At 62.1% G+C, this 115343-nt stretch carries 99 protein-coding genes, 1 tRNA gene, 1 pseudogene and 1 CRISPR repeat array (2 of these 102 running past the window's edge); of the genes and pseudogenes, 51 read left to right on the top strand and 50 right to left on the bottom strand.

The window, feature by feature from the left end:
* From treS to ACYQ47_RS05485, 4 genes are all read right to left on the bottom strand, one after another.
* A protein-coding gene (gene treS, locus ACYQ47_RS05500) for a maltose alpha-D-glucosyltransferase (protein WP_250493120.1) crosses the window boundary here: on the bottom strand, positions 1-2833 show its 5' portion. Its footprint begins 569 nt before the window's first position; the window shows 2833 of its 3402 coding nt (coding positions 1-2833); it begins with the start codon at positions 2831-2833; the stop codon falls past the left edge of the window.
* A 72-nt stretch (positions 2834-2905) separates the two neighbouring features.
* The gene (locus tag ACYQ47_RS05495) at positions 2906-6298 is read right to left on the bottom strand and encodes a maltotransferase domain-containing protein (protein ID WP_459904700.1); all 3393 of its coding nucleotides are present in this window, start codon (positions 6296-6298) and stop codon (positions 2906-2908) included.
* Between the two features lie 363 nt (positions 6299-6661).
* On the bottom strand, positions 6662-8293 hold the full coding sequence (gene glgA, locus ACYQ47_RS05490; protein ID WP_459904699.1) for a glycogen synthase GlgA: 1632 nt from the start codon (positions 8291-8293) through the stop codon (positions 6662-6664).
* Positions 8294-8619: 326 nt separating this feature from the next.
* On the bottom strand, positions 8620-9273 hold the full coding sequence (locus ACYQ47_RS05485) for a DUF1345 domain-containing protein (RefSeq protein ID WP_244829153.1): 654 nt from the start codon (positions 9271-9273) through the stop codon (positions 8620-8622).
* Positions 9274-9448: 175 nt separating this feature from the next.
* On the opposite strand from ACYQ47_RS05485, the gene ACYQ47_RS05480 reads away from it, so the two are divergent.
* Positions 9449-10186 (top strand): metallophosphoesterase, encoded by a 738-nt coding sequence (locus ACYQ47_RS05480; protein ID WP_250466501.1) that lies wholly within the window; start codon positions 9449-9451, stop codon positions 10184-10186.
* Positions 10187-10258: 72 nt separating this feature from the next.
* A complete protein-coding gene (locus tag ACYQ47_RS05475) occupies positions 10259-11587 on the top strand; it encodes a DNA topoisomerase IB (RefSeq protein WP_459904698.1) in 1329 nt (442 codons plus the stop codon).
* Positions 11588-11591: 4 nt separating this feature from the next.
* Here the strand turns inward: ACYQ47_RS05475 and ACYQ47_RS05470 are convergent, their stop codons facing one another.
* The 3 genes from ACYQ47_RS05470 to ACYQ47_RS05460 form a co-directional block, all read right to left on the bottom strand.
* Positions 11592-12323 (bottom strand): RES family NAD+ phosphorylase, encoded by a 732-nt coding sequence (locus tag ACYQ47_RS05470; protein ID WP_459904839.1) that lies wholly within the window; start codon positions 12321-12323, stop codon positions 11592-11594.
* Complete coding sequence (locus ACYQ47_RS05465) at positions 12323-12760, bottom strand: MbcA/ParS/Xre antitoxin family protein (RefSeq protein WP_459904697.1); 438 nt, start codon at positions 12758-12760, stop codon at positions 12323-12325. Before ACYQ47_RS05465 ends, ACYQ47_RS05470 begins: the two co-directional genes overlap by 1 nt.
* 67 nt (positions 12761-12827) lie before the next feature.
* The gene (locus tag ACYQ47_RS05460) at positions 12828-13097 is read right to left on the bottom strand and encodes a DUF2866 domain-containing protein (protein WP_250493125.1); all 270 of its coding nucleotides are present in this window, start codon (positions 13095-13097) and stop codon (positions 12828-12830) included.
* 273 nt (positions 13098-13370) lie between these two features.
* Here ACYQ47_RS05460 and ACYQ47_RS05455 point away from each other — a divergent pair, with 273 nt between their 5' ends.
* Positions 13371-13595, top strand: a complete 225-nt coding sequence (locus ACYQ47_RS05455; protein ID WP_250526549.1) for a hypothetical protein — start codon at positions 13371-13373, stop codon at positions 13593-13595.
* A 17-nt stretch (positions 13596-13612) separates the two neighbouring features.
* Entirely contained in the window at positions 13613-13948 is a 336-nt protein-coding gene (locus ACYQ47_RS05450) for a hypothetical protein (protein ID WP_250466505.1), read from the top strand.
* Positions 13949-14084: 136 nt separating this feature from the next.
* Here ACYQ47_RS05450 and ACYQ47_RS05445 read toward each other — a convergent pair whose 3' ends face one another.
* Both ACYQ47_RS05445 and ACYQ47_RS05440 read right to left on the bottom strand, forming a co-directional pair.
* On the bottom strand, positions 14085-14243 hold the full coding sequence (locus ACYQ47_RS05445) for a DUF3309 family protein (protein ID WP_244829161.1): 159 nt from the start codon (positions 14241-14243) through the stop codon (positions 14085-14087).
* A 324-nt stretch (positions 14244-14567) separates the two neighbouring features.
* Positions 14568-16154 carry an inorganic phosphate transporter gene (locus ACYQ47_RS05440; protein WP_459904696.1) on the bottom strand — a complete coding sequence of 529 codons (1587 nt, stop codon included), beginning with the start codon at positions 16152-16154 and terminating at the stop codon, positions 14568-14570.
* Between the two features lie 194 nt (positions 16155-16348).
* Here ACYQ47_RS05440 and ACYQ47_RS05435 point away from each other — a divergent pair, with 194 nt between their 5' ends.
* A complete protein-coding gene (locus ACYQ47_RS05435; RefSeq protein WP_459904695.1) occupies positions 16349-17173 on the top strand; it encodes a TOBE domain-containing protein in 825 nt (274 codons plus the stop codon).
* A 34-nt stretch (positions 17174-17207) separates the two neighbouring features.
* On the opposite strand, the gene ACYQ47_RS05430 is transcribed toward ACYQ47_RS05435, so the two are convergent.
* Positions 17208-17897 carry a phosphatase PAP2 family protein gene (locus ACYQ47_RS05430; protein ID WP_459904694.1) on the bottom strand — a complete coding sequence of 230 codons (690 nt, stop codon included), beginning with the start codon at positions 17895-17897 and terminating at the stop codon, positions 17208-17210.
* A 336-nt stretch (positions 17898-18233) separates the two neighbouring features.
* Here ACYQ47_RS05430 and ACYQ47_RS05425 point away from each other — a divergent pair, with 336 nt between their 5' ends.
* Together ACYQ47_RS05425 and ACYQ47_RS05420 are read left to right on the top strand one after the other, a co-directional pair.
* Positions 18234-19403, top strand: coding sequence for an extracellular catalytic domain type 1 short-chain-length polyhydroxyalkanoate depolymerase (locus ACYQ47_RS05425; RefSeq protein ID WP_459904693.1), 1170 nt, complete (start codon positions 18234-18236; stop codon positions 19401-19403).
* 140 nt (positions 19404-19543) lie between these two features.
* Complete coding sequence (locus ACYQ47_RS05420) at positions 19544-19717, top strand: DUF3563 family protein (protein ID WP_244829166.1); 174 nt, start codon at positions 19544-19546, stop codon at positions 19715-19717.
* A gap of 120 nt (positions 19718-19837) precedes the next feature.
* On the opposite strand, the gene ACYQ47_RS05415 is transcribed toward ACYQ47_RS05420, so the two are convergent.
* The 5 genes from ACYQ47_RS05415 to ACYQ47_RS05395 form a co-directional block, all read right to left on the bottom strand.
* A complete protein-coding gene (locus ACYQ47_RS05415) occupies positions 19838-20257 on the bottom strand; it encodes an organic hydroperoxide resistance protein (protein ID WP_459904691.1) in 420 nt (139 codons plus the stop codon).
* Between the two features lie 153 nt (positions 20258-20410).
* Entirely contained in the window at positions 20411-20863 is a 453-nt protein-coding gene (locus tag ACYQ47_RS05410; protein WP_310393684.1) for a MarR family winged helix-turn-helix transcriptional regulator, read from the bottom strand.
* Between the two features lie 78 nt (positions 20864-20941).
* The gene (locus ACYQ47_RS05405; protein ID WP_244829169.1) at positions 20942-21763 is read right to left on the bottom strand and encodes a BPSS1780 family membrane protein; all 822 of its coding nucleotides are present in this window, start codon (positions 21761-21763) and stop codon (positions 20942-20944) included.
* A gap of 15 nt (positions 21764-21778) precedes the next feature.
* Positions 21779-22747, bottom strand: a complete 969-nt coding sequence (locus tag ACYQ47_RS05400; RefSeq protein ID WP_250466512.1) for a homoserine kinase — start codon at positions 22745-22747, stop codon at positions 21779-21781.
* A 113-nt stretch (positions 22748-22860) separates the two neighbouring features.
* On the bottom strand, positions 22861-23259 hold the full coding sequence (locus ACYQ47_RS05395) for a hypothetical protein (protein WP_250466513.1): 399 nt from the start codon (positions 23257-23259) through the stop codon (positions 22861-22863).
* A 219-nt stretch (positions 23260-23478) separates the two neighbouring features.
* Between ACYQ47_RS05395 and ACYQ47_RS05390 the strand changes: the two genes are divergently transcribed.
* A complete protein-coding gene (locus tag ACYQ47_RS05390) occupies positions 23479-25005 on the top strand; it encodes an AMP nucleosidase (protein ID WP_459904688.1) in 1527 nt (508 codons plus the stop codon).
* A gap of 249 nt (positions 25006-25254) precedes the next feature.
* Here ACYQ47_RS05390 and ACYQ47_RS05385 read toward each other — a convergent pair whose 3' ends face one another.
* Complete coding sequence (locus ACYQ47_RS05385) at positions 25255-26004, bottom strand: LOG family protein (RefSeq protein WP_244829174.1); 750 nt, start codon at positions 26002-26004, stop codon at positions 25255-25257.
* Between the two features lies 1 nt (position 26005).
* On the opposite strand from ACYQ47_RS05385, the gene polA reads away from it, so the two are divergent.
* The 3 genes from polA (at position 26006) to ACYQ47_RS05370 (ending at position 31358) form a co-directional block, all read left to right on the top strand.
* The gene (gene polA, locus ACYQ47_RS05380) at positions 26006-28744 is read left to right on the top strand and encodes a DNA polymerase I (RefSeq protein WP_459904686.1); all 2739 of its coding nucleotides are present in this window, start codon (positions 26006-26008) and stop codon (positions 28742-28744) included.
* A gap of 180 nt (positions 28745-28924) precedes the next feature.
* Positions 28925-30298: an NAD(P)/FAD-dependent oxidoreductase gene (locus ACYQ47_RS05375; RefSeq protein WP_459904685.1), complete on the top strand. Its 1374-nt coding sequence runs from the start codon at positions 28925-28927 to the stop codon at positions 30296-30298.
* A gap of 184 nt (positions 30299-30482) precedes the next feature.
* Positions 30483-31358 carry a dienelactone hydrolase family protein gene (locus ACYQ47_RS05370; RefSeq protein WP_459904684.1) on the top strand — a complete coding sequence of 292 codons (876 nt, stop codon included), beginning with the start codon at positions 30483-30485 and terminating at the stop codon, positions 31356-31358.
* 16 nt (positions 31359-31374) lie between these two features.
* Here the strand turns inward: ACYQ47_RS05370 and ACYQ47_RS05365 are convergent, their stop codons facing one another.
* Positions 31375-32244, bottom strand: coding sequence for a sulfurtransferase (locus ACYQ47_RS05365; protein ID WP_310393678.1), 870 nt, complete (start codon positions 32242-32244; stop codon positions 31375-31377).
* A gap of 179 nt (positions 32245-32423) precedes the next feature.
* A complete protein-coding gene (locus ACYQ47_RS05360) occupies positions 32424-33530 on the bottom strand; it encodes an aromatic ring-hydroxylating oxygenase subunit alpha (RefSeq protein WP_244829179.1) in 1107 nt (368 codons plus the stop codon).
* 308 nt (positions 33531-33838) lie between these two features.
* On the opposite strand from ACYQ47_RS05360, the gene ACYQ47_RS05355 reads away from it, so the two are divergent.
* From ACYQ47_RS05355 to folE2, 4 genes are all read left to right on the top strand, one after another.
* The gene (locus tag ACYQ47_RS05355; protein WP_459904683.1) at positions 33839-34174 is read left to right on the top strand and encodes an exodeoxyribonuclease VII small subunit; all 336 of its coding nucleotides are present in this window, start codon (positions 33839-33841) and stop codon (positions 34172-34174) included.
* The gene (locus ACYQ47_RS05350) at positions 34171-35058 is read left to right on the top strand and encodes a polyprenyl synthetase family protein (protein WP_459904681.1); all 888 of its coding nucleotides are present in this window, start codon (positions 34171-34173) and stop codon (positions 35056-35058) included. The genes ACYQ47_RS05355 and ACYQ47_RS05350 overlap by 4 nt, the downstream gene beginning before the upstream one ends.
* Positions 35059-35137: 79 nt before the next feature.
* Positions 35138-37054 carry a 1-deoxy-D-xylulose-5-phosphate synthase gene (dxs, locus tag ACYQ47_RS05345; RefSeq protein ID WP_244829182.1) on the top strand — a complete coding sequence of 639 codons (1917 nt, stop codon included), beginning with the start codon at positions 35138-35140 and terminating at the stop codon, positions 37052-37054.
* A 147-nt stretch (positions 37055-37201) separates the two neighbouring features.
* Positions 37202-38005 (top strand): GTP cyclohydrolase FolE2, encoded by an 804-nt coding sequence (folE2, locus tag ACYQ47_RS05340; RefSeq protein ID WP_459904680.1) that lies wholly within the window; start codon positions 37202-37204, stop codon positions 38003-38005.
* Positions 38006-38013: 8 nt separating this feature from the next.
* Here the strand turns inward: folE2 and ACYQ47_RS05335 are convergent, their stop codons facing one another.
* Positions 38014-38931 carry a LysR substrate-binding domain-containing protein gene (locus ACYQ47_RS05335; protein ID WP_459904679.1) on the bottom strand — a complete coding sequence of 306 codons (918 nt, stop codon included), beginning with the start codon at positions 38929-38931 and terminating at the stop codon, positions 38014-38016.
* A 106-nt stretch (positions 38932-39037) separates the two neighbouring features.
* Here ACYQ47_RS05335 and ACYQ47_RS05330 point away from each other — a divergent pair, with 106 nt between their 5' ends.
* Complete coding sequence (locus ACYQ47_RS05330) at positions 39038-40282, top strand: MFS transporter (RefSeq protein WP_459904678.1); 1245 nt, start codon at positions 39038-39040, stop codon at positions 40280-40282.
* A gap of 31 nt (positions 40283-40313) precedes the next feature.
* Positions 40314-40940, top strand: a complete 627-nt coding sequence (locus ACYQ47_RS05325) for a glutathione S-transferase family protein (protein WP_459904677.1) — start codon at positions 40314-40316, stop codon at positions 40938-40940.
* A 216-nt stretch (positions 40941-41156) separates the two neighbouring features.
* On the opposite strand, the gene tsaD is transcribed toward ACYQ47_RS05325, so the two are convergent.
* On the bottom strand, positions 41157-42185 hold the full coding sequence (tsaD, locus tag ACYQ47_RS05320; protein ID WP_459904676.1) for a tRNA (adenosine(37)-N6)-threonylcarbamoyltransferase complex transferase subunit TsaD: 1029 nt from the start codon (positions 42183-42185) through the stop codon (positions 41157-41159).
* A 69-nt stretch (positions 42186-42254) separates the two neighbouring features.
* Here tsaD and ACYQ47_RS05315 point away from each other — a divergent pair, with 69 nt between their 5' ends.
* The 6 genes and pseudogenes from ACYQ47_RS05315 to ACYQ47_RS05290 all read left to right on the top strand — a co-directional run.
* On the top strand, positions 42255-43466 hold the full coding sequence (locus ACYQ47_RS05315) for a BaiN/RdsA family NAD(P)/FAD-dependent oxidoreductase (protein WP_459904675.1): 1212 nt from the start codon (positions 42255-42257) through the stop codon (positions 43464-43466).
* A 317-nt stretch (positions 43467-43783) separates the two neighbouring features.
* Positions 43784-44230, top strand: coding sequence for a GatB/YqeY domain-containing protein (locus tag ACYQ47_RS05310; protein ID WP_244829189.1), 447 nt, complete (start codon positions 43784-43786; stop codon positions 44228-44230).
* A 19-nt stretch (positions 44231-44249) separates the two neighbouring features.
* Entirely contained in the window at positions 44250-46148 is a 1899-nt protein-coding gene (dnaG, locus tag ACYQ47_RS05305; protein ID WP_459904674.1) for a DNA primase, read from the top strand.
* 416 nt (positions 46149-46564) lie between these two features.
* The gene (rpoD, locus tag ACYQ47_RS05300; protein WP_244829191.1) at positions 46565-48625 is read left to right on the top strand and encodes an RNA polymerase sigma factor RpoD; all 2061 of its coding nucleotides are present in this window, start codon (positions 46565-46567) and stop codon (positions 48623-48625) included.
* Positions 48626-48750: 125 nt separating this feature from the next.
* Positions 48751-48827: transfer RNA gene (locus tag ACYQ47_RS05295), tRNA-Ile, on the top strand.
* A gap of 1384 nt (positions 48828-50211) precedes the next feature.
* Positions 50212-51240, top strand: a pseudogene (locus tag ACYQ47_RS05290) (contractile injection system protein, VgrG/Pvc8 family); the annotation flags it as partial.
* Between the two features lie 126 nt (positions 51241-51366).
* Positions 51367-52957: a CRISPR direct-repeat array (repeat unit 28 nt; unit sequence GTTTGCTGCCGCGTAGGCAGCTGAGAAA).
* A 44-nt stretch (positions 52958-53001) separates the two neighbouring features.
* Here the strand turns inward: ACYQ47_RS05290 and ACYQ47_RS05285 are convergent.
* Positions 53002-54273, bottom strand: a complete 1272-nt coding sequence (locus tag ACYQ47_RS05285; protein WP_459904838.1) for an IS256 family transposase — start codon at positions 54271-54273, stop codon at positions 53002-53004.
* Between the two features lie 353 nt (positions 54274-54626).
* Between ACYQ47_RS05285 and ACYQ47_RS05280 the strand changes: the two genes are divergently transcribed.
* On the top strand, positions 54627-56078 hold the full coding sequence (locus ACYQ47_RS05280; protein ID WP_244829239.1) for an aldehyde dehydrogenase family protein: 1452 nt from the start codon (positions 54627-54629) through the stop codon (positions 56076-56078).
* Positions 56079-56091: 13 nt separating this feature from the next.
* On the top strand, positions 56092-56601 hold the full coding sequence (locus ACYQ47_RS05275; protein ID WP_459904673.1) for a hypothetical protein: 510 nt from the start codon (positions 56092-56094) through the stop codon (positions 56599-56601).
* A gap of 112 nt (positions 56602-56713) precedes the next feature.
* Here ACYQ47_RS05275 and ACYQ47_RS05270 read toward each other — a convergent pair whose 3' ends face one another.
* Positions 56714-57658: a LysR family transcriptional regulator gene (locus ACYQ47_RS05270; RefSeq protein ID WP_244829679.1), complete on the bottom strand. Its 945-nt coding sequence runs from the start codon at positions 57656-57658 to the stop codon at positions 56714-56716.
* 438 nt (positions 57659-58096) lie between these two features.
* Between ACYQ47_RS05270 and oxlT the strand changes: the two genes are divergently transcribed.
* The 5 genes from oxlT (at position 58097) to ACYQ47_RS05245 (ending at position 62758) form a co-directional block, all read left to right on the top strand.
* On the top strand, positions 58097-59449 hold the full coding sequence (gene oxlT, locus ACYQ47_RS05265) for an oxalate/formate MFS antiporter (RefSeq protein ID WP_244829241.1): 1353 nt from the start codon (positions 58097-58099) through the stop codon (positions 59447-59449).
* Between the two features lie 9 nt (positions 59450-59458).
* Positions 59459-60400 (top strand): LysR family transcriptional regulator, encoded by a 942-nt coding sequence (locus ACYQ47_RS05260; RefSeq protein WP_459904672.1) that lies wholly within the window; start codon positions 59459-59461, stop codon positions 60398-60400.
* Positions 60401-60691: 291 nt separating this feature from the next.
* On the top strand, positions 60692-61705 hold the full coding sequence (locus ACYQ47_RS05255; RefSeq protein ID WP_459904671.1) for a 2-dehydropantoate 2-reductase: 1014 nt from the start codon (positions 60692-60694) through the stop codon (positions 61703-61705).
* A gap of 110 nt (positions 61706-61815) precedes the next feature.
* On the top strand, positions 61816-62037 hold the full coding sequence (locus tag ACYQ47_RS05250) for a hypothetical protein (protein WP_244829244.1): 222 nt from the start codon (positions 61816-61818) through the stop codon (positions 62035-62037).
* Positions 62027-62758 (top strand): GntR family transcriptional regulator, encoded by a 732-nt coding sequence (locus ACYQ47_RS05245; protein ID WP_244829245.1) that lies wholly within the window; start codon positions 62027-62029, stop codon positions 62756-62758. The genes ACYQ47_RS05250 and ACYQ47_RS05245 overlap by 11 nt, the downstream gene beginning before the upstream one ends.
* Before the next feature lie 203 nt (positions 62759-62961).
* Here the strand turns inward: ACYQ47_RS05245 and sucD are convergent, their stop codons facing one another.
* Both sucD and sucC read right to left on the bottom strand, forming a co-directional pair.
* A complete protein-coding gene (sucD, locus tag ACYQ47_RS05240) occupies positions 62962-63834 on the bottom strand; it encodes a succinate--CoA ligase subunit alpha (protein ID WP_459904669.1) in 873 nt (290 codons plus the stop codon).
* Between the two features lie 14 nt (positions 63835-63848).
* Positions 63849-65048 (bottom strand): ADP-forming succinate--CoA ligase subunit beta, encoded by a 1200-nt coding sequence (gene sucC / locus ACYQ47_RS05235; RefSeq protein WP_459904668.1) that lies wholly within the window; start codon positions 65046-65048, stop codon positions 63849-63851.
* Positions 65049-65358: 310 nt separating this feature from the next.
* On the opposite strand from sucC, the gene ACYQ47_RS05230 reads away from it, so the two are divergent.
* The 4 genes from ACYQ47_RS05230 to ACYQ47_RS05215 all read left to right on the top strand — a co-directional run bounded on the left by ACYQ47_RS05230 (position 65359) and on the right by ACYQ47_RS05215 (position 71548).
* A complete protein-coding gene (locus tag ACYQ47_RS05230; RefSeq protein WP_459904667.1) occupies positions 65359-67125 on the top strand; it encodes a thiamine pyrophosphate-binding protein in 1767 nt (588 codons plus the stop codon).
* 38 nt (positions 67126-67163) lie between these two features.
* Positions 67164-68420, top strand: coding sequence for a formyl-CoA transferase (frc, locus tag ACYQ47_RS05225; protein ID WP_244829248.1), 1257 nt, complete (start codon positions 67164-67166; stop codon positions 68418-68420).
* A gap of 81 nt (positions 68421-68501) precedes the next feature.
* On the top strand, positions 68502-70700 hold the full coding sequence (locus tag ACYQ47_RS05220) for an acetate--CoA ligase family protein (protein WP_250493634.1): 2199 nt from the start codon (positions 68502-68504) through the stop codon (positions 70698-70700).
* Positions 70701-70759: 59 nt separating this feature from the next.
* Positions 70760-71548 (top strand): fumarylacetoacetate hydrolase family protein, encoded by a 789-nt coding sequence (locus ACYQ47_RS05215; protein WP_459904666.1) that lies wholly within the window; start codon positions 70760-70762, stop codon positions 71546-71548.
* Between the two features lie 103 nt (positions 71549-71651).
* Here ACYQ47_RS05215 and ACYQ47_RS05210 read toward each other — a convergent pair whose 3' ends face one another.
* From ACYQ47_RS05210 to ACYQ47_RS05200, 3 genes are all read right to left on the bottom strand, one after another.
* Positions 71652-71906, bottom strand: coding sequence for a CsbD family protein (locus ACYQ47_RS05210; protein ID WP_244829251.1), 255 nt, complete (start codon positions 71904-71906; stop codon positions 71652-71654).
* A 109-nt stretch (positions 71907-72015) separates the two neighbouring features.
* Entirely contained in the window at positions 72016-72372 is a 357-nt protein-coding gene (locus ACYQ47_RS05205; protein ID WP_244829252.1) for a response regulator, read from the bottom strand.
* Positions 72369-73880 carry an ATPase domain-containing protein gene (locus ACYQ47_RS05200; RefSeq protein ID WP_459904665.1) on the bottom strand — a complete coding sequence of 504 codons (1512 nt, stop codon included), beginning with the start codon at positions 73878-73880 and terminating at the stop codon, positions 72369-72371. Before ACYQ47_RS05200 ends, ACYQ47_RS05205 begins: the two co-directional genes overlap by 4 nt.
* Before the next feature lie 381 nt (positions 73881-74261).
* On the opposite strand from ACYQ47_RS05200, the gene ACYQ47_RS05195 reads away from it, so the two are divergent.
* Both ACYQ47_RS05195 and ACYQ47_RS05190 read left to right on the top strand, forming a co-directional pair.
* Positions 74262-74540 carry a hypothetical protein gene (locus ACYQ47_RS05195; protein ID WP_250467429.1) on the top strand — a complete coding sequence of 93 codons (279 nt, stop codon included), beginning with the start codon at positions 74262-74264 and terminating at the stop codon, positions 74538-74540.
* A 393-nt stretch (positions 74541-74933) separates the two neighbouring features.
* The gene (locus ACYQ47_RS05190) at positions 74934-75674 is read left to right on the top strand and encodes an OmpA family protein (protein WP_459904664.1); all 741 of its coding nucleotides are present in this window, start codon (positions 74934-74936) and stop codon (positions 75672-75674) included.
* A 77-nt stretch (positions 75675-75751) separates the two neighbouring features.
* On the opposite strand, the gene ACYQ47_RS05185 is transcribed toward ACYQ47_RS05190, so the two are convergent.
* From ACYQ47_RS05185 to ACYQ47_RS05175, 3 genes are read right to left on the bottom strand one after another with little or no spacing between them, the layout of a single operon-like run.
* Positions 75752-76264 (bottom strand): methylated-DNA--[protein]-cysteine S-methyltransferase, encoded by a 513-nt coding sequence (locus ACYQ47_RS05185; RefSeq protein WP_459904663.1) that lies wholly within the window; start codon positions 76262-76264, stop codon positions 75752-75754.
* 23 nt (positions 76265-76287) lie between these two features.
* Positions 76288-76548, bottom strand: coding sequence for a hypothetical protein (locus ACYQ47_RS05180; protein WP_250467427.1), 261 nt, complete (start codon positions 76546-76548; stop codon positions 76288-76290).
* Positions 76541-77299: a DNA/RNA non-specific endonuclease gene (locus ACYQ47_RS05175; protein WP_459904662.1), complete on the bottom strand. Its 759-nt coding sequence runs from the start codon at positions 77297-77299 to the stop codon at positions 76541-76543. Before ACYQ47_RS05175 ends, ACYQ47_RS05180 begins: the two co-directional genes overlap by 8 nt.
* A 201-nt stretch (positions 77300-77500) precedes the next feature.
* Between ACYQ47_RS05175 and ACYQ47_RS05170 the strand changes: the two genes are divergently transcribed.
* Complete coding sequence (locus ACYQ47_RS05170) at positions 77501-78568, top strand: alpha/beta fold hydrolase (RefSeq protein ID WP_459904661.1); 1068 nt, start codon at positions 77501-77503, stop codon at positions 78566-78568.
* Positions 78569-78588: 20 nt separating this feature from the next.
* Here the strand turns inward: ACYQ47_RS05170 and ACYQ47_RS05165 are convergent, their stop codons facing one another.
* Positions 78589-79968: an MATE family efflux transporter gene (locus tag ACYQ47_RS05165; protein WP_459904660.1), complete on the bottom strand. Its 1380-nt coding sequence runs from the start codon at positions 79966-79968 to the stop codon at positions 78589-78591.
* A gap of 72 nt (positions 79969-80040) precedes the next feature.
* Here ACYQ47_RS05165 and ACYQ47_RS05160 point away from each other — a divergent pair, with 72 nt between their 5' ends.
* Positions 80041-80361, top strand: coding sequence for a YnfA family protein (locus tag ACYQ47_RS05160; RefSeq protein WP_459904659.1), 321 nt, complete (start codon positions 80041-80043; stop codon positions 80359-80361).
* Positions 80362-80382: 21 nt separating this feature from the next.
* On the opposite strand, the gene ACYQ47_RS05155 is transcribed toward ACYQ47_RS05160, so the two are convergent.
* Positions 80383-81399, bottom strand: a complete 1017-nt coding sequence (locus tag ACYQ47_RS05155; RefSeq protein WP_459904837.1) for a DUF2891 domain-containing protein — start codon at positions 81397-81399, stop codon at positions 80383-80385.
* Between the two features lie 330 nt (positions 81400-81729).
* Between ACYQ47_RS05155 and ACYQ47_RS05150 the strand changes: the two genes are divergently transcribed.
* Together ACYQ47_RS05150 and ACYQ47_RS05145 are read left to right on the top strand one after the other, a co-directional pair.
* Complete coding sequence (locus ACYQ47_RS05150; protein WP_244829262.1) at positions 81730-83025, top strand: MFS family transporter; 1296 nt, start codon at positions 81730-81732, stop codon at positions 83023-83025.
* 128 nt (positions 83026-83153) lie between these two features.
* Entirely contained in the window at positions 83154-83972 is an 819-nt protein-coding gene (locus tag ACYQ47_RS05145) for a hypothetical protein (RefSeq protein ID WP_244829263.1), read from the top strand.
* Positions 83973-83975: 3 nt separating this feature from the next.
* Here ACYQ47_RS05145 and ACYQ47_RS05140 read toward each other — a convergent pair whose 3' ends face one another.
* Both ACYQ47_RS05140 and ACYQ47_RS05135 read right to left on the bottom strand, forming a co-directional pair.
* Positions 83976-84125 (bottom strand): hypothetical protein, encoded by a 150-nt coding sequence (locus ACYQ47_RS05140; protein WP_250467420.1) that lies wholly within the window; start codon positions 84123-84125, stop codon positions 83976-83978.
* A gap of 61 nt (positions 84126-84186) precedes the next feature.
* Complete coding sequence (locus tag ACYQ47_RS05135; RefSeq protein ID WP_459904658.1) at positions 84187-85260, bottom strand: AraC family transcriptional regulator; 1074 nt, start codon at positions 85258-85260, stop codon at positions 84187-84189.
* A 157-nt stretch (positions 85261-85417) separates the two neighbouring features.
* On the opposite strand from ACYQ47_RS05135, the gene ACYQ47_RS05130 reads away from it, so the two are divergent.
* The 3 genes from ACYQ47_RS05130 to ACYQ47_RS05120 all read left to right on the top strand — a co-directional run bounded on the left by ACYQ47_RS05130 (position 85418) and on the right by ACYQ47_RS05120 (position 89134).
* The gene (locus tag ACYQ47_RS05130; RefSeq protein ID WP_459904835.1) at positions 85418-86551 is read left to right on the top strand and encodes an acyl-CoA dehydrogenase family protein; all 1134 of its coding nucleotides are present in this window, start codon (positions 85418-85420) and stop codon (positions 86549-86551) included.
* A gap of 58 nt (positions 86552-86609) precedes the next feature.
* Positions 86610-88307: an AMP-binding protein gene (locus tag ACYQ47_RS05125; protein ID WP_459904657.1), complete on the top strand. Its 1698-nt coding sequence runs from the start codon at positions 86610-86612 to the stop codon at positions 88305-88307.
* A 107-nt stretch (positions 88308-88414) separates the two neighbouring features.
* Positions 88415-89134, top strand: a complete 720-nt coding sequence (locus ACYQ47_RS05120; RefSeq protein ID WP_459904656.1) for a hypothetical protein — start codon at positions 88415-88417, stop codon at positions 89132-89134.
* A 152-nt stretch (positions 89135-89286) separates the two neighbouring features.
* On the opposite strand, the gene ACYQ47_RS05115 is transcribed toward ACYQ47_RS05120, so the two are convergent.
* From ACYQ47_RS05115 to ACYQ47_RS05105, 3 genes are all read right to left on the bottom strand, one after another.
* The gene (locus tag ACYQ47_RS05115) at positions 89287-89916 is read right to left on the bottom strand and encodes a DUF6572 domain-containing protein (protein ID WP_459904655.1); all 630 of its coding nucleotides are present in this window, start codon (positions 89914-89916) and stop codon (positions 89287-89289) included.
* 188 nt (positions 89917-90104) lie between these two features.
* Complete coding sequence (gene ydiK / locus ACYQ47_RS05110) at positions 90105-91262, bottom strand: AI-2E family transporter YdiK (RefSeq protein ID WP_244829269.1); 1158 nt, start codon at positions 91260-91262, stop codon at positions 90105-90107.
* A 314-nt stretch (positions 91263-91576) separates the two neighbouring features.
* On the bottom strand, positions 91577-92494 hold the full coding sequence (locus ACYQ47_RS05105) for a LysR substrate-binding domain-containing protein (RefSeq protein ID WP_459904654.1): 918 nt from the start codon (positions 92492-92494) through the stop codon (positions 91577-91579).
* A gap of 105 nt (positions 92495-92599) precedes the next feature.
* Here ACYQ47_RS05105 and ACYQ47_RS05100 point away from each other — a divergent pair, with 105 nt between their 5' ends.
* A complete protein-coding gene (locus ACYQ47_RS05100) occupies positions 92600-93589 on the top strand; it encodes a glutathione S-transferase family protein (RefSeq protein WP_459904653.1) in 990 nt (329 codons plus the stop codon).
* An 8-nt stretch (positions 93590-93597) separates the two neighbouring features.
* Here ACYQ47_RS05100 and ACYQ47_RS05095 read toward each other — a convergent pair whose 3' ends face one another.
* Together ACYQ47_RS05095 and ACYQ47_RS05090 are read right to left on the bottom strand one after the other, a co-directional pair.
* The gene (locus ACYQ47_RS05095) at positions 93598-94449 is read right to left on the bottom strand and encodes a 3-hydroxybutyryl-CoA dehydrogenase (protein WP_244829272.1); all 852 of its coding nucleotides are present in this window, start codon (positions 94447-94449) and stop codon (positions 93598-93600) included.
* 51 nt (positions 94450-94500) lie between these two features.
* Positions 94501-94980, bottom strand: coding sequence for a 2,4'-dihydroxyacetophenone dioxygenase family protein (locus ACYQ47_RS05090; RefSeq protein ID WP_459904652.1), 480 nt, complete (start codon positions 94978-94980; stop codon positions 94501-94503).
* A gap of 127 nt (positions 94981-95107) precedes the next feature.
* Between ACYQ47_RS05090 and ACYQ47_RS05085 the strand changes: the two genes are divergently transcribed.
* The 4 genes from ACYQ47_RS05085 to ACYQ47_RS05070 all read left to right on the top strand — a co-directional run bounded on the left by ACYQ47_RS05085 (position 95108) and on the right by ACYQ47_RS05070 (position 98137).
* Positions 95108-96028 (top strand): ABC transporter ATP-binding protein, encoded by a 921-nt coding sequence (locus ACYQ47_RS05085; RefSeq protein WP_244829274.1) that lies wholly within the window; start codon positions 95108-95110, stop codon positions 96026-96028.
* A 45-nt stretch (positions 96029-96073) separates the two neighbouring features.
* Positions 96074-96835 carry an ABC transporter permease gene (locus ACYQ47_RS05080; RefSeq protein WP_250467411.1) on the top strand — a complete coding sequence of 254 codons (762 nt, stop codon included), beginning with the start codon at positions 96074-96076 and terminating at the stop codon, positions 96833-96835.
* 46 nt (positions 96836-96881) lie between these two features.
* Positions 96882-97382, top strand: coding sequence for a peptide-methionine (R)-S-oxide reductase MsrB (gene msrB / locus ACYQ47_RS05075; protein ID WP_250467410.1), 501 nt, complete (start codon positions 96882-96884; stop codon positions 97380-97382).
* A gap of 230 nt (positions 97383-97612) precedes the next feature.
* A complete protein-coding gene (locus ACYQ47_RS05070) occupies positions 97613-98137 on the top strand; it encodes a hypothetical protein (protein ID WP_459904651.1) in 525 nt (174 codons plus the stop codon).
* A gap of 22 nt (positions 98138-98159) precedes the next feature.
* Here the strand turns inward: ACYQ47_RS05070 and ACYQ47_RS05065 are convergent, their stop codons facing one another.
* Entirely contained in the window at positions 98160-99323 is a 1164-nt protein-coding gene (locus ACYQ47_RS05065; protein WP_459904650.1) for a metallophosphoesterase, read from the bottom strand.
* 214 nt (positions 99324-99537) lie between these two features.
* Between ACYQ47_RS05065 and ACYQ47_RS05060 the strand changes: the two genes are divergently transcribed.
* Positions 99538-100146, top strand: coding sequence for a hypothetical protein (locus tag ACYQ47_RS05060; protein ID WP_459904649.1), 609 nt, complete (start codon positions 99538-99540; stop codon positions 100144-100146).
* Positions 100147-100203: 57 nt separating this feature from the next.
* Here the strand turns inward: ACYQ47_RS05060 and ACYQ47_RS05055 are convergent, their stop codons facing one another.
* A complete protein-coding gene (locus tag ACYQ47_RS05055) occupies positions 100204-101664 on the bottom strand; it encodes an NAD-dependent succinate-semialdehyde dehydrogenase (protein ID WP_250467406.1) in 1461 nt (486 codons plus the stop codon).
* Between the two features lie 61 nt (positions 101665-101725).
* Positions 101726-103051: a 4-aminobutyrate--2-oxoglutarate transaminase gene (gene gabT, locus ACYQ47_RS05050; RefSeq protein ID WP_459904648.1), complete on the bottom strand. Its 1326-nt coding sequence runs from the start codon at positions 103049-103051 to the stop codon at positions 101726-101728.
* 253 nt (positions 103052-103304) lie between these two features.
* Between gabT and ACYQ47_RS05045 the strand changes: the two genes are divergently transcribed.
* Entirely contained in the window at positions 103305-104489 is a 1185-nt protein-coding gene (locus ACYQ47_RS05045; protein WP_250467405.1) for a M20 aminoacylase family protein, read from the top strand.
* A gap of 213 nt (positions 104490-104702) precedes the next feature.
* Here the strand turns inward: ACYQ47_RS05045 and ACYQ47_RS05040 are convergent, their stop codons facing one another.
* The 6 genes from ACYQ47_RS05040 to ACYQ47_RS05015 form a co-directional block, all read right to left on the bottom strand.
* Positions 104703-106244 carry a methyl-accepting chemotaxis protein gene (locus ACYQ47_RS05040; protein ID WP_459904647.1) on the bottom strand — a complete coding sequence of 514 codons (1542 nt, stop codon included), beginning with the start codon at positions 106242-106244 and terminating at the stop codon, positions 104703-104705.
* Between the two features lie 123 nt (positions 106245-106367).
* Complete coding sequence (locus ACYQ47_RS05035; RefSeq protein WP_244829287.1) at positions 106368-106529, bottom strand: hypothetical protein; 162 nt, start codon at positions 106527-106529, stop codon at positions 106368-106370.
* Between the two features lie 18 nt (positions 106530-106547).
* A complete protein-coding gene (locus ACYQ47_RS05030) occupies positions 106548-107123 on the bottom strand; it encodes a glycosyltransferase family 9 protein (protein ID WP_459904646.1) in 576 nt (191 codons plus the stop codon).
* 94 nt (positions 107124-107217) lie between these two features.
* Entirely contained in the window at positions 107218-109506 is a 2289-nt protein-coding gene (locus ACYQ47_RS05025; RefSeq protein ID WP_459904645.1) for an FdhF/YdeP family oxidoreductase, read from the bottom strand.
* A 161-nt stretch (positions 109507-109667) separates the two neighbouring features.
* On the bottom strand, positions 109668-110162 hold the full coding sequence (locus ACYQ47_RS05020; RefSeq protein ID WP_250467402.1) for a hypothetical protein: 495 nt from the start codon (positions 110160-110162) through the stop codon (positions 109668-109670).
* A 164-nt stretch (positions 110163-110326) separates the two neighbouring features.
* On the bottom strand, positions 110327-111826 hold the full coding sequence (locus ACYQ47_RS05015) for a UdgX family uracil-DNA binding protein (RefSeq protein WP_250467401.1): 1500 nt from the start codon (positions 111824-111826) through the stop codon (positions 110327-110329).
* A 214-nt stretch (positions 111827-112040) separates the two neighbouring features.
* Between ACYQ47_RS05015 and ACYQ47_RS05010 the strand changes: the two genes are divergently transcribed.
* A complete protein-coding gene (locus tag ACYQ47_RS05010; protein WP_309848596.1) occupies positions 112041-112763 on the top strand; it encodes a glycosyltransferase family 2 protein in 723 nt (240 codons plus the stop codon).
* A 156-nt stretch (positions 112764-112919) separates the two neighbouring features.
* Here the strand turns inward: ACYQ47_RS05010 and ACYQ47_RS05005 are convergent, their stop codons facing one another.
* Together ACYQ47_RS05005 and ACYQ47_RS05000 are read right to left on the bottom strand one after the other, a co-directional pair.
* On the bottom strand, positions 112920-113507 hold the full coding sequence (locus ACYQ47_RS05005; RefSeq protein WP_250467399.1) for a nucleotidyltransferase family protein: 588 nt from the start codon (positions 113505-113507) through the stop codon (positions 112920-112922).
* Positions 113508-113636: 129 nt separating this feature from the next.
* On the bottom strand, positions 113637-115343 hold the 3' portion of the coding sequence (locus tag ACYQ47_RS05000) for a xanthine dehydrogenase family protein molybdopterin-binding subunit (protein ID WP_459904644.1). 516 nt of this gene lie beyond the right edge of the window; only the last 1707 of its 2223 coding nucleotides appear in the window; its start codon lies beyond the right edge, outside the window — the gene reads right to left on this strand; its stop codon occupies positions 113637-113639.

The following is a 115343-nucleotide window of genomic DNA, read 5'->3' as shown; positions in this document are numbered from 1 at the left end:
CGAGCTTCTTCACTGCATCCACCAGCATGTCACGGCGATCGAGCAGACTCTGCGCGAGGAAGCGGTCGTGCTCGCTGAAATCGCCGATCTTCTGCGCGAGGATATCGAGCGCCGTTTCCAGCAGTTGCAACGTGCCTTTCAGCCAGCCCTGGACGTCTTCCGGCGTGGCGCGGCGCGGTGCGAACGCTTCGTCGTCGGTCGGCGAGGCAAGCGCCACATGCAGTTCGCCGAGCCGCTTGCCGATGATGCCCGCAATGTTGCCGTAGCCGATAAAGCCTTGCTCCTGCGCGTCGCGCTCGGGCGTGTGCTCTTCGGAGTCGAACGTGACCGCGAGTTCATCCACCGTGCGGCGCAGATAGTCGAGCGCATAGTTCCACGCATCGCCCTGATTGTCGATGAAGCCTTGCAGAATGACGAGCGTGTGCGGCACGCCTTGCGGATCGACACGCACCACTTCGCCATACAGCGGGCCGGTGTTCGCGTAGCCGAGCTTGGTCAGATAACGGCTCATCTCCGCTTCCGGGTGAATGCCGCCAACCACGCGCCGCACCAGCTTCAGCACCACCGTGTCGCCGATCACGAGCGAGCTATTGCTCTGCTCGGCGGCGAGCCAGCGGATCTCCGGCGGCTCGACCGGATTGAAGTCGAGTGCATCGAGCCGTTCGGTCGGAATGAAGCGGATCTCGCTTTTCTGCACCGTCGGCACGACCGCGCGTTCCTTCAGTTTGCGCAATATGCCGTAGGTGAAGTTCGGCACAGCGAAGGCATCGGTGATATGTCCGATCACGCGATTCCGCCGCGCTCGCGCCAGCGCGAGTTGCATATAAAGCGGCGAGGTCGTTTCCGTGCCCCACGCAATGGAAAGCGGCAGCACGTAGCGCTCGGTGTGATCGCCGACATCGGCTTCGATTTCCGTGAACGCAAAGCCCGCGCCTTCGATAGTCGTGAGCGCGGCGAGACGAACCGCATGCAGCTTCTGATCCTTCGACGCAAACCAGCGGCGCTTGCTCAAATACGAAGGCAGCACTTCCGATTCGAGCAGACGCACGTTTTCCGGCGTCGGACCGGTTTGACCGGCGCGAATCACCATCGTGACGAATTCGGGCAGTTGCTCCGAAGGCGCTTGCGACCAGGCCGGACGCATGTTGCCCGGGCAAAGCTGGAACCACAGGAAGCCGTAGGGCGGGAAAGTCAGCAGATACGTCAACTGACCGATGGCCGGGAACGGCGAATCCGCCGTCATTTCCAGCGGCACGGAGCCGGCGAACTCCGACAGATCGAGTTCCACCGCTTGCGGCGCGCGCGACAGGTTGGCCACACAGAGAATCGGCGGCTCGCCTTCGAGCTCGCGCAGATACGCCAAGATCTTGCGATTATTCGGCCGCAGAAAGCGGATCGTGCCGCGGCCGAACGCGTGCTTCGAGCGGCGCACGGCCAGCATCTTGCGCGTCCAGTTCAAAAGCGAATGCGGATCGCGGCTTTGCGATTCCACGTTCACCGCGTCGTAGCCATACAGCGAACCCATCACCGGCGGCAGCACGAGTTGTTCTGGGTCGGCGCGCGAGAACCCGCCGTTGCGGTCGGACGACCATTGCATCGGCGTACGCACGCCATCGCGGTCGCCGAGGTGGATGTTGTCGCCCATGCCGAGTTCGTCGCCGTAATAGATCACGGGCGTGCCCGGCATCGACAACAGCAGCGAATTGATCAGCTCGATACGGCGGCGGTCGCGCTCCATCAGCGGCGCGAGCCGGCGTCGAATGCCGAGGTTCAGACGCGCGCGGCGGTCGCTTGCATACGTGTTCCACAAGTAGTCGCGCTCGGAGTCCGTGACCATTTCGAGCGTGAGTTCGTCGTGGTTGCGCAGAAAGATCGCCCACTGATTCGTCACGCCCAGGTCCGGCGTCTGCCGCATGATGTCGGTGATCGGGAAGCGGTCTTCGCTCGCAATCGACATGTAAATGCGCGGCATCAACGGGAAGTGGAACGCCATGTGGCATTCGTCTTCATCGCCGAAGTATTCCTTCACGTCTTCCGGCCACTGGTTCGCTTCCGCGAGCAGCATGCGGTTCGGGTACTCCGCGTCGATGGTCGCGCGAATCTTCTTCAGGATCTGATGCGTCTCGGGCAGATTCTCGTTGTTGGTGCCCTCGCGCTCGACGAGATACGGCACCGCGTCCAGCCGCAACCCGTCGATGCCCATGTCCAACCAGAAGCGCATCACGCTCAGCACTTCCTTGATGACCGCCGGGTTGTCGAAGTTAAGATCGGGCTGGTGCGAATAGAAGCGGTGCCAGTAGTACTGACCCGCGACTGGATCGTGCGTCCAGTTGGACGGCTCCGAGTCGATGAAGATGATGCGCGTCTCTTCGTACTTCTTGTCCGTATCGGACCAGACGTAGTAGTTGCGATGGTTCGATCCCGGCTTCGCACGACGCGCGCGCTGAAACCACGGATGCTGGTCCGAAGTGTGATTGATGACGAGTTCGGTGATCACGCGAATGCCGCGCGCGTGCGCTTCCTGAATGAAGCGGCGGACATCGCCGAGCGTGCCGTAGTCCGGATGCACGTTGCGATAGTCGGCGATGTCATAGCCATCGTCGCGGCGTGGCGACGGATAGAACGGCAGCAGCCAGATCGCATCGACGCCAAGTTCCGCGATGTAATCGAGCTTCGCGAGCAGGCCGGGAAAATCGCCGATGCCGTCGTTGTTCGCATCGAAGAACGACTTGATGTGAACCTGATAAATGATCGCGTCCTTGTACCAGAGCGGATCGTCGCTGACTTGCGAAGTCTTGTTGCGCTTCACCCTTGTATCCACGGTTTGCTCCATGCGCTTTGCGGGCTTGCTGCCGCCCTTGTTTTTGGTTCGCGGCGTCTCGTAGGTCGCCGGATGAGTGCATCTTTATTCGTTCGGTTGCGGCTTGGGCAGTCCCCAGGTCGGCGAAATGCGCCAGATCGCGAACGGCAGCGAATGCGGATTGAGCCGCACATGCTGGCGCCGTCCGCGCCATTCGAACCGATCGCCCGTGACTTGATCCTCCACGGCGATCGCATCCCATTCGTTGACGCCCCAGCGTTCGAGCGTCTGCCACGGCAGTTCGATATCCGCGCCCTGTTCGTTGAACGGATCGAGGTTGATCGCGACGAGCACCACGTTGTCGCGCGACTCGTTCGCCTTTTCGAAGAACAGGATCTTGTCGTTATGCGCGGGCAGGAAGTTCACGCCGAGATGCGTCTGCAACGCTGGATTCGCGCGGCGGATGCGATTGAGCGCCGTCACTTCGGTGACGATATTGCCGGGCCGGTTCCAGTCCCACGCGCGCAGCTGATACTTCTCGGAGTCGAGATATTCCTCGCTGTTCGGCAGCGCGGCCGCCTCGCACAGTTCGAAGCCGCTATATACGCCCCAGAGCCCGGAGAGCGTTGCCGCCAGCGCCGCGCGGATCACGAAGCCCGGACGTCCCGAGCTCTGCAAGAAGCGTGGGTTGATGTCCGGCGTGTTGACGAAAAAATTCGGCCGGAAAAATTCCTTTGCATCGGTCTGCGTGAGATCGTGCATGTACTCGATGAAATCGCGCTTCGACTCGCGCCACGTGAAGTACGTGTACGACTGCGAGAAGCCGAGTTTCGCCAGACGGTTCATCACGCGCGGACGCGTGAAGGCTTCGGCGAGGAAGATCACGTCGGGGTGACGCGCACGCACGTCGCCGATCACCCATTCCCAGAATGGGAACGGCTTGGTATGCGGGTTATCGATCCGGAAAATGCGCACGCCCGCCGCAATCCAGTGCAGGAACACGTCGCGCAGCCCAAGCCAAAGATTGGGCTTGGCGTCCTGCGCATAAAAGTCCGGATTCACGATGTCCTGATACTTCTTAGGCGGATTCTCCGCATAACGCAGCGTGCCGTCCGGACGCCATGCGAACCACGTCGGATGCTCCTTCAGCCACGGGTGATCCGGCGAGCATTGCACGGCGAAGTCGAGCGCGATCTCGAGGCCGTGTTCATGCGCGGCGTCGAGCATGCGCTTGAAGTCGTCGAGATTGCCCAGTTCCGGATGCACCGCCGTGTGTCCGCCTTCCTTGCCGCCGATAGCGTAAGGGCTGCCGACATCGCCCGGCTCGGCCGTCAGCGAATTGTTCTTGCCCTTGCGGTTGGCAATGCCGATAGGATGAATCGGCGGAAAATAGAGCACGTCGAAACCCATCTCGCGGATGCGCGGCATCTTGCCGATCACGTCGATGAACGTGCCGTGACGATTCACGTCGTCGCTCATCGAACGCGGGAAGATCTCGTACCAACTTGCGAAGCGGGCCGCCGCGCGCTCCGAGTCGATGCGATACACCACCGGGTCGCGCGACAGAAACGGCCGGTGACGCGCCGCCGCGATGGCCTTGGCGGTTGCGGGCGCGAGCGCGAGTTCGAGCTTGCGCGCGGCATCGGCCTTGGCGAATTCCTTGACGATCTTCTCCAGCGGCGCGCTATCCGACTCCTCGACCGTCTTCACTTCGGCGAGGATCAGCGCGAACAGATGCCGCACTTCCTCTAGTTCGAGTTCGACGGTTTGCCCGGCCTTCAGCTTCTTCGACATGTGGTCGGTGAGCGAGGCGAAATCGTCGCGCCATGCCATCACGACGAATTCGTGACGGCCCACGCGTTCGAGCGGAATGCGCGTGGTCCACAAGTCGTTGCCAAGCGGGAGCACGGCGGTCATCGGCGCTTCGTGCCATTCGGTTTCGTCGGCGGCACGCCATTGCACGGCGGCGGCGATCTTGTCGTGACCTTCGGCGAAGATCGCGGCCTGAATCTGCACGGCTTCGCCCACGATATGCTTTGCCGGAAAGCGCCCGTTATCGACCGAAGGCGTGACGCTTTCGATAGACACCCGCGGCGCGGAGATCGCTTCGGCCACCGACTTTTTATCGGCGCTCTTCGCGCCTCGCTTGACCTGCGGCTGCGCGAGCAGGATGAACGGCTCGGCTTCGGCGCGGAACAAGCGTACATCGCCCGCTTTCAGGGTGAACGGCAAGAGACGTTCGGGCTTCGCCTTGGCGTCGTCGAGCGGCGCGAAACGCGTGTAATTGCCCGGCACCGATTCGAGCAGATGCAAGGTCTCGACATGCACCGGCGCGACGAGATCGGGATTGAAGATCGCGAGAATCGCCGAATCGCTGCGGCGCAAGTCCGCGCTGTCGGAGCGAATCAACGCGGCGTAGGGCGTGCCCGCGCCGGTCAGCGCGCGCAATTCGCCGACGCTTTCGAGCGTGCCGGTATCGCGCTGCAATGCGTTCGCGCGCTTGACCTGACTCGACAGGTCGAAGCGCGCTTCGCTTTTCGCGCGCTGATATTCCGCCGCGACGCCGTATTGCGGCGACATCGGCAAGGGTACACCGTATTCGAAGCCCATCGGCACGAGCAGACCGGTGCCAAGCGCGGTCGCGGTAAAGAGCGAGCGGTTATAGGCGCGTTCGACGAGCGCGGTATCGCTGGTATCGCTCAATTCGCTGATGAGACGCGCGCCGTACGGCTCCTCCGGAAACGTGATCGGCGATGCAATGCGCGCGAGCGCCGCGTGTTCGTCCGTGAGCCACGCGCTGCGATAGTCCCACCAGCGCGTGGAGGCGAAGACCGCGTCGAAGCCGGCGTCGCTCAGTCCATGCAGATCGTGACGCGTGAGGCCGACCGTCCATGCGAGCCAACGGGTTTGCGGATGTTTCTCGCGCACTGCCGCGCCCAGACGCCGCCACACGTGCGCGGGCACCGCATGCGGCGAGTCGAAGCGAAAGCCGCCAACGCCCGCGTCCGCGAGCAGACACAATTCCTTCGCCCACCACTCGGTCAGATGATGCGCCGCCTCGCCATCGCCGAACCTTGCCTGCGCGACATCGCGCTGACTGGGCGCGCGACGCGGATCGAGCCGCGCATCCGCGCTCTCGAACGGCTCGAACCAATGCTTGTTGTCCTGATAAAGACCGCCTTCGGCACTGACGCGGTCGATCACGATATCGACGAGCAAGGTCAGCTTGTGCTTCGTGGCGATATCGGCGAGCTGGCGCAGACCGTCCGCCGCGCTCGCGTCGGATTCAAAAACAGCGTGAAGTTGATGATGATCGGCAACTGCCTCGCGATGCCCGTTGCTTCCGGGCGCGAACGGCGAGCCGATCAGGACGTGATCGAAGCCCAGCGCCGCTGCGTGCTCGAACTGAGCTGGCCAGTTCGGCAAGGGGCCGACGAGAAGGGGATCGATGAAGTAGATACGAGGCGCATACGCATGATGAGCTTGATGGTTTTCCATCGTTCGTCTTTTCCAGAGTCGTCCTGCGGTGGCGGGGATGCGGGCTTTGAATCGCGATCACGCTCACGGGCCAAACTGGCAACGCGTCGGTCCATATATCACGAGGCGTGTCGTTTGTGCACGCGTCACGGGCCAAGACGTATCGACACATGGATAACACAGTACCGCCGGTATCGACACTGGCCCGCGTCGCGTATCGCGAGGCACCGGCGCGAGAGTGCATCTCGCCGGTGGGCGCCACGGCCCCCCAAGAGTTTCCTTCGGGGCTTCGCATGGGGGGGTGGAGCACGTAGCGTGCCGCGCCCCGAATGCCATTGCGTCTGACGTGACGACGCTGCCGTGCAATAGCTTCGAGGCTTGGGCTCAGGCAGTGCGCGCGACGAGGCGCTCGGCTGTCTCGAGAATGGCCGGATGCACGGCTTGCGAAGCGGCATCGGCAATACGGCGGGTACGCAAGGCGGTCTTGCTCGGCTTGAGGCCGCTGAGATCGACATAGAGTGCAACCATCTTCGCCACGGCTTCGCGCCAGCCGAAGTCGCACGACATGGCGTTGCGCTGAAGTTCGCGCCAGGTCTGCGGGCGCATGTAGGCGTCGATGGCGCGGCTCGCGGCCTGCACGACATCTTCCGCGGATTCGCCTTCGAAGAGGAAGCCCGTCGGCGCCGCCGACGTTTCCTCGATGGCGATCGGCGTGTCGTATGTGCCGTCGCGCAGATAGACTGTTTCGCGCACGGCGGCTTCGGCGGCGTCGACGATGGTATCCGCCAGACCGCCCACGCGCGACGCGACGGGCAGGGTGCCATAGCGCATCGCGTAGAGTTGCGTGAGGCCGCAAGGCTCGAAGCGGCTGCCATGCAGGAGAATGTCCGCGCCCGCGTGCAGTGCATGCGCGCGCCGCTCGTCATAGCCGATCCGCACGCCCACGCGATCCGGAAACTCTTGCGCAAGCCGCCTGAAACCTTTCTCGATGTGCGATTCGCCCTTGCCGATCACCGCGAGTTGCAGACGCGGATGCTTTTCGAGCAGACGCGGCAGTGCGTCGAGCACGACATCGGCGAGCTTTTGACCGGTCATGCGGCTGCCGATTGCCATCAGCGGCGCGAACGGATCGACCGGCAGGCCGAACATGCGCTGCAAGGTCCGCTTGCAAGCGTGCTTGCCGCGCATATCGTCGAAGGAATAGTTGCGCTCGATCAGGGGATCGCTAGCCGGATTCCACGTCTCTTCGTCGATGCCGTTCACCACGCCCGACAGCTTGTCCTTACAGCTTTGCAGCACGCCTTCCATCAGATGGCCGAAGCGCGGCGTCAGAATTTCGCGCGCGTAGGTTTCGCTGACGGTCGTCACTTTGTCGCTATGGACGATGCCGGCTTTCATCAGACTGAGCGCGCCATAGAACTCGATGCTTTGCGGATCGGTCAACGCATTTGCCAGCCACTTTTGCGGCACGCCGAGCGACGCACCAAGCGAGAGCGCGTAATTGCCCTGGAATGCCAGATTGTGGATCGTAAATACGCTTTTCGCGTGCACGCCCGCATCTTTCATCAAGAGCGGCGTGAGGCCGGTGTGCCAGTCGTGCGCATGGACGATATCGGGTTTTTTCACGCCCTTGATACCCTGCGCAATACGCACGGCGGCGGCCGAAAGCGTCGCGAAGCGCACGGCGTTGTCGGGATAATCGCGGCCTTGCGCGTCCTGATACAGACCCGTGCGGGCGTAGAGCGCGTCGCAGCGCAGCATCAAAACCGGCACGCCGGTGTCGGGCATGCGGCCACGTATGAGCGTCGCGTCGCCACCAGGCAAGCCTGTGAGCACCGCGACGCGGACGAGATCGGTCGCCTGGGCGATGGCGTTTGGATAAGCGGGCAGGAGAATGGTGGCATCGACGCCGGCTTCACGCAGCGCGGCGGCGTAAGCGCTGACCATGTCGCCGAGACCGCCGGTTTTGGCGAGTGGCACGGCCTCGGAGGCGACCAGCAGAACGTTCAAGGGCAAAGTGGGCTCCAGTGCGGAAGTCGCGTGGCGATGGCCTCGCGCTCTTCGATGCCAGAGCGGGATACCGGGCCGCGCATTCGCGGTGCTGATCAGGGTTTCTATCTAATTCACTGGCGCAGTGCAGCAATCGCCGTGCCATGCGCGCACGAAACGTGTGCGTATGGCCACGATCATTTCCGCCTTTGTCGCGAATGAGCAGACTTAAAGGTGCCCGAAGCCCTGGATTTCGAGCCGTGTAAAAGTGACAGCGCCGCGCGCCGCGTTTTTACATGCGGCGTACCGTCAGCTTATTTGGAAGGTGTGACAGTCGCGTTGCGCGGATGCGTTCAGCCGCCGACCATGCTCGCCGCGATATTGACCGAGAGGCCGAGCACCGCGAGATTGAAGAAGAACGAAAGCACCGATTGCGCGAGCGCCGTCTTGCGCGCGCTCTTCGAGCAGACGACGACATCGGAAGTCTGCGATGCCACCGCAATGGTGAAGGAGAAGTACAGCAAGTCCCAGTAGTCCGGCTTCAGATGCCGGTCGGGAAATCGGAGCGCGGGTTCGCCTTCGGTCGAGCGATAGTAGTGGCGCGCATAGTGCAGCGTGAACATCGTCGGGATGAGGAACCACGCGCCGAGCATGGTCGCGCCCGTCAGCAAATACTTCGGCAGCCCATGCGAGCCCATGCTCTTTGCCGCCGATAGTTCCACGACGATGGCAACCAGACTCGCCAGCGCCGCGACGCTCACGATCATCAGCACGGCGGCCGCGTTTTCGTCTTCGCGCTCGGCGAGTTGCTGCACGTTGCTCTGGTCCGCGGTCGCCATCTGTATCCAGATGAGCAGCAGATAAAGCCACACGGCCGTGTCCCAGCCAATCAGGACGCGTACGGTCGGCGTGACGTCGAGGGGAATCAGCGCGCTGACCGATATGCCGACCAGAAGGCCGATCAGGGCGCGCGGGCGGTTGCGCAAAACGGTTGGGAGAATGATCATTGTCTTTTTGCGTTGGCGTGAGCGCGGGCGACTTTCGCAGCGATTATTGCCGACGCGCCTTTCAGCCAGCCTTGGGTGACGCAGATTCCGGGAACCGGTATTCCAACCGTCATTTGCGTGATGAAAGCGACCCACGCCGCACACGCCCCGTTTAACTGACGCTAAGATCGCTCGAATGAATGGTCCTACTTTACCTGCCGTTTGCCGGCACCCAGCCAACGAGACTGGCCGCGATTTCGTGGTCGGCGACCTGCACGGCTGCGTGGACGCGCTGCGCTATCTCCTGCGCGAGATAGGCTTCGACGGCGCCCGCGACCGGCTGTTCTCGGTCGGCGATCTGATCGATCGCGGCACGGATTCGCTCGCCGCCATCGACCTGATCGACAAGCCGTGGTTCTATCCGGTGATGGGCAATCACGAGGAATCGCTGATCGCGGTCGCGACCGGCACCATGCGCCGCGAGGCGTGGTATGCCATTGGCGGGGCGTGGGCGCAGACGCTCGGGCACGATCAGCTCGAAGCGCTCGCGATTCGTTTGGCGAGGCTGCCGCTCGTGCGAATAGTCGGCAGCGGGGCGCGGCGCTTCAACGTGCTGCACGCGGAATTTTTCGGCAGCGACGCCGATCTCGACACCGCCGATTTCTCCGACCAGGCACGTACCGACATGCTTTGGGGCCGCGGTCTGGCGCTCGGCAGCGTGGACCCGGCGCGCCAGCGCGGACTTTCGCCCACGTACTGCGGACACACGCCGCAGCGCGTGGTCAAGCAAGTCGGCGCGCAGATCTTTATCGATACCGGCGCGTTCGCATCGGAAGGGCGGTTGACCATCGTCCAGCCGGGCACCGATGAACGCTGGTCGGTCAAAGAGCGCTGGGCCGCCTCCGAAGGCGCGCGGGAGCTGGCGCTGCCCTGATCGCGCACGTGCCCGAGGCACGCACGTTGCTCGATAGCCTGCCATCAACATGAGCAGACAAGCGAGGCAGACGTGGCGCAGATTGCGAAAAGTAATGAAGCAGGCGGCGGCGCGAGCGTCGCCGAAGTGCTTACGGGCAGCGGCGCGCAAGGCTGTCCCGAAGATCTGCCGCCCGGACTTCGGTATGTGGACGATTCGCGTCGCGGCTACACGCGCGAATGGATCGACGGCAAATTTGCCTTCTTCAACACGCAGGGCAAGCGTATCGACGATGAAGCGGAGATCCGCCGCATCAACGCACTGGCCATTCCGCCCGCTTACATCGATGTCTGGATCTGTCCGGACGCGCACGGCCACTTGCAAGCCACCGGCCGCGATGCGCGCGGTCGCAAGCAATATCGCTATCACCCGCAATGGCGCGAAACGCGCGATGCCACCAAATACGAGCGCATGCTCGCGTTCAGCGCGGTGCTGCCTAAGCTGCGCGCCCGCGTCACGCGCGATCTTGCCCTCGACGGCATGCCGCGCGACAAGGTGCTCGCGACGGTCGTGCGCTTGCTCGATACGACGCTCGTGCGCGTTGGCAGCGAGGAATATGCGCGGGAAAACCAGTCGTATGGACTGACGACGCTGCTCAAGCGCCATTTGAAGGTATCGTCGGGGACGCTGCGCTTCCGGTTTCGCGGCAAGAGCGGGATCGAGCACGACGTTTCCGTCAGCGATGCGCGCGTGGCCAAGATCGTGAAGCGCTGCATGGATTTGCCGGGGCAAGACCTTTTCCAATATCTCGATGCCGATGGCGAGCGCCACGCGGTGAGTTCATCAGATATCAACGATTATCTGCGCGAGATCACCGGCGCGGATTTCACGGCGAAGGACTATCGCACGTGGGCCGGCAGCGTGTTCGCGCTCGCGGCGCTGCGGCGGCTGCAATGGGAAACGGTGACGGAGGCGCGCAAGCACATCGTCGGGACCATCAAGGAAGTGTCGCAACTGCTGCGCAATACGCCAGCGGTGTGCCGCAAGTGCTATGTGCATCCGGCGGTGATCGAGGCGTTCGAAGCGGGCGAACTGGCGGAATCGATGCCGGCATCGCGTCGCCATGGCCTCAAGACCGACGAAGCTGCGCTTGCCATCTTCCTCGAAAAGGATGCGAAGCGTCGCGCCCGCGAAGCCGCGCGCAAAAACCGCAAGGGTACCGTTCCGAAAGATGCGCGGCTGACCAACCTTCTCGCCGAATCGAGCAAAAAGGCGCGTGCCGGCGGTTTGAAGGCGAGCGGCAAGAGCGCGGCGGCGCAAGCGGTCTCTACCGTAGCGCGCAAGACTCGGCCGAAAGCGGCGCGGCCGGCCGCGAAGAAGCTAGCGCGTACGCGGTCGCCGGCCGCCGTGGCGATGAGTTGATTCGCTAGCCCACTTGATTCAACTCGAACACATAGTCGATTGTCTCGCCGTTCCAGTTGTATTCCAGGTACGCCGCGTGATGACAGTCGCGCAGCATCGTGGTGTGCAGCGCGGCGAGGCATTCGCCCTGCGTATCCCGCACGGACGGATACGCAATGCCCGGCACGCCCGCCGCCCGGATAGCGCGTCCGAGCGCCTTGCCGGGCGCGTAGTCGTCTGGATCAAGGATGCGCGCGTCGAGTCCCGCTTCCGCGATGCGATTTCCACGCAGATCGACCACTTCGCCATGCGCGATCACCGTGTACAGGCGCATCTGCTGACGAAGCGGCGCTTCCTTGGTCGCCGCGAGAAATAGCCCCGAGTGATAGCGCGTCTCCGCGATAGCCGTTTGCCGTTCGCGTCCGCAATAGAACACGCCGTAGCTGCCGTCGGAAAAGCGGCTGCCATTAGGGTTCAGATGCGTGAACGCGGCCATGATCGGCCCGCAGCCCGGCCCGAAGCAGCGCTCGTCGGGCGGAACGAGATCGAGATCGCCGACTTCGGTACGCAGGCGGTCGTTGGTCATCGCTTCCAGCGCGTAGAGCGCTTCGAAGTCTTCCGGACGCGCGACGCGATCGAACAGATTGACGGCGGGAAACCGCGTGGGAATTACCCGATACGCCGGCGACCAGTCCAGTTCGCCGTGCGGCCAGCGTGTACGCCAGTCCGCGGCTTGAATCACATCCTTGTTTTCGATCACGCCCATCCGCCTCGCATCGCATCCAGATATTGCCGAACCGCCAGAAGGTCGCTGATATTGCCCGCCAGCATGCGAGCAAGCGCAGGTCTGCCGCCGAACGGCGGCGCGGTATTGGGGCGTTTGATCCAGGTATCGGCGGCGGCCGGCTCAGGAAGCAGAATCTGCAGCGCCTTGTAGATGCCGAGAATCAGCGAAAGGCGTTCGAGTGTGTCGCGCGTGAGCCGCGCCGAGTCGGGCGCGTTCTTCCATTTGAAGAAGGTCGAGCGGCCCGGCGAACCGAGCAAAACGATCTGCTCTTCGTTGGATAGCGACCAGTCCCGCGCGATGTTCAAAAAAGCGCGCAGACCGGCAGCGGATAGCTCGCCCAAGCCGGGAGCCAGACGCGGCGGCGGAAGCCCACTCTCCGGCGAGGCGATGCGTGCAGCAGATGGCATTATCTTTGAGTCTCTAAAGGAACTTGAGACTCATAATAGTCCATTTCTGGATTAGTACAAGGCGTTTTTAGTCTTCGTCCGATGGACCGTAGCACCGGCCGGGCACGTGCGACCGTAGTGTTTCAGCCAATTCGGAGGCGGTGCAGTCGGCCGGAACCACCCGGCGCTGCACGCGCGGATCGCTTTTCAGCGACCATTCGATCGTCCGATACGCCGTTCCCCACGGCGGTTCGACCGGCTCCGACAGGCGGCATTCCTGAAGCTTGAGCGCGGACTGCTTGCGCATCGTCGATGCAATGTTGGCAAATGACTGACGCGCGGCGTTATTGGCGGGCATGGCACATTCCTCATCTGATCGGCTCGTCGCCTAACGGTTTAAGGCGGCGCTGGTTGGGCGCGATTGGAGTTTGTGCGTCGAAAATTAAGCGCGGCTTAACGCGAATGCTTGTCGACATGCACGCGGCGAAATGCCGCCTTCAAACGTGAGAAACGGCGGCCGCGCGCCGGTCAAGCGATGTTTGGCATTTTTGCCACGCCGTGTGCGGAGTGTTTTGCATCCCGCCGGGTTACTGTATATTCGTACAGCTTGTCCGCAACAAGGAGTTTGCCGATGAACCCACGCAACGAGTCGCTCGAAGCCGCCGCGCTCGAACGTTTCATGCGCGCGACACGCGCCGTCAACGCGGCTTTCGACGCCACTCGCGTCGAACCGGACGACGAACACGACGGCCAGTTCGCCGCCCGCGCGCTCGACCGACTGGACGCCGCGCTGCTGGAACTGGACACTTCCGAGCGGTCGCTCGACGCCATCCTCTCGCGCAGAGCGGATCACTAATTCACGGAGCGGACCTCTTGAAGCTCGCATTGCTTACCATCGCTGTCTTGCTCGGTTCATCCACGGCTATTGCTGCCGAGCGTTACACGGAAGTCTGGAATCCGCCCGAGGTCCAGACCACGAAATCCAAGAACAAGGCGCGTGTGCCGACGCAGAACACCGCGCAGAGCACGGCGAAGAAGAAACGCAAAGGCGCCACGGCCGTCAAGCAGGTGGCGGATAAAGGCACGGTCGAATCGGCGGGTGCTGCGGCTGTTCCAAGCAGGCCGTCGGCGTCATCGTCATCGCGCAAGCCGGCAGAACCCGTGATTCCGCGCAAGATCGAACCAAACGGACAGGTCATGCGGGTTTGAACGCGGGTTCTAATCGCGGGTTTGAGTGCGGGTTTAAATCGATTCGCTACAAAAGCAAAGGGGCGCTCAACATTGGTTGAGCGCCCCTTTTGTTTTGCGGTCTGTCTCGAACTTTGTTTGCAAACCGTTCAGGCGGTTATATGCGACCCATGAGCAACAGCACGATGACCACGATCAGCACGATGCCCAAGATACCGCTCGGCCCGTAACCCCAGCTACGGCTGTGCGGCCACGACGGGATTGCGCCCACCAGCAGCAAGATCAGGATAATCAGCAGTATGGTTCCGATCGTCATTTTGTCTTCTCCTTATCGAAAGATCGCCTTGAACCGGCCCCGCCATGGTCTCCCACGCAGCGACACGTCGAGTGGCGGCTTTCGGCCGCCAGCCGGTCGGGTTGCGATCGACGAGTGGTGTATAGCAATAGCTGTGCCGCAGCGGCTCAGGCTTATGGATAAAGGCTAGGCGCGCAATCGAACGGTTGCGCGGTTAAAGCGGATTGTCGAAAAGGGAGTCGATGCAGATGGGGGTGGGCAAAACTTGCACGGCGCGGATCGGACTCTGCGCCGTGCAATTGCGTGGGATGCGGAAGGGATGCAAAACGGATGCGAAACGAACGCTTAGAAGATACCGCGGAAGGCCCAGAAAAGTCCGCCCGCGAGGATGATCGACACCGGCAAGGTCAGCACCCAAGCCAGCGCGAGACTACGCACGGTGCGCCATTGAAGACCGGAGCCGTTCGCGGCCATCGTGCCCGCGACGCCCGACGACAGCACGTGTGTCGTGCTCACCGGCAAGCCGTAAACGTCGGCGGCGCCGATGGTCAGCATCGCGACCAGTTCCGCCGAAGCGCCTTGTCCATATGTCAGATGCGTCTTGCCGATACGCTCGCCCACCGTCACCACGATGCGCTTCCAGCCGACCATCGTGCCAAGCCCGAGCGCGACGGCCACCGCAACCTTCACCCAGGTCGGGATGAACTTGGTGGCGTGATCGATCTGCGCCTTGTAGTTGGCGAGCACGGCGGAATCGTCATTCGTGAAGGCCGGCGCTTTTTGCTTTTCCATCAGACGCAGCGCTTCCGATGCCACGTACATGTCGTTACGCACGTTGCGCACCGTTCCCTGCGGCAAATTGGCGATGGTTTCGCTCGGACGCACTTTCGCATCAATGGAATCGATCAGATTTTTCAGCGACGGAACCGTGTCTGGCGCAAGCGTCTTCGTCTGCACGTAATGCTCGACGGCGCCGCGTGAATCCGTGGCGGCAGGCTTGCCATCGGCGTAACGCTGCAGCACTTCGGATGCGTTGTGGCTAACCGAGAGGAAGGTCTGCGTTTCCTCGGCCGTGACGGCCTTGTTGAGCGCGTAGGCGGTCGGCACCGTGCCGATCAGAATCAGCATGATGAGGCCCATGCCTTTCTGGCCGTCGTTGGAGCCGTGCGCGAACGAAACGCCCGTGCAGGTGAGAATCAGCAGGCAGCGAATCCAGAAGGGCGGCGGCGTGTTCTTTTCCGGTTCCTTGTAGAGCGCGGGCACGCGCACGACCAGCTTCATCACGTAGAGCAAAAAGCCCGCGGCGATAAAGCCGACCAGCGGCGAAAGCAGCAGCGACTTTCCGACCGAGGTCGCTTGTGCCCAATCGACGCCCGACGTTCCGTTCGCGCCGTGCAGCATCTGGTTCATCAGCCCGACGCCGATCACGGAGCCGATCAGCGTATGCGAACTGGACGACGGCAAGCCGAGCGCCCACGTGCCGAGGTTCCAGATGATCGCCGCGATCAGGAGTGCAAAGACCATCGCGAAGCCCTGCGAGCTCCCCACGCCGATGATCAATTCCACCGGCAGCAGTTGCAGGATACCGAAGGCCACCGCGCCGCTCGAGACCAGCACGCCGACGAAGTTCCACGCGCCGGACCAGACGACAGCCAGATTCGGCGTCAGCGAATGCGTGTAGATGACGGTGGCGACGGCGTTCGCGGTATCGTGAAAGCCATTGACGAACTCAAAACCGAGCGCGATCAAAAGCGCAATGCCAAGCAAGATGTACGGAAACGCTGACGATTCGCGCACGGGCGAGAGGTCTTCGAAAAGATGCGTGACGCAATAAACGGCGCCTGCCGCGATGGCGATTAGAAAGAGCAGCAGGGCGAGCCGTTGCCCGGTGGTGCGGCCCTGACGGCCTGTAGAAAGAGCAAAGTCGTTCATGTCGCGTCCTTGGCTTGAGCGGGGCTTGCGCGAATCGGTGAAAGCGCAATGCGCCATGGTTCACTCGCCGTGTGTCGATTTCGTGACTGCGAGAATGATTGGCATTCGTATGAATTGAAACGGCTTTCTGACCTATCGTTCGTGGCCGTGTACGCGCGCCGATATAATGCGCAACGCGATGCGGGAGGCAATCGATGAACGAAACAGCATCCTCCGCCACAGCCGATTCATTGGCAGTTGGTGGCGCTGTCTGGCTGCAAAGCGGCGACGCGACTCTTGGCGGCGCGGCGCGTATTGCGCTGCTCGCGGCGATTCGCGATAACGGATCGATCACGGCGGCGGCAAAGGCCGTCGGCATGAGCTACAAGGCGGCCTGGGATGCGGTCGACACCATGAACAATCTCGCTGGCGAGCCACTCGTGATTACCGCGAGCGGTGGGCGGGGCGGAGGCGGAACCACATTGACATCGGCGGCGCGGCGTCTCATCGAGACCTACCAAGCGGTCGAACGCGAACATCGCAAGTTTCTTCAACAAGCGGGCATGGCTATGGAAGGCTTCGCCCGCGACTGGCAACTCATAGGGAGACTAGGAATGAAAACGAGTGCACGCAATCAACTGGCGGGGAAAGTCACCAAAGTCACGCGCGGTGCGGTGAACGACGAAATCGAACTGGGCTTGCCGGGTGGACAGACGATCGTTGCCGTGGTTACGCACGAAAGCACCGAATCGCTCGGTCTCAAGGAAGGCAGCGAAGCGTTCGCGCTCATCAAGGCGTCGTGGGTCATGCTGATGGAAGACGCGCCCGCGAAGATTTCGGCACGCAATCAGTTGCGTGGCACGGTGGCGAGTGTGACGAAGGGCGCCGTGAACGCCGAAGTGACATTGACGCTGGACGACGCAACCACGGTGACCGCGATCATCACGAACCGCAGCGCCGATACACTTGGCCTCGCAGAAGGTCAGAAAGCCGTTGCAGTGATCAAGGCTTCCAGCGTGATCATTGGTGTGAACGACTGAGGCTTGCAGAGAGTGCGGCTGCTCAGGCGGCCGCTCAAGCAACCGCGAACGGCACCGCCAGCGCCTCGGTCCGACGCGCTGGAATTCGATAGTTTTGCACTTTCCAGCGTGCCCGGATATACGGCCGCTCGTGGCCGGACAGTTCCAGCGCGATCTGCGTGATCCACTGCTGAGTAGGCACCGGCACGCCATGCAACGCGATCACGACCGCAGCCAGGCTCGCCGCGACCGGTCCCGGTAATAGCGTTTTCGCCGCTTGCGCCCGCCACGCGATGCACGCGAAAGCAACGGCCACCACTGCGCCAAGCAAACCTCCCGCGACCACTTCCGAGATCGAATGCGCGTTCAGCACGACACGCGACACGCCCACCATTACACCGATAACAAGTCCCAGCACGATCGCTGTGACGCGCAACGACGCGCGCATCGACAACGCGGCGACGAATAGCGCAACCGGCAGTACAGCCGTCGACATCAACGCATGACCGCTGATGCCGGTGAAATCCAGATCGCGCACGCCGATTCCCCAACCGATAAACGCGATCTTGCTCAACGCCACGAGTCCGCTGGCAACACCGAGCAACCCGAGCCACGCGCACGCGTATTTCCATCGGTAGCCGACGGCGAGCCACGCCGCAACCACGACCGCCAACGGCGCCATGACGCCGACGCTGCCGAAAGCGGTAACGAAAAACCAGGTTGAGGCTGATGGAACAAGGTTCATTTGCAGAGCTTGGGAATAGAGGTTGCTGCAGTGCGACATGAAGCGTGCATCTCGCACCGGCTGTCACGACTGCGTGGAGAAGACCTTGGAGTATACCTGCTGGGACAATCCCTAATTATGCGACTCGGCCGAAAAGATGATGTCAGTTACGTCGTGTAACTTCGGTTAAAAATTCTCTTTCGCCTTGATTGCCCTGCAATTCGTCCCGATAAATGAGTTTTCGAGTCGCTCGAAACCGTCTTTTTGATGTTATTGTGCGATGCACAACTGGGCACGTCTTGTCATCATCAAAACAGAGTGCCTTCTGATTCGCTTATTTGTAGAGGACCCAGCCAAATGTCGAAAAGCCTTACCAAGCTCTGGTTGCGTGGCTTGAGACGCCTGGTCGCCAGTCAAGTCGAACCCTTGTGTGTGCCGAAGTCGCGTCCCTCAACAAAGCCAGCCCGACCGAAAAGCGTCAAGACAAAACTCAAGTCGGGTGCTGCTACCAGGGCAGCCACTGTGCGCAGTGGCTCAGGCGTTGGTGCGCAGCCGACGGCGCGGGAGTCGCGAGTTCGTCCGCGCGCGTCCGCCTGGGCTTTGGGAAAGTGGATGCGTTCCTATCATTCCGCGCCGCCGACGGGTGGACGCTTCGTCAACCATGTTTCGTACGCGCTGTACACGCCGCCGCAAGCCGAACTCGAACGCGCGCCGCTCGTCGTCATGTTGCATGGCTGTCAGCAGAATGCCGATGATTTTGCGCAAGGAACGCGCCTCAATCTTCTCGCCGACAAGTTTGGTTTCGCCGTGCTGTATCCCGAACAGTCTAAGCATGATCATGCGCATCGTTGCTGGCGCTGGTACGACGCGTCCGGCAATGGAGGCGGCGGCGAGGCGGCGTCGATCGTATCGCTGGTCAAGGCGGTCGTCGCCGAGCATGGTTTCGACGCCGAGCGCGTCTATCTCGCCGGCATGTCGGCGGGTGCTGGCATGTCCGCCTTGTTAGCGGTGCGATATCCGCAACTGTTCGCCGCTGTCGGCTTGCACTCTGGGGTAGTGTTCGGCGAGGCCAGTTCGGCAATCGGCGCGATGGATGTCATGCGTCGCGGCAGTCGCAACGACCCCGTCACGCTCGTCGATGCTGCCGTCGACACGCGCGAATATCCCGGAATGCCGGCGATCATCGTTCACGGCGAACTGGATTCAGTCGTGTCGCCGTCCAACGCCGAACAATTGACGCAACAATTTTTGCGTCTCAACGGTTTCGTCGATGCCGCCGGTGCTCCGCGCGCAGGCGAATTGCGTGAAGAGAAGCAAGCGGATGGCGTCGTGCGCGACTACTTCAAGAATGGCCGACGCGTCGTCAAGAGCGTGGTCGTTCGCGGATTGGGCCACGCGTGGGCGGGCGGCGACGATACCGTGGCTTTCCATTCAGCCAAGGGTCCGGACTCGTCAGCCGTGATGTGGGAGTTCTTCAAACATCAACGCCGTTCCAGCGAGTCCGCGCGCGCGGCTTTCGTTGCTTAAAGCAGTCCGCGCGACATTTCCAAGTGTTGCAAATTAGTCTTTAGTATCAGGAATCTAGCCGAAAAGACTTGCGTCGGATCAGGGATTACCCTATAGTTACATGCATAGGTAGTTACCCCAGTACCCAAGCGAGGCCCACCATGTTCCTGCTCAGCCGCATTTTCCTGTTTCTGACGAAGTCCGCCGACCAACGCGATCGCGAACGCGACGACGCATATTTGGCCGAAGCCACCGATATTTACGATCTCGAATATCGCATGAAGCGCCTGGATCAGCGCGCTGGCACGCGTCATCCGACGTGGATGGCAAACTAAGCAGTATGCTTTCAGAGCGTTAATAAAAGAGCCGCTGGATTGTCCAGCGGCTCTTTTCATTTGCAACGCCCAAGAAAATGCCGGCTTTGTGAGCCGGCATTTTCTTTTTGTTCGACTCGCTCAGACGAGCTTCACGCGCACATCGACGTTGTTGCGTGTCGCGTTCGAATACGGGCAGACCTTGTGAGCCGCATCGACGAGCGCTTGTGCTTCCGCTCGGTCAAGTCCCGGCAGCGCGATGCGCAATTCGATATCCAGCGCAAAGCCGCCCGCATCGTTCGGGCCGACGCTTACGTCGGCGGTGACTGTCGTATCCGCCGGAACCGTGCCCTTTTGCTGGCCGGCGACGAATTTCATCGCGGAAAGAAAACACGCCGAGTAGCCCGCCGCGAACAATTGTTCCGGATTCGTTCCTTCCGCGCCCGTACCGCCCAAGGCCTTCGGTGCGCTCAACTTCACGTTCAGTTGTTCGTCGGATGACACCGCGCGTCCTTCGCGTCCACCGGTGCTCGTCGCGGTTGCCTTGTACAGGATGCTCATCGTTTTTCTCCTTGAATTCGTCGCCGTGTTCGGCGCGGAAGGGTTGGACTTGACTGTCGGGTCATCGTTGCGTCGACCACGGATAGAAATATATCGCGCTAATTATTAGCGTGCAAATTAAATTTTGGTCAAGATGCGATTAGGGAATGGCTATCAGCGTTCTAGATACTCGTTGAGCGATGCGCGCAGCCTGACCAGATCGCTGCGCAGGCGCACTAATTCGTCGACATCCGATCCAGCCGCGCAAAAGATCTCAGGCGGAATGGCACGCGCGGATTGCCGCAGCGACCGGCCTTGCGCCGTCAAGCGCACATGCACCTGCCGTTCATCCTCGACGCCGCGCATGCGCACAACGTACCCCTGCGCCTCCAGGCGCTTGAGCAGCGGCGTGAGCGTGGCGGAATCGAGCGACAGGCGCGCGGCGATTTCCTTCACGGTGAGATTGTCGCTTTCCCACAGCACCAGCATCGCCAGATACTGCGGATAGGTGAGGCCGAGTTTGTCGAGCATCGGCTTGTAGGTTTTCGTCATCGCGAGCGATGTCGAATAGAGCGCGAAGCAGATTTGCTGATCGAGTTCGAGCGGGAAGTCGTCGGGCGAGGTCATGGCGAGGCGCCGCAAAAGGCCGTATCGGCCAATGACGTTAGTGTACGGAAAACGCTTCGCGCGCGAGGATTCGGGGCATCAGATGCCCGGTGTGTCCGATGCATTCGGCATATCCGGCGTGTCCGGCGACTGCACGCCGAAGCAGCCGCGATAGGTCGCATAGAACGAGCAGTAGAGCGCGGTCGTGACGAGAATCGACGCGGGCATGAGCACCGCCAACGCCATCTCCTGACTCACGCCGAGCGCCTGCATCAGCGCGGTCAGGCCGAACGATACGGCAAGCGCCACGGCAATCCACAACACGCCGTAAAGCACGAAGGCGCCGCGATTGCGCCAGCACGACACGAGGCTGAAGAACAGCGCCTTCGCGGGCGTCACGTCGTGCCATGCAACGAGAATGGGCGCGAACCAGAACAGCATGGCCACTGGGATGTAGCAGGCCATCGCCACCAGCACGGCGAGCGGGCTGAAGCTCGCGGCCACGGTTTCGGGGTCGCCGGCGGGGCCGTCGCCCATCATCAGGCCGAGCAGCGTGCCGCCGTCGACCAGTGCCGATGCCGCGAAGATCACTGCCATCGCCACGACGTAGATCGCGCCGAGCGCGAGCAGACGGCGCGCGACCACGGTGCCGTAGGAGCGGAAGCCATCGACGAGAACGGTCGGCCAAACGGGCTTGCCTGCGATGGTGTCGCGGCAGGCGGCCATGAAACCCACCGCGATGCCCGGAATGAACAGCAACGGCAGCAACGGTCCAATGAGCGGCACGCGCGAAATCAGCGTCATCACGAACAGATAAGCGAAGAACACGGTGAGGAACGCAAACGGATTGCGGCGGAACAGCCAGATGCCCTGGCGGAACCATACATAGCCGGTCTTGGCGGGAACTTCGATCAGTCGCATGAGCAGAGTGGAAGGTTACTGATTGAGGCTGGCAGCGGCTTTGACGCGCTCGCGCAGAATGCGTTCGAAATGGCCGGGATCGTGCGGTTTCAACATCTGCGCTTCGCGCGGACGGTAAAAATCGTACAGGCGCGAGACCCAGAAGCGCATGGCGCCGGCGCGCAGCATGTCGTTCCAGTGGCGTTCCTCGGCGGGCGTGAAGGGGCGCACGGTTTGATAAGCGCGCAACATCGCGTCGACACGCGCGGGGTCGAGCGCGCCGCTTTCGAGATCGACGCACCAGTCGTTCACGGTCACGGCGACGTCGAAGAGCCACTTGTCGACGCCCGCGAAGTAGAAGTCGAAGAACCCGCCGAGCCGTGCGTGATCGCGGCCCGGCGCGAACAGCACATTGTCGCGAAACAGATCGCAGTGGCACGGCCCGTCCGGCAGCGCGGCGTAGTCCGCCGACGTGAAAAACGCGGCCTGATGCACAAGCTCGGATTCGATCAGTTCGCGCTGCGGCGCGCTCAGGAAGTCAACGATGGCCGGCAAGTTCTCCTGCCACCACGCGAGGCTGCGCAAGTTCGGCTGATGCCGCGGAAAATCGCGCCCGGCGAGATGCATGCGCGCGAGCATCTGACCGACTTCGATGCAATGCGCGGGCGTCGGCTTGAGTTCCGGCGCGCCTTCGAGTTTCGTGACGATGGCAGCGGGCTTGCCGTGCAGCATGCCGAAGAGAGAGCCGTCGCTGCGCGGCATGGGATCGGGAACCGGCACGCGATGCGCCGCCAGATGGCGCATCAGATCGAGATAGAACGGCAGTTGCGTCGCCGTGAGATTCTCGAAGATCGTGAGCACGTATTCGCCGCGCGTGGTCGTGAGAAAAAAGTTGCTGTTCTCGATGCCCGACTGGATGCCGCGCAATTCGACGACATCGCCGAGATCGTAGTGTTGCAGCCAATCGCCGAGTTCGGCGTCAGAGACGGGGGTGAATACGGCCATGCAGAAACTTGGGTCAGGTTGAGAAGCCCGTGGCGGGCCGGTGAACGGCGCAGTCGCGTGAGCACTGCGTGGAGACGCCCGCTCAGACGAGCGGGCGCAAATCGACCCGTGGATCAGTAGCGCACGCTCACCGATGGCAGGCGCGTGCTTGCCTTGCCGTTATCGCGGACTTGCGGCGAGGTGTCGTAAGGCGAACTCATCTGATAGCGCGTGCCGAAGTTGGAATGCACGTTGATCTCGACGGGCTTGCCCTTGTCGCGATACTCGGTGATCTCGGTGCCGTTGGTGCTGAGTTCGTGGAAGCTCGGCATGCGCGGCGGCGAAATTTCGACCTTCGAACTCGCGTTCGCGGGCGGGCGGTTGATGGCCTTCAGATCAGGCAGGCCAGCGGCTTCTTCCTGCGACATTTGTGGCTGTGCGCCCGCCTGCTCGGCCTGGAGGGTTTGCGCCGTGGCGCCTACACTTGCGACGGCAAGGACGGCCGCGGCGGCGGCGAAATAGAGCGGCTTCATGTCAGTTCTCCAGGCGATGGCCGGATTCTAGCAAAACGCGAACCCCATGCCGGCGCAACGCCTTATTTTGCGCTGCTTCGCGGATTTCGGCCGGAACGTTCAAAAAGCTGTTGCGCGCCGTGTTCGCACGCACTTGCGCGGCGCGGGGGCTTCATGGTTCTTGCATGCTTCCGTGTTAATGTCGATGACTACGAGGGCATCAGACACGCATACAAGATCATGACAAACGACCGGACTCAGACCACTCAGGGAACGCCTGCAAACGACTTCCCGACCGAATCATTCGACGACCCCGCAGCCGCCGTCTCGCGGGTCTCCGCCATCTACGAAGCCAACACCGCTTTCCTGCGCGACGCGTTCGCGCGGTATCGGCGTAACGAGCAGTTCACGCATCGCGTGCGCGCGTGCTATCCGTTCGTGCGCGTGCGTACCGAGCTCAACACGCAGATCGACTCGCGGCGCTCGTATGGTTTCGTCGCCGGGCCCGGCATCTTCGAGACTACGCTCACGCGTCCGGATCTCTTCGGCGATTATTATCGCGAGCAGTTGCGGCTCTTGACGAAGAACCATCATGTGGGCATTGAAGTGGGCGTGTCGGCGCAACCCATTCCTATTCACTTCGCGTTCGCCGAAGGCATCCATCTCGAAGGCGATCTCGACCGTGATCGCCTGCTCGCCATGCGCAATGTCTTCGATACCCCGGACCTCGCGCTGCTCGACGATCGCATCGTGAACGGCACGTATCAGCCCGCCGCGGGCGAGCCTCATCCGCTTGCGCTCTTCACGGCGGCGCGGGTGGATTTTTCGCTGCATCGGCTGCGGCACTACACGGCGACTTCGCCCACGCATTTTCAGAACTACGTGCTTTATACGAACTATCAGTTCTATATCGACGAGTTCGTGAAGCTCGGCCGCACGCTGATGTCGCGCGCGGATGACGAGGAAACGCGCGCGTATCGCAGCGAGTATTCGTCGTTCGTCGAACCGGGCGATGTCGTCACCTACAACGCCAATCTCGGCGAGCAACCGGAGGAAGGCGCGCCAATCGCGCGTCTGCCGCAGATGCCCGCGTATCACCTGAAGCGCGCGGATGGCAGCGGCATCACGATGGTGAACATCGGCGTGGGACCGTCGAACGCAAAGACCATCACGGATCACATCGCGGTGCTGCGTCCGCACGCGTGGGTCATGCTCGGGCATTGCGCGGGCTTGCGGAACACACAGCGTCTGGGCGATTACGTGCTGGCGCACGGCTATGTGCGCGAGGATCACGTACTGGATGACGACCTGCCGCTGTGGGTGCCGATTCCCGCGCTGGCGGAAGTGCAGGTCGCGCTCGAGAAGGCCGTGGCGCAGGTGACACAACTCGAAGGCGTGGAACTGAAGCGCGTAATGCGCACGGGCACCGTCGCGAGTGTGGACAACCGGAATTGGGAATTGCGCGATCATCGCGAGCCGGTGCAGCGGCTGTCGCAAAGCCGCGCGATCGCGCTCGATATGGAAAGCGCGACCATCGCCGCGAACGGCTTCCGGTTCCGCGTGCCTTATGGGACGTTGCTATGCGTGTCGGACAAGCCGCTGCATGGCGAACTCAAGCTGCCGGGCATGGCCGATCAGTTTTATCGTGCGCAAGTGGATCAGCATTTGCAGATCGGCGTGAAGGCAATGGAACTGCTGCGCATGAATGGCCTGTCGCGGTTGCACAGCCGGAAGTTGCGCAGCTTTGCGGAGGTGGCGTTTCAGTGAGACGTCGAAACGCGAAGAAGCGAAGCGGGCGGTCTTCTTCAAGGCGGCTCGTGCGTGGCTGAAGATTGCGATGCGCCATGCAGCGGCTCGACAGCGAACGCCTATGCGGGCGCCGGCAAACTCCAGTATTCGATTCGGAAGACTACGCTTTATGGGCGTGTGTCAGAGAGATGCTGCTCGTGAATGAGGCGATAGAGGGGAAAGGGCGAGAGGGAAGATAGCGATTCCGCTCGCCCGACAGCCTTCGAATCACAAATAAAACATCCGGTCCTCATCCGACTTACCTTCCGCCGGTTGCTCTGCTGCGCCTTCGCGATCTTCATAGAAGCGCAGCACCGCATCGAGCACTTGATCGGGGTCGTCGATCACTTGCATGAGTCCAAGATCTTTTTCGCCGATGACGCCATTGGTCAACAGCGTGTTCTTGAACCAGTCGAGCAAGCCGGCCCAAAATTCGGCGCCCACCAGCACGATAGGCACGTGGCGCGACTTCTTGGTCTGAATGAGCGTGAGCACTTCGGCCAGTTCGTCAAGCGTGCCGAAGCCGCCCGGCATCACGACGACCGCATCCGAATTCTTGACGAACGTGACCTTGCGCGTGAAGAAGTGACGGAAGCGCAGCGAGATGTCCTGCCATTGATTGCCCGACTGCTCGTGCGGCAATTCGATGTTGAGACCCACCGACGGCGACTTGCCCGCATGCGCGCCTTTATTGGCTGCTTCCATGATGCCGGGACCGCCGCCGGAGATCACGGCAAAGCCTGCATCGGAGAATTTTTGCGCGATTTCAATGGTCCGCTGATAGTACGGCGACTCGGGTTTGAGACGCGCGGAACCGTAGATGCTGATGGCAGGACGGATCTCCGAGAGGTACTCGGTAGCCTCGATAAACTCTGCCATAATCGTGAACATCTGCCACGATGCGCGAGCCTTTTTGGCCGTCGCGCGCTCTTGATCTGCGAGCGATCGCAGACTCGGAATCACTTTTCTCTTGTTCATAATGCCTGAAGAACGAAGTCTTGAAGGTAAGACCCTGCTATTGGTCGACGGTTCTAGCTACTTGTACCGGGCTTACCATGCCATGCCTGACCTGCGCGGCCCCGACGGCGGGCCGACCGGCGCACTGTATGGAATGATCAACATGCTGCGACGCCTTAGGCGTGAAACCAATGCAGAGTATAGCGCGTGCGTCTTCGACGCCAAAGGCAAGACGTTTCGCGACGACTGGTACGCCGACTACAAGGCCAACCGGCCTTCCATGCCCGAAGACCTTTCGAAGCAGATCGAGCCTATTCACGTCGCCGTGCGTGCGCTCGGCTGGCCGCTCGTGATGATCGAAGGCGTCGAAGCCGACGACGTCATCGGCACGCTCGCGGCTCAGGCCGAAAAGCGCGGCATGAAAGTGATCGTCTCGACGGGCGACAAGGATCTGGCTCAACTCGTGACGGATCATGTCACCCTCATCAATACGATGACCAACGAAACGCTCGATCGCGCCGGCGTCGTCGCCAAGTTCGGCGTGCCGCCGGAACGTATCGTCGATTATCTTTCGCTCATCGGCGATACGGTCGATAACGTGCCGGGCGTCGAAAAGTGCGGTCCCAAGACTGCGCTCAAGTGGCTCACGCAATACGACTCCCTTGATGGCATCGTAGAACATGCGGGCGAGATCAAAGGTGCGGTAGGAGACAATCTGCGCAAGGCTCTGGACTTCCTGCCCATGGCTCGCAAGCTCGTTACCGTACACACGGAATGCGACCTGGCGTCGCAGATCGCGTCGATCGACGAAACGCTCGAAAGCCGTCCCGAGTCGCGCGACGAGTTGCGCGACGTGTTCCTGCGTCACGGCTTCAAGACTTGGCTGCGCGAAGTCGAAATCGCGGATGCCGTCGAAGGCCCGACCGACACGCCGCCGGCCGAAGTCACGGAGATCGTCCACCACTACGAGACGGTGCAGACGTGGGAACAGTTCGGCGCGTGGCTCGAACGCATCGATGCCGCCGAGATCACTTCGTTCGATACCGAAACCACCGCGCTCGACCCGATGACCGCGCAAATCGTCGGCTTGTCCATCTCGGTCGAACCGGGTCATGCCGCATATGTTCCGCTCGCGCATCGCGGGCCGGACGCACCCGTGCAACTGCCGCGCGATGAAGTGCTCGCGAAGCTCAAGCCGTGGCTCGAAGACGAAACGAAGAAGAAGGTCGGCCAGCATCTGAAATACGATGAGCAGGTGCTCGCCAATTACGGCATCGTCATGCGCGGCGTCGAGCATGACACGTTGTTGCAGTCGTACGTGCTGGAGTCGCATCGGCCGCATGACATGGACAACCTCGCGCTGCGGCACTTGGGCGTGAAGACCATCAAATACGAGGACGTCGCGGGCAAGGGCGCGTCGCAAATCGGTTTCGACGAAGTCGCGCTCGACAAAGCCGCCGAGTATGCCGCCGAAGATGCGGACATCACATTGCGTCTGCATCAGGCGCTTTACCCGCAAGTCGTGCAGGAAGAGGGCTTGTTGAAGGTATATCGCGAGATCGAATTGCCGACTTCGCGCGTGTTGCGCAAGATGGAGCGCAACGGCGTGCTGATCGATCGCGCGAAGCTCGACACGCAGAGCAACGAGATCGCCAAACGGCTGATCGACTTGCAAACGGAAGCCTATGAACTGGCGGGCGGCGAATTCAATCTCGGGTCGCCCAAGCAGATCGGACAGATATTCTTCGAGAAACTCGAACTGCCGGTGGTGAAGAAGACGCCGAGCGGCGCGCCTTCCACCGACGAAGAAGTGCTGCAAAAACTCGCCGAGGATTATCCGCTGCCGAAGGTGCTGCTCGAACATCGCGGGCTGTCGAAGCTCAAGTCCACTTATACGGACAAGCTGCCGCGCATGGTGAATGCATCGACGGGACGCGTGCATACGAACTATGCGCAGGCTGTCGCGGTGACAGGGCGCTTGTCGTCGAACGAGCCGAACTTGCAGAACATCCCGGTGCGAACGGGCGAAGGCCGGCGCATCCGCGAGGCGTTCATCGCGCCGCCGGGTTGCAAGATCGTATCGGCGGATTACTCGCAGATCGAGCTGCGCATCATGGCGCATATCTCGGGTGACGAATCGTTGTTGCGCGCGTTCAAGGAAGGCGAGGACGTGCACCGCGCGACCGCGTCGGAAGTGTTCGGCGTGACGCCGATCGAAGTGTCGAACGACCAGCGTCGTATCGCCAAGGTGATCAATTTCGGCTTGATCTATGGCATGAGTTCGTTCGGGCTCGCGTCGAATCTCGGCATCACGCGCGACGCGGCGAAGCTTTATATCGACCGCTATTTCGCGCGTTATCCGGGCGTTGCCGACTACATGGAGCGCACACGCGTGACCGCGAAGATGAACGGCTACGTGGAGACCGTGTTCGGCCGGCGTCTGTGGCTGCCGGAGATCAACGGCGGCAGTGGTCCGCGTCGTCAGGCGGCCGAACGCGCGGCCATCAACGCGCCCATGCAGGGAACGGCCGCTGATCTCATCAAGTTGTCGATGATCGCGGTGCAGGACTGGATCGAGGCTACGAATATCCACGCGAAGATGATCATGCAGGTACACGATGAACTCGTGCTCGAAGTTCCCGAAGAGGAACTGCCCGAAGTCAGGAAGCGCTTACCCGAATTGATGTGTGGCGTCGCCAAGCTGAACGTGCCGCTCGTGGCTGAGGTGGGCGTCGGCAATAACTGGGAAGAAGCACACTGAGCAAAAAGAGCGCGCTGAATGCCGGACATGCGAGGCCGGCCATTGCAAGTGCGCCGCGCGTTCAAGCAGAATGGTTTTTGGAAGGTGAGACATCGGGCCGACATGTCGTCGAACGTACGTGCGGTCCGAGGCTCGGTAAGTTGATTACTCCGCGTGCGGAGAAAAATTCGGGAGAGCTTTATGCATCGATTCATCATCGTCGGCGGAGGGGCCGGCGGTCTCGAATTGGCGACTCGTCTCGGCGACCGTTTCGGTACGACGGACAGTAAAACGGCACCGCGTGCGCAAGTCACGCTCGTGGACCGTAATCCCACGCATATCTGGAAGCCGCTTCTGCATGAAGTGGCCGCAGGCAGCATGGACCCGTTCACGCAGGAACTCGAATACGCCGCGCAGGCCATGTGGCACGGCTTCGAGTTTCAGCAGGGCGAGTTGATCGCGCTGAACCGCGCGACAAAACGCATTACCATCAGCGCGTTGCGCGACGACGAAGCGGGCGAGGTCTTGCCGCAGCGCGAGCTGGAGTACGACACGCTCGTCATCGCCATCGGCAGCACGACGCATTTCTTTGGCGTCGAAGGCGCGCAGCAACATTCCATCGCGCTCGATACAGTTGGCCAGGCCGAGCTCTTTCGCAAGCGGCTCATCGCGGCATGCATGCGCGCCGAGCACTTCGCGCCGGAACCGGTGGCGGCGGGCATCGACGATTCCGAAGGGCCGCCCGTGCCGCTCGGTTCGCTGAACGCGCCGCGCATTCAGGTGGCGATCGTCGGCGCGGGTGCGACGGGCGTGGAATTGTCGGCGGAACTGCGCAACACGGCGCACGTGCTTTCCGCGTACGGTTTGCACAAGCTGGATCCGAAGCACGACATCGGTATCGTGCTGATCGAAGCGGGGCCGCGCATTCTGCCCGCGCTGCGCGACACCGTATCGACCGCGACGGCCGAGCTATTGACGAAGCTGGGCGTGTCCTTGATGACGGGCGAAACCGTCGCGGAAGTCTCGCGCGATTCCATTCGCACGGCGAGCGGCAAGACCATTCGCGTGGACCTCACGGTGTGGGCGGCGGGCATCAAGGCGCCGGCCATTCTCTCGCAGCTCGACGGCTTGCCGACCAATCGTCTCGGACAGCTCGTCGTGCGCCGCACGCTGCAAACGGAAGCCGACGACAACATATTCGCCCTGGGCGATTGCGCCGCGTGTCCGTGGCCCGGCAACGAGCGCGGTGTGCCGCCGCGCGCGCAGGCGGCGCATCAGCAGGCGAGCTTTCTCTTCAAGGCTTTCGAGCGCCGCATGAACGGCAAATCGCTGCCGGAATATACGTACCGCGATTTCGGTTCGCTCGTGTCGCTCGGTCGCTATAGCGCGGTCGGCAGCCTGATGGGCGGGCTCATCGGCGGCAACATGATGATCGAAGGCCTCTTCGCGCGCTTCATGTACATGTCGCTGTATCGGCTGCATATCGCCGCGCTCCACGGCTACGCGCGCATGGTGCTCGACACCATCGCGCACTGGCTGCGCCGGTCCACCGCGCCGCGCGTCAAGCTGCACTGAGCTGCATCGACGCTGCAAAGCTGTTTAGAATGAGCGGCGCGCCTTGTGATATGTCGGGCGCGTTCGCTTGGGAGTCGTACAGCGCCGCGCGTCGTGGAGCCTTGAACACGCTCGCGCGGTTCCAGAATCCATGCCGCCGGCCGCGCGAATCGACGCCTGCCGGCGCTTGCCGCGGGAGCTTTGCATGCTTACCCCTGAAGTCGACAGCCTCATTCCCCACGTTCCGTTCGACCGTCGCAACTTCATCAAGGCAGCTTTCGGCACAGGCTTCGCAGCGTGCGTGCTGCCCGTGTCGGCACAAACCATTCATACCGATGACGCCGGTCTCGAAGCCGGCGCCGTGGGCGTGCGCGGCGCGGATGGCGTGCTCGTGCCGGCGTATCGCGCGCAGCCGAAGGGCAAGACGCATCTGCCGGTCGTCATCGTGATCCACGAGATTTTCGGGGTGCACGAGCATATCGCCGATGTCTGCCGGCGCTTCGCCAAGCAAGGCTATCTTGCCATCGCGCCGGATCTCTACACGCGTCAGGGCGATGCCTCGGCGTACAAGTCCATGCAGCTTCTCAACGAGCAGCTCGTCTCGAAGGTGCCTGACTCGCAAGTGATCTCGGACATCGACGAAACTGTCAAATGGGCGGGCGAGCACGGCGGCGATCTGAAGCGGCTAGGTATCACCGGGTTCTGCTGGGGCGGGCGCATTACGTGGCTTTATGCGGAGCACAATCCGCACGTGAAGGCGGCGGTTGCATGGTACGGGCGCGTCACGGGGAACAAGACGGCGAACACGCCGAGCAACCCGATCGACAACGCGGCCGAGCTCAATGTGCCTGTGCTCGGGCTATACGGCCGGCAGGATCAGAGCATTCCGCAGGACACGCTCGAAAAGATGAAGCAGGCCGTGGCGAATGGCCAGCCGAAGGCGCGGGAGTCGCAGATCGTCGTGTATGACGACGCGCCGCACGCGTTCTTCGCGGATTATCGGCCGAGCTATCGCAAGGAAGACGCGGAGGATGGCTGGAAGCGCGCGCTCGCGTGGTTCCGCGAGCACGGCGTCAAGTGACGGGGCTTTACGAGCCTCAAGGTTTCGCGCCGGTCGCAACGGGCCTGCCCGGATCGGCGCTCCATTCGCTCCACGATCCCGGATACAACGCCGCGCCGTGCAGACCGGCAATCTCCATGGCGAGCGCGTTATGACATGCCGTCACGCCCGAGCCGCATTGCAGCACGATGCGGTCGGTGGGCGTGGCGCCGATCAGCGAGCCGAACGCATCGCGTAATTCGTGCGCGGTCTTGAAGCGGCCTTCCGGCGTCAAATTGTCCTTGAAGAAGCGATTCAGCGCGCCGGGAATGTGACCGCCGACGGGATCGAGCGTCTCGTTCTCGCCGCGATACCGGTCCGCGGCGCGCGCATCGATTAGCAGATGGTCGCGCGTGCCGATGCTGCGTTCGATCGCCGGAGCATCGATGGTGACGGCAAGCGGCGCGGCGGCCTTGAACGTGCCGTCTGTCTTTTGCGGCGCGGCGGTATCGAGTGGCTGACCTGCTGCCTCCCACGCGGGCAAACCGCCGTCGATCAGCGCGACGGAATCGTGACCGAGCCAACGCAGGAGCCACCACAAACGCGACGCGTACATGCCGCCTTGCGCGTCGTAGGCGACGACTTGCTGGCCTTCGTTTAGCCCGAAGCTCGCGAGTTTTTCGACGAGCGCGCCGCGTTCGGGCAACGGATGGCGTCCGTTCGACCCCGTCTTGACGCCGGACAAGTCGCGGTCGAGATGAAGATAGTGCGCGCCCGGAATATGACCTTGGGCATAAGCCGCTGCGCCGGATTCAGGCGCGGCAAGGTCGAATCGGCAATCGAACACGAGCACGCTGCCGGGCGCGGCGGCGAGCCGTTCGGCAAGATTCGTCGCCGAGATGAGCGTGGTGTAGTGGGTGTGCGGCATGACGGCTCCTGTGTCGGACAGAGTGTGCGCTTCGGCGCGCGACCCCGATCCCTTGCAAAGCGTCCGCGCCCGGTCGTGTCAATCGCCGCGCGCGTGAAGTGGGATACAGCTAGTCTAAACAAAAAGGCGGACTCGAAAGCCCGCCTTTTCATGATTCCCGCGCGATAGCCGAACGGCGTTCAGATAGCCCCGAGCTGATGCCGCAGAAACTCGTGGAAATGCTGCATGCCGGATTCCATCGGACTCTGATACGGCCCGACCTGATTCTCGCCACGCGACATGAGCGCGCGCCGGCCGGCGTCCATGCGTTCGGCGATTTCATCGTCCTCACGCGCGGTTTCCATATAGGCCGCACGTTCCGCCTCGATGAACTCGCGCTCGAAAAGCGCAATCTCCTCGGGATAGTAGAACTCGACGATGTTGGTCGTCTTCTGCGTGCCCTGCGGGATCAGCCACGAGACCACCAGCACGTGCGGATACCACTCGATCATGAGACCGGGGTAATACACCATCCAGATGGCGCCGAATTCGGGCGGCGTACCGTTACGGAAGCGCAGGACTTCGTCGTGCCACTTGCGATACGTCGGGCTGCCCGGCTTCTCCAGATTTTTGTGCACGCCGACGGTCTGGACGCTGTACCAGTCGCCGAATTCCCACTCGAGGTTGTCGCACGACACGAAGCTGCCGAGTCCCGGATGGAACGGCGCGACGTGATAGTCCTCCAGATAAACCTCGATGAAGGACTTCCAGTTGTAGTTGCACTCGTGCACTTCGACGTGATCGAACATATAGCCCGAAAAGTCGAAATGACGCGCCGTGCCGAGTTTCGCGAGATCGGCCGCGACATTGCGACCCGCGGCCTCGAAGAGAAGGCCTTGCCAGTTTTGCAGCGGCGTGGCGCCGAGATTCAAGCAGGGCTTGTCGGCGAAATGCGGCGCGCCGAGCAACTGGCCGTTCAGATCGTACGTCCAGCGATGCAGCGGGCAGACGATGTTGTCCGCGCTGCCGCGACCGTTCAGCATGATTGCCTGGCGATGGCGGCACACGTTCGACAGCAATTCGATATTCGACTGCTGATTGCGCACGAGCACGCGCCCTTCGCCCTCGCCAGGAAGCGCGAAATAGTTTCCCGCTTCGGGAACCATGAGTTCATGCCCGACGTAGCGTGGACCAAGCTTGAAAAGTGTTTCGATTTCGCGCGTAAGAAGCGCTTCGTCAAAGTAAGCCGTGACTGGCAACTGACTGTGAATGGCATTCAGTTGCAATGCATTGCTCAGATTGGACATTCCCACTCCCGTTAAGACGTGAAAGCAGTGAACAACCCAACCATCGAAGATTCGATTTAGGGAGCCCGCGATTATACCGAAATCCGCCACACTCGGGCGTATAAGGTCTTGATTTGGGTATAAATTGTTGCAGGAGTTCCGTTCAAAGCCGGCGCGGGGGGTCGCGTCCCTACGCCGGGCGGCTGTGGCGCAAGCTCAAGGTTTAGCCGTCTCCACGCTTTGCGACGGACGTGTTTCGGGTCGAAAAACTGGCTTTTGCCGTAGAATGTGCGACTTGGTTCCAAAATACATTTGCACATCCACGATTCATGGCGAAGACCGCTGTCCCCGATACACGCGAAGAAACCGGTGCAGGCGCGCTTGCCACAGACGCCGCGCCGCTTCCGGAAAACTACGAAACAGCGCTCGCGGAACTCGAATCACTCGTCGGCCGCATGGAAGCGGGCGCGCTGAGTCTCGAGGAGTCGCTCGCGGCATACCGGCGCGGCGCCGCGCTTGTGGGCTTTTGCCAACAACAGCTCGAAAAAGTCGAGCAGCAGGTGCGCGTGCTCGATGGCGAGACGCTCAAGCCGCTGCCCGCCGAGGTACAGCGCGCGACCCAGGGTGCAGGAGCCACCAACGACCGAGGGGACGACGACCTATGAGCTTCAAACAATGGATGCGTGCCACGCTCGATCGCGTCGAGACCGCGCTGGAGCACTATCTGCCGGGCACGGACATCGCGCCGGCGCGTCTGCACGAAGCCATGCGGTACGCGGTGCTGGGCGGCGGCAAGCGTGTGCGGCCGCTTCTCGTGCACGCTGCGGGCGAACTGACCCACGCGAGCGCGCCGGCCGTCGAAGCGGCAAGCGCGGCGCTCGAAATGATTCACGTCTATTCGCTCGTGCATGACGATATGCCCGCAATGGACGACGACGCGTTGCGTCGCGGCAAGCCCACGGTACACGTGCAATATGACGAAGCGACGGCACTGCTCGTCGGCGACGCGTTGCAGTCGCAGGCGTTCGTCGCGCTGACATCCGAAGGCAATGGTCTGAGCGATACCCAGCAGGCCGCGCTCGTGCGCGAACTCGCGCTCGCAAGCGGCTCGCTCGGCATGGCGGGCGGTCAGGCCATCGATCTCGAAAGCATCGGGCGCAAGCTGTCGCGGCCGGAGCTCGAAACCATGCATCGCAAGAAGACGGGCGCGTTGCTGCGCGCCTCGGTGCGCATGGGTGCGCTCGCAGGCGAACGTCCGGACGCCAAGGCGCTTGCGGCGCTCGATCAATACGCCGCCGCGGTCGGCCTCGCGTTTCAGGTGGTGGACGATATCCTCGATGTCACGGCGGACTCCGCCACGCTTGGCAAGACCGCGGGCAAGGATGCGCAGCACGACAAGCCCACGTATGTTTCGATCATCGGGCTGGACGCGTCGCGCGAACTCGCCGCGCAACTCGGCCGCGATGCGCACGCTGCAATAGAGCCGTTCGGCGCGCGCGGTCAGCGCCTGGCCGAACTTGCCGACCTGGTTGTGAACCGGGTGCACTGAACGTTGAATGCGTGACGAACCCCACGGCGCAATGACCGCGTTGAACGAATCACGCCAGTTTTCCTAAAATGGGACGACGATGTACGACTTGCTGAAAACCATCGACGATCCGGCCGACCTTCGCGCCCTCGATCGACGCCAACTGCAGCCGCTTGCCGACGAACTGCGGGCCTACGTGCTCGACAGCGTGTCGCAGACGGGCGGCCATCTCTCGTCCAATCTCGGCACGGTAGAGCTGACGATCGCGCTACATTACGTATTCGATACGCCGAATGACCGTATCGTCTGGGACGTCGGCCATCAGACCTATCCGCACAAGATCCTGACAGGCCGGCGCGACCAGATGCACTCGTTGCGTCAGTTGAACGGCATCTCGGGCTTCCCGCGCCGCAGCGAGTCGGAGTACGACACGTTCGGCACGGCGCATTCGAGCACGTCGATATCGGCGGCGCTCGGCATGGCGATCGCCAACAAGCTGCAGGGCGACAACCGCTATTCCATCGCCGTGATCGGCGACGGCGCGATGACCGCGGGCATGGCCTTCGAGGCAATGAACAACGCCGGCGTCGCCGACGACGTGCCCTTGCTCGTGATCCTCAACGACAACGACATGTCGATCTCGCCGCCCGTAGGCGCGTTGAATCGTCATCTCGCCCGTCTGATGTCGGGCCGCTTCTACGCCGCCGCGCGCGCCGGTGTCGAACGCGTGCTGCGCGTCGCGCCGCCCATGCTCGATCTCGCCCGCAAGCTCGAAGAGCACGCGAAGGGCATGATCGTGCCAGCCACGCTCTTCGAAGAGTTCGGCTTCAACTACATTGGGCCAATCGACGGTCACGATCTCGATTCGCTCATTCCGACGCTGCAGAACATCAAGGAACTGCGTGGTCCGCAATTCCTGCACGTCGTGACCAAGAAAGGCCAAGGCTACAAGCTCGCCGAAGCCGATCCGGTGCTCTATCACGGTCCCGGCAAATTCAATCCGGCCGAAGGCATCAAGCCATCGACGGCGCCCTCGAAGAAAACCTACACGCAGGTGTTCGGCGAATGGCTGTGCGACGCTGCCGCGCAAGACTCGCGCGTGGTTGCCATCACGCCTGCCATGCGCGAAGGCTCGGGCATGGTCGAATTTGAAAAGCGCTTCCCGGATCGTTATTACGATGTCGGCATCGCCGAGCAACATGCGGTGACATTTGCGGGCGGCTTGGCTGCAGACGGCATGAAGCCCGTCGTCGCCATCTACTCGACTTTCCTGCAGCGCGCGTACGACCAGCTGATCCACGACGTCGCGCTGCAGAATCTGCCAGTGGTGTTCGCCATCGATCGCGCGGGTCTCGTCGGCGCGGACGGTGCGACGCACGCGGGCAATTACGACCTCGCGTTCCTGCGCTGCATCCCGAACATGACGGTGATGGCCGCATCCGACGAAAACGAATGCCGTCAGATGCTCTACACCGCGCTTCAGCAGCCGAACCCGACAGCCGTGCGGTATCCGCGTGGCGCGGGCACGGGCGTGGCAACCGTTAAGCAAATGACCGCCATTCCGCTTGGCAAGGGCGAGGTGCGCCGCGAGTCGTCGCAGAAACTCGGCTCGGGCAAGCGCATCGCCGTTCTCGCGTTCGGCACCATGGTCGCGCCGTCGCTCGTTGCCGCCGAAGAGTTGGATCTGACGGTGGCCAACATGCGCTTCGTGAAGCCTGTCGACGCCGACTTGCTGCGCGAACTCGCCGCCACTCACGACGCGCTCGTGACCATCGAGGAAGGCGCGATCATGGGCGGTGCGGGTTCGGCATGCGTCGAAGCGCTGCTGGCCAGTTCGGTCGTGAAGCCCGTGCTTCAGCTTGGTTTGCCGGACGTCTTCATCGATCACGGCGATCCCGCGAAGCTGCTTGCAAGCGTCGGTCTGGACGGCGCGGGTATCGCGAAGTCTATTCGCGAGCGCTTTCTCAACGCGGTCGTGAGCGCCCAGCCGGGCAAGCTGGAAAAGCGCGTTGCCTGACGTTTCAGCCTGACGCGGCGCGCTCGGGGCGCGCCGTGCTTTGCACTTAGTCTCTACACGGCGCGGGCCGCAATCCGCGCCGTTTTCGCTTACGAGTTATGAAGCGCGCTTTCAGGAAAGACCGCGCGAGCCCAAGGACAAGAATCAATGAACCAGATGAATCCCGCCTTCGTGATGCCCGACGTTCAAAGCACGCCTGATACGCGTCAGATCGCCATTGCGCGTGTCGGCGTGAAGGGAGTGCGGCATCCGTTGTCGGTGCGGTCGGCAAACGGCGTGCAGCCGAGCGTTGGCGTATGGAATCTCGACGTGCATCTGCCCGCCGAGCAAAAGGGCACGCATATGTCGCGTTTCGTCGCGCTGCTCGAGGAAAATCGCGAGCCGCTCGATCAAACTTCCCTGCGTGCGCTGCTCGTCTCGATGCTCACGAAACTGGAGGCGCATTCCGGCCGTATCGAAGTGACTCTGTCTTACTTCGTCATGAAGACTGCGCCGGTGTCGGGCGTGCAGAGTCTCCTGGATTACGACGTGAGCTTTATCGCTGAAAAGCGCGACGGCGAAACGCGCATGACCATGAAAGTGCTCGTCCCCGTTACGAGCCTTTGTCCTTGCTCGAAGAAGATTTCGCAGTACGGCGCGCACAATCAGCGCTCGCACGTGACCATCACGGCGGAGTTGGCGGGCGAAGTCGCGGTGGAAGAACTGGTGCGAATCGCCGAGGAAGAGGCGTCGTGTGAATTGTGGGGCTTGCTCAAGCGGCCCGACGAAAAGTTCGTGACCGAGCGTGCGTATGAAAATCCGAAGTTCGTCGAGGACCTCGTGCGCGACGTGGCCACGCGGCTGAATGCCGATACGCGCATCGTCGCTTATGTGCTCGAAGCCGAAAACTTCGAGTCGATCCACAATCACAGCGCGTATGCGGTGATCGAGCGCGACAAGCGCCTCGGTTGAGCGAAGGCTCAAGCCGCCACGGTTTGAGTCGATGCGTGCATCTCGCGCACCGAGTCCATCACGAGTGACGCGAGCCGGTCTACCACGGGCGATCCCGCGCCCGCTCCGCGATGCAGCGCGAGCGGAATCGACGGCAGCGACGGCAAGCCGCTCTCATCGCATTCGAGGGCGCGCACCGTGGTTGGCACGCCATAGGCCGTGCGCACCGTCACGCCGAGACCTGCGGCGGCGGCCGCCCACAATCCCGACAGACTCGGACTCGTGAACGCGATGCGCCACTTGATGCCCGCGCGATCCAGCGCTGCGGCCGCCGCGCTGTGAAAGAGACACGGACGGTCGAACGCGATCAACGGTAGCGGCTCGTCCGGATCGAACTGCCACGGTACTGTCGATGACACGATCCAGCGCATCGGCGGCGCGGCGATCGGTTGAGGGAGGCTGGTTGCGTTGCCAACGTCGGTTGCGCTGCCTGCGCCCCAGACGAGCGCGAGATCGAGCTGACCCGACTCGATACGCTCCAGCAATTCGGTGTTGCGCGCCACCCGCGCTTCGATCCGCACTTTTGGATGCGCCCGCGCAAAGCGGCCCAGCACTTCCGGCAGCAGAACTTCACCGAAGTCTTCCTGCAGACCGAGCCGTATCCAGCCTTCGAGATCGACGCCGCGCACCGCGACCGCCGCTTCATCGTTCAATTCGACGAGACGGCGCGCATAGGCGAGCATCACCGCGCCCGCGTCGGTGAGCGCGAGCCCACGTCCCGATTTACGAAAAAGCGGCGTGCCCGCCTGCTCTTCCAGCTTGCGGATCTGCGCGCTGACGGCGGAAGTCGAGCGACCGACGCGGTCTGCGGCCTTGGCGAAACTTCCCAAGTCCATGCCCGCGACGAAGCTGCGAAGGACCGCGAGGTCGAACGTGGTTTGAGTCATGGCAACAATCCTGTTTTATCGAACGATCGATGCAAAACTTTGCTATTTTCAGGACGATCGTATGCCCTCACACTGGGTTCAGTCAAATTGAAAAAAGGGCGGCGACATGGCAACTCCTTTAATTTTGAACGCAGCGTCGCGTTCGAGCGCGCATCGATGGAAAGTGCTCGGCGTGGGCGTGGCCGCCAACGCGAGCTTTTCGGCGGCAATCGGCGGCATTCCGACGACGGCCGTCTGGATGCGCAGCGGCTATCACTTCGGCAACGGCGAAGTCGGATTCGTGCTCGGCGCGCTCGGGCTGGGGCTTGCGGTATCGGAACTTCCTTGGGGACTGCTCACCGACCGCTGGGGCGACCGGCCCGTCTTGTTGACGGGACTGTTCGCGACGGCTGCCGTGCTGCTCTGCATGAGCGTCCTCGCGGTGCCGTCGGGCTTCGGCGCGGCGCCCGCGCTCGGCTGGCTCGTTTTCGCGATGTTCCTGCTCGGCACGCTCGGCGGCAGCGTCAACGGATCGAGCGGGCGCGCGGTCATGGCGTGGTTTGGCGAAGGCGAGCGCGGTCTCGCGATGAGCATCCGCCAGACCGCCGTGCCGATGGGTGGCGGTCTGGGCGCGGCGTTGCTGCCGTGGCTCGTTTCATCGCACGGTTTTGGCGCGGTGTTCGGCACGCTCGCCGCAATGTGCGCGATCTCCGGCGCATTCACCTGGCGCTGGCTGCATGAGCCGCCGGAAAGGGCGCATCGCGCGGACGCGGGGGTATCGCAGGCAACGACGGTTGCGCCGTTGAGAGATGCGCGGATCTGGCGCGTGGTGCTCGGTATCGGCGTGCTGTGCGTGCCGCAATTCGCGGTGCTGACCTTCGCGACGGTTTTCATGCACGACGCGGGACACTTCGGCGTCGCGGCGATCAGCGCGACGATGGGCGCGCTGCAACTCGGCGCCATGATCATGCGCGTCTGGAGCGGCCGTCATACGGATCGTCGCGGCAACCGGCGCGCGTATTTGCGCCGGTCGGTGGTGGTCGCGTCGGTGTCGTTCGTGGCGTTGGCGGTGGCGACCGCGCTGGGCGTCGCGCAGCTTCCGTACTTGCTCGCGGCGATGCTGGTCTTCGCGGGCATTTGCGTGTCGGCATGGCACGGGGTGGCGTACACCGAACTCGCCACGCTCGCCGGCATGCAGCGCGCCGGCACGGCGCTCGGCATGACCAACACGGCCGTCTACGTGGGCTTGTTCGTGACGCCGCTCGTCATTCCGCATGTGCTGGCGGCCACTTCGTGGCCGGGCGTGTGGCTGCTGGCGGGCGTGTGCGCGCTGCTCGCGTGGCCATTGTTTCCGAAGCCCGCGCGCGCTTAAACTGTTCGACCCGAACTTTGCGGAGTGCGTCGTGATTCTCATCGGCCAATACGATTCCCCGTTTGTCAGACGCGTGGCCATTGCGCTGAATCTTTATGGCATTGGCTACGAGCATTGGCCGTGGTCGACTTTCGGCGATGCCGGCAAGATCGCGCCGTTCAACCCGCTCTCGCGCGTGCCGACGCTCGTGCTGGAGTCGGGCGACACGGTGATCGAGAGCGCGACGATCCTCGACTATCTCGATGAACTCGCCGGCGACGACCGCGCGATGATTGCGCAAAGCGGCGCGCAGCGTCGTGCGGCGCTGAAGGTGTGTGCGCTCGCGACGGGTCTCGCGGACAAGGCTGTGGCGCTGGTCTACGAGCGCGTGATGCACGCGGAAAAGTCGCAGGCTTGGGTCGAGCGCTGCACGGGGCAGATCGAACGCGTGTTCGACGTGCTGGAAGCGGATCGCGCGGCGCGTCCGACGCCTTTCTGGTTCGGCGATGCAATCGGTCACGCGGATATCGCCGTTGCGTGCGCGCTGCGGTTCGTGCGCGAAGCGCATGGGGCGTTGGTCAGCGGGAATCGCTGGCCGACGTTGATCGCGCATGGCGATCGGTGTGAGGCGCTGCCGGCGTTCGGGGCGGTTGTGCAGGCGTTCGATCCGCCGAAATGAACGTTGGAGCGACGCCCTTTCCTCATTTGGCGATGCATTGGCCGCGCGAATATTGCCGTGCGTGCCGCGCTTCGCTCGCAAAGCGCATGCGTCGCTAATTCGTGAGCGCGTTGGCCGGCGTTGATCGCGTGTTGCGATCCGTGTGGGCCTTGGCTGTGTCGAGATTGTCGTGCGGTTCATTCAGCAAACCAGACTTCGCACGAAGCCACGCAAAGGTCAAACTCGCGCCAGCGAACTCAAATCCCATCTGGGCTTCACCGTAAATGCATAATCCCGCCCGGCCTGCTCCGGCCAGCGGGCAAGCCGCAACGCGCCCGCCAGCGCGATCATCGCGCCGTTATCGGTGCAAAGCGCTAAGTCGGGGTAATGCACGTCGAAACGCCGCTTCTTTGCCGCAGCCGACAACGCCTCGCGCAACTGCCGGTTCGCACCGACGCCGCCCGCCACGACCAGCCGCTTCAACCCGGTTTTCTTGAGCGCCGCGAGCGACTTGGCGACGAGCACGTCGACGGCTGCATCGACGAAACCTCGCGCCAGATCTGCCTTTGCCTGCTCGCAGACATTCGCGCCGAGCTTGCGGCTTTGAGTCAGCACGGCGGTCTTCAAGCCGCTGAAGCTGAAGTCGAGATCGCCTGAATGCAGCATCGGACGCGGCAGCGTGACCGCGCCCGGCGTGCCGAATTCCGCCAGCCGCGACACTTCCGGCCCGCCCGGATAACCCAGCCCGAGCAGCTTTGCGGTTTTGTCGAAGGCTTCGCCCGCCGCGTCGTCGAGCGTTTCGCCGAGCGTCTCGTAGACGCCGATATCGGTGACGCGCATCAATTGCGTATGGCCGCCCGATACGAGCAGCGCGACGAACGGAAACGGCGGCGGGGCATCGACGAGCAGCGGCGACAACAGGTGTCCTTCGAGATGATGGATGCCGACAGTCGGTTTGTCCCATGCCATTGCCAGCGCATTGGCGATGCTCGCGCCCACCAGCAGCGCGCCCGCGAGCCCCGGACCTTGCGTGAACGCGATGGCATCGATGTCGGCGCGCGCAGCGTGGGCCTCGGCCATGACTTGTTCGAGGAGCGGCAGCGCCCGGCGGATGTGATCCCGCGAAGCCAGTTCGGGCACCACGCCGCCGTACTCGCGATGCATCGCGATCTGCGAATGCAGGGCGTGCGAGAGGAGGCCGCGCTCCGTGTCGTAGAGGGCGAGGCCGGTTTCGTCGCAGGAGCTTTCTATGCCGAGAACTAGCATGGGTTGAGCGCTTGAAGGGAACAGAAAAGTATAGCAGTGTAACGACGCCCCCCAGTTACAATGCGCGCCATGGAATCCTTCGATATCGCCGTGATTGGCGCGGGCGCGGCCGGCATGATGTGCGCGGCAGTCGCCGCCCATTCGGGGCGTCGCGTCGTGCTGATCGACCACGCCGAGCGTCTCGCCGAAAAAATCCGTATCTCGGGCGGCGGCCGCTGCAACTTCACCAATCTCAACGCGCAGCCGGCAAACTTTTTGTCGGCGAATCCGCATTTTTGCCGCTCCGCGCTCGCGCGCTACACGCCGCGCGACTTTCTTGCGCTCCTGAAGCAGTACCGCGTGAAATGGCATCAAAAGCACAAAGGCCAGCTTTTTTGCGACGATTCGAGCGAAACCATCATCGACGTGCTCAAAAGCGAATGCGATGCCGGCAGCGTCGCGTGGCGGCGCCCGGTGAGCGTCCACGAGATCCGGCACGACGGCGCGCGCTTCACGCTCGACACCTCGGCGGGCGCAATCGACGCGGCCGCGCTCGTCATCGCGACGGGCGGCTTGTCCATTCCGAAGATCGGAGCGACGGATTTCGGGTATCGCGTGGCGAAACAGTTCGGCCACAAGCTAGTCGAAACGCTTCCCGCGCTCGTGCCGCTCACTTTCACGTCAGCCGACTGGGCGCCGTTCGCTGCGTTGTCGGGGCTGTCGCTGCCGGTTCGCATCGGCACGGGCAAGGGCAAGACGCGAGGTGAATTCGACGAGGACTTGCTGCTGACGCATCGCGGGCTGTCCGGTCCGGGCGTGCTCCAGATTTCGAGTTTCTGGAATACGTCGGAGCCGATCCACGTCGATCTCCTGCCCGACGCCGACGCCACAGAGCTCCTGCTCGAAGCCAAGGCGGGATCGAAGAAACAAATAGGCAACTTTCTCGCGGACCACGTTCCCGCACGGCTCGCGCACGCGTGGCTCGAAGCGCAGCATGTTTCCGTCGATGCCCGCCTCGCCGATCTCCCCGACCGCACGCTCAAGGGCCTTGGCGCGTCGTTGTCGGACTGGACGATCACGCCGAGCGGCACCGAAGGTTATCGCAAGGCCGAAGTCACGCGCGGCGGCGTCGATACCCGCGAACTCTCGTCCACGACGATGATGAGCGAGCGCGTCGCGGGCTTGTATTTCATCGGCGAGGCCGTCGATGTGACGGGCTGGCTCGGCGGCTACAACTTCCAATGGGCGTGGGCTTCCGGCGTCGCGGCGGGCAAGGCCGCGGCGGAGTTCGCGCACGCCTGAGACGGGTCGTTACGGCCGCCGTGGCGCGGTCTCGAAACGCCATCGCGCCTGCTATACTCGAACGGTTATCGGAGGATTCCGTAGTTGCTCGAAGGCGCCTCGAAACGCGCGTTCGGGCACGGATTCTTTCGCTCCGGCTGACGTCACGATGGCCTCAAGCTTCGCCGCGGTTTCAACGGCCTCGCTCAAAGTCCCGCTTGAGGAAGCATTCCCAAGCGGGTTTTTGCTTTAGCGGAAAGGGTCGGGAGCCGCACGGGCACGCGTCGCGCCAGCCGGGTTTTCAATATCGCGAATTTCGCAATTGCACCGGGTGAACGATGAGCCTCAAGGATCAGATCAACGACGACATGAAAAATGCCATGCGCGCGCGCGAAACCGAGCGCCTCGGCACCATTCGCCTGCTGCTCGCAGCCATCAAGCAGCGAGAAGTCGATGAGCGCATCACGCTCGACGACACGGCCGTCGTCGCCGTCGTCGACAAGATGATCAAGCAGCGCAAGGACTCCATCAGCCAGTTTCAAGCGGCCAGCCGCGACGATCTCGTGGCGAAGGAAAACGCCGAACTCGCCGTGCTCGCGGCGTACATGCCCGAACAGCTTTCCGCCGATGCCATCGCCGCTGAAGTCGAGGCCGCCATCGCCGCGACGGGCGCAGCCGGCCCGCAAGACATGGGCAAGGTCATGGGCGCGCTGAAACCGAAGCTCGCGGGCAAGGCGGATATGACGGCCGTTTCCGCGCAGGTCAAGTCCGCGCTCGCCAAGTAATCAGCGGCGTTCGCCTACGTTGATACCGCACGCATTCCTGCAGGACCTGCTCAACCGCGTCGATATCGTCGACGTGGTGGGCCGTTACGTCCAATTGAAGAAGGGCGGCGCGAACTTCATGGGTTTGTGTCCGTTCCATAACGAAAAGAGCCCGTCGTTCACGGTCAGTCCGACCAAGCAGTTCTATCATTGCTTCGGCTGCGGCGCGCATGGCACGGCCATCGGTTTTTTGATGGAGCATACGGGGCTGACGTTTCCAGAGGCCGTGAAGGACCTCGCTCAGTCGGCCGGTCTGACCGTGCCGCAGGAGCCGTCGTTTCGCGGCGGCGCGGGTGGCGCGGGTGGCGCGGGCGGTGACGCCTATGCCAACGCGCCGAGCAAGGCCGTCAGCGTCGCGCTCACCGAAGTCATGCAGACCGCCTGCGACTTCTATCGCAAACAGTTGCGCGGCGCGCCTAACGCCATCGGTTATCTGAAAAAACGCGGCTTGACTGGCGAGATCGCGGCGCGCTTTGGCTTGGGCTACGCGCCCGACGGCTGGCAGAATCTCGAAAGCGCGTTTCCTGATTATCGCCATGAAAATCTGGTGGAAGCAGGGCTCGTAATCGTCAGCGAAAAAACCGACGCGCAAGGACAAGCGCGCCGCTACGACCGCTTCCGCGAACGTGTGATGTTTCCTATTCGAAATGTGAAGGGCAACGTCATTGGCTTCGGCGGACGCGTGCTGGACAGCGGCGAACCGAAGTATCTGAATTCGCCGGAAACGCCTTTATTCAGCAAAGGCAGTGAGCTTTACGGCCTTTTCGAGGCGCGTCTTGCCATTCGTGAACTGGGTTATGCGCTCGTCGTCGAAGGTTATATGGACGTGGTCGCGCTTGCGCAGCTAGGTTTCGCGAACGCCGTCGCCACGCTCGGCACGGCTTGCACGCCGGTCCACGTGCAGAAGCTTTTTCGACAGACGGAAACGGTGGTCTTCAGCTTCGACGGCGACTCCGCCGGCCGACGCGCCGCGCGCCGCGCACTTGAAGCCGCGCTGCCGCACGCAGCGGACAACCGCACGATCAAATTTCTGTTTTTACCGAAAGAGCACGATCCGGACAGCTATGTGCGCGAATTCGGCGCCGATGGTTTCGGTGAGCAAGTCGACCGCGCAATGCCGCTGTCGCAATTCCTGCTCAACGAGGTGCTGAACGACAAGGAACTCGACCAGCCCGAAGGCCGCGCGAAGGCCCTGTTCGACGCGAAGCCGCTGTTGCAGGCGCTGCCCGCCAACGCGTTGCGCGTGCAGATTCTGCATATGCTGGCCGACCGCCTCGCTACGCCGTTCACGGAAATCGCCGCGCTTTGCGACATCGACTCGCGTGCCGCCGCCGTCGCCCGCGCGATGGTGCCGAGGAGCGAACGCCGGCGTGTCACGGGTCAGGAACAGCGCGCGCTACGCAATCTGGTGATGTATCCGGGCATCGCGGCATCGCTCGACCGAATCAGCGAACGCACGCTCGTCACCATGACCGAGCATGGCGAACTGTTCAGCGAAGTCATCGCGCATGCGCGCGAACTGGGCGCGAGCGCGGAATTTCAGATGCTTTCAGACATCTTGAGAAATGCAGCAAACGCGCCCACCTACGAGGATATCTTCCAGGAAATTCTCGCCTATGATGAAAACGTGCGGGATTTACTGATGCGCGATCCGTCAGATGAGGACGCCGCGCAGCGTGTGGAAGAGCAGAAACGCCTGCTCGCCGAAGAGTTGCAGGCGACGGTACTGAAATTGCAACACGACAGTTATCGCGCGCGGCTGGATTTGCTGGCGCGGCAGCCGGGACTTTCTCCGGAAGAGGTGGCGGAATTCTCGGAGCTGTCGGCGAAGATCGCGCAGATCAAGGCGGGACGGGCGGCTAGCCCTGAAGCAGGATAGCGAGATGCTATAATAAAATGTTAAAAAGTAGTTGCTTTTTGTCAATTCCTCACCCGTTTCGAAGGGCGAAATCCCTTCATTGGTGCGTGGAATAGTTAGCGAAGGAAGCAGGGAAGTTGCAGCAAGGCGCTGGCCAAATCGGCTGTGGGAGTCATGTAAAAGCGGTGCGCAGCACGCGTTTGAACATTGCTCCGACACGAAACGGACAGGAAAGCACGCCGACGTACAGACGGGCGCAAGGGAAGCGGCTGCTATCGTGGTGAAGGGCGTTTGACGAATTCGCCGTGATGAACCGCGACGGATTCAACCGCGATGGCGCCCCGGGCAGGGCACGCAGGACGATGCAGCGTGCGCATTTGGTATTTACGGTTCCATCGGCTGTTGTCCAGCAGCCGCGAGTCGAGACTAAAGCCTGTATGGCGAACTCCATGACGAAAAAGCTGAACGATGTACCCGTCGAAGACGACGCAACGCAAACTGCGGAGCCCACCGCCGCGCCTGCGGCGAAGGTCGAAAAGGCCAAGGCTCGCGACCGCCGTGCGAAGGAAAAGGCGCTTCTGAAGGACGCGTTCGCGTCGAGCGCGCCCGGCACTGTCGAGGAGATCGAGGAGCGCCGCTCGAAGCTTCGCGCGCTCATCAAACTCGGCAAGGAGCGCGGTTTCCTCACGTATGCCGAAATCAACGATCACCTGCCCGATAACTTTACGGAAACCGAGGCGATCGAAGGCATCATCAGCACGTTCAATGACATGGGCGTGGCGGTGTACGAGCAGGCGCCGGATGCCGAAACGCTCCTTCTGAACGACAACGCGCCGAACGCTTCTTCCGACGATGAAGTCGAGGAAGAAGCCGAAGTCGCGCTCTCCACCGTCGACTCCGAATTCGGCCGAACGACCGACCCGGTGCGCATGTACATGCGCGAGATGGGCACGGTCGAGTTGCTGACGCGCGAGGGCGAAATCGAGATCGCGAAGCGTATCGAAGACGGCCTCAAGCACATGGTCATGGCGATCTCCGCATGCCCGACGACCATCGCCGACATTCTCGCGATGGCCGAGCGTGTGCAGAACGAGGAGACGCGCGTCGACGAACTGGTGGATGGCCTCATCGACCCGAACGCGGAAGACACCGACGGTTTTTCCGAACAGGAAGCCGAAGCGATAGAGACCGAGGACGTAGAGCAGCAATCGGACGAGGAAAGCGACGAGGAAGAGGACGACGACGATGGCGCGGCGCAAGCCAGTGCGAACGCCGCCCAACTCGAAGCGCTCAAGCGTCAGTCGCTCGAAAAGTTCTCGCTCATCAGCGAATGGTTCGACAAGATGCGGCGCGCCTACGAGAAGGAAGGCTACAAGTCGAAGGCCTATCTGAAGGCGCAGGAAGCCATTCAGACCGAACTCATGAGCATCCGCTTCACCGCGCGTACCGTCGAGCGCCTGTGCGACACGCTGCGCGCGCAAGTGGACGAAGTGCGCCAGGTCGAGCGGCAGATTCTGCACACGGTCGTCGACAAGTGCGGCATGCCGCGCGCGGAGTTCATCACGCGCTTTCCGGGCAGCGAGACGGATCTGGAGTGGGGCGACAAAGTAGTGGCCGAAGGGCACGACTACAGCGCCGTGCTCGAGCGCAATATCCCTGCTATTCGCGAGCAGCAGCAGCGTCTCTTGGACCTTCAGGCGCGCGTCGTGTTACCGCTCAAGGACTTGAAGGAAACCAACCGTCAAATGGCGGCGGGCGAACTGAAGGCGCGTCAGGCGAAGCGCGAGATGACCGAGGCGAATCTGCGTCTCGTGATTTCGATTGCGAAGAAGTACACGAACCGCGGCTTGCAGTTCCTCGACCTGATTCAGGAAGGCAATATCGGCCTGATGAAGGCGGTGGACAAGTTCGAATATCGGCGCGGCTACAAGTTTTCGACATACGCGACATGGTGGATTCGCCAGGCCATCACGCGCTCGATCGCGGACCAGGCGCGCACCATCCGCATTCCGGTTCACATGATCGAAACGATCAACAAGATGAATCGCATCTCGCGGCAGATTCTGCAGGAAACCGGGCTGGAACCGGACCCGGCGACGCTGGCCGAGAAGATGGAGATGCCGGAGGACAAGATCCGCAAGATCATGAAGATCGCGAAGGAGCCGATCTCCATGGAAACGCCGATCGGCGACGACGACGATTCGCATCTTGGCGACTTCATCGAAGATACGAACACGGTGGCTCCCTCCGATGCCGCGCTGCATGCCAGCATGCGCGATGTCGTGAAGGACGTGCTCGATTCGTTGACGCCGCGCGAGGCGAAAGTGTTGCGGATGCGCTTTGGCATCGAGATGAGTACGGACCACACGCTGGAAGAAGTCGGCAAGCAATTCGACGTCACGCGTGAGCGGATTCGGCAAATCGAGGCGAAGGCGTTGCGCAAGCTGCGGCATCCTAGCCGTTCGGACAAGCTCAAGTCATTCCTGGAAGGGAACTGATCGGATCAATGGGCTTGTAATGGAAGGCGTTGTGAGGCAAACTCGCAAACCTTCAGTTGTCGCGCAACGTTTGTATTAGAGAAAGCGCCGCCATGGCGCTTTCTTTTTGCCCTCTGCTTTCAAAAGGGCCGGAAGCTTAATTGGTATAAGCTGTCGACTCATAATCGACCGATAGTGGGTTCGAGCCCCACCCGGCCCACCAGCATTCATTCAAATTATCAAACGGTTGGCGGTTTTGCGTCCCTGGTGAGGGGCTTTCGGGGACAGTTGCGGGGACTATGCGGATCACAATGCCCATAAGGCCCCTTGGACGCTCGACTCATTCAGCGTACCTCTGCGCCGCTTTGCCGTGCATCCCTTCCTATGCGCTCGACGCCTTGTGGACGAACACCTTGTTATCCCAAGAGCAAACCTGCCGACAACCGAAAGTTGGGCCGCCGAATAATGACATCTCTACCAACGAATGGTGTCAGGGATTGCGTTCCGCAAGGTTGCGCCCCCTGTGATGATTCCGCAGATCGACAGAGATCATTCACGAAACTAAAGTCCGGGCCGCTTGCTGCAATTTTTGCAATTGCATCATCTGGTTCAACACCGGGTGCCGATTCCAAAACGGCCACGTCATAGGTCCGTTGTCGACCCATCGCGGCCAATGGGAAGGTTTGATTTGCTATGACGGCTCAACGGTGAGAAGCAGTCGAACGGCTGCCATGGCTACTTCGCCAAGCATACGAACGTCGGTGGCTTTCCCGCAAGCGCGGTGCTATTGCGCGCGGATGGAGAAGGCTTCTGAGTTAACCTCGCTAGCAACAATACGACCAATCCTGATGCCACCGACGGCAGCGCGCGAAACAGGCTGTCGTTGAACGCTAACTGGACCGCAAGCAGTGGTCCAACGGCCATTCTGAACAAACCGGCTCTGCAACCCCCGCTTGGCAGATGATCTTCTCGGTGTGCGTGGGGTACGGCTACCCGGGCGTCTATCAGCAATCGGTTCGACGCTTTCCCGATCCGCCGCAGGGCATCCAAACGAAGAACGGAACGCTGGGCTCGATCGTCATTGCTGGACCGATACCCATTTCCGCAGGCGACCACGTGTAGGCAGGGTTTTCGAAAGTGCTTGGCGCGACCACGCAAACACCGCTCCAAATGTACGGACGCTTGTCGCTGACAAAAGTCGCGTAAAGCGCCTTCCTGATGATCGGTTCAAGCAAGCTTGCGTGGACGGCTCGACCGACCAAGACGATAGACGTCGTGCGTCGATCGTCTTGGTGCGTGGGACGTTCGTCGCTATCTCCCTTCTCATGTTGCCTGCCTGCACCCTCGTCTATGTGAAAGGAAACGCTAACAGTGTTGCTGACAGCGGGAATCACAGCGCCTCGCTGAGCCTGCCGGAGTATCGGCGCTCGCAGGGGCGCCGTGACCAAGGGAACCGTCGCGAAATCCCCAAGCGGGTAGCTGACCAATTAAGACGATTCCGAATTGTCGGTCATTCTAATTGACGATTTTACGTTGCAACCCTAAATTCTTCTGCAGTAAAAGCTCCGAACGTGACGACCGCGCATCGTTGCGTCCAACTGAACGGGATGCGAATGAATGCTGTAACGAAAAAACTGACGGACGCGCTGCAGCATCCAAGCGCGCGACTCACCCAGCGTTTGAGCATATGGATCGGTACGCTCGAGCTCGAACTCGACGTGCTCAAGTTTAAGGTCAAAGCAGGATTATGCGATGACTACAAGGCGGAGGTCACCGTTACCTCGCCGCGTCTCGATATCGATGGCAAGCTCTGCGTGGGCCGGCGTGCGGGCTTGCAGATCGACGAGCGAGTAGCCGTCCCGTCGGTGAATTATGTCGCGCCTGTCGATCACGAGGCGGCCACTTTCAATGGCATCGTCACGCGCTTCGAACGCATCAAAGCGAGCCGCGACGAGGCGACCTACAAACTCCGGATCGAACCTCGGTTCGCCGCGCTCTGCAAGCGCGTGCATGGCTCGGATGTATTCAAAGACATCACCTTTCAGGAGATGGTGACGCGACTGCTCGTCGACCGGAAGAACATCGATGCCTTCGATATCGAGTTCCATCTGGAAGGCGCGCAAGAGAAGATGGAGCAGGTTGTGATGTACGAGGAGTCCGTGTGGGCCTTCGTGACACGTCATGCAAGACGTCAAGGCATATGCTGGTTTTACAAGCAGGGTCGAGGCAAGGATGGTCAACTCGACACGCTCGTGTTCACGGACAATCCGCGCGGGTACGTGCGCTCGATCGACGTACCCCTGCTCTCTGACTCGGGCATGAACAGCAACTGGCATGAGGCTGCACTCTCGGTCAGCGAGACGCGTACGCTGGTGCCGGCCGCCATCGAGTTGTGGGAGCGCAATTACCGCACGCCGGAAGATCCGCTGCGGGCGAGCGCGAGCATTTCTAATGAGGCCAATGACCAATCGGTGTTCGGGCGAATCAGCGGTAGCGCGGAATTTCATCTGACGCCTCAGCAGGGTGAGTCGCGAGCACAGACGCGGCGCGATGAGCAGATTGCAAAGCAGGTAAAGCTTTCGGGCAAGAGCAACGCGAAGGGCATGGCGCCAGGCGTGGTGGTCAAGCTGACCAATACGAAGCTGGCGAGCGCTCCGTATGGATTCGTGGTCGAGTCGATGACGATGAAGGGCAGCCGATCGAAACCGGCGCATGTCCGCTTCAAGGCGATGCCCGCGCATCTGGCTCAGCCATCAAACCGAGTTTGCTGCCGTGTAGGCAGCTGAGAAACGCGAGGATGCGCGATTGCAGCGCGCGGTCACAGTTTGCTGCCGTGTAGGCAGCTGAGAAAAGCAGGCGACGTGAACCCCTTCAAGCGCGCGTGTTTGCTGCCGTGTAGGCAGCTGAGAAAAGCAAACCGGTCGGGCTTTAGAGACAGCAATAGTTTGCTGCCGTGTAGGCAGCTGAGAAAGTCGTGACGACGCAGCAGTACGCGGCTCTCGCGTTTGCTGCCGTGTAGGCAGCTGAGAAAATACAGCATTTGTTGCCACGACCAGCGCCCATGTTTGCTGCCGCGTAGGCAGCTGAGAAAAGTCGATCGAACGGGGCCAGCCCGGTTGATCTGTTTGCTGCCGCGTAGGCAGCTGAGAAAGTGATTACGACGACTGTCGAGATCGCGCATTACGTTTGCTGCCGCGTAGGCAGCTGAGAAAAAAGACATCGGGCGGCTGGGGCCTCGGAATTTGTTTGCTGCCGCGTAGGCAGCTGAGAAAGCCGGTCCGGACGGCGGCAGGTTAGTAGGCGAGTTTGCTGCCGCGTAGGCAGCTGAGAAAAACTGCACGCCGATCACGGGGCCGAGCGTGAGGTTTGCTGCCGCGTAGGCAGCTGAGAAAGAAGACAGCAGCATGTTCTCGTACACCATCAAGGTTTGCTGCCGCGTAGGCAGCTGAGAAATGCGCGACGCTGCGCAGATTTTCGATAATGGGATTTGCTGCCGCGTAGGCAGCTGAGAAAGATGATGGGTTCGCCGACCCAGACGTCCCGGTGTTTGCTGCCGCGTAGGCAGCTGAGAAAAGTCCGATCCCAAGCGCTTGAGCTTTTCCCATGTTTGCTGCCGCGTAGGCAGCTGAGAAAAACCGGCGAGCGTTGAAATAGCGATAGCGGTAGTTTGCTGCCGCGTAGGCAGCTGAGAAAATTTCGAGCGTGGACAAGCCCGCGTCCATCCCGTTTGTTGCCGCGTAGGCAGCTGAGAAAGGAAATCGTCTCAGCGTCGGTAGCGACGGCGGGTTTGCTGCCGCGTAGGCAGCTGAGAAAGACGAGTGGATCGATGTCGCACGCAAGAGCGGGTTTGCTGCCGCGTAGGCAGCTGAGAAACTCGACGACGTTCGCAGCTGTGTAGACGTACTGTTTGCCGCCGCGTAGGCAGCTGAGAAACGGAAGATCGGAAAACCGGCTAAATCGTCCCTGTTTGCTGCCGCGTAGGCAGCTGAGAAAGCCGTAAAAAAATGCTTGCTGGAAATCGCCGCGTTTGCTGCCGCGTAGGCAGCTGAGAAATGCGAACTTGGAATCGCACGATGGGTAAAGACGTTTGCTGCCGCGTAGGCAGCTGAGAAAGCGCAGATAGCCCGCGACTGGTGCGACAGGGTGTTTGCTGCCGCGTAGGCAGCTGAGAAAACCAATAAAATACGCCGACAATCACAGATATTGTTTGCTGCCGCGTAGGCAGCTGAGAAAACATGGCCGGGAGATTTTCGCGCGTCTGACAGGTTTGCTGCCGCGTAGGCAGCTGAGAAAGGCGTAGTCTCGATCTCTTGAGCGAAGAGCGGGTTTGCTGCCGTGCAGGCAGCTGAGAAATCAAGAACCTGTCCGCATTTTTGTGTGCGAGGCGGTTAGCGGAGTCACCCGAGTGCGTTGGTAAAACGCTCTCCAAACAGGATGGCAAACTGGTTCATCGCGGACGACCAGTCGAACGCCGCGCGTACTGACTTTGCCAGCACGTTGCGCAATGCCAGCCACAGCAGCTTGATGGCGGCCTCGTCATTGGGAAAGTGGCCGCGTGTCTTGATGATCTTGCGTAGTTGCATGTTCAGACTCTCAATGGCGTTTGTGGTGTAGACGACACGGCGTATGTCCGGCGGAAACACGAAGAACGGTGTGACGTTCTCCCACGCCCGTCGCCACGACTGCACGATAGTCGGATACTTCGCACCCCACGGGCCTTCGGCAAAGGCCTCCAGGGCTTGCTGAGCGGCCTGTTCACTCGCGGCGGCATAGACCGGGCGCAGCGCTGCGGCCACGCTCTTGCGGTCCTTGTAGCTGGCGTACTCCAGACTGTTGCGGATCAGATGCACGATGCAGGTCTGCACGGCCGTGCGCGGGTACGCCGTGCCAATCGCCTCAGCCAGTCCCTTCAGGCCGTCGACCACCGCGATCAGGATGTCCTGGCAGCCCCGGGTCTTCAGTTCGTTGAACACTTTCAGCCAGAACTTCGCACCTTCGGTCTGTTCGATCCACAGGCCGAGCACATCGCGCTGGCCGTCGGCCTGAATGCCCAGCGCCAGATACACCGCCTTGTTGCTCACCACGCCGTCGCCACGGATCTTCACACGCAGCGCGTCGAAGAACACCACCGGGTACATCGGCTCAAGCGGACGGCTTTGCCAGGCGAGCGCTTCAGCCATGACTTCGTCGGTGACCGAGCTGATGAAATCGGGCGAAACCTCGGTGCCATAGGCTTCGGCCAGAAACGCCTGGATCTCGCGCACACTCATGCCGCGCGCGTACATGGCGATGATGCGCTCGTCGAAACCGGTAAAACGGCGCTCGTGTTTCGGAATCAGGATGGGTTCAAAACTGCCGTCACGATCACGCGGCAGATCGACCCTGAGCGGGCCATAATCGGTGATGAGCGTCTTACCGCTGGCGCCGTTACGTTCGTTGCCCTGGCCGTCGGGTTTCGGCTGCCCCGCCAGGTAGCCCAGATGCATCTTCATCTCGGCGCCCATCGCGCGCTCGATGAGTGCCTTGTTGAACGCCAGCATCAGGTCCTGGACCTCGGTGGGCGTCATCGGGCCTTTGACCAGGTCATCCAGCAGACCTTCCGGAAGGGCAGGCAGCGGCCCTCGGGCCGCTGCCTGAGAAGCGACGGTGCGTTTCTTCTTCATCGGCATATCCATGACTTTTACCTCTCATAATATGCCTCGCCCACAGAATTACGGATAGGTCCGAAATCAACGTGCACGTCCGCTGAATCACCATTCAAGTTTGCTGTCGCCTAGGCAACTGAGAAATGTTACTGATTCAGGCGCTGCCCCTTGGGACAGTCTGCCGCCGCGTAACCAACCGCCAAAACCACGACTGAAAAGCCATCACCCAAACCCCTCCACCGCTCGCCCAAGCCGCCAAAGAAACCCGAAACCACCCACCCATACACCCCACCCTATACAAACGATAAGAATGTTTTTCTATCGACAACGCCGTAAGTGCCCCACCATGACACGATTCGATAAAAGCGGAGACGATCATGGCAAGCACCACGGATTTGAAGCGCTACGAACTGCTGATCGGCGGCGAGTTCGTCCGGCCCGGCGGCGCGGAATACTCGACGAATCTCGATCCCGCCACTGAAGAGCCGATCGCCTACGTCGCGCAAGGCACCGCCGCCGATGTCGATCGCGCCGTGATCGCCGCCCGCGCAGCGCTCAAGCCGTGGAACGCCATTCGCGCGGCGGATCGCGGGCGCATTCTGATGAAGCTCGCCGACCTCCTGCGCCAAAATCAGGACGAACTCGCCGCGCTCGAAAGTCTCGACGGCGGCAAACCGATCGCGGCCGTGCATCGGCAAGACGTGCCCGCCGCCATCGACACGCTGACCTACTACGCCGGCTGGTGCGACAAAATCAACGGCCAGGTCGTCCCCGCGCGACCCGACGCGCTCACCTACACCGTGCGCGAGCCGGTCGGCGTCGTCGCGGCCATCGTGCCGTGGAATTTTCCGCTGATGATCGGCATGTGGAAGATCGCGCCCGCGCTCGCCTGCGGCTGCACGCTGATCGTCAAGCCCGCCGAAATCACGCCGCTCTCCGCGCTGATGATCGGGCGGCTCGCGCTCGAAGCCGGCGTGCCGCCCGGCGTGCTCAATATCGTGACGGGCAAGGGTTCGGTCGTCGGCGATGCGCTCGTCGCGCATCCAGGCATCGACAAAGTGACGTTCACGGGATCGCCATCGGTGGGACGCGGCATCCTGCAAGGCGCGGCAGGCAACTTCAAACGCGTCACGCTAGAATTGGGCGGCAAATCCGCCAACGTTATTTTCGGGGATGCCAACATCGACGGCGCCGTGCGCGCGGCCGCCTCGGGCATCTTCTTCAACGCAGGGCAGGTGTGTTCGGCGGGCTCGCGCATCCTGGCGCAACGCACGGTCTACGACGAAGTGGTCGAGCGCCTCGCCGAGCGCGCGCGCACCATCAAGCTCGGCGATCCGTCGAAGCGGGAAACCAACATGGGCCCCGTGATCTCCGCCAAGCAGATGCAGAGCGTGCTGAATTACGTGGACATCGGCAAGGAGGAGGGCGCGTCGCTCGTGACGGGCGGACGGCGCGTCGGCGAGCGCGGTTACTTCGTCGAGCCGACCGTATTCGCGAACGTCGAACACGAGATGCGCATCTCGCAGGAAGAAATCTTCGGACCGGTCGCAAGCGTGATTCCCTTCGATGACGAAGCCGACGCGCTACGCATCGCGAACGGCACGCTGTATAGCCTCGCGGCGGGCGTGTGGAGCGCGGATATCGGACGCGTGCATCGCATGGCGGCGGGGCTCAAGGCGGGCACGGTGTGGATCAACACTTACGGCTATACGGATGTGCGCTTGCCCTGGGGCGGCTCCGGCGATTCCGGCTTCGGCCGTGAACACGGCGATGTCGCCATCGAAAACTTTACGGAGCCCAAGGCGGTTTGGGTTTCTTTGACGCCTTGATAGGGGCTTTTCAATGAGCGGCAGCTTTGAATGTAGGCTGCTGCTTGTTTCTGTAGAGAGCGCGTTCGTCGGCGTTCGGATTGCGGCACCTGCACAACCGAATGCCGAAAAGGCGGCCCGCACTAATGCCGGTCCGCCTTTCGAAAATCATGAAAGCGCGTTCAACGTTCCATACGAATACCGAAGCCGAGAATCAAGCTCGCACCTCTTTTCCTTCGTCATCCCGCGCACGCCAAAGCCGCGCGCGCTGCGTGCTGTCTTCATACTGCACGGTGTTTTGGCGGCACGCTTCGATTGTCGAATTCTTCCGCTCGACAATCGCGCCGCAAAGAAACTCCGCGCTATAAGCCTTCAAAAGATGCGGCGAATGCGTCGCGATATATTGGGCGATCTTTCCGTAATCGCTTTCGGTCGAAGCGAGCGCGCGGTAGGTATCGGCATCCCAACGGAACATCAGGTCGAGCTCTTCGAATGCAGTATTGAAAGCGCACACTTGCGCCTGAACTTCGCGGTCGTCGCTTAAGGTCGCATGACTCATGTTCGTCTCCTGTATGGCCGTGGGGCTTCCATGCAGGATAGGGAACTCGATCCATTTACGAAAATTAAACTTTCTTCGCGTTTATATTTTGGATGACTTATACATCGGGTTTACCGGTACTCGCGACAATATGCGTAATCGCTTCGATTTGAGCCGCGCCTTCATCGACAAGAAATTGCTTGAATGCCAATGCAACCGGAGGCAAACGCTTGTTGTTGCGATGAACGACAAACCAGTTGAGCATGACGGGAAAACCCTTGATATCCAGCACCGCGAGTTTGCCAACTTGCAGTTCCATGCTGATGGTGTGAGCAGACAAAAAGCTCACGCCCATGCCCGCAATGACAGCCTGCTTGATGGTTTCCGTGCTGGTTATCTCCATCGCCACGTTCAGATTGGCGAGCCGGCCGGCAAAGCCTTCTTCCATCGAATTCCATGTGTCGGAGCCGCGCTCGCGAACGATAAACGGTTCATCCGCAAGCGCTTCTAGCGGCACGTCCTTGAGCCCGACCAGTGGATGATCTGGCGGCGCAACGATCACATACGGATGCGGCGCGAAAGAGATATTCACCGTGTCCATATCGCGCGGCGGCCGAACCATGACGGCCAGGTCGGTGAGATTATCAGTCAGTTGATGCAGCAGTTCCTCGCGATTATGAACCGCAAGATTGAGGCGGACATCCGTATTACGTTTGGTAAATGCCGCAAGCAAGCGCGGAAAGAAGTAGTCGCCCGCGCTAATGACCGCCACGTTGAGCGTACCGCCCGAAACCCCTTTGAGCCGCGCCATGGCGTCATCGGCTTCGCGGAATTGTTCGAGGATCGCGCGGCTGTGATGAAGCATCTCGTTGCCCGCGGTCGTCAGATAAATCTTTTTGCCGAGTTGCTCGAAAAGCGGCATGCCCGCATGTTCTTCGAGCTGTTTGACCTGAGTGGAAACAGCCGGCTGAGTGAGATAAAGCTCTTCGGCCGCGCGGGAAAAGCTCAACCGGCGTGCAACCGTTTCGAAGATTTTGAGTTGACGCAGGGTAGCATTACGCAGCACGGCGGGCCCTCATCCATTCACGATACTGAATTTATACAATAATTTTTTCTAACTTTCCTTAATCGTTTATATCCCCCACGATGCTTTCACGTCCTGCCAGTCTGTAAGACTTTCAAGGGCGAAGCGCACGGCCCCCACGGCGCGGCATCTTTAGTACCCAGCCAAAAAACGAAGCCTGCAAAGGCCGCATCAACCATCCAGCTCTATTGGGAATCGCTCGAAATGATTCTTCGATCGCCTGACGCGGATGCTTGCCGGATGTTCTCATCCATCGCCTTGTTCGATACGCGTTGCCACGCCCACGCCCGCGTCGCGTTACCCGAGCACTTTCCCTGACCGACCGCCACGCCGCCGACGCGCATATCGATGCACTCGCGCCGGCATCTCGCTGTAAATCAAGCGCCGCACGAGCGCGAATGAATAACGGAGACAGACATGGCAAGCGCAGACACGGTTGTGTCCGGGCAACCGCACGGGCGTCATCACAACAGGTGGGTTCAGTTGACGATCGGTATCCTGTGCATGGGACTCGTCGCCAACCTTCAATATGCATGGACGCTGTTCGTCGTACCGATGGATGCCAAGCACCATTGGGGCCAAGCGGCGATCCAGACCGCCTTCACCATCTTCATCGTCACCGAAACCTGGCTCGTGCCCGTCGAAGGCTGGCTCGTCGATAAGTTCGGGCCCCGGCCCGTCGTCATAGGCGGCTCGATCTGCGCGGCCATCGGCTGGTGCATCGATGCGCATGCGACCAGCCTCATGCATCTCTACATCGCGGCCGTGGTGGCGGGCGTGGGCGCGGGCTGCGTGTACGGCACGTGCGTGGGCACGGCGCTCAAGTGGTTCCCGGACAAGCGCGGCCTTGCGGCGGGTTTGACGGCCGCCGGTTTCGGCGCGGGCGCGGCGGTCACGGTCATCCCCATCTCCAACATGATTCAGAGTGCGGGCTACGAGCACGCGTTCATGTTCTTCGGCATCTTCCAGGGCGTGTGCATCTTCCTGCTCGCGCTCATGCTGATTCGTCCGAAGCCGCCCTTGAACGTGGTTCCGGCCAAGCGCGTGGTGTCCACGAAAATCGACTACACCACCGGGCAGATGGTGCGTGCGCCGCTCTTCTGGGTGCTGTACCTGATGTTCGTGTTCGTCGCGGCGGGCGGCGTGATCGCCACGGCGCAGTTCGGCCCCATCGCCAAGGAATACGGCTTCGCGAAGATGCCCGTGAATATCCTCGGCGTGACCTTGCCGCTGCTTGCGATGACGCTGTCCATCGACAACCTGTGCAACGGTTTCACACGGCCTTTGTGCGGCTTCATTTCGGACAAGATCGGCCGCGAGAACACCATGTTCATCATCTTTCTGGGCGAAGGCGTAGCGCTGCTCGGGTTGATGCAGTTCGGCCACAACCCGTACATGTTCATGCTGTTCGCCGCGCTCACGTTCCTGTGCTGGGGCGAGATATTCTCGATTTTCCCTGCCACTTGCGCGGATACTTTCGGCAGCAAGTACGCGGCGGCCAACGCGGGCACGCTTTACACGGCAAAAGGCACGGCGTCGATGCTGGTGCCGCTTGCCTCGGTGCTCGCGTCGATCGGTTCGTGGAACGCGGTCTTCATCACGGCGGCGATCACGTCGATTGCAGCGGGCCTGTGCGCTAAGTTCGTGCTCGCGCCGATGCGCAAACGCTGGATCGAAAACACGGTCGCCGAAACGGCCGCGGATTCGTCGATCAACGCGTCGTTTCAGGCGGGCTGGAGCGACGCGCCGCGCAAACCGTCGGTGCAGTGAGCGAGCGGCATGCGCGATCGTCGAGATGAAATCGCGCCGCCGCTTTGCGTATCGCTGCATCAGTTGCGGTTGTTCGTCACGCTCGCGCGGCATCGCAGTTTTACCCGCGCGGGCGATGAATTCGGTATCACGCAGTCGGCGGTCAGCAGAAGCATCCGCGAACTCGAGGATGAACTCGCGCTGCGGCTTTTCGACCGCACGACGCGTCAGGTCGCGCTCACCGATACCGGGCGTACGCTGCTCGGGCGCATCGCGCCGCTCGTCGAGGAACTCGAAGCGACGCTGCGGCCGCGCACCGCGAACGAAGCCGAACCGGGCGTCGTCAATCTTGCCAGCAGTTGCAGCCTGACCGCGAGCGTGTTGCCTGCGTTGCTCGGCTCGTGTCATGAGCGGCATCCGGGAATCGCGGTCACGGTGATGGACCGGCCGCAGAACGCCGTGCTGCAACTGGTGCGTTCGGGCGAAGCGGACATGGGGCTCGTGATCGCGCCCGGGAGTCTCGACGAACTCGTTGCGGAACCGCTATTCGACGACGACCTCGTTGCCGTCGTCAACGTGTCGAGCCCGCTTGGCGATGCGGACTATATCGACTGGACGCAACTGCGCGCTTCGCCACTTCTCCTCCTCGATGACGACACCGGCAGCCTCGATGCCATAGAAGGCGCGCTTGCGCGTCACGCGGTGACGGGCGCCTTGCGTCAGCGTCTCGCGCAGCCGATTGCCGTCGCGCGAATGGCGCAGGCGGGACTTGGCATCGGCGTTTTGCCGATGCATGCGCGGATGGCTTGCGAGACTATCGGCGTGCGGTTCGTGCCGCTTGCGCCACGGGCCGTGCGAACGGTGATGCTCGTGCGGCGGCGCGGGCATGCGTTGCGGGCGAATGCGGCGCATGTGTGGTCGCATGTTGCGGCGTCTTCGTTGCGGAGTTCGATGACGTTTCAGGCTGCGTGAATCTGCGCGGACGCCGCGCAGGCGTGGTCATACGTCGAGTGCTATGCATCGTCACGCGGCGGTGCGCAGAACCTTAGTCGTCGCTATCGAACTGTTTCTGTTTGACGCTCACGCGGCGCGCGCGCCTAATTCCGTTAGCAGGCTTTCCCTAAACGACACGACACAAACGCGCTCCTCGTGCGGGTTTCCGCTCGCCCGAAACCGCGCGATTCGCCTTGTCGCTCCCCATCATGGAATGTAGTATCTTGTATATCAGAAGGTGATCCGTATACAACCTCAGGAGACGAAATCATGAAAATCTGCGTGTATGGCGCCGGTGCGATCGGTGCATATATGGGCGCGCAACTCGCGCGGGCTGGAGCGGACGTCAGCTTCGTGGCGCGCGGGCCGCATCTCGCGGCGATGCAAGCGAACGGTGTGAAGCTTCAGATCGATGGCGAGGAACACGTCGTCAAAGTCCGCTGCACGAACAATCCCGCCGAACTCGGCCCGCAAGATTTCGTGATCATCGCGCTGAAGGCGCATTCGGTGCCGGGCGTCGTCGGTCTCATTCCGCCGCTCCTTGGACCCGATACGGCGATCATCACCGCCGTCAATGGCCTGCCTTACTGGTACTTCTACGAGCATGGCGGCGAACTCGCTGGAACGACGCTGCAAAGCATCGACCCAGGCGGGCGGCAGTGGAGCGTGTTCGGACCTGAGCGCGCAATCGGCTGCGTGCTGCTGCCGGCGGCGGAGATCGCGGAGCCGGGCGTCATCAAGCATGTGTACGGCAAGAAGTTTCCCATCGGCGAACCGAGCGGCGAGATCACCCCGCGCCTGCAGGCGCTGCACGACATCATGGCCGCCGCCGACATGGAAGCGCCGATGCGCGACAACATCCGCGATGAAATCTGGCTCAAGCTCTGGGGCAACCTGTGTTTCAACCCGATCAGCGCGCTCACGCATGCGACGCTCGACGTGCTGACGAGCGACCCCGGCACGCGCGCGCTTTCCAAAGCGATGATGCTGGAAGCAAAAGCAATCGGCGACAGGATCGGCGTCAACTTTCGCGTCGATGTGGAGCGGCGCATCAATGGCGCGGGCGCGGTGGGCGCGCACAAGACATCGATGCTCATGGACTGCGAAGCCGGCCGCCCGATGGAGATCGATCCGCTCATCACCGTCGTGCAGGAAATCGGGCGCCTCGTGAAAGTCGAGACACCGATGATCGATGCCGTTCTCGCATTGATCAAGCTGCGCGAAGGCGTAAACCAAGGCACGGCCAAGGCTTTACCGCCCCCGCAAACGCAGAAAGCCGCCTAAACTGCATCCAGGAAGCCGGCGTTGTTTCTGATATACAAGATGCAAAATATGTTGAAATGTATTGCAACGCAACATATACTGAGGGCTCTTGAGATTAACCGGAGCCTGAAATGAGCATCGCCTTGTTGGTTGTCATCGGATTCGCGCTGGTTGCCGTGGGTGTGGGCGTTACGTTTATGATTGCGTCGGCGGTGCCGCAGGACATGCTGCAGCGCGCACAGGATCACGGTCGGTTTGCCGGTCTCGCGGCGGACGACCAGAACGGCGGTTCGGGCAAGCGTGTCGATGCTTCCCGCCCGCACATGGGAACTCAAGTCATCAATGCCATCTGATACTCAATCCGTAGACCGGCCGGACGTTCGCCCAAGCGGCCTTACGCTGTCGCTCGAGCCGATCAATGCCACGGTTTCGCTGCGCGATCAGGCGTACGCGAAGCTGCGGCAGGCAATAGCGGAAGCGGACATCTACCGTTCGCGGGAAGAGATCCGTCTCGACGAAAAAGAACTGACCGAAGCACTGGGCGTAAGCCGCACGCCCATTCGGGAAGCCATGACGCTGCTGGAACAGGAAGGTTTTCTGCGAACCGTGCCGCGTCGCGGCGTGTATATCTTGCGCAAGACCAAGCGCGAGATCGTCGAGATGATCCACATGTGGGCGGCGCTGGAAAGCATGGCGGCGCGCCTTGCCACGCAGCGCGCGTCGGACGAGGAAATCGCGCAGTTGCGCCACATGTTCGACAACTTCCGCGACGCCACGCCGGCGGAGCACATCGACGAATATTCGGAAGCGAATATCGCGTTTCATCAGGCTATCGTGCGGCTGTCGAAGTCGCAGATCATCTTCGACACGATCAAGAACATCTTCGTGCACGTGCGCGCCATTCGCAAGATGACGATCTCGCAGAGCGACCGCGCGTCGCGCTCGATTGTCGATCACATGCGGATTATCGAGGCGCTCGAGAAGCGCGACACGGAACTGGTCGAGCGGCTGGTGAAGCAGCATTCGCTGGATCTCGCCGCGTTCGTCGAGGCAAATTGCGACTTTCTCGATTGAGCCCGAACTGAAAGCTGGCAGGCAGATTGACAAAGGCCGCGTGACGATTAACGTCACGCGGCCTTTTTTTATCCTGCACAGCCGAGACTGCGTTACCCGCTGCCGGTGGCTCGCGCGCGTCTGCACGCTGACAGGATTGACGACGGCTGTCCGACTATCTCGCCGCGCCGGGGGAGCCACTCAATTCCTCATGGCGCCCTTGCTCACCGCATCGCGTGAAGCATCGTTTCGCCGAGCGCGGCGGGGGAATCGGCGACATGAATGCCCGCTGACTTCATTGCGTCGATCTTCGCGCTTGCCGTGCCCGAACCGCCCGAAATAATCGCGCCCGCGTGCCCCATGCGGCGTCCCGGCGGCGCGCTCGTGCCGGCGATAAACCCGACCACCGGCTTCTTCGTGTTCGCGTCCTTCAGAAACTGCGCGGCTTCTTCCTCCGCCGATCCACCGATCTCGCCGATCATGATGATGCCTTCAGTCGCGTCGTCTTCGAGAAAGAGCGCGAGGCAATCGATGAAATTCGTTCCATTCACCGGATCGCCGCCAATGCCGATGCAGGTCGTCTGCCCGAGCCCCGCAACGGTGGTCTGCGCGACGGCCTCATAAGTGAGCGTGCCCGAGCGCGACACCACGCCTATTTTCCCCGGCCGATGAATATGCCCCGGCATGATTCCGATCTTGCATTGCCCCGGCGTGATGACGCCTGGACAATTCGGCCCGACGAGCCGGCTGCGCGAGCCGGTGAGCGCGCGCTTCACGCGCAGCATGTCGAGTACCGGAATGCCTTCCGTGATACAGACGATGAACGGCACCTCCGCGTCGATGGCTTCGAGGATGGCATCGGCGGCGAAGGGCGGCGGTACGTAGATGACGGATGCATCCGCGCCGGTTTTCGCGACCGCGTCGGCGACGGTATCGAACACGGGCAGGTCGAGATGCGTCGTGCCGCCCTTGCCAGGCGTCACGCCGCCAACCATGCGCGTGCCGTACGCAATCGCCTGCTCGGAATGGAACGTGCCCTGCGCGCCGGTGACGCCTTGGCAAATGACCTTGGTATTGCTATCGATCAGAACGCTCATTGTCGGCTTCCTCGTCAGTGATGGGCAGCGGCGACGGCGCCGACGATCTTGTCGGCGGCATCGGCGAGATTTTCAGCGGGGATGATGGTGAGGCCGGAGTTGCGCAGAATCTCGCGGCCCGCGTCGACGTTCGTGCCGGCAAGGCGCACGACGAGCGGCACGCGCAGGTCGATCTCGCGCGCGGCCGCGACCACGCCTTCCGCGATCACGTCGCAGCGCATGATGCCGCCGAAGATGTTGACGAGAATGCCTTGCACTTTGGGGTCGCGCAGAATCAGCTTGAACGCGGTCGCGACACGTTCCTGGGTCGCGCCGCCGCCCACGTCGAGGAAGTTGGCGGGCTCGCCGCCGTAGAGCTTGATGATGTCCATGGTCGCCATGGCGAGGCCCGCGCCGTTCACCATGCAGCCGATGTTGCCGTCGAGCTTCACGTAATTGAGGCCGTGTTTCGCGGCTTCGATTTCGGCGGCATCTTCCTCGTCTTCGTCGCGCAATGCTTCGATATCGGGATGCCGATACAAAGCGTTGTCGTCGAAATTGAGCTTGGCATCGAGCGCGATGACATCGCCGGAACCGGTGACGACGAGCGGATTCACTTCCACAATGGAGGCATCCAGATCGACGAACGCCTGATAAAGCGCCGCGATGAACTTCGATGCCGCCGCCACTTGCTTGCCGCTCAAGCCTAGCCCGAACGCGACTTCGCGCGTGTGAAACGGCTGGAGACCCGTTGCCGGATCGATCGACACCTTGAGAATTTTCTCCGGCGTGCGATGCGCCACTTCCTCGATCTCCATTCCGCCTTCGGTCGACGCCATGATCGTGATGCGCGACGTGGCGCGATCCACCAGCATGCCGAGGTAGAGCTCGCGTGCGATGTCGCAGCCTTCCTCGATATAAAGCCGTTTCACTTCCTTACCCGCAGCGCCGGTTTGCTTGGTCACGAGCACCGACGCGAGCATCTGCTGCGCGTTTTCTTGCACCTCGTCGACAGATTTGACGACGCGCACGCCGCCTTTGCCGTCGGGATCGTTGGCGAAGCGGCCCGCGCCGCGTCCGCCCGCATGAATCTGCGATTTCACGACCCAGACCGGGCCGCCGAGGGCGCGCGCCGCGTTGGCCGCGTCGATCGCGGAGAAGGCAACCTTGCCTTGCGGTACGGCGACGCCGTACTTCCGCAGCAGCGCCTTCGCCTGATATTCGTGGATATTCATCGTGTCTCCCTAGTCGTCGGTTCTCTGAGCGCAACCGGGCTTCAGCGACTGCGACGGTGCGCTGAAATATGATATATCACATATCACGATAAGATTTCACGCTGTTTTGTTGATGCTCTGCAGCACGAAACACGCGCTTAAGAAGATGCGGAGGCGCTATGAAGGGATGACGCATTGCATCACAGGGTTTTCGCCATCGCTCGACACTTGACTAATACTGTGTGTGGAATATTGTATATCACAGCAACCGGACGGCAGCGCGACGTCACGGAAGCCTTGAACACAACCCCCTTCGAGGAGGAGACAAACAATGTCCGAAGTCGTCAGCAGCCGTCCGGAAGTCGCTCCCGCCACCACCACCGCGGATGACACGCTCAAACAAAAAACACGCGGCGCGGGTGTCGTCTCGGGCGGCCATTTGGTCGCCCGAGCGCTCAAGAACGAAGGCGTCGATACCATCTTCACGCTGTGCGGCGGTCATATCATCGATATCTACGATGGCTGCGTTGATGAAGGCATTCGCATCATCGATGTCCGTCACGAACAGGTCGCCGCCCACGCCGCCGATGGCTACGCGCGTCAGACCGGCAAGCTCGGTTGCGTCGTCACCACGGCCGGCCCCGGCTGTACCAACGCGGTGACGGGTGTCGCCACGGCGTTTCGCTCGGAAAGTCCGATCATCCATATCGGCGGGCAGGGCGCGTTGACGCAGCACAAGATGGGCTCGCTGCAAGACCTGCCGCACGTCGACATGATGGCGCCGATCACCAAGTTCGCCGCCACCGTGCCGAGCACCGAACGCGTCGCCGACATGATCTCGATGGCCGCGCGCGAAGCCTTCAACGGCGCGCCCGGCCCGGCGTACCTGGAGATTCCGCGCGATGTGCTCGACCGCGAAATCGATGTCTCCAAGGCCGTGATTCCGCAGCCGGGACGGTATCGCGCATCGACGAAATCGGTGGGCGATCCGCTCGATATCGAGAAGCTGGCCGATCTGCTGGTCGACGCCGAGCGTCCCGCGATTCTCTACGGCCAGCAAGTGTGGACCGCGCGCGGTCACGAAGAAGCCATCGCGCTGTTGCGCGGCCTCGACATTCCCGGCTACTTCAACGGGGCGAGCCGCGGCCTCTTGCCGCCGGGCGACCCGCATCACTTCGACCGCACGCGTTCGCAAGCCTTCGCGAAGGCCGATGTGATCGTGATCGTCGGCACGCCATTCGACTTCCGCATGGGTTACGGCAAGCGCATCAGCCGCGATCTGAAGCTCGTGCAGATCGACATGGATTACCGCACGGTCGGCAAGAACCGCGATATCGATCTCGGGCTCGTAGGCGACCCGGGCGCGATCCTCGGTGCGGTGCTGCAAGCGGCGAGCGGACGCATCAAGAACGACAAGCGCCAGAGCCGTCAGGCGTGGATGCGCGAACTCGCAGCGGCGGAAGAAACCGCGACGGCCAAGCTGATGCCGCTCTTCACGTCCGACGCGAGCCCGATTCATCCGTACCGCGTCGCGCACGAAATCAACCAGTTTCTATCGGACGACACGATCTATATCGGCGATGGCGGCGACGTCGTGACCATTTCCGCGCAGGCCGTGCGTCCGCGCCGTCCGGGTCAGTGGATGGACCCCGGCGCGCTTGGTTCGCTCGGCGTCGGCACGGGCTTCGCCATCGCGGCGGGTCTTGCGAACCCCGAAAAGGAAGTACTCTGCTACTACGGCGACGGCGCTTTCTCCATGACTTCGTTCGACATGGAAACCGCGAATCGCTTCGGCGTGCCGTATCTCGCCGTCATCGGCAATAACTCGGCGATGAACCAGATCCGCTACGGCCAGCTCGCCAAGTACGGTCAGGAGCGCGGCAACGTCGGCAATCTGCTCTCGGACGTGCCGTATGGCCGCTTCGCCGAAATGCTCGGCGGCTATGGCGAGGAAGTGTACGAGGCCTCGAAGATCGCGGGCGCGTTGCAGCGTGCGCGGGAATCGATCGCCAAGACGGGCAAGAGCGCGGTCGTCAACATCTGGGTCGATCCGACCGTGTACGCCCCCGGCACGATGGCTCAAACGATGTACAAATAAAGCCACTGACAAGCCACTGAAGACATTGGGAGACAGCCATGAATAATTCGGGCAAGGCACTGGATGGCGTGCGCATCCTAGATTTCACGCACGTTCAGTCTGGGCCGACCTGCACGCAGTTGCTCGCGTGGTTCGGCGCGGACGTGATCAAGGTGGAGCGCGCGGGCGCCGGAGACATCACGCGCGAGCAGTTGCGCGATATTCCCGACGCCGACAGCCTCTACTTCACGATGCTCAACCACAACAAGCGTTCGATCACCATCGATACGAAGAATCCCGAAGGCAAGAAGGTGCTCGAAACGCTCGTCAAGAAGTGCGACGTGCTGGTCGAGAACTTCGCACCGGGCGCGCTCGATCGCATGGGCTTTACGTGGGAGCGCATTCAGGAGCTGAACCCGAAGATGATCGTGGCGTCGGTCAAGGGCTTCGGGCCCGGACCGTACGAAGACTGCAAGGTGTACGAGAACGTGGCGCAATGCGCGGGCGGCGCGGCATCGACGACGGGTTTCGACGATGGCCCGCCGGTCGTCACCGGCGCGCAGATTGGCGACTCGGGCACGGGCTTGCACCTCGCACTCGGGATCGTCACGGCGCTGTATCAGCGCAATGCAACAGGGCGCGGCCAGCGCGTGCTCGCGGCGATGCAGGACGGCGTGCTGAACCTGTGCCGCGTGAAACTGCGCGATCAACAACGGCTCGAACGTACCGGCACGATGAAGGAATATCCGCAGTATCCGAACGGCACATTCGGTGAGGCGGTGCCGCGCGCGGGCAACGCCTCGGGCGGCGGCCAGCCGGGCTGGATTCTCAAGTGCAAGGGTTGGGAGACGGACCCGAACGCGTATATCTACTTCATCACGCAGGCGCCGGTCTGGGGCGAAATCTGCAAGGTGATCGGCAAGGAAGAGTGGATCGACCATCCTGATTACAAGACGGCCAACGCGCGCCTGCCGCATCTGAAGGACATCTTCGCGGAGATCGAGCGCTGGACCATGTCGAAGACCAAGTTCCAGGCCATGGAAATTCTCAACAAACACGACATTCCGTGCGGCCCGATTCTCTCGATGAAGGAAATCGCCGAAGAGCCGTCGCTCAGAAAAACCGGCACCGTCGTCGAAGTGGATCATCCGGTGCGCGGCAAGTATCTGACGGTCGGCAATCCGATCAAACTGTCGGATAGTCCGACTGAAGTCGTGCGCTCGCCGCTGCTTGGCGAACACACCGACGAAGTCATGGCCGAACTCGGCTACTCGCCCGATCAGATCGCGACGCTGAGAAGCCTCGGCGCAATCTAAACGCCTCATTCGATGCCTGTCGCGCCGCCTCCTCGTGATGCGGCGTGGAGTGGCACGTCCATACGAACGGAGACAAGTCAGATGAACAGCACCGTTGTGCAGGAACGCAATGACTCTTCGACGCAAGTCGCGAACGCTATTCCGCTGCATGCAGCCGATGCGAAACGCCGCGTGGCGGAAGTGTTCGATCGCGTGAAGGCCGAAGGGCGCACGTCGCTCACGGCGCCGGAAGGCAAGCTCGTCTGCGATGCATACGGCATCGCCGTGCCGCGGGAAGGCGTCGCGACGAGCGCGGACGATGCGGCGAAACTCGCGTCGTTCATCGGCTTTCCGGTGGTGCTGAAAATCGTCTCGCCGGAGATTCTGCACAAGACGGAAGCGGGCGGCGTGCTCGTCGGCGTGAAGAACGAAGCCGATGTCAAAGCCGGCTTCGCGACGATCCTCGAGAACGCGAAGAACTACGACGCGGACGCCACGGTCCTCGGCGTGCAAGTTCAGCAGATGGTCGGCGCGGGACAGGAAGTGATCATCGGCGCGGTGACCGATCCTTCGTTCGGCAAGCTGATCGCGTTCGGGCTAGGCGGCGTGCTCGTCGAAGTGCTGAAGGACGTGACCTTCCGGCTCGCGCCCGTCACGCGAGACGAAGCCGCCTCCATGCTCGACGGCATTCAGGCGGCTGAAGTGCTGCGCGGCGTGCGGGGAGCGGAGCCGGTGCATCGCGAGAGTCTCGTCACGCTGATCGAGCGCGTGTCGCGCCTCATCGACGACTTCCCGCAAATCTCGGAGATGGACCTGAACCCGGTTTTCGCGAGCCCGAGCGGCGCCGTGGCGGCGGACGTGCGCATCGTGATGGACTTCGAGCCTGCCGCGCCGCGTTACCGGCCGACGCAGGAGCAGATCGTCGCGCAGATGAACCGCATCATGAAGCCAGACGCACTCGCCGTGATTGGCGCGTCGAACGAGGACGGCAAGATCGGCAACTCGGTGATGAAGAACCTCATCAACGGCGGCTACCAGGGCGCGATCTATCCGATCCATCCGAAAGCCGACGAGATCATGGGCCACAAGGCGTACAAGAGCGTGAAGGACGTGCCCGGCGTGATCGATGTCGCGGTGTTCGCCATTCCCGCGAAGTTCGTCGCGCAGGCGCTCGTCGAAGTCGGCGAGAAGCAGATTCCCGGCGCGGTGCTGATTCCTTCGGGCTTCGCGGAGACGGGCAACCACGAAGGCCAGGAAGAACTCGTGCGGATTGCGCGTCAATACGACATTCGCATGATGGGCCCGAACATCTACGGTTTCTATTACACGCCGAAGAATCTTTGCGCGACCTTCTGCACCCCGTATGACGTGAAGGGCAAGGCGGCGCTGTCGTCGCAATCCGGCGGCATTGGCATGGCGATCATCGGCTTTTCGCGTTCGGCGAAGATGGGCGTCTCGGCAATCGTCGGGCTCGGCAACAAGTCGGACATCGATGAAGACGACCTGCTCACGTTCTTCGAGCAGGACGACAACACCGAGATCATCGCGCAACACTGCGAGGACTTGAAAGATGGCCGCGCGTTTGCCGAAGCCGCGAAGCGCGTATCGAAGAAAAAGCCGGTCGTGGTGCTGAAGGCCGGACGCACGAGTCTCGGCGCGCGTGCGGCCAGTTCGCACACCGGCGCGCTCGCGGGCAACGACAAGATCTACGAAGACGTGTTTCAGCAATGCGGCGTGATCCGTGCGCGGTCGCTGCGCGATTTACTGGAGTTCGCGCGCGGCATTCCCAAATTGCCGACGCCCAAGGGCGAGAACACGGTCATCATCACGGGCGCGGGCGGCTCGGGCGTGTTGCTCTCGGACGCGTGCGTGGACAACGGCCTGTCGCTCATGACCATGCCCGAGGATCTCGACGCCGCATTCCGCAAGTTCATCCCGCCGTTCGGCGCGGCGGGCAATCCGGTGGACATCACGGGCGGCGAGCCGCCGACGACCTATAAGAACACGATCAAGCTGGGTCTCGAAGACGAACGCGTCCATTCGATCATCCTCGGCTACTGGCATACCATCATCACGCCGCCGATGGTCTTCGCGAAGCTCGTGATCGAAGTGAAGGAGGAGATGAAGGCGCGCGGTATCGAAAAGCCGATCGTGGCGTCGCTCGCGGGCGACGTGCAAGTGGAGGAGGCGGCGGAGTATCTATACGCGCATGGCGTGCCGGCCTATGCGTATTCGACCGAATTGCCAGTGGCGGTGCTCGGGGCGAAATATAAGTGGGCGCGCGGCGCGGGATTGATCTGAGCAAAGCGGGGCGCTTAGGTGCCCCGCGGCGCCCCTTCCTAATCACACGGACCTTCATAGTGACCACCTGGATTCGTTTTCGCGATGCCGACGGCCGTATTGGCTTCGGCACGCTCGATCCGCACTCCGGCCGCGTCGTGCAGCACGACGGCGCATTGTTCGGGCAAGCACGTCCGACCGACATTTCCTTCGCCGCCGACGACCTCACCCTGCTCGCGCCTTGCGAACCGAGCAAGGTCATCGCGTTGTGGAACAACTACTACGCGCTGTCGCAGAAGCTCGATAAGGCGCCTCCTGCGCATCCGCTCTTTCTGATCAAGCCGCCAATGTCCGTGATCGGGCCGAACGAGTCGATCAAGCGGCCGAAAAGTTATCACGGCAAGATTGCGTACGAGGGTGAACTGGGAATCGTGATCGGCAAGACGGTTTCGGGCGCGTCGGTGGAAGAGGCCGAGGCGGCCATTTTCGGCTATACGTGCGTGAACGATGTCACCGCCATCGAACTCTTGCAGGAAGATCCCAACTTCGCGCAATGGTGCCGCTCGAAGGGCTTCGATACCTTCACGTGTCTCGGGCCCGCCATCGTTACGCCAGGCAACGGCTTCGACTGGCGCGCGGCCCAAGTGGTCACGACGCTGGACGGCGTCGAGCGTCAAAATTATCCGCTCGACGACATGATCTTTTCGCCCGCCGAGCAGGTAAGCCTGCTGTCGCACGACATGACGCTCGTTCCCGGCGATGTCATCGCGTGCGGTACGTCGATCGGCGTGGGATCAATCAAGGACGGCGCGCGCGTGGAAGTGACGATTCGCGGAATCGGTACTCTGGCGAACACGCTCGCGGCTTGAAGCGGTGTGAGCATCGTGCAATGAAGAACGGCAAAGCCGACTTGCGGACTTTGCCGTTTTTTCACGCCTGGCGCCATGCGAGATGGCGCCGCGCGTCGATGTCTCAACGATCGCGGTTCCACAGCGCGCCGAGCACGAAGCCCACGGTCGCCGCGATCAGCAAACCGTTGATCGGCTGACTCGCCACCGCCACGCGCAATTGATCCACGGTCTCACCGTAGCTCTGCTGCAGCGAGCCGAGCGCCTGCCGCGTCTTGCCGGCCACTTGCGTTTCCGAGTCGCCCGTAAGCGCGCCAACCGCATCCTGCACCTTGCCCACGACCTGTTGCGCCGCGCCTTCCACTTGATCCTGCACCATGGTGCCTCCCTTCTCGTCTGTAGCGGTTATGGTCAATGTTGCAGCGGGCTGATCTTGCGGCATCCCGGCAACGTCCGAGTGAAACAAGGAGCACGCTTCGTGCCCAAGGTCAGGCTTCGCCGAGTTTATGTTTAACCAGATCGAGCAAATCGTCGATGGAAAGCGGTTTGCGGCGAAACTGCGCGTTGGCGTGTTCCAGCGTGGGCGCATGCGCCGCCGCGCTCATGAGAATCACGGGAACCTGTGCAAGCGAGTCGTTCGCCGCCAGTTCGCGGATGAAGGCAACGCCGTCCATGTGCGGCATCATCCAGTCGGTGATGACGAGGTCGGGCGGATTCGCGCGCGCGGATTCGAGCGCCACGCGCCCGTTCGACGCGGTCGTCACTTCGTAGCCTTCCATTTCGAGAATGAGGCGCCAGGTTGTGAGGATGTCGAATTCGTCGTCGACGACGAGGATTTTTTTCATGCTCGCTGGCCGGGGTCCGACACAGAAAACGCAGGCGCCAACGACGGATGTCCGGACAGCAGACCCGTCGAGCCGATGAACCCTTCGCTGATATGCAATCCGCGCGAATCGATCGTGAGACGGCGGATCGCCGTATCGTGCGAACCTTCGCGCTGTTTGACCACCGACACCATGCGATACAGCGACGAGTTCGCCTCGACATAGCGCAGGAGCACGATGTTTTCGGTCATCGCGGACGCCCGCAAGGTGGTGGGCGTCGTCGAATCGCCGTAGAGCGGCAACTCTTCCGTCACGAGCGTGGTGACGCCGGCTTCGCGCAGACGGTGCGTGAGCGCGTTCAAGAATAGCCCGAGGCGCTCGGTGCGGTTGGCCGACTGAAAGAAGCCGTCGACGCCATCCACCACGAGCCGCGACGCCTTCGAGCGCTGGATCGACGCAATCAGTTCCGAGGCAAGTTCGTCGATGGCGAGTTCCACGGCGGGATGCCATTCCAGTAGCAAATGGCCGCTATCGACAGCGTCTTTCAGGTCGATGCCGACCGACGCCGCCTTCGCGATCAGCCGCTCCGGCGACTCGTAAAGCCCAAAGTAGACGCACTGCTCGCCGCGCGCCACGCCCGCCTGCAAAAACTTGAGCGCGAGCAGCGTCTTGCCGACGCCCGAGGGCCCGATAAACGTGGTGGTCGAACCGCGCACCACGCCGCCGCCGAGCATCTGATCGAAATCGGGGAAACCGAAGGCAAGACGGCTTTCGAAGTCCGGCACATCCTGCGCATTCGCCGACGACGCTTCGAGTCGCGGGAAAGTCACGAGTCCGTCCGCCGTGATCTTGAAGAAATGCTTGCCGAGCAGATGATCGCGCGCGCGCAGCTTATGCACTTCGATTTCCCGTGCGCGGCGCATTCCGGTGTTGTAGCGATTTAGCTCGATCAAGCCATCGACCAATGTGTGTTCGGGATGCGGCTCGTTGCCGGACAGCGGCGCGAGAATGAGCGTCGTGCAGCGCGCGGCGCTCACGAAGGCCGACAACTCGTGGATGAATTGCGAGAGTTCGAGTTCGGTCGAGCTGAATTCGCGGGCGCTGCGAAAGCCGTCGATGACCATGAAACGCGGGCGGCTCGTGCGGATGGTCGCCGCGATGAGCGAGAGAAAGCCGGACAGGCCGTCGCGTATCAGTTCGTGGTAACCGCTCACGAACAGCATGCGTTCGGAGATGGCGTCGGCGTCGTAGAACGACATTGCCCGAAGGTGCGACAGCAGCTTCGTGTGCGATTCGGCGATCAGCGTGATGTATAGCACCATGTCGCCCTGGCCCACGCGATGAAAACCGATCTGCGACGAAAGGATCGTCTTTCCCGCGCCAGCCATGCCTTCGATCATGTACAGACCACCTTCGGCGAGACCGCCGCCCAGAATCTCGTCCAGACCTGCCACGCCAGTCGTGACGTTGCCGTCGTTGGGTATGGGCTGTCGGGGCGAAACGGTGGGGAGCTTGTCGTCTTGGGTCATGGAGTGTTCGTTTTACTTGGCGATCCGTTTGAGCGAACGCGAATTATGGCTGACTCCGAGCAACAATGGGATCTTCCGTCTGTCGTGAAAGCCCGTCCGCCTTGGCGCTGGATGGCAACCCATCGATGGGCAGAGGCGCGCGTTGGATTCCCGTTCCTGCAAAAAGGGTGGCGCTAAAGGTTTGAACTCTACTCGTCCGCATTTTTCACGCCCGCTCGTCTTCTCGGGAGTGCATCCCAAAATTAGGACGAAATTGAGAACCTTCTCATGGGCGATGACGCTTGGCCCTGTTGAAATGGCATCCATGCATTAACGAGGGCCGAGATGAATCGAGGCCTTTTCCGTTCCAGGCGTTACGCGCCGTTTCATTTCAGGTCAACCATGTCCCGTCCGAACTCGCTTTCAAGCATCGTCACGCTCGCGCTTTGTCTCGTTTCTTCGTTTCCGATTTCAGTTTCATGCGCGAATGCCGGCGAACGGCTGCCCGATTCGCGCATTCTTTCGGCGGCGCCGTTCAATTTTCACGCGGACAAGGAAATCTTCTCGCGCCTACCGGCAAAACCCGTGGATTCGCGCATCTTTTCGCCCAATAACCCCGAACGCTACAACGGCGATTCGCGAGTGGCACAAACGCGCTTCGATCACGCGCAAATGATTTGATTTGGAAGAGTAGAGCGCAGGTTGTTCTGGAATTAATTGGATTCTCTGACCATAATCAGATACGCATTAAGCTGGATGCGTAATCCGAATTGAGCAACTTGCCGGCGAAATGTCGCCGAATTGCATGACGTCGATGGTCGCAACAGTCGTTCAGATGGCGCACGCTTCGGTGATTAATGAGATGCGAAGCGGGATGTCGATTTTTGGGAATTGTCCCTGCGGTAAGTTCTTAAGCCGTTGCTAGAATCGCGGCGGCTTTCGGTCGTTTCAAGATCGCGATACCGAACTTCATCTATTTCTCAAAACGGGCTTATTCGCGCTTTCGCAATTCAGGCGCTGAAATAAGCGGAAATCCCGTCAATTGCCAACAGGCGCTCTGCTTACTCATTCAATATGTTCAACAAGACCATTGCCACTATTCTCGCGAGCGTCGCCGTTCTTGCCGCTTGCTCGTCCACGTCCAGTCCTGCGACCAGTCTTGCGTCCAGTCCCACGTTCAATCTCAGCGAAATTCAGACGTCGAACGGCCAAAAGGCTTTCCGCGCCGAATGCTACGGCTTGTTCGAAGGCGGCAGCCAATGCATGGCCGCCGCGCAGAAGGCATGCGGCAATCAGCCAGTGAACCCGCTCCAGAACGTCGCGGGAACGAAAACACCGGACAATGTCTCCGAGCTGATTTTTGTCTGCGGTGCACCGGCACAGCCCGTGCAGCCGGCGGCTGCGGAACCCGCGCCGCCAGCGGTGGTGGATACGGCGACCGTCGCGCCGGCCGCGCCGGCCGCGCCGGCCGCACGCAAGATTTCCCTCGACGAAAAGACGAACTTCGACTTCAACAGCGCCCATTTGACGCCGAAGGCCAAAGCCTCGCTCGATCAGATTATCTCGGAAGGACGCGGCACGACGTTCTCGTCTGTCAGCATCGAAGGACATACGGACTCTGTCGGCTCTGCGCCGTATAACCTGGCGTTGTCCCAGCGTCGCGCGGAGTCGGTGCTCGAATATCTCAAGAGCCACGGTCTGAAGGCGAACGAGTTCTCCATGAAGGGCTTCGGCAAGTCTGTTCCAGTGGCATCGAACGCGACGAGTCAGGGTCGCGCCGAGAATCGCCGTGTGGAAGTGACGCTCAATCCGTAAGCCGGACGCTGTCGAAGAAAAAAGCTCGCGAGCCGAAAGGATCGCGAGCTTTTTTTCGTCGATATGCGCCGGAAGGATCAGAACAACAGCAGTTGCTCGCGCCCGCGTCCGCCTTCCAGCGTCAGCAGGTGACGCTTGCGCGCAACGCCGCCCGCGTAACCTGTGAGTTCGCCATCGCCGCCGATCACGCGATGACACGGCACGATGATCGACACCGGATTGCGCCCATTCGCGCCGCCGACCGCGCGCGATGCGCCTGCGGGCAAGCCAAGACGGCGCTCGAGATCGCCGTAAGTCCAGGCTTCGCCGAAAGGAATCTGACGCAGCGTGTCCCAGACTTGTTTTTGGAACGCGGTGCCGTCGAGCCGCAGCGCCACCGCAAACACCTCGCGCGCGCCCCCGAAATATTCGTCGACTTGCTCGCGCGCCTCGGCGATCACGCGCGGCACGCGCGCCGATGCGCATGGCTCGTGCGATAAACCGTCCGGGCAATACTTCTGCCCGACAAAGAAAAGCCCGGTCAGGCAATCGCCTTCCGCGCGAAACAAAATAGGCCCGAGCGGGCTCGGGCTAACGTGGCTTTCGATCACGTCGCGTCTTCTCGCGTCCCGTTTCAGATGAACGGATTATCCGCCGTGCCGCCGGGCGCGGTCGGCTCGTCGGCAAGCTTCGCTGGCAGCGCCTTGTCTTTTTGAAGAACATCGACGATAGCCCCGAGCGCCTTGTACAACGCCTGCGCGGCGGCGAGCCCCGCCTGATCGCGTGCGATGGTGAGGTCGCCGCTCACCGACACACGCGTCGTGCCGTTCTGGATGTTGATCGCGTCGCCCGCGATGTTCATCACGTCGGTATCGTTGGCAAATGGTTTAAACACCGCTCAGTCCTCCAATTCGTTTGTCTTTCAGTGCATCGGGGATGCCGGGAAACGCGAGACCGCTCATGGCTTCCAGTTCGCGCACGGTTTTCATCGTATAGGTATTGGTCGGCACATTATCGACGACGACCACGAACGCGATTTGCCGCTTCGGCAAATAGACCACCTTGTACAACTGCGTCGGCACGAACACGCGCGACTCGCCGATGGTCTGCAACTGCCGCCCTGAAAAGAGCGGGCCGGTCACGACATAGGCATCGCCGGATTCTTCGGTCAGCCTGCGTACCGCTTGCTCGATGCGCGACCAAATGCGCCGGTTGTTCGACGGATCCTGCGGCACGATGTTCGCAAGCGAGAACGATTCGGCCATGCCCTGCTTGCTGGCTCGATCGCCCGCCGGGCTCATGTGGCCGCGATCGTAGCCGCTCCTTTTGTAGTCGTCGAGTTGCGCGCTGTCGCCGGCCGGCAGCCGCTTGTCGACGAAAAAGCGATTGGTGCGCGTGTTGTTCTTCGCGTCATCGACGCTCTGCGCGGTCAAATGTTCCGCCGACCAGAGCGGCCCGTGCGTGACGCCGGAATGCAGCAGAGCGAAATCGGTATAGCAGATTTCCTGCGTGGACGCGCGCATCTTCTGATTGACGACGACGGGCGCGCGGCCGCCCGGACTGAACTGCAGACAGTCGCTCGCGACCGCCGCGACCGACGCGGCGCCTAGAAGCGCGACGACGAATGCCTTGATGCGTACTTGCATGCTGAGTATGAAGATCCGTGCTGATGCGTGAGAACTCGCCGCCTGATGGTCAGCCGTTCGGTTTAAGCCGGGCGAATCGAGGCCGCAGAGTATAAGGCAGTGCAGTGCACATGGAACGGAAGAAATTCATCCACGCTAGAATGCGTCGGCTTGGGCCGCGCCGTAGGCGAAGGCCGCATCGAAACGAATGGAAGGAAGCCAATGAACGCCAAGCGCCGCAAGCTCGATATCGCGCGAAACCTGCTGCTGTCGCTCGTCTCGTGTTGCACGATGCTCACCGCGAGCCAGGCTCACGCGCAAGACGCGCCCGCCAACGATGGCCCAGCATACGGACCTGAACTGCAAGGCTTCGACTATCCTTATCCGGTCGCGCGGTTCTCCATTTCGTCGCAACGGCAGGTCGTCCAGATGGCCTATATCGATGTGCATCCCGCGCATCCCAATGGCCGCACGGCCGTGCTTCTGCATGGCAAGAACTTCTGCGCGGCGACGTGGAAAAAGACCATCGATACCTTGAGCGAAGCCGGGTATCGCGTGGTCGCGCCGGACCAGATCGGCTTTTGCAAGTCCACCAAACCGGCGCGTTATCAGTACAGCTTCCAGCAGCTCGCGCGCAATACGCATGCGCTGCTTGCGGCGCTTGGCGTCACGCATCCCACGTTGATCGCGCATTCGACGGGCGGCATGATCGCGGTGCGTTATGCGCTGATGTACCCGCGCGAGACCGAGCAACTCGTGCTCGTGAATCCCATTGGTCTGGAAGACTGGAAGGCGAAGGGCGTGCCGTCCATTTCCATCGACGACTGGTATGCGCGCGAGCTCAAGACCACCGCCGACGGCATCCGCAGCTACGAGACCAGCACGTATTACGCGGGGCATTGGAGCGCGGACTACGAACCGTGGGTGCAGATGCTTGCGGGAATGTATCGCGGACCGGGGAAAGACGCGGTCGCGTGGAACTCGGCGTTGCTGTACGACATGATCTATACGCAGCCTGTGGTCTATGAGTTCGATCAGTTGCGAACCCCGACGCTGCTGATGATCGGCGATAAGGACACGACGGCCATCGGCAAGGATCTGGCGCCGCCGGAGATTCGCCCGACGCTGGGCCGTTATCCTGAGCTGGCGAAGCTTGCACAGCAGCGGATCGAGGGCGCGAAGCTCGTCGAGTTTGCCGAGCTCGGTCATGCGCCGCAGATGCAGGACCCGGTGGCGTTTCATAAGGCGTTGTTGGAGGGGATGGCGGCGTTGAAGGCGAAGGCGGATTGAGTCAGGCCATCCACTCCGCGTCAATCCACGCACGATCTCCGCTCGATCGCGGGCAACTGCACCAGCAACGTAACGGCGCGCGCGATCATCAAGATGGCGAGCGCGAGCCACAATCCGTGGTTGCCGAACCAGCCGTTCAGCAACCACGCGGCAAATAGAAAGATGCCAAGCGATACAGCCGTCGACACCATCAGCTCCCGCGTGCGCGTCGCGCCGATAAACACGCCATCGAGCTGAAAGCTGATGACCGATGCAAGCGGCATCACCACGGCCCAAGGCAAGAAGCGCAGCGCGGCGGCACGCACGTCCCGCTGATCCGTGAGCTGGCCGATGATCCACTCGCCCGCGAGCCAATAAACGAGCGAAAAGCCCGCCGCGCCGATCGCCGACCACAGCATCGTCACCTTCACGGCCTGGCGAAACGCGTGGCGGTCGCGCGCGCCCGTGGCCGCGCCGACCAGCGCTTCGGCGGCGTGCGCGAAGCCATCGAGTCCGAAGGCCATGAAGGTCTGGAAGTTGAGCAGGACGGCGTTGGCCGCGAGGATCGCATCGCCTTGACGCGCGCCCATGTGGGCGAACCATCCATACGATCCGAGCAGGCACAGCGTGCGAATGAAGATGTCGCGATTGAGCGCGACGAGGCGCTTCATCGCGCGCGCGTCCAGCAGCGTGCGCAGCGCGAGCGCCGGAAGTCCATGTGGACGCAAACGCCAGAGAATCGCAAGACCGAGCGCGAAGCCGCAAAAATCCGCAGCCGCCGTGGCCGCGCCAATGCCCGAAATACCCCAGCCGAAGCGATACACGAATAGCAGGACCGCCACGATATTCACCACGTTGATGAACACTTGCGTGATGAGCGCGAGCCGCACGCGCTGGCAGCCGAGCAACATCCCGAGCACGACGTAGTTGCCAAGCGCGAAGGGCGCGGCCCAGATGCGCGCATGGCAGTAGGCGCTGGCCGTGCTCTGGACGGCCGCGCTACCGCCGAGCGCGGCGAGCGCATAACGGATGATCGGCACCTGTAACGCCAGCACCGCCATGCCGATGAAGAGCGCGAGCAGCATCGCCCGCAATACGCTTGCGCGCAGGGCAAGCGCATCGTTCGCACCGAACGCCTGCGCGACGAGGCCCGTCGTGCCCATGCGCAAAAAGCCGAAGCTCCAGAACACGAAGCTGAAAACGAGCCCGCCGAGCGCGACGCCGCCAATATATTGCGGTCCGTCGAGATGACCGGCGACGGCGGTATCGACCGCGCCTAGAATCGGCTGCGTAAGATTTGCGAGGACGATGGGAAACGCGAGCGTCAGCACGCGCTTGTGCCAGTGCACCGGCACGGCGGCCGGATGCTCGATAGTGTCGGGAGCGTTCAATTGCAGGGCGAGGTGAGCAAGAGGCGTCATTGTGCCGTGTCAGGGCGACGCTTGCTGCCGAAGCAGCCGATAATGCGCGTCGAACCCGCTGCCCGACTGTCCATGAAAACTCTTCTGCTTTATGTCGTGACGGCCATCGCGGAGATCGCCGGTTGCTACTTTCCGTATCGATGGCTGAAGCTCGATGGCTCGCCCTGGCTAATCGTGCCCGGCGCGCTTTCGCTTGCGTTGTTCGCGTGGCTCCTCACGCTGCACGATGCGGCTGCAGGGCGTGTCTATGCGGCGTATGGCGGCGTGTATATCGGTGTGGCGATCGCATGGCTGTGGGCCGTGGATCGCATCCGGCCAACGATGTGGGACGTGACGGGCGCGGTCATTGCGCTGGCGGGAATGGCGGTCATCGCGTTCCAGCCGCGCGTCTGATTCAGCGTGGCGCTCGGCGCGTCACGCTTCCAGCGCCAGCAACGCAAACGTGGCGAGCCAATGTTCGCCCATGTAGTCGCCCGCCACGTGCGCGATGCCCGCCGCCAGATGCTCGTCGGCGCTCGCGTCGAGCACGCCGATGCGCGCATCGCCCGCAGGCAGCGCCCGCGCGATGGTCCGCTGACACCACGCGCGGCTCAGGTTCAGGCCGTCGAGATGCGCGAGCTTGCCGTCGCTGCGATCGGTGACGGTGGCCGGCACGAAGAGCGTCGCGGGTTCGCGCACGGCAAGACGCGGCAAGAAGCGTTCGAGCCAGCCGGTGAACGATGCATCGGGCAACACGTGGCGCATCAGCACGGCTTCCATCAGCGACGGCGAGAGGAATTCGTCGCCGGCCGGTTCCCACGCCTGACAGGCTTCGTCATTGGCGAACCAGCGCGTGGCCGTATCGACGAGAAGGCGCTCGAAATCGCCATCACGAACCACACGTGCATAACCGAGCGCCAGCGTCAGCGCGAACGCCATGTTGAAATGCGTGCCGACGCGCAGCGGATACGTCGACTTCGGCAGGAATTCGACGAAGCGCGCGACGAAGGCATCCGCGAGCGGTTGCAGCGTACGGGCCCAGCGCGCGCCTTCCTCGGTGTGCATCGAGCGCAATTGGTCCGCGAGCGCGAGCAGCCACGCCCAGCCGTAGGGCCGTTCGAAACCGCGCGCCGCCGGGCGTTCGAGGTAGGCGACTTCGGCGGCGACGTTGGCATCGGTGAAATGTTCGTCGATGACCGAGCGAATGCGCGCGGCTTCGGGCAGCGCGGGAAAGCGGTCGACGAGACGCGCAAGCAGCCAATAGCCATGCACGCACGAATGCCAGTCGAAGCTGCCATAGAAGACGGGATGCAGCGCGCGCGGGCTTTGCACGTCCGCTGCGCTCGCCATGACGTGATCGAGCTTGTTGGGATACTCGCGCGTGAGGTGACCTAGCGCGACTTGCGCGAATTTCGACGCCAACGCGTCGTCCAGCACGATATGGCGCGGCATGTTCATACGAAACTCCAATGATGGACGAGCGAGACTTTATCGATAAATCCGCGGCGCCGTGTTCGATAAGGGAAATTCCCTAATCCGTGGCCACGCCGGGAAACATGCAAATGGCGTAAGCCGCGCGAAGGCTTTGGCGACAAGCCGCGTCGGCTGAAAGCATAAAGATGGATGCCGCCTTTGTCGCGCGCTGCATTGGGGAAATCACAATCATCTTTGCGCGCTTTTCCGCGAATCGTCGTATAAACTTGCGCCCGAACGCCGCAGAGCGATTCGCCCCGGCAGTGTCGAGCCGGCCGATCAAACGCCGAGACCAGGAACAGACTACCCATGAACGACATTCCCGCCTACACCGCTGAAGATACCCGTCGCCGCGTATTCGCGATCGTCGGGGCATCGTCGGGCAATCTCGTCGAATGGTTCGACTTCTATATCTATTCGTTCCTTGCGCTGTATTTCTCGGCGGCCTTCTTCCCGAGCGGCAATCCGACCACGCAATTGTTGAATACCGCTGGCGTGTTCGCGGCGGGCTTTCTCATGCGCCCGATCGGCGGGTGGCTCTTCGGCCGTATCGCCGACAAACACGGCCGCCGCAACGCAATGATGATTTCCGTGCTAATGATGTGCGGCGGCTCGCTCGTCATCACCTTTCTGCCGACGTATTCGAGCATCGGCGCGTGGGCGCCGTTCTTTCTGCTGATCGCGCGGCTCTTCCAGGGCTTGTCCGTCGGCGGCGAGTACGGCACGAGCGCAACCTATATGAGCGAGGTGGCGCTGCGCGGCCGTCGCGGTTTCTTCGCATCGTTTCAATATGTGACGCTGATCGGCGGACAGCTCGCCGCGCTACTCGTGCTGGTCATCCTTCAGATGTTTCTCTCGACCGAAGAGCTCAAGGCGTGGGGCTGGCGCGTGCCGTTTTTCGTCGGCGCTTGCGCGGCGCTGATCTCGCTTTTTCTGCGTCGTTCGCTCGAAGAAACCACGACCGCCGAATCGCGGCAACGCAAGGAAGCGGGCACTTTGCGCGGCCTGATGCAGCACAAGGGCGCGTTCATGACCGTGGTCGGCTTCACGGCGGGCGGATCGCTGATCTTCTATACGTTCACCACGTACATGCAGAAATATCTGGTCAATACGGCGGGCATGCACGCCAAGACGGCCAGTAACGTGATGACGGGCGCATTGTTCGTCTACATGATCATGCAGCCGCTTTTCGGCGCGCTGTCGGACCGCATCGGGCGTCGTCAGTCGATGCTTTGGTTCGGCGCGCTCGCCACGCTCTGCACGGTGCCGCTGCTGCACGCGTTGCGCGACGTGACGAGCCCGTTCATGGCGTTCGTTCTGGTCGTGGCCGCGCTTGCCATCGTCAGCTTTTATACGTCGATCAGCGGTCTCATCAAGGCGGAGATGTTTCCGCCCGAAGTGCGCGCGCTGGGCGTCGGGCTGTCGTACGCCGTCGCTAATGCGGTGTTCGGCGGATCGGCGGAATATGTGGCGTTGTGGCTGAAGTCGGCCGGCAGCGAATCGGCGTTCTATTGGTATGTCACCGCCATGTGCGCCATCTCGCTTGTCGTGACCTGGCGCATGCTCGATCCGAGCAAGGTGGGCTATTTGCGCAACGAGCCTTAATATAGTGGCCGCGACCGGTTGGCAAGCGCTCTTTGCGTGGCCTGTCGCGTTCCAGTCGTAATCACCGGCGCCATTAGCGCGGACCCTTATGTCCGCCGGGCTTGCCGATCAAGGTAGTATGGTGTTTGATGCGGTATGAATCTGCAGGTGAAGCGCGCCCCACGGCGCACGGACGCAAGAAGCGCAAGCCGGAAGCGCTGGCGCGCGACTCGAACGCGCGCATTGTCGACATGCGCCTTTGGGTGCATCGGTCAGCCGGGAGCCCTTTCATGGAAGATTTCGATGAAACGCTATTCGTCGTCTGGCGAGCCAACCTGAATGTTCTGGTGGGTTCGCCGGGCGGCGCTGCGCGACTCGCGCGGATGATGAGCTTCTCGCCTTCGCTGATGAAGCTCATCGTCGCGGGTCAGCGCGACTTCAACGAGGAATTCGTGCGCGGTATCGAGCTCGTGACGGGCTTGCCGCCGCACTGGATGGACGAGCGCCGCAACCCCGCCGAAGTGCCTTCCGGCGTGCAACGCGCGCTCGACGAAGAAGCGCCCGTCGCGGTGTTCCGCGGCACGGCGCATCCCGCGCCCAAGCGTTCCGTGTTGCGCGGTCCCGATCCGCTGCTGTCGCAAACGGAAGCAACGCGCCGCGTGGCCGATCTTGCACAGCAGCAGGCGGAAGCCAATCGTCGCGATCTTTTGTTTCGCAAGAATCGCGAACTGCTGTCGCAGGATTTGCGTCGGCTGGAACGCCAGCTAGGTTTGCTGCAAGTCGAGCCAATGCTGCCCAAGGCCGATGAACTCATCGCCTCCGACCGCATGAGCGAAGCGGCGAAGGCGGACCTTTCCGGCCGTCTCGAACAGATCGACAAGCATGTGAAGTTGCTGCATCAGCACGTCGACAAACTGGTGACGCTCCTTTCGACTCCGGATGAACCGGGTCCGAACGATCCCCTCTGAGTCTTACTTAGCCCGCTTGCGTTCCTCGTTGTCTTCCGGCTCGGCGTCCACGGCAATCGGATCGCTCGCCGGGAAGGTCTCATCCAGCGCTTCGTCGAGCAACTCCTCTTCGTGGGTGGGCGTCGCGGGTTCGTCGGGCCGTGCTTTCGTCATGATGCGCTCCGTGGGCAATTCTTCGACGCCTCAATATAGCAGCGTCGATATCCGCGCGCTCTCAGCGTGCGCGGCGATAATCCGCCGGCCGCACGCCCGTCCACTTTCTGAAGGCGCGCCGGAAAGCGCTCGGTTCCGCAAAGCCGAGCGCGTTCGCAATCTGAGCGATGGTTTCGTCGGTATCCGCAAGACGCGAGAGCGCCAGATCGCGGCGTAGCGCGTCCCTGATGGTTCGATACGTCAGCCCTTCCTGCGCGAGACGCCGACGCAAGGTGGCCTGCGCGATATTCAATTCCGCCGCCATGCGGTCCGCCTCGGGCCAGTCGGCCGGCGCGGTCTGCCGCAAGCGCCGCCGAATGCGCGCCGCGAGCGATTCCGAATTCCGATACTTGACGATGAAGTTCGCGGGCGCGTCGCGCAGAAAGCGCCTGATCGTGGCGGTTGTCTGCACGACGGGCAGCGCGGCGCATTCGGGCGATAAATCGACGAATGAACGCGGCGCGTCGAAACGAAGGGTGTCGCAGAACATCAGCCGGTATTCGTCGCTATCCGCTGTTTCCTCGCAACGAAAATCGGCCGCAAGCACCGGAATGCGTCGCCCGACGAGCCAGCACAACAATCCATAGACGAGGATGAAGCCGGTCGCGCAGGCGAACATGCTCTTGGGCTCGCGTTCGCCGTGGCCGTCGTTCAGCCAGAGGCGCACGCGCGTCGCGCCGATATCCGGCTCGAACGATAACTCGTCCAGCACGAGCCGCATGAATCCGGCGATGCGCCCGAGCGCCTGTGCGCCGTCGCGCGCGCTCAACGCGGCGTGCGACATCAGCACGAAGCTGCCGCGCCGCATCGGGTGTGCGTCCTGGCCGAGGAACTCGTCGTCGAGCGCGTCGGCGATGGCGTGCCACAGGCGGCCGTACTGCGCGGGCGTGACGCGCGCATGCGGCGTGTCGAGCAGCGCGGGCGCGATCTGCGCGGCGTCGAGCAGCATCGCGCGATCGACGCCGCGTGCTTGTGCGCAGCGCAAGGCTGCGTCGACGAGACTCGCGGCGATCGAATCCCGTTCGATGTCCTTCGTGGATGTTGGGGTTGTCACTAGGTGGCCAAAGCGCTCAGTTAGCGTGATCGTTTCAGGCATCGGCTAATGTCCGGCGATTGCCTAGACTCGTGCACACGCCACGCGCGCCGCGCATGATCGAGGCATGACTTGCAACGCGCCGCAGCGCCGTTTCCGAAAGACGCGGCGAGCAAGTTTATCCGATCGCTTCAGGCACCTTCTACGAGCTCCGACCATGATCGACAGTTTTCTTACCGAAGAGCAGCGCATGATTCGCGACGCCGCGCGTCAGTTCGCGACCGAAGTGCTTGCGCCGAACGCGGGTCAGTGGGACCGGGACGGCGCATTGCCCGACGCCGTCGTGCGGCAACTCGGCGAACTGGGTTTGCTCGGCATGATCGTGCCTGCGGAACTCGGCGGCACGTTCAGCGACTACACCGCCTACGCGCTCGCGATGGAAGAAATCGCGGCGGGCTGCGCGTCCTGCGCCACGTTGATGAGTGTGCACAACTCGGTCGGCTGCGGCCCGATCCTCGCTTTCGGCACCGACGCGCAGAAGACCGAATGGCTGCCGAAGCTCGCGAGCGGCGAAGTGATCGGCGCGTTCTGCCTCACCGAACCGCAGGCGGGCTCGGAAGCGAACAATCTGCGCGTGCGCGCAACCGAGCGCGACGGCAAATGGGTGCTTTCGGGCAGCAAGCAGTTCGTGACCAACGGCAAGCGCGCGGGCGTGGCTATCGTCTTCGCCGTGACCGATCCCGAACTCGGCAAGCGCGGCATATCGGCGTTCATCGTACCGACCGGCACGCCTGGCTTCAATGTCGGGCCACCCGAGCACAAGCTCGGCATTCGCGCATCGGATACCTGCGCCATCGCCTTCGACGATTGCGCGATTCCCGCTGCGAACCTGCTCGGCAAGCGCGGCGAAGGACTCAAGATCGCGTTGTCGAATCTGGAAGGCGGGCGCATTGGCATTGCGGCGCAAGCGCTCGGCATCGCGCGCGCGGCCTTCGACGCGGCGCGCGCCTACGCCCACGATCGCATCCAGTTCGGCAAGCCGATTCTCGAGCATCAGTCGGTCGCGAACATGCTCGCCGACATGCACACGCAACTGAACGCCGCGCGCCTGCTCGTGCTGCACGCGGCGCGCATGCGCACCGAGGGCATTGCGTGCTTGTCGGAGGCTTCGCAGGCGAAGCTGTACGCGTCCGAGATGGCGGAGCGCGTCTGTTCGCATGCCATCCAGATTCACGGCGGCTACGGCTATCTGCAAGACTATCCGGTGGAGCGGCATTATCGCGATGCACGCATCACGCAGATTTACGAAGGAACCAGCGAAGTGCAGCGCATGGTGATCGCGCGTCAGCTCTGAAACCGGCTTTCAAGCGCGCGCCGCCGCACGGGGCAATCAAAACAATCACGGAGACGAAATGAACCCGGCAGAGCCTTTCATCGAAGCACGCGACTTTTTGCTGCGACATCGCACCGATTACGACACCGCGTATCGCGAGTTTCAGTGGCCGGCGCTTAGTCGTTTCAACTGGGCGCTCGATTATTTCGATCCGATGGCGCGCGGCAACCATGCGGCCGCGTTGCATATCGTCAACGAAGGTGGCGGCGAGACGCGTCTTTCATTCGCGCAGATGAGCGAGCGTTCGGCGCGCGTCGCCAACCATTTGCGCGCGCTGAACGTCACGCGCGGCGAGCGTATCTTGTTGATGCTGCCGAACCGAGTCGAGTTGTGGGAGACCATGCTCGGCGCGATGAAGCTCGGCGCTATCGTGCTGCCCGCGACCACGCAACTCGCGCCTGCCGACTTGCGCGACCGCATCGCGCTTGGACGCGTGCAACACGTGATCGTCGATGCGGGCGAGACGCACAAGTTCGAAGGCATCGACGTGACGGGACTGCGTATCGCCGTGGGCGAGCCGCGCGATGGCTGGCTTGCCTACGACGCGGCCTACGAAGCGTCGCCGGACTTTGCCGCAGATGGCGAAACGAACGCCAGCGATCCCTATTTGCTGTACTTCACTTCGGGCACGACGTCGAAGCCCAAGCTCGTCGCGCATACGCACGAGAGCTATCCGGTCGGGCATCTTTCGACGATGTACTGGATCGGCCTGCAACCCGGCGACGTGCACTGGAACATCAGCTCGCCGGGCTGGGCAAAGCACGCGTGGAGCTGCTTTTTCGCGCCGTGGAATGCACAGGCTTGCGTCTTCATCTACAACTTCAGCCGCTTCGATGCGGCGCGCACGCTCGATGCGCTCGTGCAATACGACATCACCACGTTATGCGCGCCGCCGACCGTGTGGCGCATGCTGGTGCAAGAGCCGCTGGCGTCCTACCCGGTGAAGCTGCGGGAGATCGTCGGGGCGGGCGAGCCGCTCAATCCCGAGGTCGTCGAGCGCGTGCACACGGCGTGGGGCGTGCCTATCCGCGATGGCTACGGCCAGACTGAAACCACCGCGCAGATCGCCAATACGCCGGGTCAGCGGGTTGCGCCGGGGTCGATGGGACGTCCGCTGCCCGGTTATCGCGTGGCGCTGCTCGATCCAGATGGCGCGCTCGCCGACGAAGGCGAGATCGCGCTGGTGCTGAATCCGCCGCCGCTCGGCCTGATGACCGGTTACGCCGATAACCCGACCGCCACCGAAAACGCGATGCGCGGCGGCTTCTATCGCACCTCGGACGTCGCCTCGCGCGGCGCGGATGGCTACTTCGTCTACGTCGGCCGCGCGGACGACGTGTTCAAATCTTCGGACTATCGGCTGAGTCCGTTCGAGCTGGAGAGCGTGTTGATCGAACACGAGGCGATCTCGGAAGCTGCTGTCGTGCCGAGTCCGGACCCGTTACGGCTCTCCGTGCCGAAGGCGTTCGTTACCGTGCGACACGGCTTCGCCGTCGGACCGGAACTGGCGCGAAGCGTTTTCGCGTTTTCGCGCGAGCGGCTCTCGCCATATAAACGCATTCGAAGAATCGAATTCGCCGAGTTGCCGAAAACCATCTCAGGCAAGATTCGGCGCGTCGATCTTCGTCGACAGGAAGCCGCTCGCACCAACACTGCCGTGCGCGGCGAGTTCGAATTTTGGGAAGAGGATTTTCCGGAGCTTCGCCAGACAAAATGATTCCGCCGAACATTTCTCCTGACGTAATCGCAAGCAAATGTAAACAGCGCGAACCGTCAATTTGTCTGAAGGTCGAACCGAGCCTGTTCGATCATCGGACGAGTCAAATGGAGGAACGCAACATGGTGAAGCGCTCGTTGAGGTTTGCGCTACTGGCGGCTGGTTTGACGGGAGCGCTTGTCGCGCCGGTCGCATCCAACGCGCAAATCAACCTGCAACAGTTCGGATTCGGCAGCGGCAAGTCGGATGTGTCGGACAGCGCGGGCACGCAGTCGTCGGGATTGGGTTCGCTAGTGCAAAGCTATCTCGGCGCGAATCAACAGGTGTTGAGCGGACAATCGAATCTTGCTTCGGCCATGGGAATGTCCGGCGTCGCGAGTCAGGCACAGTCGGCGGCGGGACTGCTGTCGAGCGCGTCGGGAAGCGGCGGTGTGCCGAGCAGCAATGCGCTGTCGCAGCTTGGCGGTACGCAGCAAAGCGTGTCGCAATCGCTGATTCAGGCTTTTTCCAGTGGATCGACCACGCCGCCGACGGCCGCGAGCAAGCAAACTTTCACGGATGGGCTAGCTTCGCTGGGTCACGGCGTCAAGCAATACGCGGGGCTGCAATCGAATCTGAGTTCGGTCAAGAATTCGATGAACATGTCCTCGCTCATGCAGGCCGGCTCGAATCCTGGCACGGCGCAGGCGGCAACGTATATCGCGCAATCGGCGCCGGGGCAGTTGCAATCGCTGATGCAGACGCTTACGCAGGCTGTGCAGTACGCGAAGACCAATAATATTGCCGTGCCGTCCATCGCGACGTCGGCGTTGAGTCTGGTGCAGTAACTTCGGAAGTGCCCACGAAAAAGCGGCGAGGCTTTCAGGCCTCGCCGCTTTATTTGCTTCCCGAATTAGCTCACCGGTGTATCCCGTGAGAGCTCACCCGTGTTTCCGAAGCGCGCTCGTCGCGCACCGAACGGCTCCGAGTACAACGAAATTCAGTTCATTGCCGCGCGCCGCAACGACAGGCGGGTAAGAACCGCCGGGAGAGTCTGCGCCTGTTGCGCCCTGGAAGGCATCAACGGCGGCAGATAAGAGATGTCGGTCACGTCGGCGAGGCGACTGCGCGGGTCCGCATCGAGCACTTCGATAGCCGCGGGTTCGACCAGCTCGGCTTCGACCTTGGCGACGTCGTCGACCTTGATGCCGAGCGAGCGGCGAACGTCCACGGCGCGCACACGTACATCGAAACCCGCCGCGTGGATGACGCGCTCACGCGTTTTCCAATACTGCAGCGCGCTGGGCGTCATTTTGTGCATCGACACGTATTCAAATACGATCTGATAACCGCGAACGTGCGGATAATTCATAAGTAACTGACCCGAGCGAATATAACGGTTATAGCCGTCTATTTTCCGCGTCAGCAAATCCTCATGCATTTTTTCATCGTGCCAGTCGCATTCATCGAATATCCCGACATACACGCGCTTGAGCAAGGAATTCACTCCGATGTAGTCGATGACGTCCACGTCGCGCAGAGACATGGTCATTCCCCTACGCCCTGAGAGGGCAAGTATCAAAGAAGTGCATTGTAGCGGAATATGTCTCTTTAAATCACAGCGAAACATTGTGTGTTTGCTTGCGATTTCTCAAATTAATCAGAGTCCTAAGCCATTGCTTAAGCGATTTCTTATTTTGGGATGATTCAAAATATAAAGCTGGATTTGGATCGCGTCAGATACGCTTTAGGTGTTTTCCTAATTTTGCGCCCAGTGCCGGTTCAGCAGATATAAGGGTAATGTTTTGCGCCGTCCGCTCATACGTCGCTTATGCCTCGCGCGGCCGTCGAACCGGTCAGCTCTTCCTTACTCATGGCGTCTACTTGCGGCAATGAAGGCTGTTCGTTGATCCACGCGTTCAATATTGCCGAGGTGACCGCGAGAATGACCGGGCCAATAAACAATCCGACAATTCCGAATGCGAACATGCCGCCAAGCACGCCGGAAAGAATCAGCAGCATCGACAAATTGATACCGCGGCGGATGAGTATGGGACGTAAAAAATTGTCGAGCATGGCAATCATGATCGACCAGATCAGCAACAGAATCGCGGCGACGTGCGACCCGTGCCAGAAAAGCCAGGCGACGCCCCCAAGCAGTGGCAAGAGCGGCCCGATTTGCGCGAGGCACAACATCAGCATGACGGCGGTGATGATGCCCGCGGCCGGCACGCCCGCGATCCACAAGCCGATTCCTCCGAGCGCCGATTGCGTCACGGCCGTCACGACAATGCCGAGGGCCACCGCGCGAATGGCGAGGCCGGCGAGCTTGATGGCTTCGGCGCCACGCTGCGCGGCAACCCGCGTTGCGAACCGCACGATGAAGCGGCCCGCTGCCTCGCCCTGCATGTATAGGATGCCGGAGATGATGATCGTGATCACCATGTGCATCACGAACACCCCGACGACGGCCGCGTGCGACAGCATCCAGCGCGCTGCGATCGTCACATACGGTTCGATGCGGGCGAGCAGGCCGCCGGGGCCGGCGTCGGAAAGCGTCTGCCATTCGGCCGAGACGCGCTGACCGGCGAGCGGCACGTCGTGTACCCAACTCGGCGGCGGGGGAAGTGCATACGTGGGCAGGCTCTTGATGGCCGACATGATCTCGGCGCCGTGCAATGCGAGCGTGGAGATAGCCTGATACAACGGCAGCACGATGACGATCAGCAGCACGAGCAGCATGACAGTCGTCGCGGCCCAGCGGCGATTGCCGCAGCGGCGTTGCACCGCGACCATCAACGGCCAGGTGGCGACGACGATCGTCGTGGCCCAGATCAGCCCCGGCAGAAACGGCCGCAGGATATAAAGGCTGCCAACAGTCAGCGCAGTCAGAATGGCAATGACGAGCAGAATGCGCGCGATATCGACCGGCTGGCGCGGGTTCAAATTCGGCGGCCCGTTCGGAGTGGTGGACATGGTGCCTTGAATGAAGAAAAATCAGTGAGACGGGGCGTTTTAGCGCCGGCATCATAGCGGTAAGTTCGGCGGCATCCAATCCATACTACTAAAAATTGCCGATGGCGCACGGTATTCGGGCGCGCTGGCAATGTGCGGTGGCTTCGCATACGCTTGACGAAACGATCACTCGACGAGATGGCAATCATGCTCAGGCAAGCACGTGAAGACGACGGCCGGCGGCGCAGGCGGCTGCGAGGCCTTTTCGTATATTCGCTGTGGCTTTTATGCTGTCTGGTCTTTTCGTTGCCTTCGGTGGTCAAGCTGCCGTAATTTCAGGCGAACGCGTCGACGCCATCGACCAGACGCCTGGCCAAACGCGCCTGACGGAATTGCTCGATCCACCATTGCAACGCGCGGCCTTCGTGATCGCCGCGCCATGCTACGTATAGAACGTTGGGCTCGCGCGGATCGCCGGTTTGCTTTGCGATCAGTTCGCCACGCGCCAGCAACGAAGCCGCTCGATGCTTCGGCACCCAACCGCAGCCAAGTCCTTGCCGTTGAGCAAGAATCTTCGCGCGCATGCCCGGCACGGCGAGCGCCGCTTGTCCGCCGAGCACGCCGTAAGCGCGTCCCGCCGATCCATGCGATGAATCCGCGACCGCCACCGCGCGATGCGCCGCGATCTGCTCGCGCCCGAGCGGTTCTGCCGCCTTCGCCAGCGGATGGCGTGGCGCCACGGCGAACACCCATTCCATCACGCCGAGTTCGAACCAGCGCAGGCCGGGAATCGCGGGCGGTTCGTTCGTCGCCCCGACGATGAGATCGGCGCGGCCATCGCGCAGTGCTTCCCACGTGCCGCCCAGCACTTCATGCGTCATGCGCAGGGTCACGCCGGACGCGAGCGCGTCGAACGCCTGCACGACCGGCAGCAAGGTCTCGAACTCGAGTATCTCGTCGCAGACGATCCACAACCGGTCTTCCCAGCCGCTCGCGATCTGCTTCACGCGCTGCGTCAGACGCGACACGTCGATCATCAGACGCGCGGCTTCATCGGCGAGAAGATGGCCCGCTGGCGTCAGTTGCAGGCGGTAACGACGGCGGTCGAACAGCAGCGCGTCGAAGCGCGTTTCCAGTTGCCGCGCGGCATGCGAGATCGTCGAGGGCGCGCGGCCGAGTCGCGCCGCCGCGCGGGAAAGGCTGCCGGTCGAGCGGATTGCATCGAGCAGGGCGAGTTCTTCCTCGGATAACATGTTCGACTCCATCGAACGTTCATCGGCGCGATGGTACGGCAAGAGCGGCGGCGCGGTCCACCACGTGCTTGGAGATGACGCAAACAACGATCAGGGAGCATGCAGATGGGACTTCTCGTCGACGGGCAATGGCAGGACAAGTGGTACGACACGAAATCGACTGGCGGGCGCTTCGTGCGCAAGGACGCGGCGTTTCGCAACTGGGTCACGGCCGATGGCGCGCCCGGTCCGAGTGGCGAGGGCGGCTTCAAGGCGGAAGCGGGCCGTTATCACTTGTACGTGAGCCTGGCTTGTCCGTGGGCACATCGCACGCTTATCGTGCGCGCGCTCAAGGGGCTGCAAGAGATGATCGGCATCTCGGTCGTTCACTGGCTCATGCTCGAAAACGGATGGACGTTCGCGGATGGTCCGGGCGTCGTGCCCGACGCCATCAACGGCGCGCGCTTTCTGCATCAGGTCTACACGGCGGCGGACGCGAGCTACACCGGCCGCGTGACCGTGCCGATTCTCTGGGACAAGGCGCGCGGCACGATAGTCAGCAACGAGTCGTCCGAGATTATTCGCATGCTGAATGCCGCGTTCGACGGCCTGGGCGCCAAAGCGGGCAATTACTATCCGCCCGAGTTGCACGCGGAGATCGACACGCTCAACGCGCGCATCTACGACAGCGTGAACAACGGCGTCTACAAAGCGAGCTTCGCGACCACCCAGGCCGCGTACGAGGAAGCCGTGCAGCCGCTCTTCGATACCCTCGACTTCCTCGATGCGCGCCTTGCCTCGCACCGTTATCTCGCGGGCGAGCGCTTCACCGAAGCCGACATCCGACTGTTCACGACGCTCGTGCGCTTCGACGCCGTGTACGCCGGCCACTTCAAATGCAATCTGCGGCGCATAGCGGATTATCCGAATCTCTCCAACTACACGCGCGAGATTTACCGGATGCCGGGAGTCGCGGACACGGTGAACTTCGAGCACATCAAGCGGCATTACTACGAGAGTCATCGCTCGATCAACCCGACCGGGATCGTGCCGGCCGGTCCCGTGCTTGACTTCGCCGCGCCGCACGACCGAGAGCGTCTGCCGAAAAGCGCGTAAGCCTGAGCTCAGTCGTATCGATAAACGCCGCGCTTCGTCTTGCGGCCGAGATAACCCGCGGACACGAGTTCGCGCAACAGCGGGCACGCTCGATATTTCGAATCGCCGAAATCCTTCAGGAACACGTCCATGACCGAGAGACAGACATCGAGGCCGATGAGATCGGCAAGCGCGAGCGGACCGATAGGATGGTTTGCGCCGAGCTTCATGCCCGCGTCGATTTCCTCGGCGCTCGCCACGCCTTCATAGAGCACGAAGAAGGCTTCGTTGATCATGGGCACGAGAATGCGGTTGACCACGAAACCAGGCGAGTTCTTCACGCCGATGGGCGACTTGTCCAGCTTCTCGGTGAGCGCGCGCACGGCGTTCGCGGTGTCGTCGCTCGTCTGCACGCCGCGAATCACTTCGACGAGTTGCAGCAGCGGCACCGGATTGAAGAAGTGCATGCCGATGAACCGCTCGGGCCGCGCAAGCGTTGCCCCAAGCGCGGTGATCGAAATAGACGATGTGTTCGACGCGATGATCGCCTCGGGCCGCGCCGCTGCTTCGATCTGCTTCAGAATGCGGTGTTTGAGCTCGACGTTCTCCGTGGCCGCCTCGATGACGATATCCGCGTCCTTGAGCCGCCCGTAATCCGTGGATGTCTGGATGCGCGCAATCGCGGCATCGCGCACCGACGCTTGCAGCTTGTCTTTCGACACCAGCCGTTCCAGGCTGTTCGTCAGCGTGGCCACGCCCTTGGCGAGCGCGGCGTCCGTCACGTCGATCAGCACGATGTCGAATCCCGCCACGGCCGCGACCTGCGCGATGCCGTTGCCCATGGTTCCCGCTCCGACGATACCCACCGTCTGTATGCTCATGCGCGCTTCCTCCAATCGATGTTTGTGCGATGCACGATTCTAACCACGCCTTCAGCCGAACGCCGTCAAGTCGCGTGCTTTTAATCCATGCGCGCGGCAATAGGCAGCGTAGCGCTCCCAGCCGCTGCGCCAGTCTTCGGCGGCAAGTATTTGCCCGTTTTCGTTTACGAAGAGCAGCTCGCCCTGAATGATGTTGAGCGTGACGATCTCATCGCTGCCGTCCACCACGGGAACGGCTTCCGGCGTGTGACTGGAACCTGCGGTCTCGTACACGATGCTGCCTTTCTCCGCAATCCACGCATGTTCGCGATACTTCCAGCGCCCTTCGACCGTGTAGACGATTACCGTGCCCGTATGCCGATGCTGCGGCATTTGTCCGCGCGCCGGCGCCTTCAAAAGGGCGATGGTTTCGCCGCGAACCGGATCGAGCTTGAAGTATTTGACGAGCACGTGCTCGCTGTATGGCGTGAAGGGCACCCACGGCACGTCCGCGTCGTTGATGCAAGCGGTTTGAATCTGTTCGAACAGCATGTCGGCTCCCTTGATCAGACGCCCATTGTATGCAGCGCGGCACGCGCCGTGCATCGGCCAAACGGACGACCCCTGAAAGCCCCGTTCGATCCAGCCGGATCGCGCCTTATCTGCTATCGTCCGTGCCATGCCAACCATCATTACCATTTCAAACCTCTCCAAGACCTACGAGTCGGGGTTCAGCGCGCTCCGGGACGTGAATCTGGAAATCCGGCGCGGCGAGATTTTCGCGTTGCTCGGTCCGAACGGGGCGGGCAAGACCACGCTCATCAGCACGGTTTGCGGCATCGTGAATCCCAGCTCGGGCACGGTCACCGTGAACGGACACGACATCGTCACGGACTATCGCGCCGCGCGCGCGATGATCGGGCTCGTGCCGCAGGAACTCACCACCGACGCCTTCGAAACCGTGTGGGCGACCGTATCGTTCAGCCGGGGCTTGTTCGGCCGGCCGAAAAACCCGGCGCATGTCGAGAAGGTGCTGAAGTCGCTGTCGCTCTGGAGCAAAAAGGACAACAAGATCATGACGCTTTCGGGCGGCATGAAGCGGCGCGTCCTGATCGCCAAGGCGCTCGCGCACGAGCCGCAGATTCTCTTTCTGGACGAGCCGACGGCCGGCGTCGATGTCGAACTGCGCCGCGACATGTGGAACCTCGTGCGCGAACTGCAAGCGAACGGCGTGACCATCATCCTCACGACGCATTACATCGAGGAAGCGGAAGAGATGGCGGATCGCGTAGGCGTGATCAATCGCGGCGAGATCGTGCTGGTCGAAGAGAAGGCCGAACTCATGCGCAAGCTCGGGCAGAAGAAGCTCGCGCTGCAATTGGATCACGCGCTGGCTGCCGTGCCCGCGTCGCTCGCGCCCTACGGCCTGCAATTGTCCGCCGACGGCAACGAACTGACTTACACCTACGACGCCCATGACGAGCCGGGTCGAATCATCGCGCTATTGCGCCATGTCGATGAAGCCGGCGTGCGCTTCAAGGATCTGCAAACGACGCAGAGCTCGCTCGAAGACATCTTCGTGAGCCTCGTGCGCAACTAGTCGTATCGGACCGGGAGCATCGATTCCGGTCGACAGGGAGACCACATGAATCTTCACGCAGTACGCGCGATCTATCGCTTCGAAATGGCGCGCGCCGGACGCACGCTCATGCAGAGCATCGTGTCGCCCGTCATTTCCACTTCGCTCTATTTCGTGGTGTTCGGCGCGGCCATCGGCTCGCGCATTCCGCAAGTGGACGGCATCAGCTACGGCGCGTTCATTGTGCCGGGACTCGTCATGCTGTCGCTGCTCACGCAGAGCATCGCGAACGCTTCGTTCGGCATTTACTTTCCGAAGTTCACGGGCACCATCTACGAGCTCTTGTCCGCGCCCGTGTCGTATTTCGAGCTCGTTCTGAGTTACGTCGGCGCGGCGGCGACCAAGTCGATCATTCTCGGGTTGATCATTCTCGCGACTGCGCGGCTCTTCGTGCCGCTGCGGATCGACCATCCATTTTGGATGATCGTGTTTTTGCTGCTGACATCGCTGACATTCAGCCTGCTCGGATTCATTATTGGCATTTGGGCAGACGGTTTCGAGAAACTTCAGATCATTCCGCTTTTGATTGTCACGCCGCTCACGTTCCTCGGCGGCAGCTTTTATTCGATCAACATCCTGCCGCCGTTTTGGAAAACGGTCGCGCTTTTTAATCCGGTCGTGTATCTCATCAGCGGCTTTCGCTGGAGTTTTTACGGTCTCGCGGATGTTTCCGTAGGCGTAAGCCTTTCGATGACGTTAGTATTTCTGGGCGTGTTCATCGCTATCACGGCGTGGATCTTCAAGACCGGCTATCGCATCAAATCGTAGCGGTTGGCGCCGGCGGGCGTCGTCACCATCAAGAGGCGTTCATCGAATGAAAATCATGAAACGCACTAAACGCACTTTCTTCGGCGCGGTCACGGCCACTTTCACGGGCGGCTCCATTGCCTCGCGCGGCGCGGACACGGCGCTTGCCGACCCGTACGAGATGAACCTGAGCGATGCCGGATGGCGCCGCCGCCTTTCCGCTGAACAATATCGCGTGCTCAGGCGCGGCGCGACCGAGCCGCCGAACGCCAGCCCGCTGATCAACGAGCGTCGCAACGGCTCGTTTTTTTGCGCGGGATGCGGATCGCCGCTCTTTGCCTCGTCGGCGAAGTTCGATAGCGGCACCGGATGGCCGAGTTTCTCCATGCCAATCGACGGCGCCGTCGCCACCCGCGCCGATGCAACGCCCGGCTCCCTTCGTCACGAAGTGCTTTGCCGGCGTTGCGGCGGCCATCTTGGGCATGTCTTCGACGACGGCCCGAATCCCACTGGTCTGCGTTACTGCCTGAACGGCGCTGCGCTGCTTTTTCGCCAGACCGAAAGCTGACCTGGCCAAAGCGCGTAGAACGGATACGGTCGCCGGCGCACGCGCCAAACGCTTTGAATTCGCCTTGAAGCAAGGCGAGCCTTTCGCGTATCAAAACGATCGGTGACAAAATTGCGCACTCCGTCTCAATCATCTCGAAGGGTTGACAGGGCAGAATCGAAACAACATCCTCGTCAGGATGTATGCGAGAGAAAGCCTGGCTGGCCTCGCTGACATTGAGAGACTGAGCCATGAAAATCAAAATAATCGACTTCTGCACAGCGTTGCTGATTGGCTCGCTGACTGGCCTATTGAATGGCGGCAATGCGTTTGCTCAACGTCAACCAAGCGCAAAGGTTGCTGCGCTGTCCATCGAAGGCAAGATGCTCGTGCAGATCATCGGCGAGGTAAAAGCTGTCGATCCGGACGCGCATCGCGTCACCGTGGTCAATGCGCAAGGGCAGGAGACGCAGTTGAACGTCGGGCAGGAGATGCAGGATCTGAACAAGTTGCCTATTGGCACACGAGTGAATAGCACGGCGCTTCGCGCGGTTACGCTCACGCCCGTCAAAGCACAGCCTTTGCAGGAAATGCTGCCGGGGCAAACGCAGTTCGTCGGGCAGGTTACGGGCGCCGACAGTGCAACCGGCGTCGTCATGCTGAAGGACGCCAACAGCTTGCCAATCGAGATACGTACAACCCATCCCGGCGACGCTGCCGCGCTCGCATCCGGCGCGACCGTGAAAGTGGTCTGGAAAAGCGTTCCGAAGCGTTGACTCCATGCAGGCCAAGCTCGGTTCAAGCTGCAGGCGCCGCGACCAGCCTCACGCGCGTGATTTCGGAAGGCGCGCCGAGGCGCTTGGGCGGTCCCCAATAGCCCGTTCCTCGACTCGTGTACACCCACAGTCCGTTAAATTTCACGAGACCCGACACGAACGGCTGCTGCAGCTTGACGAAGAAGTTCCACGGAAAGAACTGTCCGCCATGTGTATGCCCCGACAGTTGCAGCGTGAAACCCGCATCGGCGGCGGCGGTCGCGCTGCGTGGCTGATGGGCAAGGAGCACGCGCACGGTGGCATCGGCGGGAGCGCCTTCCATCGCTTTAGCCGGGTCGCTCCGGTGCGCGGGATCGAAGCTGCCCGCGCCGTAATCGGTGACACCGGCGATCACGGCTTGCGCGCCGTCGTGGTTCAGCACCACATGCTGATTGAGCAGCACATTCATGCCGAGCCGCCGGAATTCGACGATCCACTTGTCCGCGCCCGAGTAATACTCGTGATTACCCGTGACGAGGAACGCGCCGTGCCGCGCGCTCAATTCCGCGAGCGGGCGTGTATGAGCAGCGAGGTGCGGCACACTGCCATCGACCACGTCGCCCGTCACCGCGATCAGATCCGGCTGCAACGCATTGACGGCCGCGACGATTCGCTCGACATAGTGCCGCTTGATAGTCGGGCCGACGTGGATATCGCTGATCTGCACGATAGTGAAGCCTTCGAGCGCCGCCGGCAAATTGTCGATGGGCACGTCCACGCTCTTTACCGGCGCGCGCTTTCGCGCGTTGTAAAAGCCGGCGGCGGACGAAAGCAACGCGAGCATGGGCACGGCCAGCGCACTCTCGGCAACGAAGCGGGGCGAGCCTATGGGCGTGCCGCGCAGCCAGTCGAACACATGCACGGACAGCAGCACGAGATCGCGCGCGAAGGTCAGCAGCAGGAGCGACGAGAAGAAGCCGAGCGCGGTCAGTCCGAACCAGGCGAGCCGATCCGCAAGCGGTTGCTTTTCGATCGATCGCGCGGACATGCCGAGCGGAATCAAAATCAGCGAGGCGACGAGCAGTGCGATGGCAAGCGCCTTGAGCGCCGGGCCGACGGGCGCATGGGGAATGAGCCGCACGCCAACGTAGATATGAAAGAGAACACCAATGCCAATGAAGCGGATAAAAAATGCCGAACGTCGCATAACGCCCCTAAAAGGTCAAAAATGCGGCGGGCAAGAATACGCGTGACGCGTCGGCGCGTCGAATATACGCGTCGTTGCCCTTAGCCGGTCCTGTCGATCGATTCTACCGGTTCGGGGCCATATCCGCCGTGGGCGTGCGTCTGGGCGTAGCCGTCTGCATGATATCGTCGAGCGAATTTGTTTGGACTACCGATGTGCAACGAGGAGTGATCAAATGAAATCAGGCTTTCGCGCGCTTTCTCTCTTTCCAATGACGGCAATCGTCGTGGCGTCCGGCACCGCTTTCGCTCAGACCAACGACGCATTGACGAACCAGGCGCGGCAGGTCATCGGCGCGGCGCAGCCTATCCACGTTCAAGCCGTCATCACGGGCATCGACCCGTCGACGCGAACGCTCATCGTGCATGGTCCGCGTGGCGATTCGACAGTGCTCGTCAATAAGGAAGTGACGGGTTTCGATCAGCTTCATGTCGGCGACCAGGTCGATGTCCAGTACAAGAACGCTTTGCTTTCGAACGTGGAAAAGGTAACGGGCAAGGATCAGGGCCTGCGCAAGCGCGTGGACACGCAAACCTATTCGCCCGCTTCGGGCGCGAACGGCGCAAGCGGCTTCGATTCATCGCGTCAGGTCGAGATTCTCGCCACGGTCGTGAGGGTCGACAAGAAGCATCACACCGTCACGCTGCGCGGACCGTGGCGCACCGAGACCATGGACCTTCCGCCCGATGTCGCAGCCGACAACCTCAAGAAGGGCGACACCGTGCATGCGGTGTTCGTTTCCGCGGCTGCGGTGAAAGTGACGCCCGTCGCGGCATCGAAATGAGCGAAGGCCCCGGCGTTAAACACGCGCGGGGCCTTCGCTCGGTGCATCGGCTAAAAATCAGACCTGCAGGCACAGATACTTGATGACGACGTAATCGTCGATGCCATAGTGCGAGCCTTCACGGCCCAGTCCCGATTGCTTGACGCCGCCGAACGGCGCGACTTCGTTCGAGATCAGGCCGGTGTTGATTCCGACCATGCCGTATTCGAGCGCTTCCGCCACGCGCCACACGCGTGCAATGTCGCGGCTGTAGAAGTATGCGGCGAGTCCGAATTCGGTGTCGTTGGCCAGGCGAATGGCTTCGTCGTCGGAAGAGAATTTGAAAATCGGCGCGAGCGGGCCGAACGTCTCTTCTTTTGCCACTTGCATGGCCGGCGTGACGCCGGTAAGCACGGTCGGCTGGAAAAAACCGTGGCCGAGCGCATGCCGCTTGCCGCCGGCCGTCAGCGTCGCGCCTTTGGCCAGCGCATCCTCGATATGCGCTTCCACCTTCTTCACTGCCGCTTCGTTGATGAGCGGGCCAAGCAACACGCCGTCATCCGTGCCGCGTCCAACCTTCAGGTCGCCTACAGCCGTCGCCAGTTTCGCGGCGAACTCGTCGTAGACGCGCTCGTGCACATAGAAGCGATTCGTGCACACGCACGTCTGACCGCTATTGCGATACTTCGATGCAATCGCGCCTTGCACCGCCGCGTCGACATCGGCGTCTTCGAACACGAGGAAGGGCGCATTGCCACCGAGTTCCAGCGTGACTTTCTTGACCGTGGGCGCGCTTTGCGCCATCAGGAGACGGCCTACCGCCGTCGAGCCTGTGAACGAGAGCTTGCGCACGGTCGGGTTGCCCGTCATTTCGCCGCCGATGGCTTTCGGGTCGCCGGTCAGCACGCTCAACACGCCCTTCGGCACGCCCGCGCGCTCCGCGAGCACGGCCAGCGCGAACGCGGAGAAGGGCGTGGCTTCGGCCGGCTTCACGACGATAGGACAGCCCGCCGCCAGCGCCGGACCGACCTTGCGCGTGATCATTGCTGCCGGGAAGTTCCACGGCGTGATCGCCGCGCACACGCCGATTGGTTCCTTCGTCACGACAATGCGCTTGTCCGCGGCGGGCGTGGCGAGCGTGTCGCCCGCCACGCGCTTGCCTTCTTCGGCGAACCATTCGATGAACGACGCCGCGTAGACGATCTCGCCCTTCGCTTCGGCGAGCGGTTTGCCTTGTTCGGTCGTGAGGATGAGCGCAAGGTCGTCGGCGTTGGCGATCATCAGGTCGTACCAGCGGCGCATGATGACCGCGCGTTCCTTCGCGGTTTTCTTGCGCCATTCGGGCCACGCGGCGTTGGCGGCCGCGATGGCGCGGCGTGTTTCGCTCGCGCCCATTTGCGGAACGGCGCCGAGCGATTCGCCGTTTGACGGATCGAGTACGTCGAAGGTGGCGCCGTCATCGGCTTGCTGCCATTCACCAGCGATATACGACGCGTGACGAAGCAGTGCCGGGTCCTTGAGTTGGTCTTTGAGGCTCATTTGCTTGCGATTCCTTCTTGAGATTTCTGCATTCAGCATACGACGAAGGGGCGAACCGTGCTCAAGCCGCGGCGGCGATGGTTTCGCTCAACACTTCTTCGAGAATGCCGAGGGCTTCGTCGAACACAGGCTCCTGGATCGTGAGGGGAAACAGGAAGCGCACGACGTTGCCATACACGCCGCACACGAGCAGTAACAAACCGCGTTCCAGCGCGCGCGCCTGCACGCGCCTGGCGAAATCGGCATCGGGTTCGTGCGTGCCGGGCTTGCAGAACTCGGCGGCGATCATGGCGCCCGGACCGCGCACATCGGCGATCTGCGGCACGTCCCGACGAATCGCTTCGAGCTTGGCTTTCAGCTTGTCGCCGAGCATGTTGGCGCGTTCGCAGAGTTGCTCTTCGTCGATGATATCGAGCACCGCGTGCGCCGCCGCCACCGCGAGCGGATTGCCCGCGTAAGTGCCGCCGAGACCGCCTGGCGCCACGCTGTCCATGATGTCCGCGCGGCCCACGACGCCCGATAGCGGCATGCCGCCCGCAAGACTCTTCGCGATCGTCATGAGATCGGGAACCACGTCGTAATGCTCCATCGCGAAGAGTTTGCCGGTGCGCGCGAATCCCGTCTGCACCTCGTCGGCGATCAGCAGAATGCCGTGCTCGTCGCAGATCCGGCGCACGCCGCGCACGAAGTCCGCGGGCGCCGGATTGAAGCCGCCTTCGCCTTGCACGGGTTCGAAGATGATCGCCGCGACGCGCTTGGCTTCGAGATCCGCCTTGAACAGATGCTCGATGGCGCGCAGCGAGTCCGCCAGCGATACGCCGTGCAGCGCGTTGGGAAACGGTGCGTGATAGACGTCGGCGGGGAACGGCCCGAAACCGATCTTGTACGGCGCGACCTTGCCGGTGAGCGCCATGCCCATCATCGTGCGGCCGTGAAAGCCGCCCGTGAAGGCGATCACGCCGGGCCGCCCGGTTGCCGCGCGCGCGATTTTCACGGCGTTTTCGACGGCCTCCGCGCCGGTCGTGAAGAACGCGGTCTTCTTCGGCGCTTGACCGGGCGCACGGGCGCTAATTTTTTCCGCGAGCGAAACGTAAGATTCATAAGGCACGATCTGATAGGCCGTATGTGTGAAGCAGTCGAGTTGCGCGCGCATGGCCTCGACGATCTTAGGATGCCGATGCCCCGTGTTGCACACCGCGATGCCCGCCGCGAAGTCGATGAAGCGGCGGCCTTCGACGTCCCAGAGTTCCGCGTTCTCGGCGCGCGCCGCGTAGAAGTCGCACATCACGCCGACGCCGCGCGGCGTGGCGGCATTCTTGCGGGCCTGAAGATCCGCGTTGGTGGCCTGAGTGACGTTAGCGGGCGAGGTTTGAGGAAGTTTGGACACGGCGAAGTTCTCCTTGGGGCGCGGCGCGCGGTTGCATCAGTCGGATTCAGAGCCGACTATAGTTAAATTTGGCTCTCCTGGTCAGAGCCATTCCGATGCATCCAATGGAGCCAATTCCACCTGGTTCGCCGCGATCCTAGCGGTCGAAATTGGCAAAAAATCGCGCGGAAGTAGCACGCGACGCGCGACTGGAGGATCATGTGCGCCGTTCGTGTTTCCGTTTTCCGTTTCGATTCAGCCAAGGTTCCTGCAAATGACCCGACTCTTCACCGAACTCGCCGATCTTTCCGACGATGCGCCCGCGTTGCGCGAGATCCGTCACGACATCCACCGCCATCCCGAACTCTCGTTCGAGGAGACGCGCACCTCGGCGCTCGTCGCGCAGAAGCTCGAAGAGTGGGGCTGGGAAGTGAGCCGGGGAATCGCCGGAACGGGTGTCGTCGGTACGCTGACGGCGGGCGATGGCACGAAGCGCATCGGCCTGCGCGCCGACATGGACGCGCTGCCGATTCACGAGCAGACCGGCAAGCCGTACGCGAGCGAGTCGCCGGGCAAGATGCACGCGTGCGGCCACGACGGCCATACGACCATGCTGCTCGGTGCGGCACGGCATCTAGCGCGCACGCGGCGTTTCAATGGCACGGTGCATCTGTATTTTCAGCCGGCGGAAGAGCACGGTTTGCCGAGCGGCGCGCAACGCATGATCGCGGAGGGGCTCTTCGAGCGCTTTCCTTGCGATGCCGTATTCGGCGTGCACAACCATCCGGGCGTCGCGCCCGGCACGTTCCTGTTTCGCAAGGGGCCGTTCATGGCGGCGTGCGATCAGGTGTCGATCGAGATCGAAGGCGTGGGCGGGCATGCGGCGCGTCCGCATTTGAGCGTCGATCCGGTGGTGGTGACGGCGAGCATCGTGATGGCTTTGCAGACTATCGTCGCGCGCAATGTCGATCCCGCGCAACCGGCCGTCGTCACGGTCGGCTCGATGCACGCGGGCACGGTCAACAACGTGATTCCGAATCGCGCGACGCTCGAACTGTCGGTGCGCTCGTTCAGCAAGCCGGTGCGTGAGTTGCTCAAGCGCCGTATCTGCGAACTCGTGGATGCGCAGGCGGCGAGCTACGGCGCAAAGGCGACGATCAAGTATCTGGAAGGCTATCCGGTGGTCGTCAATTCGGATGCCGAAACGGAATTCGCGGCGCAGGTGGCGCGCGAGTTGGTGGGTGCCGAGCACGTGGTCGACCACACGGATTTGCTGATGGGCAGCGAGGACTTCGCGTTCATGCTGCAGGCGCGGCCGGGGACGTTTTTGCGCATCGGCAACGGCGCGGGCGAGGACGGTTGCATGGTTCACAACCCGCACTACGATTTCAACGACAGGAATCTGCCGGTCGGGGCGGCTTATTGGGCGCGATTGGTGGAGCGGTTTTTGGAGCAATGAGCAGCCGACGATCCAGAACCGCACCACGATTTCGGTGATGAAATCCGCTGGTCGGAACGGCTTATCGGGCGCGGTTCGTGGAGCACTTTAAGAGTAAGCGGCCGATAATTCAGCCTTGGAGCGATCGCCGTCACTATGCAAGCGACGGCGATTGCTTCAGCCATTCAAGAAGCAGCGCAACCCATACCTCGACAATCTGCGCCGATCCACTCCTCAAGCCGGCAAATGAAAACTGCCGATTGCCTCCCGCAACCCATCCACCTGATCCTTCAACGAATGCGCCGCAGCCGCTGCTTCTTCCACTAGCGCCGCGTTCTGCTGCGTGACCTGATCCATCTCGACGACTGCGCGATTCACCTGCTCGATGCCCGCGCTCTGCTCGCGCGATGCATTGCTTATTTCATCGAGAATCTCGTTCACACGACGCACCGACGACACGATCTCGCCCATCGTCGAACCGGCGTTCGTCACGAGCGACGCGCCTTCCTGCACCGTATGCGTCGACGTCTCGATCAGCGCCTTGATCTCCTTGGCCGCCGTCGCCGAACGTTGCGCGAGGCTGCGCACTTCCGCCGCCACGACCGCAAAGCCGCGTCCTTGTTCGCCCGCGCGCGCCGCTTCGACCGCCGCGTTCAACGCCAGGATGTTGGTCTGGAACGCAATGCCATCGATCACGCCGATAATGTCGCCAATCTGTTGCGAGCTTGCCGTGATACGCGTCATCGTGTTGATGACTTCGTCCACCACGCCGCTGCCGCGCGTCGCGACATCGGCGGCTTGACCCGCAAGGCGCGCGGCCTGCGCGGCGCTCTCGGCGTTGTTCTTCACGTTGGCCGTCATCTGGTCCATGCTCGATGCGGTCTCGACCAGCGCGGCCGCTTGCTCCTCGGTGCGCTGCGACAGATCGGTGTTGCCCGCCGCGATTTCCGACGCGCCCACGTTGATGTTTTCCGTGCCGTTACGCACACGCGACACCGTCTCGACAAGGCCGAGCTGCATCACCGAAAGCGCGTGCAGGAGGCTCGATGTATCGCCGGCACGCACCGGCACGGCGGCCGTCAGATCGCCACGCGCAATGCGATGCGCCGCATCCACCGCGAGTTCCAGTTCGCCGCCCAGATTGCGCTTGATGCTGCGCAGAACGACGAGCATCGCGGCCGTCGCGATGGCGCCGAGCAGCATCGTGATGGCAAGCCAGCGCAGTGCGCTTGCATAGAACGCGCTCTGCACGTCGTCCATATACATGCCGGTGACGACATACCAGTCCCACTGGCCGAAACGCTGCGCATACGAGAGCTTCGCCACAGGCTTGTCGCTGCCTGGCTTCGACCACAGATAGCTGATGAAACCGCCGTCCGGCTGATCGCCCGCCTTGACGATATCGACGAACAAGTGATTGCCCGCCGGGTCGGTGTATGCCGAAAGATCCTGCCCGTTCATGGCGGGCTTGATCGGGTGCATGACCATTTTCGGCTTCGAATCGTTGATGGAAAGATAGCCATCCTTGCCGTAGCGGATCGCGCCGATGACATCCAGCGCGCGCTTCTTGGCTTCTTCTTCGGTGAGGGTCTTGTTGGCGGCGAGCGCCGCGAAGTGCGTGACGACGGCATGTGCCTCGCCGACCAGCGTCTTCAACTGTTCCTTGCGATCCTCGATCATCGACGTGCGGTTCTGCCACGCTCCGATAATGCCGATCGCAATCAAACCTATCCACAGCACGGCGATCATCGAGCCGAGCTTTTTGTTCAACGTCATTCCATTCATTTGTGCGCCCCGCAGTCTTTTTACGTTGTCCTAGACGGTGCGGCGACGCGCGCCGCCGCATGCCCCTCTTACGGCATACGGCGCGGCAAATGTAGGGTGGGGGTTTCCCCGGTGTCAGAAACGCCGGATCGGGTCCTTGTCCGGCGGGGCATCGGGATGCTGCGGCTCGTCCGGGCGATGCCCCGGCGACGGCGGCGTGAGCGGATCGGCTTCCGGATCGCGGTTCGGATCGGCGATCGGATCGGGAACGGGACTGGTTTGCAGATCGAATTTCATGGGAATTCCCGAATGGCGTCAGGCCGCGTCGTGGTCGACCGGCATGTGCAGTGTGAAGGGCGTGCCAGGGTGCGCGCGCCGCGTATCCGACAGTTCGGCGCGTGCCCGTTCGATGATGGCCTCGCTGTCCGTGCCGCGCGGATGCTCGTCGAGCACGATATGCGGCGTGCCGAGCGCACGTGCGGCGGCGGCGGGCGAAGGCGCGATGGCATCGTCGGAAAGGAGCAGGCGGGCGTCGGCGATCAGGCGCGGCAACGTGCGCGGCGCCACGGCGCCGGCCAGAAAAAGCGCGGCGGTTTGCATCGCGCCCAGGACGCCGGCCGTGCGCTCCGGATCGGGCGCGTCGCCGATGATCGCGATCTGCCAGCCGTCGGCGGTCAACTGATCGGCAACATCGGCGTATTGCTGCGCGGACCACGCGGGCGTCGTCTTGTGGCTGCCGGGATGAATCAGCACCAGACGCTCGCGCTCGATGCCATGAAACGCCACGAGTTCGTCATATTGGGCGTCGGACAACGGCGAAGCGGCGGGTGAGTCCGCAATCAGCGAAGGCGCCAGGTCGTCGATCAGGGGAGAAAACGGGTTGGCTCGCATCTGCGCTCCTGCAAGGCCGTGGCCTCGATGGAAAAATCGTGAAGTCGGCCAAGCGCGAGCACGGGACATGCCCGGCCGCGCCTCACGCCGGGATTTACGTCGCGCGCACGCACACCGGAACTGCCTTCGCCGCAGGCACCTTGCTGCGTTTTGCGTGGTGCGCAAGCGGAATCAGCGGATTGCATTCCGGGTAATAGCCCATCGCGCAGCCGGCCGGGATATCGAATGCATGGGCCCGCAATCCGTCGATACTGCGCGTCACGTCATCGCTGGATACCGTCGTCACGGTGATCGTCTGATCTTCCGCGATGTTCAGCCGCGCCATGTCGTCACGGTTCATCAACAGCACGTCTCGGGTATTGAAGACGCCGCGAAAGCGATCGTCAAGCCCGTACACGGTCGTATTGAACTGGCTGTCGCCGCGCGTGGTCATGAGCCGCAAGGTGCGCTCGCCTTCGAAAGACATGTCCGGATCTTCGCCCATGCCCTCCGGCGTGATGAAATTCGCCTTGCCGTTCTTCGTCTTCCACTCGCGTTTGGCCGCCGGAATCGGCCGATGAAACCCGCCCGGCTGCGACATGCGCGCGTTGAATTCCTTGAACTGATCGGGGTAAGTCTTCTCGATTGCCTCGCGCACCAGCGAATAATCGGCCGTCCAGGCGTCCCAGTCTACCTTGCCGCGACGTCCTTGCAGCGTGGCCTTGGCCAGTCCCGCGACGATCGCGGGCTCCGACAGCAACGTCTTGCTCGCGGGTTCCGCGAAGCCCTTCGACGCATGGACGCACGCGGTGCTGTCCTCGACCGTGACGATCTGCGGGCCGCTCGCCTGCTGATCCACCTCGATACGCCCGATGCAAGGCAGCAGATATGCCGCACGCCCGTGCAGCAGATGGCTGCGGTTCAGGTGCGTGGCAATTTGCACCGTCAGCGGCACGTTTTGCCACGCCGGTTCCAGCACGTGATGATCGGGCGTCGCGCGCGCGAAATTGCCGCCGAGGCTGATGAATGCATCGAGTTCGCCGTCGCGCAGCGCCGCGCAGGCATCGACGGTGGACATGCCTTCGTCGCGCGGCGGCTCGAACGCGTACATTTCCGCGAGCTTGTCGAGCGGCACGAGCGCCGGCTTCTCCGTGATCCCGACCGTGCGCTGACCCTGCACGTTGGAATGGCCGCGAATCGGGCAGATACCCGCGCCCGGCTTGCCGATGTTTCCGCCTAGCAGCATCAGATTCGTCAGCATCTGCACGGCGAGCACGCCTTCGCGATGCTGCGTGATGCCCATGCCGTAGAGAATCATCACGGCTTTGGCCCGCGCATATTCGGCGGCGGCGGCTTCGAGCGCGGCGCGCTTCAGGCCCGATTGCGTTTCGATGTCGCTCCAGTCGGCGGCGCGCATCGCGTCGGCGAAGGTATCGAAGCCGTGCGTGTGTTCGGCGATAAAGGCGGCGTCCAGCACGCGCGGCGTCTGGTTTTCTTGCGCCAGGTCGTCCGCTTCGATCAGCGCCTTGCACAAGCCCGTGACCGCGGCAATGTCGCCGCCAATCTTCAGTTGCAGATATTGCGTGCTGATGGCGGTCTGGATCGGCGACAGCATTTCCACCGGCGACTGCGGATTCGCGAAGCTCACGAGCCCGCGTTCCTTGATCGGGTTGAAGGTAATGATGCGCGCGCCGCGCTTTCTCGCTTCCTGCAAGGGATGCAGCATGCGCGGCGCATTCGTGCCGGTGTTGTGCCCGAAGAAGAAAAAGCAGTCGGTGTGCTCGAAGTCGTCGAGCGTCACGGTGCCGACCGGCGCGCCGATGGTCTCCGGCAGCGCCACCGACGTACTCTCGTGGCACATGTTCGAGCTGTCCGGCAGATTGTTCGTGCCGTAAAGGCGCGCGAACAACTGGAACATGTACGACGTTTCGAGCGATGCGCGCCCCGACGTGTAGAAGACGCTGCGCTTCGGCCTGGCGTCGCGCAGCATCGCGCCGATTTCGTCGAAAGCCTGTTGCCACGGAACCGGCACGTAACGGTCGGTGGCGGCGTCGTAACGCATTGGCTCGGTCAGGCGGCCTTGCGATTCGAGCTCGAAATCGGTCCACGCCGTCAATCCCGCGAGCGTGTGATGCGCAAAAAAATCCTGATCGATCCGTTTCTTCGTCAATTCCCACGCGGTTGCCCGCGCGCCGTTCTCGCAAAATTCGAAGAGATGCGGATCGGCCGGCTTCGCCCACGAACAGCTCACGCACGCAAAGCCGTCCGGCTTGTTCTGATGCAGAAGAATGCGCGCGCCGTTGAGCGCGACGTGTTCGTTGACGAGTGCCGAGGTAACTGCCTTGACCGATCCCCAGCCGCCCGCCGGGTGATCGTACTTTTCGATATGCGGCAGTTTGCTCATGCTTGGCCTCTCCCGTGAATGGTCCGTTCGCTTCACATTCAGCAAGAAACAGGCACAGCGGCGCGCTTTCAATGAAAAGAAAGCCGCCGCCCTGCATGGGCAAGGCGGCGGCTTTTCGGTTCAGTTTTTGTCCTGGCACGGGTGCCGGACTTATCTTCCGGTCAGGTTTCCGGATTACCGTCTTCTGCCGGTAGCGTCTTCGGAATGAAGGCTTCGGCGCGGCGGCGAATGTCGTCCACCTCGCCGGTCACGAAAGTGCGGTTGTCGGCGGCGAGCGCTTGCTGATACTGCGCGCCTTCCGGCACGCGATGCAAAAGCGCGCGCAATTCGCCCTGCGTGGTTTGTTCGACCGGCTCGAAGCTGTAAAGCCCGAGCATGAGTTCGGCGCGCTCGTGCAGCAGAAAGAGGCACGAGGCGAAAACGCCGACCGCGATCACTTCCTGCACGCCGAAGCGGAATTCCTGCTGCACCGACGAAAACGGCAGCCACGCGACGACCAACAAGCCCAGCAGCGCCAGCACGATGGTCGCGTTCAGGAACATGCCGGCGCGGGCAATGACGCGCTCGCGCTCGGTTTGCAACTGCCCGGCCGATTTTGGCACGAGCGCGGTGATGGATTGTTGTTGGCGGAGTGCTTCGAGGGGAAGAGCGGCCATGGATGTGTCGTCGGAACGATTCGTGAGTGAGCGCCAACAGGCAAAGAGCGGCGCGACACGGGTATAACGCATGGCTTACAGGAAGGTTGACGGCGCTTTCGTCTTGTTGCGTCCTGTTTCTTCTCGTTGCAATTGGGGTTTGTGATACGCGGCTTGCACCGATGCTAGCGCGTCCGATCCTTCACCGGCGTGCGGATGGTCGCGGTACCTTCGGCGATCTGCCGCGCGAACACGAGCGCCTCGACGATGGTGCCGAACACTTCGCCGCGAATCTTTTCGTCGGTTAGCCGCAGCAAATACGACGGATGATAGGTCGGCACCACGATGCGCCCCTTGTGCTCGATGGTCTTGCCGAGATACTCGGACAGCGCCGTGCGATGCCCCGTCAGCGCCTTGAGCGCGGTGGCGCCAAGCGCCACGACCACTTTCGGCGCGATCCGCGTCAGTTCCTCCTCCAGCCAGAACCGGCAGGCCTCGCGTTCGCGCTGTCCGGGCGCAACGTGCTGCCGCTCATCGCCATGCGGGTCGAATTTGAAGTGCTTCACCGCGTTGGTCAGATAAAGCGTTTCGCGCGCGAGTTGCGCCTCACCGATGGCCTCGTCCAGCAGCTTGCCCGCCGGACCGACGAACGGCTTGCCTTCGCGGTCTTCGTTATCGCCAGGCTGCTCGCCGACCAGCATGACGCGCGCGTTCGCCGGACCGATTCCGGGCACGGCCTGCGTCGCGTTGCGCCAGAGCGAACAGCGTTTGCACGCGTCGAGCGAGGGCGGCTCCTTCAGCGACGTGCCCTGAAGCGGCTCCAGATCCGTGTTGAGGGCCACTTCCATGTCCGCGGGAACGTTGCGCGGATGCCGGTCGCGCCGCGAATAAGGATCGGCACGCGAGATCAGCGTGGGATCGGCGCGCTGGTTTTCCGGGCTCTTCCAGTAGCGCACCGGCATGTGCGATGCCACTTCGGCGGCATTTTCCACCGCCGACGTAAAGGTGCTTTCGTAATAAGCGAGCCACAGCGCTTCGATGGCGTCTCCGCTCACGGCCTCGCCGCTCATCGCGGTATCGCCGAAATCCATTGGCTTTTCTTCCGGGTCGCTCGTGCGGTCCACCCGCAGCAGCGCGCCGTCCCAAAAGGCCGCGCCGTGCGGCGTCGCGATCATCCACGTGGCGCTGCCCATGCGCGTGGCGAAGTGCATGGCGGCGTGCTCCAACAGGTCGTGCACGGGCTCGCACCAGCTGATGAACTCGGGCGGTCCGAGCGACGAATCGCGATGCCTGAAGCGCAGCACGCGACGCATCTCGTTTTCCTCGGCCTCCACGGCTTCGATCATGTGTTGCAGGCGCTGCCCGTCGGGATCGTCCGGCGATACGACCGCGCGATCGCCCTGGGTCCAGCGCCACAACACCTTGTAGAGAAACATCCAGCGGGCCGGCGTGCGATAGCAGGCGGCCGTTGCCAGCATCGCGAGGAATTCGCGGGCGATCTTCACGGGCTTGGGCGCGTCGGGGTTCTCGGGGCCGGGCGGCGGTCCGTCGATGCTGCCGAACACGGTTGCCGAGGAATCCGATTCCAGCCATACGACGTCTTCCGGCCGCGCGCCTTCCATGAGGAGCGTGCGCGCGGCGGAGCGCCAGGCAGCGAAGGACGGATCGAAGACGACGCTTTTCATCGAAGAGAGGAAGCCGGAAGGAACGAAAAGTACTGTATATACATACAGTGAATTCTATCGGCGCTTCGGCTTTTGGGGCAACTTTTTTGGGATGGTCGTGCCCTTAAGAGCGGTTGCGACCCTTGCCGCGTGCGCATGGGTACACCCATTGCTGTACCTCGAAACAATCGCGGCTTTGACTGCCGATGAACCACAAAATCAAAACGGAGTCGACATGCTTGCCATAGTCATCCCTGCTCATAACGAAGCCGCGCATATCGGCGCGTGCGTGACTGCCGCCCGGCGCGCGGCGGACCATCATCAATTGCTGGGAGAAGAAGTGCGCGTGATCGTCGTGCTCGACAGTTGCAGCGACGAGACGGGCGACATCGCCTCCGCACTCGGCGCGCACGTCACGAGTATCGACGCGCGCAATGTCGGCATCGCGCGGGCGCATGGCGCGGAGCGGGCGCTTGCGCTCGGCGCGCGCTGGCTCGCCTTCACCGACGCCGACACGACCGTCGCCGACGACTGGCTCTCGCGCCAGCTCGACTGCTGCGCGGATGCGGTGTGCGGCGTGATCGGCGTGCATGACTGGTCGCCGCATCTCGGCGCGGTGCAGGAGCATTTCGGCCGCACTTATACGGATGCGGACGGGCATCGCCATATCCACGGCGCGAATCTCGGCGTCTCGGCACGGGCTTATTTGCAGGCAGGCGGTTTTCCGCCGCTCGAATCCAGCGAGGATGTCGCGCTCGTCGAAGCGTTGATCGAAACGGGCGCGCACATCGAGTGGAGCGCGGCGCCGCGCGTGGTGACGAGCGCGCGTACCGATTTCAAGGCGAAGAAGGGCTTCGGCGCGACGCTGGTGGAAGTGAGCCGGCGTTATCTGAGCGCGAACGTCAATGCCAACGCGGACGTGGCAGGCCCGGCGGATGTGACGGCGATTGCCGCGTAGGCGTTATTGCGAGGTCGACGCGCGGGGCAGGCGCCGTCATTCGGATGCGGTGCATTGGAGAGCATGACGGCGATTGCCGCAGGAATATCGACGACGGCCGAGGCATGTCCATGCCCGCGCTCGTTGTGCATGACTCCACGTAACAAAGCGACTGCGTCAACCGTCCGATAAATCGCCAGGCAAGTCCACATCACGCAGCACGTTCCGGTCATTCACTTCGATGACCGTCGGCTTTTCCATGGCGAAGATGCCGCGCGCGCCGGCGTCGCCATCGAGCGTGGCGAGCGCCGCACCGTACTCGATGCCAAACCCCACCGGATGTCCCCGCGTGCCGCGATAAAACGGCGCGACGAGCCGCGCGCCTGCGTCGAGCGGACGCGCGACGGCTTCGATGGTCGCGGGCTCGATCCACGGCATATCGCCGAGCGCGACAAGCCAGCCTTCCGCGTCGGCGGTGGCGCGTACGGCCACGGCGAGCGTCGCGCCCATGCCGCGCTCGGCATCGATGCTGAAAATGACCTTGCAGCCGGCTTCGTTCAGCACTTCCGCCAGCTTTTCCGCGCCCGGCCGAACCACCGCGATCACACTCGAAGCAACCGAAAGCAGCCTGCGCGCCGACTGAAACACGACCGGCGTGCCGTTCGGCAAGGGCGCCAGCAGCTTGTTGTGAATGCCGGAAGGATCGAAGCGGGTGCCGAGCCCTGCGGCCAGCAGGATGCCGGTCGCGCTTGACGAGTAGGTCATCGGTGCGGCTCGCGTGGGGAAGAGGATCGATTGTGCAGCGCGTCGATAGTCGCCGCAAGCGTCAAAAAAATCCGCGCGGCGCAATGTGCATTCGTGCCATTGAGCGCCGCGCGTACCGTTCCTTCCGCACTACACCATCGTCTTCGGCATGACTTTATCGAGCGTGATCGGCAAGTCGCGCACGCGCACGCCGGTCGCGTGATACACCGCGCTGCCGAGCGCGCCCGCCACGCCCGTGATGCCGATTTCCCCGATGCCGCGCGCGCCGTCCGGATTGATATGCGGATCGGGCTGACCGACAAAGGAAACATCCAGCAAGCCGATATCCGCGTTCACCGGCACGTGATACTCCGCGAGATTGGCGTTGGTGTAGCGGCCGTAGCGGCCGTCGAGTTCGCCCTTCTCGAAAAGCGCCGAGCCCACGCCCCAAACGATGCCACCCATCAACTGACTGTGCGCCGTCTTCTCGTTGAGCAAGGTGCCGACGTCATAGACCCCGACGACACGCGGCACGCGGATGATGCCCAGGTCCGCATCGACATGCACTTCCACGAATACCGCGCCGAACGAGTGAAACGAGTACTGCTTTCTCTCGTCGCCGGGGCGCACCGTGGCCGTCGCTTCGATAGCCTTGCCGCCGTTTCGCGCGATGATCGCCGCCGCAGGATCGCGCTTGTCCGGCGTCGAAACGCTCACGACCCAGCCATTGCTCACCGTAACGTCCTCGCGCGACAAACCGGCGACGGGCGATCCGCGATCCGCGAGCGCCATCGCGATCAACTGATCGCGCGCCTGCGCGGCCGCCGCACGCACCGCTGGCGACACGCTCGCCGCCGACTGCGAGCCGCCCGATACCGGCGCCTTCGGCAAGGATGAATCGCCAAGCGCGAAGCGCACGAAGTCGGGCGGAAAACCGAGCGCGTCGGCGGCGACTTGCGTCATCACGGTGTAGGTGCCGGTGCCGAGATCCTGCGTGCCGGAAGCGACCATCGCCGTGCCGTCGGGCAGAATGCGCGCGATCGCCGATGCCTCGCTGCGGTTCGCCGGATACGTCGCCGTCGCCATGCCCCAGCCGATCAGCGTGTTGCCGTCGCGCATCGAACGCGGCGCCGGGTTGCGGCGCGCCCAGCCGAACTTTTCCGCGCCGCGCTGATAGCACTCCATCAGCGACTTGCTGGACCACGGCTTTTTCTCTTGCGGCTCCATGTTCGCGTGGTTTTTCATGCGCAGCGCGAGCGGGTCCATGTGCAACTGATACGCGAGTTCGTCCATCGCGGTTTCGAGCGCGAACGAACCGCTCGTCTCGCCGGGCGCACGCATGAATGTCGGCGTGCCGATGTCGAGCTTCACGAGCTTGTGCGAGGTCGATTGATTCGGCACCGCGTACAACATGCGCGTGAGAATGGCCGAACTCTCGGTCCAGTCCTCGAAGGTCGAGGTGGTCGAGATGACGTCGTGCTTCATGCCGGTCATCGTGCCGTCGCCGTGCGCGCTCACCTGAATGCGTTGTTCGGTGAACGGCCGGTTGCCGACCATGCCGAACATCTGCGGACGTTCGAGCACGAGCTTCACGGGACGTCCGGTCTGTTTCGATGCCATTGCCGCCAGCACGACATGCGACCACACCGAGCCCTTGCACCCGAAGCCGCCGCCGACAAACGGGCAGATCACGCGCACATTCGTTTCCGGAATGCCGAAAAATTTCGATACCGCGCCGCGCGCGCTGGAAACACCTTGCGTCGCATCGTAGAGCGTGAGATTGGGGCCGTCCCAGCGCGCGAGCGTCGCGTGCGGCTCCATCGGATTGTGATGCTCGTAGGGCGTCGTATAGACGGC

The organism is Caballeronia sp. HLA56 (assembly GCF_054655155.1).
Note: the sequence above shows the minus strand (reverse complement) of the source record. Positions and strands in the feature narration are given on the sequence as shown.

What these genes read in the sequence shown, in the direction of transcription:
- ACYQ47_RS05495 (WP_459904700.1), bottom strand. Translation starts at nt 6,298, where the DNA reads ATGGAAAACCATCAAGCTCATCATGCGTATGCGCCTCGTATCTACTTC.
- ACYQ47_RS05485 (WP_244829153.1), bottom strand. Translation starts at nt 9,273, where the DNA reads ATGATCATTCTCCCAACCGTTTTGCGCAACCGCCCGCGCGCCCTGATC.
- ACYQ47_RS05480 (WP_250466501.1), top strand. Translation starts at nt 9,449, where the DNA reads ATGAATGGTCCTACTTTACCTGCCGTTTGCCGGCACCCAGCCAACGAG.
- ACYQ47_RS05465 (WP_459904697.1), bottom strand. Translation starts at nt 12,760, where the DNA reads ATGCCATCTGCTGCACGCATCGCCTCGCCGGAGAGTGGGCTTCCGCCG.
- ACYQ47_RS05460 (WP_250493125.1), bottom strand. Translation starts at nt 13,097, where the DNA reads ATGCCCGCCAATAACGCCGCGCGTCAGTCATTTGCCAACATTGCATCG.
- ACYQ47_RS05455 (WP_250526549.1), top strand. Translation starts at nt 13,371, where the DNA reads ATGAACCCACGCAACGAGTCGCTCGAAGCCGCCGCGCTCGAACGTTTC.
- ACYQ47_RS05445 (WP_244829161.1), bottom strand. Translation starts at nt 14,243, where the DNA reads ATGACGATCGGAACCATACTGCTGATTATCCTGATCTTGCTGCTGGTG.
- ACYQ47_RS05440 (WP_459904696.1), bottom strand. Translation starts at nt 16,154, where the DNA reads ATGAACGACTTTGCTCTTTCTACAGGCCGTCAGGGCCGCACCACCGGG.
- ACYQ47_RS05435 (WP_459904695.1), top strand. Translation starts at nt 16,349, where the DNA reads ATGAACGAAACAGCATCCTCCGCCACAGCCGATTCATTGGCAGTTGGT.
- ACYQ47_RS05430 (WP_459904694.1), bottom strand. Translation starts at nt 17,897, where the DNA reads ATGAACCTTGTTCCATCAGCCTCAACCTGGTTTTTCGTTACCGCTTTC.
- ACYQ47_RS05425 (WP_459904693.1), top strand. Translation starts at nt 18,234, where the DNA reads ATGTCGAAAAGCCTTACCAAGCTCTGGTTGCGTGGCTTGAGACGCCTG.
- ACYQ47_RS05420 (WP_244829166.1), top strand. Translation starts at nt 19,544, where the DNA reads ATGTTCCTGCTCAGCCGCATTTTCCTGTTTCTGACGAAGTCCGCCGAC.
- ACYQ47_RS05415 (WP_459904691.1), bottom strand. Translation starts at nt 20,257, where the DNA reads ATGAGCATCCTGTACAAGGCAACCGCGACGAGCACCGGTGGACGCGAA.
- ACYQ47_RS05410 (WP_310393684.1), bottom strand. Translation starts at nt 20,863, where the DNA reads ATGACCTCGCCCGACGACTTCCCGCTCGAACTCGATCAGCAAATCTGC.
- ACYQ47_RS05405 (WP_244829169.1), bottom strand. Translation starts at nt 21,763, where the DNA reads ATGCGACTGATCGAAGTTCCCGCCAAGACCGGCTATGTATGGTTCCGC.
- ACYQ47_RS05400 (WP_250466512.1), bottom strand. Translation starts at nt 22,747, where the DNA reads ATGGCCGTATTCACCCCCGTCTCTGACGCCGAACTCGGCGATTGGCTG.
- ACYQ47_RS05395 (WP_250466513.1), bottom strand. Translation starts at nt 23,259, where the DNA reads ATGAAGCCGCTCTATTTCGCCGCCGCCGCGGCCGTCCTTGCCGTCGCA.
- ACYQ47_RS05390 (WP_459904688.1), top strand. Translation starts at nt 23,479, where the DNA reads ATGACAAACGACCGGACTCAGACCACTCAGGGAACGCCTGCAAACGAC.
- ACYQ47_RS05385 (WP_244829174.1), bottom strand. Translation starts at nt 26,004, where the DNA reads ATGAACAAGAGAAAAGTGATTCCGAGTCTGCGATCGCTCGCAGATCAA.
- polA (WP_459904686.1), top strand. Translation starts at nt 26,006, where the DNA reads ATGCCTGAAGAACGAAGTCTTGAAGGTAAGACCCTGCTATTGGTCGAC.
- ACYQ47_RS05375 (WP_459904685.1), top strand. Translation starts at nt 28,925, where the DNA reads ATGCATCGATTCATCATCGTCGGCGGAGGGGCCGGCGGTCTCGAATTG.
- ACYQ47_RS05370 (WP_459904684.1), top strand. Translation starts at nt 30,483, where the DNA reads ATGCTTACCCCTGAAGTCGACAGCCTCATTCCCCACGTTCCGTTCGAC.
- ACYQ47_RS05365 (WP_310393678.1), bottom strand. Translation starts at nt 32,244, where the DNA reads ATGCCGCACACCCACTACACCACGCTCATCTCGGCGACGAATCTTGCC.
- ACYQ47_RS05360 (WP_244829179.1), bottom strand. Translation starts at nt 33,530, where the DNA reads ATGTCCAATCTGAGCAATGCATTGCAACTGAATGCCATTCACAGTCAG.
- ACYQ47_RS05355 (WP_459904683.1), top strand. Translation starts at nt 33,839, where the DNA reads ATGGCGAAGACCGCTGTCCCCGATACACGCGAAGAAACCGGTGCAGGC.
- ACYQ47_RS05350 (WP_459904681.1), top strand. Translation starts at nt 34,171, where the DNA reads ATGAGCTTCAAACAATGGATGCGTGCCACGCTCGATCGCGTCGAGACC.
- dxs (WP_244829182.1), top strand. Translation starts at nt 35,138, where the DNA reads ATGTACGACTTGCTGAAAACCATCGACGATCCGGCCGACCTTCGCGCC.
- folE2 (WP_459904680.1), top strand. Translation starts at nt 37,202, where the DNA reads ATGAACCAGATGAATCCCGCCTTCGTGATGCCCGACGTTCAAAGCACG.
- ACYQ47_RS05335 (WP_459904679.1), bottom strand. Translation starts at nt 38,931, where the DNA reads ATGACTCAAACCACGTTCGACCTCGCGGTCCTTCGCAGCTTCGTCGCG.
- ACYQ47_RS05330 (WP_459904678.1), top strand. Translation starts at nt 39,038, where the DNA reads ATGGCAACTCCTTTAATTTTGAACGCAGCGTCGCGTTCGAGCGCGCAT.
- tsaD (WP_459904676.1), bottom strand. Translation starts at nt 42,185, where the DNA reads ATGCTAGTTCTCGGCATAGAAAGCTCCTGCGACGAAACCGGCCTCGCC.
- ACYQ47_RS05315 (WP_459904675.1), top strand. Translation starts at nt 42,255, where the DNA reads ATGGAATCCTTCGATATCGCCGTGATTGGCGCGGGCGCGGCCGGCATG.
- ACYQ47_RS05310 (WP_244829189.1), top strand. Translation starts at nt 43,784, where the DNA reads ATGAGCCTCAAGGATCAGATCAACGACGACATGAAAAATGCCATGCGC.
- rpoD (WP_244829191.1), top strand. Translation starts at nt 46,565, where the DNA reads ATGGCGAACTCCATGACGAAAAAGCTGAACGATGTACCCGTCGAAGAC.
- ACYQ47_RS05285 (WP_459904838.1), bottom strand. Translation starts at nt 54,273, where the DNA reads ATGCCGATGAAGAAGAAACGCACCGTCGCTTCTCAGGCAGCGGCCCGA.
- ACYQ47_RS05280 (WP_244829239.1), top strand. Translation starts at nt 54,627, where the DNA reads ATGGCAAGCACCACGGATTTGAAGCGCTACGAACTGCTGATCGGCGGC.
- ACYQ47_RS05275 (WP_459904673.1), top strand. Translation starts at nt 56,092, where the DNA reads ATGAGCGGCAGCTTTGAATGTAGGCTGCTGCTTGTTTCTGTAGAGAGC.
- oxlT (WP_244829241.1), top strand. Translation starts at nt 58,097, where the DNA reads ATGGCAAGCGCAGACACGGTTGTGTCCGGGCAACCGCACGGGCGTCAT.
- ACYQ47_RS05260 (WP_459904672.1), top strand. Translation starts at nt 59,459, where the DNA reads ATGCGCGATCGTCGAGATGAAATCGCGCCGCCGCTTTGCGTATCGCTG.
- ACYQ47_RS05255 (WP_459904671.1), top strand. Translation starts at nt 60,692, where the DNA reads ATGAAAATCTGCGTGTATGGCGCCGGTGCGATCGGTGCATATATGGGC.
- ACYQ47_RS05250 (WP_244829244.1), top strand. Translation starts at nt 61,816, where the DNA reads ATGAGCATCGCCTTGTTGGTTGTCATCGGATTCGCGCTGGTTGCCGTG.
- ACYQ47_RS05245 (WP_244829245.1), top strand. Translation starts at nt 62,027, where the DNA reads ATGCCATCTGATACTCAATCCGTAGACCGGCCGGACGTTCGCCCAAGC.
- sucD (WP_459904669.1), bottom strand. Translation starts at nt 63,834, where the DNA reads ATGAGCGTTCTGATCGATAGCAATACCAAGGTCATTTGCCAAGGCGTC.
- sucC (WP_459904668.1), bottom strand. Translation starts at nt 65,048, where the DNA reads ATGAATATCCACGAATATCAGGCGAAGGCGCTGCTGCGGAAGTACGGC.
- ACYQ47_RS05230 (WP_459904667.1), top strand. Translation starts at nt 65,359, where the DNA reads ATGTCCGAAGTCGTCAGCAGCCGTCCGGAAGTCGCTCCCGCCACCACC.
- frc (WP_244829248.1), top strand. Translation starts at nt 67,164, where the DNA reads ATGAATAATTCGGGCAAGGCACTGGATGGCGTGCGCATCCTAGATTTC.
- ACYQ47_RS05220 (WP_250493634.1), top strand. Translation starts at nt 68,502, where the DNA reads ATGAACAGCACCGTTGTGCAGGAACGCAATGACTCTTCGACGCAAGTC.
- ACYQ47_RS05210 (WP_244829251.1), bottom strand. Translation starts at nt 71,906, where the DNA reads ATGGTGCAGGATCAAGTGGAAGGCGCGGCGCAACAGGTCGTGGGCAAG.
- ACYQ47_RS05205 (WP_244829252.1), bottom strand. Translation starts at nt 72,372, where the DNA reads ATGAAAAAAATCCTCGTCGTCGACGACGAATTCGACATCCTCACAACC.
- ACYQ47_RS05200 (WP_459904665.1), bottom strand. Translation starts at nt 73,880, where the DNA reads ATGACCCAAGACGACAAGCTCCCCACCGTTTCGCCCCGACAGCCCATA.
- ACYQ47_RS05195 (WP_250467429.1), top strand. Translation starts at nt 74,262, where the DNA reads ATGTCCCGTCCGAACTCGCTTTCAAGCATCGTCACGCTCGCGCTTTGT.
- ACYQ47_RS05190 (WP_459904664.1), top strand. Translation starts at nt 74,934, where the DNA reads ATGTTCAACAAGACCATTGCCACTATTCTCGCGAGCGTCGCCGTTCTT.
- ACYQ47_RS05175 (WP_459904662.1), bottom strand. Translation starts at nt 77,299, where the DNA reads ATGCAAGTACGCATCAAGGCATTCGTCGTCGCGCTTCTAGGCGCCGCG.
- ACYQ47_RS05170 (WP_459904661.1), top strand. Translation starts at nt 77,501, where the DNA reads ATGAACGCCAAGCGCCGCAAGCTCGATATCGCGCGAAACCTGCTGCTG.
- ACYQ47_RS05165 (WP_459904660.1), bottom strand. Translation starts at nt 79,968, where the DNA reads ATGACGCCTCTTGCTCACCTCGCCCTGCAATTGAACGCTCCCGACACT.
- ACYQ47_RS05160 (WP_459904659.1), top strand. Translation starts at nt 80,041, where the DNA reads ATGAAAACTCTTCTGCTTTATGTCGTGACGGCCATCGCGGAGATCGCC.
- ACYQ47_RS05155 (WP_459904837.1), bottom strand. Translation starts at nt 81,399, where the DNA reads ATGCCGCGCCATATCGTGCTGGACGACGCGTTGGCGTCGAAATTCGCG.
- ACYQ47_RS05150 (WP_244829262.1), top strand. Translation starts at nt 81,730, where the DNA reads ATGAACGACATTCCCGCCTACACCGCTGAAGATACCCGTCGCCGCGTA.
- ACYQ47_RS05145 (WP_244829263.1), top strand. Translation starts at nt 83,154, where the DNA reads ATGCGGTATGAATCTGCAGGTGAAGCGCGCCCCACGGCGCACGGACGC.
- ACYQ47_RS05140 (WP_250467420.1), bottom strand. Translation starts at nt 84,125, where the DNA reads ATGACGAAAGCACGGCCCGACGAACCCGCGACGCCCACCCACGAAGAG.
- ACYQ47_RS05135 (WP_459904658.1), bottom strand. Translation starts at nt 85,260, where the DNA reads ATGCCTGAAACGATCACGCTAACTGAGCGCTTTGGCCACCTAGTGACA.
- ACYQ47_RS05125 (WP_459904657.1), top strand. Translation starts at nt 86,610, where the DNA reads ATGAACCCGGCAGAGCCTTTCATCGAAGCACGCGACTTTTTGCTGCGA.
- ACYQ47_RS05120 (WP_459904656.1), top strand. Translation starts at nt 88,415, where the DNA reads ATGGAGGAACGCAACATGGTGAAGCGCTCGTTGAGGTTTGCGCTACTG.
- ACYQ47_RS05115 (WP_459904655.1), bottom strand. Translation starts at nt 89,916, where the DNA reads ATGTTTCGCTGTGATTTAAAGAGACATATTCCGCTACAATGCACTTCT.
- ydiK (WP_244829269.1), bottom strand. Translation starts at nt 91,262, where the DNA reads ATGTCCACCACTCCGAACGGGCCGCCGAATTTGAACCCGCGCCAGCCG.
- ACYQ47_RS05105 (WP_459904654.1), bottom strand. Translation starts at nt 92,494, where the DNA reads ATGTTATCCGAGGAAGAACTCGCCCTGCTCGATGCAATCCGCTCGACC.
- ACYQ47_RS05100 (WP_459904653.1), top strand. Translation starts at nt 92,600, where the DNA reads ATGGGACTTCTCGTCGACGGGCAATGGCAGGACAAGTGGTACGACACG.
- ACYQ47_RS05095 (WP_244829272.1), bottom strand. Translation starts at nt 94,449, where the DNA reads ATGAGCATACAGACGGTGGGTATCGTCGGAGCGGGAACCATGGGCAAC.
- ACYQ47_RS05090 (WP_459904652.1), bottom strand. Translation starts at nt 94,980, where the DNA reads ATGCTGTTCGAACAGATTCAAACCGCTTGCATCAACGACGCGGACGTG.
- ACYQ47_RS05085 (WP_244829274.1), top strand. Translation starts at nt 95,108, where the DNA reads ATGCCAACCATCATTACCATTTCAAACCTCTCCAAGACCTACGAGTCG.
- ACYQ47_RS05080 (WP_250467411.1), top strand. Translation starts at nt 96,074, where the DNA reads ATGAATCTTCACGCAGTACGCGCGATCTATCGCTTCGAAATGGCGCGC.
- msrB (WP_250467410.1), top strand. Translation starts at nt 96,882, where the DNA reads ATGAAAATCATGAAACGCACTAAACGCACTTTCTTCGGCGCGGTCACG.
- ACYQ47_RS05070 (WP_459904651.1), top strand. Translation starts at nt 97,613, where the DNA reads ATGAAAATCAAAATAATCGACTTCTGCACAGCGTTGCTGATTGGCTCG.
- ACYQ47_RS05065 (WP_459904650.1), bottom strand. Translation starts at nt 99,323, where the DNA reads ATGCGACGTTCGGCATTTTTTATCCGCTTCATTGGCATTGGTGTTCTC.
- ACYQ47_RS05060 (WP_459904649.1), top strand. Translation starts at nt 99,538, where the DNA reads ATGAAATCAGGCTTTCGCGCGCTTTCTCTCTTTCCAATGACGGCAATC.
- ACYQ47_RS05055 (WP_250467406.1), bottom strand. Translation starts at nt 101,664, where the DNA reads ATGAGCCTCAAAGACCAACTCAAGGACCCGGCACTGCTTCGTCACGCG.
- ACYQ47_RS05045 (WP_250467405.1), top strand. Translation starts at nt 103,305, where the DNA reads ATGACCCGACTCTTCACCGAACTCGCCGATCTTTCCGACGATGCGCCC.
- ACYQ47_RS05040 (WP_459904647.1), bottom strand. Translation starts at nt 106,244, where the DNA reads ATGACGTTGAACAAAAAGCTCGGCTCGATGATCGCCGTGCTGTGGATA.
- ACYQ47_RS05035 (WP_244829287.1), bottom strand. Translation starts at nt 106,529, where the DNA reads ATGAAATTCGATCTGCAAACCAGTCCCGTTCCCGATCCGATCGCCGAT.
- ACYQ47_RS05030 (WP_459904646.1), bottom strand. Translation starts at nt 107,123, where the DNA reads ATGCGAGCCAACCCGTTTTCTCCCCTGATCGACGACCTGGCGCCTTCG.
- ACYQ47_RS05025 (WP_459904645.1), bottom strand. Translation starts at nt 109,506, where the DNA reads ATGAGCAAACTGCCGCATATCGAAAAGTACGATCACCCGGCGGGCGGC.
- ACYQ47_RS05020 (WP_250467402.1), bottom strand. Translation starts at nt 110,162, where the DNA reads ATGGCCGCTCTTCCCCTCGAAGCACTCCGCCAACAACAATCCATCACC.
- ACYQ47_RS05015 (WP_250467401.1), bottom strand. Translation starts at nt 111,826, where the DNA reads ATGAAAAGCGTCGTCTTCGATCCGTCCTTCGCTGCCTGGCGCTCCGCC.
- ACYQ47_RS05010 (WP_309848596.1), top strand. Translation starts at nt 112,041, where the DNA reads ATGCTTGCCATAGTCATCCCTGCTCATAACGAAGCCGCGCATATCGGC.
- ACYQ47_RS05005 (WP_250467399.1), bottom strand. Translation starts at nt 113,507, where the DNA reads ATGACCTACTCGTCAAGCGCGACCGGCATCCTGCTGGCCGCAGGGCTC.